The sequence below is a fragment of the Streptomyces sp. NPDC004629 genome, assembly GCF_042873595.1.
Classification (GTDB): domain Bacteria; phylum Actinomycetota; class Actinomycetes; order Streptomycetales; family Streptomycetaceae; genus Streptomyces.
This window is the reverse complement of sequence record NZ_JBIALO010000002.1, coordinates 256,123-368,961: the sequence shown is the minus strand read 5'-3', so window position 1 is coordinate 368,961 and position 112,839 is coordinate 256,123. Positions and strand designations below refer to the sequence as shown.

The following is a 112,839-nucleotide window of genomic DNA, read 5'->3' as shown; positions in this document are numbered from 1 at the left end:
CGTGGGCAAGATGGCCGGCAAGGGCCGGCCGGTCCCGGTGGAGCTGTTCCGGCGCAACCACCCGCGCGCCACCGTCGACAACGCCCCGCTCATCGACAGCCTCACCCCGCACAAGATGGTCAGGCGCGCCTTCCTGGAACGCACCGGACTGCGCTTCCCCGAGGGCCGGCGCCGTCTGGAAGACCACGTCTTCGTGACGGAGGCGTATCTGCGCGCGGACAACGTCTCCGTGCTCAGCGACTACGTCTGCTACTACCACGTGAAGCGGGGCGACGCCTCGAACGCCGGTTTCCAGCCCTTCGAACCGGTCGGCTACTTCAAGAACCTCCGCGAGGCACTGGACATCGTCGAGCGGTACACCGAGCCGGGCCCGCTGCGCGACCGGCTGCTGCGCCGCTGGCTGCGCGTCGAGATCGTCGACCGGATGAGCGGCCGGCGCCTGCTCGGCCTCCCGGACGACTACCGGCGGCAGCTGCTCCGGGAGATGCACAAGGTGGTCGTGGAACGGTTCGGACCGGGCGTCGCCCCCGGTCTGCGCCCAGGGCAGCGCATCGTCGCCGCGCTGATCAGGGACGACCGCTACGACGACCTGGTCGCCCAGGCCGAGTGGGAGGCCGGGGTCGGCCCGCGGGCCGTGCCGACCGGTGTCGAATGGCTCGACGGCACGCTGCGGGTCTCCTTCCACGCCGAGTACCAGCGCGGCGGCGAGCCCCTGACCTTCCCCGTCGACGGGGAAGGCACCCCCACGGCCGAGTCGCCCCGGGACCTGGACCAGGCGGTGGCCTGGCTGGGCGCGGACGCCGTCGACGGCTTCGAGAAGGCGACCGCCGACCTCGTCCTGCGCGACCGCGCCAGCTCCGCCTCCTTCTTCCAGCCGGTGGAGGTCACCCGTGAACGGGTCCCGGCCGGCGCCGGACGGGTCCGGCTGGTGCTGCGCGCGACGGCCCGCGTCGACCCCGGCACCGCGGCGGGCGGCACCGCCCTGCACGCCGGCCTGTGGGACGCGTACGTACGGTTCGGGCTCGGCGGCTGGACCAAGGAGTGCCGGCTGGGCCCGGTCCGCGGGCCCGACCGCCCCACGCCGCCGGCCGGAGTCGTCGCGGACCGCGTGGTGCTGCCGTACTGGACCAAGCAGTACGACAACTTCTCCCTGGACGTCGATCGGGCGGGCAAGGCGCTCGGCCTCGGCCGGCTGACACCCGAGGACGCCGCGGTCTCCGACACCCATCCGCTGAGCGCCGCGCTGCCCCTGTACGTCCCCGACCGCATCCCCGTCCTGGTGCGGCTGACCAACGCCGCGACCGGCGAGCGGCAGCAGCGGACCGGGACGCTCACCCCGGCCGACGGCTCCCGCTCACTGCTGGAGGCCGGGGTACCCCTGCGCGAGTTGCGCGGGGCCGCCTGGCGGCTGGAGGTGTGCCTCGTCCCGCAGGCCGAGGCGCCCCGCTTCCTGCCGCTGCCGCTCGTGCTGCGGCCCGGACGCGGCGGCGGCGCCCTGCTGAGCCGTCCCGCCGCGGCGGGACCGGTGCGCCGGCTGGTGCGCCGGGCCCGGCGGATCCTGGGCGCCGCACTGCGGGGGACGGCATCGCGGGCGACGGCACGGAAGGGATGACGCAGTGCGGGCACTGGAGATTTCGGACGCCTGGGTCCTGGAGCCCAAGGTCTTCCCGGACCACCGGGGCAGCTTCCACGAGTGGTTCCGGGGCGAGGAGTTCCGCGAGGCCACCGGCTACGACCTGAGCCTCGCCCAGGCCAACTGCTCGGTGTCCCGGCGGGGCGTGCTGCGCGGGGTGCACTTCGCCGACGTGCCGCCCGGCCAGGCCAAGTACCTGACCTGTGTCCGCGGAGCCGTGCTCGACGTGGTCGTGGACATCCGCGTCGGCTCGCCCACCTACGGCCGGTGGGAGGCGCTGCGGCTGGACGAGGACAACCGGTACGCGGTCTTCCTCGCCGAGGGGCTCGGCCATGCGTTCATGGCCCTCACCGACGACGCCACGGTGCTGTACCTGTGCTCGGCCGGCTACGCACCGAAGCGCGAGCACGCGGTACACCCGCTGGACCCGCGGCTGGGCATCGAGTGGCCGCGGGGCATCGAACCGGTGCTGTCCGAGAAGGACGCCGAGGCTCCCACCCTGGCCGAGGCGGAGCGGTCCGGTCTGCTACCCGATTACGCGGACTGCTCCGCCCACTACGAGGGGCTGCGCTCCCGGCGGCTCAGCGGCTGACGCCGTACTGCGCCACCGCACGGCGCAGCGGCTCCCAGCCGCGGGACCGCTTGGTGCCACGGTTGCGGGCCGCCGCCAGCGGCCCCCAGAAACCGGCCGACAGCAGCGCCTCGGGCCGCACCGCCGTGGTGCGGTCCAGGATCGACTCGGGCACCTTCTGCGGATCGGGCACCTCGAACTCGGCGACGATCTCGTCGTACCTGTCCTTCAGGACCGTGTCGGACGGGTCGGCCCCGAAGACCAGGAGCTGACCGGTGGGAGCGGTGTCGACGAGGACCGTCACCAGGTCGGGGCGGTGGCGGCCCAGGATCTCGACGAGCTTGTAGACATCGCCGGTCCAGGCGTTGGTGTGCCGGTCACGGGCCGCCTCGTCCACGGTGCGCGGCAGCATGTCGTCGAAGACGATCACGCTGGCCCAGTCCGAGTGCCGTTCGATGTTCATGAAGTCGCGCAGCGCGTACTCGAACAGGTGCATGCCGTCGATGAACGACAGATCGAGGGTGGTGCGCCGCCAGTACCCGAGCGGGCTGCGGTTGCGGGCGATGTTGCGCAGCGGATGCCGGCCGCCCCGCAGATGCGCGAGCGGGTTCTCCCGGGCGAAGAAGTCGTCGCTGGTCGCCTTGGCGAGGTGGACGTCGCAGCGGATCTCCGAGACCACCTTGAACGCGGGGTCGATCGCGATGCTCGGCACCCGGGACAGCGTCAGGCTGCGGCCGTCGTTGACGCCGATCTCCAGGTAGTTGCGGTTCGCGGTGACCTTGTGCAGTTCCCGCAGGAACTCGTGCCGTTTCACTGGGACATCTCCTCGCGGATGTGGGGCAGTGCTTCGTGCAGGGCGGCCCGCCAGTTGCGCGGCGGTGCCAGGCCGATCTCCCGCCACCGGCCGTGCCCGAGGGCGCTGTAGGCGGGCCGGGGCGCGGGGCGCGGGAAGGCGGCGCTGCCGACCGGGCGCACCCGGTCCGGGTCCGCGCCCGCCAGCGCGAACACCTCCCGGGCCAGTTCGTGCCAGCTGGCCTCGCCGGAACTGGTGGCGTGGAACACTCCGTGCGGGCCGCCGCCCGCGGTGAGCCGGGCGCCGAGGTCCGCGATCCGGGCGGCCACGTCCGCGCTCCAGGTCGGCTGGCCACGCTGGTCGTCGACCACGTCGACGGTGTCGCGGCGGGCCTCCAGTTCCAGCATGGTGCGCACGAAGCTGGGTCCGTGGACGCCGTACAGCCAGGCGGTGCGGACGACGACCGCGGCGCCCGGGAGTTCGCCGAGCACCGCACGCTCGCCGGCGAGCTTGGTGCGGCCGTAGGCGGTGCGCGGGGCCGGAGGGTGGTCCTCGGGGTAGGGCGTGCGGGCGACGGTCTCCGGCCGGGCCGGATCCGGGGTGCCGGGATGCTTCTCGCCGTCGAAGACGTAGTCGGTGGAGATGTGCACCAGGCGGGCGCCCCGGGCGGCGCAGGCGCGGGCGAGCAGGCGCGGCCCGTCGCCGTTGACGGCGAGCGCCCTGGCCTCGTCCGTCTCGGCGGCGTCGACGGCGGTGTACGCCGCGCAGTTGACGACCACGTCCGGGCGGTGTTCCTCGAAGGCCCGCCGTACCGAGTCGGGTTCGGTGATGTCGAGTGCCGCGCGGTCGAGGCCCCGCACCTGCGCGCCGCGGCGGAGCAGTTCCCCGACCGTGTCCCGGCCGAGCATGCCGCCCGCCCCGGTGACCAGCCACCTCATCGCGCCCCCCGCTGTTTGAGCGGCTGCCACCAGGCCCGGTGGTCGCGGTACCAGTCGACGGTCTCGGCGAGGGCGGTGGCGAAGTCGCGGCGCGGACGGTAGCCCAACTCGTCGCGGGCCTTGCTCCAGTTCACCGAGTAGCGCAGGTCGTGGCCCTTGCGGTCCGCAACGTGGTCGACCCGGTCCCAGTCGGCGCCGCAGGCCTCCAGCAGCAGGGCGGTGAGGTCCCGGTTGCTCAGTTCGGTGCCGCCGCCGATGTTGTAGACCTCGCCGGGGCGGCCCTTCGCGCGGACCAGTTCGATGCCCCGGCAGTGGTCGTCGACGTGCAGCCAGTCGCGGACGTTGCGCCCGTCCCCGTACAGCGGGACCCTGAGGCCGTCCAGCAGGTTGGTGACGAACAGCGGGACGACCTTCTCCGGGAACTGGTGCGGGCCGTAGTTGTTGGAGCAGCGGGTGACCCGGACATCGAGGCCGTGGGTGCGGTGGTAGGCGAGGGCGAGCAGGTCGGCGGACGCCTTGGAGGCGGAGTAGGGCGAGTTGGGGGCGAGCGGGTGGGTCTCGGGCCAGGAGCCGGACTCGATGGAGCCGTAGACCTCGTCGGTGGAGATGTGCACGAACGGGCCGACGCCGTGCCGCAGGGCAGCGTCCAGCAGCGTCTGGGTGCCGACCACGTTGGTGAGCACGAACTCGCCCGCCGCGTCGATCGACCGGTCCACGTGTGATTCGGCGGCGAAGTGCACGACCTGGTCGGCGTCCGCCATCAGCTTGTCGACCAGACCGGCGTCGCGGATGTCGCCGTGCACGAAGTCGAGGCGGGGGTGGCCGACGGGCAGGTTGGTCAGGGTGCCGGCGTAGGTGAGCTTGTCGAGCACCGTGATCCGGGGCGCGTGCGGGGCGTCGGCGGCGAGGAGCGCACGGACGTACGCCGAGCCTATGAACCCGGCGGCGCCGGTGACGAGGAGATTCATGAACGGATCTGCACCTTGCTGTGGTCTCCGAGGACGAGGCGGTGGGCACTGGGCACCTTGGCCGTCGGGGTCACCTCGACGTGCCGGCCGATCAGCGAGGACTCGATCCGGCCCACCCCGTCGATGGACGAGTCCCGCAGCACGATGGAGAACTCCAGTTCGCTGCCGGTGATCCGGCAGTTCTCCGCGACGGAGGTGAAGGGCCCGACGTAGGAGTCGCGGACGACGGTCCCGGCCCCGATGACGGCGGGGCCGACGATCCGCGAGTTGTGTATGCGCGCGCCCCGCTCGACCACCACCCGGCCGACGGTCTCGGACCGCTCGTCCACCTCGCCGTCGATGCGCCGCTGCACCGACTCCAGGACGGTCCGGTTGACCTCCAGCATGTCGCCGACGTTGCCGGTGTCCTTCCAGTAGCCCTCGACGAGCGTGGAGCGCACGTCGGCGTGGGTGTCGATGAGGTGCTGGATGGCGTCGGTGATCTCCAACTCGCCGCGCCAGGACGGCTTCACGGCGCGTACGGCCTCGTGGACCGCGGGGCTGAACAGATAGACCCCGACCAGCGCCAGGTCGCTCTTGGGATGCCGCGGCTTCTCCTCCAGACCCACCACCCGGCCGGACGCGTCGAGTTCGGCGACGCCGAAGGAGCGCGGGTCGGGGACGTGGGTGAGCAGGATCTGGGCGTCGGGGCGGCGCACCCGGAACTCCTCGACGAGGTCGCTGATGCCGCCGACCACGAAGTTGTCGCCGAGATACATCACAAAGTCGTCGTCCCCGAGGAAGTCCCGTGCGATCAGCACCGCGTGGGCCAGTCCCAGGGGCCGCTCCTGGGGTATGTACGTCACCTTCAGGCCGAACGCCGAGCCGTCTGCGACCGCCGCCTCGATCTCGGCGGCGGTGTCGCCGACGATCATCCCGACCTCGGTGATCCCGGCCGCCGCGATGGACTCAAGCCCGTAGAACAGCACGGGTTTGTTGGCCACCGGCACGAGCTGTTTCGCCGATGTGTGGGTGATCGGACGCAGCCGTGTACCGGCGCCGCCGGAGAGCACGAGTGCCTTCATCTGCCACACCCTATAGGCGATCGTCCGGATCGGACCTTTGTTTGTCCTGCCGGTCGGTTACGACGGTACGTCCTCGGTACTGCCGGAACCTTTCCGGGGGGTGGAATCCGGCTGGGCGCAAGGTTCTCCACACCGGGGCGACGGCGTCAGTTCGTCTCCGGTTCGATCGCGTCCCGCTGCACCTCGGCCTCGACGTCGGTCAGGGACCGGCCCTCGTCGCGGGCGTACTCCCTCAGCGCGGTCTGCAGGTCCCGGGCCAGGTCCCGCCAGGCCCGTACGGCGGTCTCGTAGGTGTCCGCCTGGGTGGCGGTCAACTGGGCCTCGGCCGGGGGGCCGTAGGCGTCCCGCAGCTCCTGTACCTGGGCGTGGGCGGCGTCGGCGGCGCGCTGCTTGGCGACGAGTTCTTCGAAGGTGTGCGACACGGCATGGACCCTAGGCACGGCGCGCGCGACGCACCACCGCGACCTGCCGGGCGGGGCCCGCACCGCTACCCGTGTGGCGGTCAGCCGCCGAGCGGCAGCTCGGCCCACACCTGCTTGCCGCCGCCCGCCGGTACCGTCCCCCACGCCGCCGACATGGCCTCCACGAGCACAATGCCCCGGCCGCCGGTGGCCTCCCAGCCGAGGCTGGTGGGTTTGACGGGGGTGCGGGGCGAGACGTCGGCGACGGCGACACGGAAGCGGTGGTTGACCAGCGTGAGGTCGAGGCGTACCTGGCCGTCGGTGTGCACGAGCGCGTTGGTGACGAGTTCGGAGACGACGAGGAGCACGGCGTCCCCGGTGTCGGCGGGCACTGCCCAGGAACGCAGGGTGCGCCGGGTGAAGCGGCGGGCGTGCCGCACCGCCTCGGGCACCCGCCACACGGTCCAGCTCTCCCGGCGCGGGCGTACGGCCATGCCGTCGTAGCGCATGAGCAGCAGCGCCACGTCGTCGCCGCGGTGGGCGCCGCCCAGCAGGGCGTCGGCGACCTGGCCCAGGTGGGCCGGGTCGGCGGCGGCCAGCTCGCGGGCGAGCCGGTTCAGTCCCGCGTCGATGTCCTCCTCGGCGGACTCGACCAGGCCGTCGGTGGTCAGCGCGAGCAGGGTGCCGGGCAGCAGCCGCAGCTGGGTCATCGGGAAGTCGGCCTGGGGCAGCACGCCGAGCGGGGGGCCGCCCGCGGCCTCCACGACCTGCGTGCCGGCGTCCGGGTGACGCAGCACGGGGGGCAGGTGACCGGCCCGTACGCACCAGGCGGAGCCCTCCTCCATGTCGACGTCGACGTAGGCGCAGGTGGCGAAGAGGTCCGTCTCCATCTCCATCAGAAGCCGGTTGGCGTGCGAGACGACCACGTCGGGCGGGTGGCCCTCGGCGGCGTAGGCGCGCAGCGCGGTGCGCATCTGGCCCATGAGGGTGGCGGCGCCCGCGTTGTGGCCCTGGACGTCGCCGATGACGAGGGCGACGTGGTTGTCGGGCAGCGGGATCACGTCGTACCAGTCGCCGCCGACCTCCAGGCCCGCGGTGGTGGGCAGATAGCGGGCGACGGCGACCCCGCCGGGCAGCCGGGGCAGCCGGCGCGGCAGCAGGGCGCGTTGCAGCATGCCGACCAGTTCGTGCTCCGCGTCGAAGGCGCGGGCGCGCATCAGGGCCTGCCCGGCCAGGCCCGCTGAGGCGGTGAGCAGGGCGCGCTCGTCGGGGCCGACGTCATGGGGGCGGTCCCAGCCGATCAGGCAGGCGCCGGCCGTGCGGCCGGCGGCGGACAGCGGCAGCACGGCCAGGCCGCCGGGCCCGACCCCGGCGAGGGCGGGCTCCAGGGCGGTGCCCGCCGGCCAGATCCGGGCGCGGCCCTCGCGCAGGGCCGCGGCGAGGGTGGGCATGGCGCGCACCGGGGCGTCGGGCCACTCGGTGCGCCACTCGGTGCGCCACAGCTCGGGCCAGGCCTCCGGTTCTGGCGGGTCGAGGACGATGACCACGAGCCGGTCGTTCTCCAGCTCGGCGAGGGCGATCCGGTCGGCCTGGAGCGGTCTGCGCAGGGCGGCCACGACGGCCTCACTGACGTCCCTGACGGTGCCCGCGGTGGCGAGGGACGCGGCCAGGCGCTGCACCCGGGCCACATCGGTGACGTCTGAGCGGAGCGTGGAGGCGTCCGCGACGGTGCCGACGAGCCGGGCCGGGCGGCCGTCGCCGCCGGGCAGCAGCCGGCCGCGCAGCCGCAGCCACTTCGGCGGGCCGGAGGGTTGCAGGATGCGGAACTCCAGCTCGCGTTCGCCGAGCGACATGTGGTCGGCCTCGACGACGGACATGAGCGAGGGCAGGTCCTCGGGCACGGTCAGGCCGAGCAGCGTCTCCACCTTGCCGTCGAACGTGCCCCGGCCGATACGGAACAGTTCCAGGATCCGCTCGCCGACCTCGATGCGGCCGGTGTCCATGGCCAGGCTGAACGCGTCGGCGGGCAGTTCGCCGGTGTCCTCGGGCCGGGCCGCGCCGGGCAGCGGGATCGCGCCGGCGACCAGGGCGAGGCAGGCGCGGTCCTCGCCGTCGAAGCCGCGGGGGTTCTCGGTCGCGGCGAGCAGCACGCCGTCGCCGCCGGGCACCGGGAGCGCGGCCACGCAGAAGTCCGGTGAAGGGGTGCGGCGTGCCTCGGGCGAGCCGGCCAGTTCCTCGGGGCCGAGCCACCGCGGGTGCCCGGTGCGGTGGGCCTCGGCGGCCGGGGAGCGGCCGGGGACGGGATAGCTGTCGCGCAGTCCGTACAGGGTGCGCGGCAGTCCCGCCGACTCGGTGAGGCAGAGCAGGGTGCCGTCGTCACCGAGGGTGTACAGGCCGGCGAAGGCCGCGCCGGCGAGGACGAGGGCCTGTTCGAGGACGCGGCGGGGCCGGTCGGCGGTCCCGGGGTCGGCGGCGAGCGCTTCGAGGGCGGCTTCGGCACGCTCCGTCCTCGTTCTGCGTACCGCAGCGCCCTCACTGACCACGTCCGCCATTACAGCGCTTATGGGACGTCCGCGCAGCCCCTGTGACCGTCCCGCGGAGCCACGGACCCGCCGTTCACCGGGCTCTTCGACGCAGTCCACGAGCGCCCGCCCGGCGACACCACCCGCAATGCCCAGTTGACGCGCCCCACTCCACACACAGCCACCGCCCACCCCGACTGGCACCGCAGGGACGGTGACCAGCCGGAACGGACGGCACCGCGTGGTAGCCGGAGGCCGGGGGCCGGACGTGGGCGGCGTTCGCCGTGCGGCGGGCGCCGCCAGGAGGGAGCCTTGTGCCGTGGGATGCGCGGCGCGCCGCGAGGAGGTGGTCGCCGTGTCCGACCGGCAGACGCCCCCGCCGGCCGCGGCCGATGCGCGGTCCGGCCGACCGCTGCTGTCGCTCTCCCTGGCGGCGATGATGGAGCAGGTGAAGGCGCACTCCGGCGCGGTCTACCTGCTGGCCCCGGACGAACCCGTGCTGGAGATGGCGGTGATGGCCGGGCTGCCGCGGGCGTTCGCGGCGCCGTGGGAGCGGATCGGACTGAGCGCACCGATCCCGGTGTCCGAGGCGGTCCGCGAGGGCCGGCTGGTCTGGGTGGGCGACGAGGAGGACATGGCACGCCGCTACCCGTGGATCTCCTTGGTCCTCCCCTACCCCTTCGCGCTGGCCGCGCTGCCCCTGGCGACCGCCGACGCCACCTACGGCGCGGTCTACGTGACCTGGCCGGGGACGCATCCGCCGGAGCTGTCCGACCGGGAGCGCAACCATCTGACGCGGGCCTGCCACCGGCTCGCGGCACGCCTGGAGCAGGCCGCGCGGGAGCGACGCGCCACGCGGCACGAGCCCGACCTGCTGGCGGCCCCGGTGCCGGACGTGGCGGGCACACTGGGAACCGTCGAGGCGGCCCGGATGGTGGCCCGGCTGCCGTACGGGCTGGTGTCGCTGGATCTGCACGGCCGGGTGGGCTTCGTCAACGCCGCGGCGGCCGAACTGCTCGGCGCCGCCGCCGCGGACCTGCTCGGCACCCATCTGTGGGCCTCGGTGCCCTGGCTGAACGATCCCGTCTACGAGGACCGCTACCGGGCGGCGCTGATCAGCCAGCGCACCACCTCGTTCGTGGCGCTGCGCCCGCCGGGCGACTGGCTGTCCTTCCGGCTGTACCCGAGCACGACCGGGCTGAGCGTGCGCATCGGCAGGGCCCGCGCGGTGGCCGAGATGGCGCAGCACGGGCCGCGCGCCGAGAGCCCGTCCCGGCTGGTCACCATCTCGCAGGTGCTGAGCCTCGCGGGCGCACTGACCGAGGCGGTGGGTGTGCAGGACGTGGTGCAGCTCGTCGCGGACGAGATCTGCCCGGCCGTGGGCAGTCAGGCCCTCGTGCTGCTCGGCGCCCAGGCCGGGCGGCTGCATGTGCTGGGGCACCGCGGATATGCGGACGCGCGGATCGTCGAGCGGTTCGACGGCCTGCCGCTGGTGAAACGCACGCCGGGAACGCATGCCCTGATGAGCGGGGTGCCGGCCTTCTTCGAGTCGCGGCAGCAGCTGGAGCACCTGTATCCGGACCGGCACCAGACCCCGGACGGCTTCGCCGCCTGGGCCTATCTCCCGCTGATCGCGTCCGGGCGGCCGGTGGGCACCTGTGTGCTCGCCTACGCGCAGCCGCACGCCTTCCCGGCGGACGAGCGGGCCGTGCTGACCAGCCTGGGCGGGCTGATCGCGCAGGCCCTGGAGCGGGCCAGGCTCTACGACACCAAGAACCAGCTGGCGCACGGGCTTCAGGCGGCCCTGCTGCCGCACTCGCTGGTCCGGCTGCCCGGCATCGAGGCGGCGGCCCGCTATCTGCCGGCCACCCAGGGCATGGAGATCGGCGGCGACTTCTACGACCTGGTGCCGACCCGGCCGTTCGCGGCGGCGGTGATCGGGGACGTCCAGGGCCACAATGTGACCGCGGCCGGGCTGATGGGGCAGATCCGTACCGGGGTGCGGGCGTTCACGACCGGGGGCCAGTCGCCCGAGGAGGTCATGAGCAGCACCAACCGGCTGCTCATCGACCTGGGGGCCGAGCTGTTCGCGAGCTGTCTGTATCTGCGGCTCGACCCGGCGGGCGGGCGGGCCGTGATGGCGCGAGCGGGGCATCCGCCGCCGCTGCTGAGACGGCCGGACGGCCGGGTGCGGGTCCTGGACCTGGCGGGCGGTCCGCTGCTGGGCATCGACGCGGCGGCGACGTATCCGACGACGGAGGTCGGGCTCGCTCCCGGCGCGCTGCTGGCCCTCTACACCGACGGCCTGATCGAGTCGCCCGGCATCGACATCGAGGATGCGCTGGCCGACCTGGGGGAACTGCTGGCCACGGAGGGCGACCAGCCGCTGGAGTACCTGGCGGACGAGGTCGTGCGGCACAGCGTGGCGGCGCGCGAGCGGGCCGACGACGTGGCGGTGCTGCTGCTGCGGGCGCGGGCGGACGGCTGAGCCACGGCCGGCGCGCGACGCGGCCCGGCCCTCCCGCCGGAGGGCCGGGCCGTCCACCGTCGGCCGGAACCGCGGGTGAGGCCGATCAGTGGGTCCTGGAGCGGGACGCCCCGGCGTGCGCCCCGGTACCACTCTGGTCGCCGATGCCGGTCTGGTCGCCGGTGCCGGTCTGGTCGCCGGTGCCGGTCTGGTCGCCGGCGCCGCTCTGGTCGCCCGCTCCCGCCTGGTCGCCGCCCGCCGGGTCACCCACGCCGGACGGGTCTTCCGCGGACGCGGACGGGTCGGCCGCTCCGCCGGCCCCGTCGCCGCCGGCCCCGTCGCCGCCGGCCCCGTCGCCGCCCGCCTCGTCGCCGCCGCCCGCCTGGTCGCCGCCGCCGTTCTGGTCGCCGCCGCCGTTCTGGTCGCCCGCGCCGAGTGTGGCGCCGGTCGCCTGGAGGGCGGTGGTCACCGGCTGGAAGAAGGTCTCGCCGCCGCTGGTGCAGTCGCCGCTGCCACCGGAGGTGAGGCCGAGCGCGTTGCCGTCCTGGGTGAACAGCGGTCCGCCGCTGTCGCCGGGTTCGGCACACACGTCCGTCTGGATCAGCCCGGTGACGGTGTCCACGCCGCTCGGGTCGGTCTCGCTCTGGAAGTTCACGGTCGCGTCGAGCCCCGTGACCGTGCCGTCGTTCAGACCGGTCGTCGAGCCCATCCGGAGCACCGCCTGGCCGACGGTGGCCTCGGCGGCCTGGGCGATCTGCACGCTCTGCCCGCCTCCGACGTTGACCTCGCTGGGCGCCTGTGTGGTGGCGTCGTCGTAGGTGACCAGGGCGAAGTCGCCCTCGCCGGGGAAGGTCGCCTGGTCCACGGTGGCGATCGGCTGACCGGTCTCGGAGTCGGACCAGGTCTCGGCGGCGACCCCGCAGTGACCCGCCGTCAGGAAGGCGGGGCTGCCGTCGGAGGCGGTGACGTTGAAACCGAGGGAGCAGCGGACGGCGCCGCCCTGCACCTGGGAGAAGACGGCGTCGCCGCCCGAGACGAAGGTCTTGAAGGTGCCCGCGGACTTCTTGATGGTCGCCATGCCGGAACCGAGGCCCTGGACGGTCGACTCCAGCCTGTCCCACCGGGCGCCGGTGACCGTGCTGTCGGCGGTGACCAGGATCCGGTTGGTCCGCGGGTCGACGGCCCAGGAGGTGCCGGGGATGGTCGCCTCGGTGCGCAGCGTCCGTGCGGCGGACTCCAGTTCGGCCGTGCTGTTGTCGACCCGGCGGACGACCGCGCCGGCCTGCTGCGCCCGGAGCGTCGCGTCGTCGTCGCCGGCCACGTTGACGACGAGTTGCCGGCTGCCGCTGTCGTAGTAGGAGCCGGCGAAGGCGTCGCCGAGCAGGCCGCGCACCTGCGCGGCGAGATCCGAGGCGTCGTTCGCCCTCAGGGTCCTGGGGGCCGCGTCGGCCGCCTTGTCGTCCTGGGACGCGTTGGCGTTGGGCAGCAGGAGGGCCGCGGCCCCGAGCGCCGCTACACCGCCCACCGCGATCGCGGCCTTGCGCTTCGGAATTCGCTTGTGACTCAACCTTCTCGACCTCCTGGGGACGGGGTCTCTGCCGCTGTCGGGCAGTGGATCGGGGGTGCGCCTGGCTGGCCCTAGGTACGGACGGGTCGTGCGGGGCGTTCAATCGCGTCGGCCAACTCCCCGTATGCACAGGCGAATCGGCCACGCCGTGCGTGCCGCCGGACGGGCCCGGGAACAATCCCCCATATGACGATGACCACCGCCGAAGCCGACAAGATCCTCTCCGCCGGCTTCGCGCCCTGGGTGCTCGCCCTCGGGCTGTCCGTCGAGGCGGTCGGCGAGGACCGTGCCGTCCTGCGTCTGCCCTGGTCGGGGCGGCTGGCCCGGGAGGGCGGCGGGCTGTCGGGGCAGGCGCTGATGGCCGCCGCCGACACCGCGGCGGTGATCGCCGTATCGGCGGCGCGCGGCGCCTTCGTGCCGATGACGACGGTGCAGCAGTCGACGTCCTTCCAGCGGGCGGTGACGGGTTCGGATGTCCTGATCGAGGCGGTGCTCACCAAGCTGGGGCGGCGGATGGCGTTCGCGGACGTCACGCTGACCGACGAGGGCTCGGGCGCGCTCGCGGCACGGGCGAGCGCGGTCTACGCGCTGCTGGACCGATCCCGGCCGACACGCTCCGCACCGGATTGATCACCGACCGTTCCGAACGCGTGGCGGAATACCGGGTTCAGGGAATCTGCACATCGATTGCCCAAGCGGGTCACGGGAACCGGCGCATCTGCACAACCGTGCGCCCCTTGCCGCGTCTTTGGCGCGGAGTGCCGGATTCCGCGCGGTGGTGGCAAGCGTTCGTGTGCACCGATGCCGTGCCGCATGTGAAGGAGTCGCCGACAAGCCGTGCGCACGCCTGCACCGCGCACGCCCCTGTACCGCCCAAGTGCCCAGGTGAGGGCGGTGGTTGATTGGAAGGGCGAGCCGCGTGCGTGCTTTGATCCAACGCACCGCGGGGCCCTGCGGGGCTCCCGGAGACGGGCGCCCCGGTGCCCGCGGCCCGCGGCCGTCCCCAGAGGGGGCCGCTCTCCCCCTTGTGAATATCCATATGAAGGGAAGTCCCGACATGAACTCCACCCCCCAGGTCGAGACCGCCGAGATCTCCGACGCCGAGCTGGACAACGTCTCCGGTGGCCTCGCGCTGAACGCCGTCGGCACCGTCACCGGCCTGGTGGACGGCGTCGTTCCGGTCTCCGGTCTGGTCAACACCGCCGTGGGCACCGTCGAGGGTGTCACCGGTCTGAACACCCAGCCGGTCACCAACCTGGTCGCCGGTCTCTGATCGCACCTCGTTGCCGCCGGGTCCCGGAGCCGTCCGACGGCTCCGGGACTCTCCGGCGTTGCGCCGTCCGCCGTGACCACGTCACCCCGCAGGTGAGGGAAGTTCCGTGCAGTTCCGCCAACAGGCCCTCGCCAGGCTCCAGTCACCGGAGGAACTGGACCTTCCGGTGCGCCTCGCCCGCCCGCAGGGCTGGCTCGCGCTGTCCGTCACGCTCGTGGTGCTGGCGGCGGCCGCCGTGTGGGCGGTGACCGGTTCGGTCGCCTCCACGGTCGGCGCGCCCGCCATCCTCACGCACGGGCAGGGCAGTTACCTCCTGCAGAGCCCGGTCGCGGGACAGGTCACCGCCGTTCTCGCCCGGCAGGGCGAACGGCTGCCCGCCGACGCGCCCGTACTGAAGGTCCGTACGGGCAAGGGCGACTCGGTCGTGCGCACGGTCGCCCCCGGCCGGGTCACCGCGCTCTCCGCCACCATCGGGCAGATCATCGGCACCGGCGCGAACGTCGCCGCCGTGGAGAAGGTCGCCCACGCCTTTGACCCGCTGTACGCGACGGTGTACGTGCCCGCCGAGAACGCCGCCGCCATCCCGGCGCACGCCCCCGTCGACCTGACCGTGTCGTCGGTGCCCACGCAGGAGTACGGGGTGCTGCGCGGCCAGGTGAAGTCGGTGGACCGCACCGCCCAGTCCGCGCAGTCGATCGCGGCGTTCCTCGGCGACAGCCAGCTGGGCGAGCAGTTCACCCGTACGGGCCGCCCGGTGGCCGTCCTGGTCGCGCTCGACACATCGGGGACGAAGAGCGGCTTTCGGTGGTCCACGGCCGGCGGGCCGCCGTTCGGGCTCGACTCCATGACCCTCGCCTCCGCCTCGGTCAAGCTGGCCGACCAGCGTCCCGTCGATTGGCTGCTGCCGTGAGCACGACACAGGAAACCCGTGGCCGCCGACGCGCCGCTCCGGCGAAGCGGCCGGCGCCCAAGGCCCGTGGCGGCACGGTCCGCACCCCCACGGTGCTCCAGATGGAGGCCGTCGAATGCGGTGCCGCCTGTCTCGCGATGGTCCTCGGCCACTACGGCCGCCATGTGCCGTTGGAGGAGCTGCGCATCGCCTGCGGTGTCTCCCGCGACGGCTCCCGCGCCTCCAACCTGCTGAAGGCGGCCCGGAGTTACGGCCTGACCGCCAAGGGCATGCAGATGGACCTGGCCGCGCTCGCCCAGGTCGCGGCACCGGCCGTCCTGTTCTGGGAGTTCAACCACTACGTCGTCTACGACGGCATGGGCCGCCGCTTCGGCCGGCGCGGGGTGTACATCAACGACCCCGGCAAGGGCCGCAGGTTCGTGCCCATGGAGGAGTTCGACAGCAGCTTCACCGGCGTCGTGCTGGTGATGGAACCGGGCGACGGCTTCAGCAGGGGCGGGCGCCGGCCGGGCGTGCTCGGCGCGATGCCGGCCCGGCTGCGCGGCACCGCGGGCACCCTGCCCGCCGCCGTCCTGGCCAGCCTGCTGCTGGTCGCGGTCGGCGCGGCCGTGCCCGCGCTCAGCCGCACCTATATCGACATGTTCCTCATCGGCGGCCAGACCTCGCTGCTCGGCGTGCTGTTCGCGTCGATGGCCACCTGTGTGCTGCTCACCCTGGTGCTGACCTGGCTCCAGCAGGCCAACCTGCTGCACGGCCGGATCATCTCCTCCACCCTGTCCAGCGCCCGCTTCCTGCGCCATCTGCTGCGGCTGCCGGTCACGTTCTTCTCCCAGCGCTCCCCCGCCGACCTGGTGCAGCGGCTGCAGTCCAACGACCAGGTCGCCGAGACCCTCGCCCGCGACCTCGCGGCGGCGGGCGTGGACGCCGTCGTGGTCCTGCTGTACGCCGTGCTGCTCTACACCTACGACCCGCAGCTGACGTTCGTCGGCATCGGTGTGGCGCTGCTCAACGTGGTGGCCATGCGGCTGGTGGTACGGCTGCGCGCGACCCGCACGGCGAAGCTGCGGGCGGACACCGCGCGGCTGACCACCACGTCGTACACCGGATTGCAGCTGATCGAGACGATGAAGGCGACCGGCGGCGAGGACGGCTACTTCCGCAAGTGGGCCGGGCAGCACGCCACCACGCTGGAGGAACAGCAGCGGCTCGGGGTGCCGAGCGCGTGGCTCGGTGTGGTCGCGCCGACGCTCGCCACGTTCAACAGCGCGCTGATCCTGTGGATCGGCGGTCTGCGGGCGGTGGAGGGCCATATCTCGGTCGGCCTGCTGGTCGCGTTCCAGGCGCTGGTGGCCCGCTTCACGGCACCGCTGACCCGGCTCAACGGGGTGGCGGGCCGCATCCAGGACTTCGCGGCCGACGTGGCCCGGCTGAAGGACGTGGAGAACTTCCAGGCCGATCCGCGCTATGCCCGGCCCGGCTCAGGCGACCCGACGCGCCGGCTGCACGGGCACGTCGAGCTGGAGAACGTGACGTTCGGCTACAGCCCGCTGGACAAGCCGCTGCTGAACGGATTCGACCTGACCGTGGGCCCGGGACAGCAGGTGGCGCTGGTGGGCGGCTCCGGCAGCGGCAAGTCCACCGTCTCCCGGCTGATCTCGGGCCTGTACGCCCCGTGGGACGGGGTGATCCGCATCGACGGCCGCCGCCTTGAGGACATTCCGCGCGGCGCGCTGGCCTCCTCCGTCTCCTTCGTGGACCAGGACGTCTTCCTCTTCGAGGGCTCGGTCCGCGACAACGTGGCCCTGTGGGATCCCTCGATCCCGGACGAGGCCGTGGTGGAGGCGCTGAAGGACGCGGCGCTGTACGACGTGGTGCTGCGCCGCCCGGGCGGCATCCACGGCAGGGTCGAGCAGGACGGCCGCAACTTCTCCGGCGGGCAGCGCCAACGCCTGGAGATCGCACGGGCGTTGGTGCGCCGGCCCAGCATCCTGGTGCTGGACGAGGTGACCAGTGCGCTGGACGCGGAGACCGAGCTGGTCGTGATGGACAACCTGCGCCGGCGCGGCTGTGCCTGCGTGGTGATCGCACACCGGCTGAGCACGGTCCGCGACAGCGACGAGATCGTGGTGCTCCAGCACGGCACGGTCGTGGAGCGCGGACGGCACGAGGAGCTGGTGGCGCGCGGCGGCACGTATGCGGCACTGGTCAGGGAGCGCTGAGATGACCACGGTTCAGGACGGGTACGACGGCGATCTCGTCCTCGGCGCGCTCGGCTCGCTGGGCACGCGCGTGGACTGCGCCGGCTTCAACCGCGTCGACCTGGACGGCCCGCAGGTGCTGTGGCTGGTCGCGGCCGGCGCCCTGGACCTGTTCGCGGTGGACGCGGCCCAGCAGGGCCACTGGCACCACCTCGGCCGGCTGGAGGCGGGCGCGCTGCTGCTCGGCCCGGTCACCGGCCCCCGGCACACCCTGGTGGCCCGCCCGGTGCGGGACTGTGTGGTGCATCGCGTCAACCTGCGCGAGCTGTATCAGCCGGCGAACACCCAGACCTGGTCGTACGACGAGTACGGCACCCCGCAGTACGTCCCGCCCGCCACCAGCCCGCTGGAGTACGCGGTCGCGCTCGGTGTGGGCCGCGGGCTGTCCGTCCTCTTCCAGGCCCCGATGGCCGAGGACCGCTCTCAGGCGCCCACCGACGACGACGTCTTCTGGATGCAGGTGCCGCCGGGCAGTGTCCGGTACGGCTCGCTCTACGGTGCCAAGGCCGCCGCCGATCTGCTGATGGACCCGGCGCTGTGGCAGTCCATGGTGGACCAGCAGTACCGGCTGCTGACCGCGCTGGACCGCTGGATCGAGCAGCTGGAGCGCGCCCATGAGTCCCGTGCGGCCGCCGGCCTCAAGGCCGGTGAGGAGGTCCGCGCCCAGGCCGACCGGACGCTGCTCGCCGCCATCGGCAGGCGCTCGGCGCGCCGGAGCACGACCGCCGACGCGGACGCCGGGTACGCGGCCTGCAAGCTGGTCGCCGAGGCGGCCGGGATCCGGCTCGCCGAGCCCGCGCGCAGCGGCACCGAGAGCGAACGCCTCGACCCGGTGGAGCGGGTGGCCCTCGCCTCCCGGGTGCGCACCCGGGCCGTGCGGCTCCAGGGGCGCTGGTGGCGGGAGAACGTGGGCCCGCTGGTCGGGCACCGGGCACTGTCCGGGGCACCGGTCGCGCTGCTGTGGCGGCGCGGCGGCTATGTGGCCGTCCATCCCGGTACCGGGCGCGAGACGCCGATCGAGAAGGCGAACGCCGAGGAGTTCGAGCCGCGCACGGTGATGTTCTACCGGCCGCTGCCCGACAAGGGTCTTACGCCGCTCGGCCTGCTGCGGTTCAGCCTGCACGGCACCCGCGGCGACCTGCTCGGTCTGCTCCTCGCGGGGCTGGTGACGGTGGCCATCGGCGCGCTGGTGCCGGTCGCGACCGGCAAGGTGCTCGGCGCGTACGTGCCGAAGGCGCAGACGGGCCTGATCGTCCAGGTCTGTCTGGCCGTGATGGTCAGCGGTGTGGTGGCGGCGGCGTTCACGCTGCTGCAGAACCTGTCCCTCCTGCGTCTTGAGGGCCGGATCGAGGCCGCGCTCCAACCGGCCGTGTGGGACCGGCTGTTGCGGCTGCCGACCCGGTTCTTCACCCAGCGCTCCACCGGGGAACTCGCCGGCGCCGCGATGGGCGTCAGCGCGATCCGCCGGCTGCTGGCAGGCGTCGGCCCGGTGGTCGCGCAGTCGGTGACCGTCGGTGCGATGAACCTGGGCCTGCTGTTCTGGTACAGCCCGTCGATGGCGATGGCGGCGCTCGGCATGCTGGTCGTCATCGCGGCCGTGTTCCTGGCGCTCGGGCTGTGGCAGGTGCGCTGGCAGCGGCGGCTGGTGGTGCTCGGCAACAAGCTGAACAACCAGGCGTTCCAGACCCTGCGCGGCCTGCCCAAGCTGCGGGTGGCGGCGGCCGAGAACTACGCGTACGCCGCCTGGGCGCGGGAGTTCGCGCGCAGCCGGGAGCTCCAGCAGAGGGTCGGCCGGATCAAGAACCTCAACGCGGTGCTGGGCGCGGTCTATCTGCCGGCGTGCACGCTGCTGATGTTCATGCTGCTGGCGGGCCCGGCGAAGGGCACGATGTCGGCGGCGGACTTCCTCACGTTCAACACCTCGGTGACGATGGTGCTCACCTCGGTCACCCAGCTGACCGGTTCCTTCGTCTCGGCGGTGGCAGCGCTGCCCCTGTTCGAGCAGATCAAGCCGGTCTTCGAGGCGAGCCCCGAGGTGCGCGCGGCGAGCGCCCGGCCGGGCCCGCTGTCGGGCGCCCTGGAGGCCCGTCGGCTCTCCTTCCGGTACGCCGACGACGGGCCGCTGGTCCTCGACGACGTGTCCTTCGAGGTGCGGCCGGGCGAGTTCGTGGCGATCGTCGGCCCGAGCGGTTGCGGCAAGTCCACCCTGCTGAGGCTGCTGATCGGGTTCGACCGGCCGGTCTCGGGCAGTGTGCTGTACGACGGGCAGGATCTGGCGGCGCTCGACCAGTCGGCCGTGCGTCGCCAGTGCGGGGTGGTCCTCCAGCACGCCCAGCCGTTCACCGGGTCGGTCCTGGACGTCATCTGCGGCGCCGAGCCGTACACCCCGGAGGAGGCGATGGCGGCGGCCGAGCTGGCGGGGCTCGCCGAGGACATCAAGCGGATGCCGATGGGCCTGCACACGATCGTCTCCGGCGGCGGCGCGGTCTCCGGCGGTCAGCGGCAGCGGCTGATGATCGCCCAGGCCCTGATCCGGCGCCCGCAGATCCTGTTCTTCGACGAGGCGACCAGCGCCCTGGACAACGACACCCAGCGCACGGTCATCGAGAGCACGCGCAAGCTGAACGCCACGCGGATCGTCATCGCCCACCGGCTGTCGACGGTGCTGGACGCGGACCGGATCGTCGTGATGGAGGCCGGCCGGATCACCCAGCAGGGGCCGCCCGCCGAGCTGCTGGCCGACACCGGGGGGCGGCTGCACGAGCTGGTGCGGCGGCAGCTGGCGTGAGGGGTCACTCCAGTCCGGGCACGGGCGCGCCGGAGGGCAGGCCGGCGGCGAGGTAGCCGGCGTAGTACTCCTTCCAGGGCGCGCCTGCGCCGGCGTGCGGCCCGGTGAAGGCTTCGCCGCGGGCCATCGCGTCCAGGGCGGCGAGACACACCTCCCAGCCCGCGCCGTTGCGGGCGGCAGCGGTCCGCTCGCCGAGGACGTTGGTGAGGGTGAACCGGGTGCGCCGGTCGGCGACCTCCTCCAGGTCGAAACGCAGTTCGTCGCCGCCCCAGTCGAAGGAGAGGTGCCGGGGCGGGTCGACGGCGAGCACCCGGCCGGTGGACTCCGGCATGTGCGGATCGCCGCTGAAGCGGATGGTGCCGCCGGGCCGCGGATCGATCTCGGCGTGGGACGGGAACCACTGGGCCACTTCCCGGGGCTCGGTCACGAACCGCCAGACCCGGTCGACCGGGTGGTCGTAGGTGCGGCTGAAGCGGACGGCGGGGCGACCGTCGTCCAAGGTCACATAGGTTCCGGTGAGTTCGACGGACATGGGGATCAGTCCTTCGGGCTTGAGGGTTGCGTGCTGTCGTCCGACGCCTCGCCGCGCGGGCGGCCCAGGGCTCGGACCACACGCCTCCACGATCTCCCCTGCCGGCCGCGGGCGCTCCGCAGGGAGCGCGACGAGCCGCCAGCGAAACTTTACCGTTTCGCTCGCATGGTCTAGTCTCGATGTGTACGAAACCGTTTCGTTTACGTTTTCTTTGCTCAAGCCCGGACGACTTCCCTGGAGTGGTTCCCGATGTCCCAGAAGACCCGGACCGACGACGCCGTCGAGGCGGCCGCGGCGGCGCCCGCGACGCCATCCGCACGGCGCTGGTGGATCCTCGCGGTCGTCGCCGTCGCGCAGCTGATGGTGGTGCTCGACGCCACGATCGTGAACATCGCGCTGCCGTCCGCACAGGCGGACCTCGGCTTCTCCGACGGCAACCGGCAGTGGATCGTCACCGCGTACGCGCTGGCCTTCGCCTCGCTGCTGCTGCTCGGCGGGCGCATCGCCGACCTGTTCGGCCGCAAGCCGGCCTTCCTCGTCGGCGTCGTCGGCTTCGCCGCGGTCTCCGCGCTCGGCGGCGCCGCGAACGGCTTCGCCATGCTGGTCACCGCGCGCGCCCTCCAGGGTGCCTTCGGCGCGCTGCTCGCGCCCGCCGCGCTGTCGCTGCTCAACACCACGTTCACCGACGCCCGGGAACGGGCCCGCGCGTTCAGCGTGTACGGCGCCATCGCCGGGGCCGGCGGTGCCGTGGGGCTGCTGCTCGGTGGTGTCCTCACGGACGCGCTCGACTGGCGCTGGACGCTGTATGTCAACGTGGCCATCGCGGTGGTCGCCTTCATCGGTGGCTCGCTGCTGCTGACCAACCACCGGGACGCCGCGAACTCCAAGCTCGACGTGCCGGGCACGGTCCTGGTCGCCACCGGTCTCTTCTCCGTGGTCTACGGCTTCTCCAACGCCGAGACACACGACTGGGGCTCCCCGCTGACCTGGGGCTTCCTGATCGCGGGCGGTCTGCTGCTGGCCGCGTTCGCCTGGTGGCAGACCCGGGCCGAGCATCCGCTGCTGCCACTGCGCATCCTGCTCGACCGCGACCGGGCCGCCTCCTTCCTCTCGGTGCTGATCACCGGCGCGGGCATGTTCGGTGTGTTCCTCTTCCTCACCTACTACCTGCAGCTCAACCTCGGCTTCAGCCCGACGAAGACGGGTGTGGCGTTCCTGCCGATGGTGGGCGCCCTGATGGTGACCGCCCAGCTCGGCACCACGGTGCTGCTGCCCCGGATCGGTCCCAAGGCCGTCATCTCCCTGGGCTTCGCCGTCGCCGCCGTGGGCATGGCCTGGCTGACCGGCATCGGCATCGGCTCCGCCTACGCCTCCACGGTGCTGCCGCAGCTGATCGTGACCGGTGTGGGCCTCGGCCTGGTCATGCCGCCCGCCATGCAGCTGGCCACCGGCGGGGTCGCCGCCGAGGACGCGGGCGTGGCCTCGGCGACTGTCAACGCCATGCAGCAGGTGGGTGGTTCGATCGGTACGGCCCTGCTGAACACGCTCGCCGCGAGCGCCGCCACCGACTACCTGGCGGGCCGGGACGCCACCAGCAAGGTGGTCCAGGCGCAGGCGACCATCGAGAGCTACACCACCGCGTTCTGGTGGTCGGCGGGCCTCTTCGCCGCGGGCGCGCTCATCGCGCTGGGCCTGTTCCGCCGCGGCACACCCCAGCAGGACGCCACAGCGGCGCCGGTCATCCACATGTGACCAACTTCCAGCCCGAGGGGCCGCCGCCCGCAGGCAGACGGTGACCCCTCACCGTCGTCCGACGGCACCCTGCCGACACCCCGTGACAGAGGTCGGCAGAGCCGTTTCGTGGTCCCGGGGGTGGCGGGCGACCCCCACTCCGCCCGCCACCCCCGCAGCGGAATCACCGACCCGCGCTCCCCGTACGCAAGCCCACTCCCCCAGGCACGGCGGGCAGCGACCCCGCCCTCTCAGCACACAAACCGGCCCCCAGGCCGAGGGCCCACCCCCCGCAGGCAGACGGCGCCCCCGTCGTCGTCCGACGGCACCCCTGCCGAAACCCCGTGGCAGAGGCCGGCAGAGCCGTTTCGTGGTCCCGGGGGCGGCGGGCGGCCCCACTCCGCCGCCGCCCCCGGAGCGGAATCACCGCTCCGCGCTCCGAAGCCCGTACTCGCCGGCCCCCAGGCCGAGAGGTCACCCCGCGTCGGACGACGCCAACTCCTCGCCGTCGTCCGACGGCACCCCTGCCGAAACCCCGTGGCAGATACCGGCAGAGCCGTTTCGTGGTCCCGGGGGCGGCGGGCGGCCCCACTCCGCCGCCGCCCCCGGAGCGGGATCACCGGTCCGCGCTCCGAAGCCCGCGCTCCCCGTGCGCGGGCCCGCTCCGGCGGGCGCGGCGGGCGGTGATCCCGGTCTTTCAGAACGCGAAGACGCCGGCCCCGTGGGCGTTCTTCACGCACGCGTTGGCGAAGGTGCGCTCGTAGGAGACGCGTCGGCCCTGCCAGACGCCCTCGGCCGTGACGACCACCGGGTCGTACTCCCTGGTGCACACCGCGTCCTCGCGCCGCGTCAGGGCGTCGAAGTCACCGTCGGCGTGCCGCAGTTCGGCGCAGGCCAGGGCCGCGGCCGGGTGGCTGCCGGACGGCGCGGGGGCACAGGTGAGGGTGACGGCCCGCTCCGGGTCGGCGAGGGCCGCGCTGTCGCCACGGCCGACGGTGAGCACCAGGGCCGACGGGGCGTACAGCGACGAGGGGGTGGGGCCGGGAGAGGCGACGGCGGCCCCGGTCAGGGTTCCGCAGACGGCGGCGGCCGTGAGGCCGAGGGTCACTGCCCGGCGCGCGGTGTTCCGCATTGTGTGCATCCTTCCGCTCGATTCGACGAGGGTGCCGTCCGGCCCGGTCGGTGCCGCGACGGCGAGCGCGAGTCTGCCGAGTCCGCCGCCGGAACTCACATCCGACCCATGACTTTCAGTAACCTTGCGTATTGAATCAGTGGCGGGAAGTGACGCGGCCAAGGCCGTGCGGCCCAGCAACGCGGCGGTCCTTGATCGGCGCCCGTGTCCGGCTGGCCGGATCGAGGTACCCCCGCAAACGTCCTGAAACACTCCGGTTCCGCCCTGGGCGGACCCCTCCGCCGTGCCCTTGTGTTCACGGCCGGGCCGAGTAATCGTCATTACATGATTACGGAAGGACAGCTGGAGAAGCTGCGCGACTGGTTCGCCGGCCGCGTCCCCGAGGATCTCTTCACGGAACTGGTCGAGGTGACCGCCGACCGCGAGGAGATCACCGTCATCGGACGCATCCCCGAGCCCCGGCTCGCCGAGGGCACTGCGGACGCCGAACGGGCGGCGGCCGTCGAGGGCCGCATCCAGGAGTTCCGGGAACGCACCCGCCAGGCCCGGATGGCGGTGGCCGGCGAGGCCGAGCACCGGTTCGGCAGGAAGGTGTCCTGGGGCGTGGAGTGCGGCGGCCGGCGGGCCCTGTTCACCCATGTCGCCGCGCCGGTGATGACCCGGCTGCGGCAACCCGAGCGACAGGTCCTCGACACCCTGATCGCCGCGGGTGTGGCCCGCAGCCGCAGCGACGCCCTCGCCTGGTGCGTACGCCTGGTCCAGCGTCACACCGACGACTGGCTCACCGAACTGCGCGCGTCCCTGGAGCACGTCCAGCGGGTGCGGGCACAGGGACCCGACGCCGACGAGGTGCACGGTGCGCCCGGCGACGACGCGGACGAAGGATGAGAGGTCCTCGCTCACGCCCACCGCTGAAGACTGCCGCTCACCCGGCGGACCGGGAGTACACCGGGGGCGGGCGCCCGCCGGTCGCCCGCTAGTCCACGGCGGGCCGGTCCGGCAGACGGGCCGGACGGGCCGTGGGGGCGCCGGTGCCGGTGATCGACAGGGAGCCGGGGGTGGCCGGGGGCGGGTCGGTGAGCCAGCGCTGGCCGTCGGACCCGTCACGGACCTTCACGACGAGGTCGGCCGCCTGGTCGGCGGCGCTCGGGGCGAGCGCCAGAGTCTCGTCCCAGCGGGGCAGCAACTCGCCCTGGACCGTGAGGTCGTAGCGCACATCGGTGCCCCGCGCGCCGTCGGCCGGGGCGCAGGAGCCGAGGATGACCACGCCGGCGTCCGCGTGCGAGTCCAGGCACAGCCCGGCGTCGGTCGCGCTGCGCAGCAGCCCGTCGTTCTCGTACGTCCACTGCTGGCTCCACGCCGGGGAGCACGCCGCGAGGACGACACCGGCGCCGGCCCGCGGCCTGCCCTTGATGTCGAGGCACAGGTCGGCCGCCGCGTTGCGCAGCCGGGTCTGACCGAGCGCGCCGGGCCGGGACGGGGCCGAGGACACGGGCGGGGACGCGGCATCGCGGCCCGGCAGTGTGCCGCGGGCGCCGGAGGCGCTGGTGGAGGCGGCCGGTTCGGAGCCGTCGCCGCCGTCCGGCCACAGGGCGACCGCGAGCACGCCGGCGAGCAGCCCGACCCCGGCGATGCCGACGCCGGTGAGCAGGGTCCTCGGCGACCGGCTCGCCAGCCGCGCGGCGCGCCGTGCGGGCGCCGGTATCCGGTCCAGCAGGCGGTGCCGCCCGCCCGCGTGCGCCCGTCCGCCGGAGCGCCGGACCGTGCCACGGGCCCGCGGGCCGGCCGCGCGGGTACGCCCGGGGCGTGAGTCGACGTAGCGGCGGGCTCCCCAGCCGAGCGTCGCCTCGGCCAGCAGCAGCCCCAAACCGGCCTCGACATGGCCGAGTTGCTCGGCGGCGTGCCGACAGTGGCGGCACTCAGCGAGATGCCGGCGGACGTCCGGCAGCAGCCCGCGGCCCCGCCGGATCGGCACATCGAGGAGGCGGTTGTAGAAGCGGCATTCCTTGCTCGGCGCGAGTTCCCGGTGGGCGCTCACGCAGCCTTCCCGGAATTTCTCCCGGGCGTGTTCGAGGGCGGCGGCCGCGGTGTCCGCGCCCATGCCGAGCAGGGCGGCCGGAACGGTTATCGACTCGGCCTCGACCTCGGTGTGCCACAGCAGGTTCTGGGCGAGCGGCGGAAGAGACCGGAATGCGCGCTCGGCGAGTGCGCGGTTCTCCGGGGTGAGGGACTTCGCCGCGCGCATGCCGCGGCCCCCCGCGGGTTTCCCGAGGTCCGGCAGGACCGCGGACATCCGCGGGTCGGCGGACCAGTTCTCGACGGTGTCGCGGACGGCGACCAGCAGCCGGGGCCGCAGCGCGTCGGCGCTCTCGCCCAGCGCGACCAGGTCCAGGACCTGGTGGAAGGCGGCGGCGGTGACCAGGTGGGCGAGGCTGCCCGGGGTGGCGAGGCAGATCGCCGCGTAGTCCTGGGCGGGCTGCCAGTGCCGTGCCATCAGCAGCCCGGCGGACCGGGCGGCCTCCGCGTCCGAGCCGGCGCGCAGCGGGGCGGCGAGGGACTCGTCCGATTCTCCGGGTGCTGCGCCCGGCGGCGGATACGAAGGACGAGGGGGGTGGGGGGTGAGCACGGAGCGGATTCCTTTGGTGCGTATGGGGTGACCCTGTTGCGTGCGCGCGGGGAGCGGGAATTCACCGGTGTCTCATCGGCCCCGGTCCGGTTCCTCGGTGGTGGAATGAGGCCCGGCCGTTTCCCCCCGCACGGGCCGGTTCACCCTTGCACAACTCCCACACGACCAACAAGGCACCCGCGCAACATCGGCCGCTTTGAAGGAAGGTCAGAATCCCTGCGGAAAGCCGGTGTTCGCGTTCGGCCGCGGTGCGGGCGTGCGCCCCGTGTGAAGCGCGTGCACGCGTCGGTCCGGCGCGCACGCTCCCGCCGTGGTCGGCGGGATGGTCCACTGGGAACCGGCCCTCCTCGAAGGCCCCGCGCGGGACGGCGGCTCTCCCGCGCGAAACCGGCCGCCGACCCCGTTCCTCCCGCCCTCGGTCGGCGGCCCCGGGGCGGGGGGCCGGCGGCCGGGGAGCCGTTCTCCCGCCGCCCCTGCGGCGGGGGACGCTCCCCCGCCGCTTCCGGCCCGTCCGCCGGCCGCGTTCACAGCTGCCAGGAGCGGATCCGGTCGGCCGCGGCGTACACATCCGCCCTGCCGGACATCAGGTCACGGGTGAGGTCGACCCAGGCGCCGTACGGCGGGTCGATACCGACGCCGCTGGCGAACATGGAGGCCACGGCGGTGGCACAGGCGAAGCGGGCGTTGGCCGACGGCAGGGGCCTGAGCAGGGCGAGGGTGCCGGGCCACGGCGGCTGCCAGCGCGGAGAAGTCGTTGACGGTGGGCTGGTCCCGAGGTTCGCCGTTCGGGAACGCGACGGCGAACTCGGCGGCGTGGGCGGCGAAGAAGTGGCGGAACGCCTCGGCGCCCTCACGGTACCCCCGGGAAGCAGCGGGTCCGCGTCCAGTCCCGGGGCACCGCGACCGCGCTCCGGCAGGGCGCCACCGCCACACCCTGGGCCTGGTCTTCCACGACGCGACCGAGGCGCGCAGCGCCCCGAAGGGGCGCGGGGAACTGCGCGACGAGCCACGACGGCGCCGCAGACGACCGACGCGATCGGACGGACTCCGTATCGCGCCGGGCCGAGTCGCCGCACTCGGGACGCCGCACCCGGGACGGCGCACCCACCCGTTGGAGCGCCGGCTCCGCCGGAGTCGGCCGGCACCGAGCGCCGGCCGTCGCGCCGCGGGAGTGCGGCGCCGGGCGACGCCCCGGCGGCGACCGGAACCGATCTGCGGATGACCGTCCTGGCGACTCTCCCCCGCCGGAACCCAGAAGCACTCACAACCGGTCTTGACCAGACGGTTTCTGACGCTACGTCATATACGCGCGTCAACGGTCGGGTCGCACTCCCCGCGATGCCGCACATCGGCCGGATTCTGCTCTTGACGGTCCGGGAGGCACCGGTCCGACGGCACCCCGTCACCGTCCGCCGACGCACCCGAAGCACTACCCTGGAACACAAGTGACGCACCTGCTCACTGTGAGTGTGCGCTGGGAGTGGCGACGATGAGCCCGGTCTATCCGTTCGACGACACGGCGACGGCTCGGGCCGTCATCGGCGACGACGGCACCCTGGTCGAGTGGAACGAGGGCGCCCGCCTGCTGCTCGGCCACCCGGCGGCCGAGGTCGTGGGCCGCCCCGCGGCCCGGCTGCTGGCCGGTGACGGCAACCCGGCCGCACCCACCGGCCCCCGCTGGAACGGAACGGTGGAATTGCGCCACCGCGACGGCCGCGCCATACCGGTGTGGCTGCTCGCTCACCGCCGCCCGCCGCGGGACGGCCGGCCCGGTGACTGGCTCGTCGTCACCCCGCTCACCGGCGGCACACCCGACGCGGCCGACGACCCGCTGGCCACCGCCGCGCTGACCCAGTCGCCGTGTGCCGTCGCGGTCTACGACGACCGGCTGCGGCTGCGCCAGATGAACGACGCCATGGCCGAGGTACTCGGCCTGCCCCAGGATCGCGCCCGGGGCCTGCGGCTGTCGGAGATCGGCGGCAAACCGCAGAGCGACGAGCTCGAAGCCGCCCTCCTGGACGTGCTCACCACCGGCCGGCCCCGGGACGTGCACACGCACACACGCACCGGCGGCGAGAAACAGGCACACGCCTGGCTGGCCCGGATCGCCCCGGTCACCGACGGCGACGGGCGGGTGCGGGGCGTGTGCCTGGCCGCCCACGACTTCACCGAGGGCCATCTGGCCCGGGAGCGGCTGCAACTCGTCAACGAGGCGAGCATGCGCATCGGCACCACCCTGGACGTCACCCGCACGGCGCAGGAACTCGCGGACGTGTGCGTGCCGGCGCTCGCCGACTTCGTCAGCATCGACCTGCTGGATCCCCGCGGACACGGCGGCGAGCCGCCGCGGCGGATCACCGCGCCGGTCACGCTGCGCCGGGTCGCGCACCGCTCGGTGCTGCCCGGCGGCCCCGAGGTGGTCACCCCGGCCGGCCGGGTCGCCGTCTACCCGGAGTCCTCCCCGCAGGCCGGCTCGCTCACCTCGGGCCGCACGGTCGTCGGTTCGGTGCCGTCCGAGCAGCTGACCCGATGGCTGGCCACGGAGTCGGCGCGCGCCCGGCGGGCACTGGAACACGGCGTGCACTCCGTGATGTCCGTGCCGATCCGGGCCCGCGGCCTGACCCTCGGGGTCGCGGTCCTCAGCCGGCACCGGCGCCACGATCCGTTCTCCGCGGACGACGTCCTGCTGGCCGAGGAGGTCACCGCGCGGGCCGCGGTCTGCATCGACAACGCCCGCCGCTACTCCCGTGAGCGCGAGACCGCGATCGCCCTGCAGCGCAGCCTGCTGCCCCGGACACTGCCGCGCACCTCCGCCGTGCAGGCCGCCTCCCGCTATCTGCCCGCGGCCCGCGCCGGGGTGGGCGGCGACTGGTTCGACGTGATCCCGCTGTCCGGGATGCGGGTCGCCATGGTCGTCGGCGACGTCGTCGGCCACGGCATCCAGGCCTCGGCCACCATGGGGCGGCTGCGCACCGCCGTGCGCACCCTCGCCGACATCGACCTGGCCCCCGACGAACTGCTCACCCATCTCGACGACCTGGTGGTGCGGCTGTCCGAGGAGTCGGGCGAGTCGGAGGGCGACGCCGGCGCGGTCGGCGCGACCTGCCTGTACGCCGTGTACGACCCGGTCTCGCGCCGCTGCACCGCGGCGCGCGCCGGGCATCCCCCGCCGGTCCTGGTGCCGCCCGGCGGCACGCCCCGGCAACTGGACCTGCCGGCCGGGCCGCCGCTCGGCCTTGGCGGGCTGCCCTTCGAATCGGCCGACGTGAAGCTGCCCGAGGGCACCGTGCTCGCCCTGTACACGAACGGCCTGATCGACAACCGGCAACGGGAGGCTGGCACCGGCCAGCGGCTGCTGCTGGAGGCCCTGGCGCCCCGCGGGGAGTCACTGGACGAGACCTGCGACCGGATCCTGGGCCGGGTGCTCCCGCCGGGCGGCATCCCGGACGACGTGGCCCTGCTGGTGGCGTGTACCCGGGGGCTGCCCGCCTCCCAGGTGGCCTCGTGGGACATCCCCGCCGACCCGGCCCTGGTGGCGCCGATCCGCAAGGAGGCCGTCGACCAACTGGACGCCTGGGCGCTGAGCGGGATCTCGTTCACCGCGGAACTGGTGGTGAGCGAGCTGGTCACCAACGCCATCCGGTACGGCGCGCACCCCATCCGGCTGCGGCTCATCCACGGCGCGCGGACGCTGATCTGTGAGGTGTCCGACGCGAGTCACACGGCACCGCACCTCCGGCGCGCCAAGACCTGGGACGAGGGCGGCCGTGGACTCCTCCTGGTCGCCCAGCTCACCCAGCGCTGGGGCAGCCGGCACACGACGGAGGGCAAGACGATCTGGGCTGAGCTGGGCCTGATCGAGGAGGACTAGCTGCACTGCCCTGCCGACCGACCGGCCCCCGAACGAACAAGCGCGACAGCACACCCACCCGCCCGGCGCCCCAGCGATCGTCCCCAGCGCAGGCAACCGACGACGCCCCAGACATCCAACCCCGGCACAAGCGGCGCCCGCACCCCAGAGACACCCGGCGACGGCCCTCAGGCGGTCAGGCGCGGCCCAGGCCGGCAACCCCGGCACAAGCTACCAACCACACCCCAGACACCCAGCCGAGGCCAAGGCGGCCAACCGCAACCCAGACACCCCACTACGGCCCAGGGCAGGCAGCCGGGACCGAGGCAACCGGCCCCGGCCCGAGCGACCGGGCGCAACCCCGACACCCCACAGCCAGGGGGCCGGTGGTGATGCGCATGCCGGTCACGAGGGGTCTGCTGATCGGTCTTCCGTGACGCGGATGATCGTCTTGCCCGGGGTGCGCCTGCCGGGGGCGAACGCGGCGGGTGCCTCGGCGAGCGGCCGCACGGCACCGACGGCCGGCTTGAGCCGGCCGTCCCTCAGCCGCGTGGCGAGATCGGCGAGCCGGGCGCGGTCGGGTTCGACGACGAAGAAGACCGCCCGCCCGTCCTTGGGCCGGACCTTGGGCGGCATGACGATGGTGACCAGCGTGCCACCGGGGCGGACCAGGGCGGCCGAGCGGTCGAGGATGTCGCCGCCGATCACGTCGAACACGACATCGGCCTCGCCTGCGTCCTCCAGCTGCTCGGCCTGAAGGTCGATGAAGGTGTCGACGCCGAGCGCGAGCGCCCTGTCCCGGCCGGAGGCCCGGCCGGTGCCGATGACGCGGGCGCCGGCCTCGCGGGCGAGCTGTACCGCGATCGAGCCGACGCCGCCCGCGGCACCATGGATCAGGACGGTCTGGCCTGTGGTGAGGTGGCCGTGGTCGAACAGGCCCTGCCAGGCGGTCAGCCCGGAGATGGGCAGCGCGGCGGCCACGGTGTGGTCGATGCCCGCCGGCAGCGGGGCGAGGTTGCGGGCCTCCACCGCGGTGTACTCGGCGAGCGTGCCGTTACGGGTCCAGTCGGCCAGGCCGAACACCCGCTGTCCGACGCTCAGGCCGGTGGTGCCGTACCCCAGCTCCACGACGACACCGGACAGCTCGTGTCCGGGCACGCTCGGCGTCCGGTCGCGACCGGCGCGATCGGTCCACGTGGCGGGCCAGTCCAGTTCGCCGGGGGTGAAGCCGGCGGCGTGCACCCGCACGATGACGTCGTTCTCGGCCGCATGGGGGTAGGGCATGTCCGTCAGGGACATCCCGGCAGGACCGGCGTCACGGTCCCGCACAGTGATGGCTTGCATAGAGGTCCTTACTGGTGAGGGAAGGGGCGATCCGAGCGCACCGCCCGCTCGCGCGCGGCGCTCATGGCGGTTGCAGGTGGATGTATGCCGTTCTGCATGGTCGATCTCACCTGTTCTCGGGTGTGCAGATCCGGCTCCGGGCACCATCAGCTCGGCCAGGGAGCGCCGATGATGCGCTCGACCGTGGTGGTGCGGCGGAAGCCGGGAACGAAGTGCTCCAGCACATCCGCGTTCACGGTTCCGTTCGTGGTATCGGGGCGGTACTTGAGTCCGTCGACGAAGGCCTGCAAGAACTCGTGCTTGAAGTCGCCCCGCGGATGGACGGCGGTGATCTCGTCCACCCGGCCGCGATCCAGCTCGTCCAGGCCCAGGCCGAGCGCGTCGGTCAGAACCCCGGCATGCGTGAGGGCGATCTCCGGACCCATCCGGCCGGGAACCTCCGGGGTCGTGTGCAGCGCGATCGCCGTCCACACCACATCGGCGGCCGTGGCGGGGAAACCGCGGTCGAGCATGAACCTGCGTGCGTGGTCGGCCCCATCGATCTCGAAGCGTTGCTCCACGTCGGAGAACGGCGTCAAGAGGCCGGTGTCGTGGAACATCGCGGACAGGTAGAGAAGCTCCGGGTCGGGCCCCAGGCCGAGCCTGCGAGCGTGCAGGACACCGAAGACGAAAACGCGCCGTGAGTGGTGGTGGATGAGGGGGTTGGTCATCTTCTGCATGAGGCGGGTGGCTTCGACGGCCGCCGCCGTTTCAGGAACCTCCACCCCCGCGATGATCTCGCTCATGACCTCTGCGCCTTCCGATATCGGTGTGTTACGAATGGACGGTGCGTCCGTCTTCCACACTGCCGACCACCCGGCGTCCGGCGCCGCCTCGGTCCGGCCATGAGTCACCCGAATCCGGACAGACGGGCAGCGGGGATGTGGGCCCCGCTACGCATCGGGTCGCGATCCTCGTCTATGACGGGGTCAAGCTCCTGGACGTCGCCGGCCCCGCGGAGGTATTCGCGGAAGCGAACCGGCTCGGTGCCGACTACACGATCGTGCTGGTGTCGCCGACCGGTGCCGATGTCAGCTCGTCCAACGGGATCCGGGTCGCGGTCGACGCCGCCGCCACGGAGCCTGTTCCCGACACGTTCCTGGTGGCCGGCGCGGACCTCTACCCGCGCACACCTGTCCCCCGCGATCTGATCGAGGCCGCGCGAACGCTGGCGGTCCGGGCCGCCAGGGTCGCTTCCATCTGCACCGGAGCATTCATCCTCGGCGCCGCAGGCCTCCTGGACGGCAAGCGTGCGACCACGCACTGGAAGGTCGCGCACGAACTCGCCTCCCGCTGCCGGGCCACCCGCGTCGAACCCGACGCGATCTACGTCCGTGACGGCACCACCTACACCTCGGCGGGCGTGACCGCCGGCATCGATCTGGCGCTGGCACTCGTCGAGGAGGACCAGGGCCCCGAACTGACCCGCGATGTCGCCCGCGCCCTGGTGGTCTATGTGCAGCGTTCGGGCGGCCAGTCACAGTTCTCCGCCCCACTGCAAGGACCGCCGCCCCGGTCTCCGGCCCTGCGCAGAATCACCGACCTGATCACGGCGAATCCCGGGGGAAACCACTCACTCGGCGAACTCGCCAAGCACCTCAATGTGAGCCCTCGGCATCTCACGCGGCTCTTTCACGACGAGCTGTCCACCACTCCGGCCCGTTACGTGGAGATGATCCGGTTCGGCATGGCGAAAGCTCTGCTCGACCAAGGGCATACCGCGACGCGGACGGCGTCCCTTGCCGGATTCCCGAATTACGAGAGCATGCGGAGAGTTTTCGTGCGGCAGTTGTCGATCAGCCCGGCCGCCTATCAGCGCCGATTCGGCACAGCGCGCCGGGCCAACGCGGGATAGTCCGGACATTCGACCGCGGCTCAGGCGCTCAGCCAGGGGCGGATCTGTTTGCGGGCCTCATGGAGGCGGGACTTGAGGGTGCCGAGGGGGATGCCGATGCGGTCGGCGATCTCGGCGTAGTCCAGTTGGCAGATGTCGCGGTAGACCAGCGGAGCGACCAGGTCGGGGTGCTCGCGTTCCAGCCGCTCCAGCGCCTCCAGCAGGTCCACCCGGGAGCCGGCGATCACGCTGGTGGTACGCGGGTCGACCTGCGCGGCGGGCTCGATGGAGGCGGGCTGTTCGGCGGCGCGGCGCTTGAGTTCGCGGTACTTCTGCCGGGCGCAGTTGGCGACGACCGTGTACAGCCAGGTACTGAAGCGGCTGCGGCCCTCGAAGGTGGAGATCTTCCGGGCGACCTGCAAAAGCGCGTCCTGCGCGGCTTCCTCCGCGTCCTCCCGGCACGGCAGGAAGCGTCCGCAGCGCCGCACGACCTCGGGCCGGACCTCGCTCAGAAGCCGGTCCAGGGCCGCCGGGTCGCCGGCGGCGGCGCGCCGGGCGAGGTCTTCGGTCAGCGCCGGGTCGTGCACGAAAGGCCCCCTCGAAGTCGATCTCAGGGCAGGCATGATAGTCCCATGCAATCCAGCGAGCGGATCGGCCGGTACCGTCTCGAACGACGTCTGGGCAGCGGCGCCTTCGGCACGGTGTGGCTCGCCCACGACGACCGGCTGGAGGCGCCCGTCGCGGTGAAGGTCCTCGCCGAGAACTGGTCGCACCGCCTCGACATCCACGACCGGTTCCTGTCCGAGGCCCGGCTGCTGCGCCGGGCCGACTCCAACCGGGTCGTACAGGTCTACGACATCGGTGAACTGCCCGACGGCAGGCCGTACTTCGTGATGGAGTACGCCGACGGGGGCACCCTCGCCGAGCTGTCGGCCGCTGGCCCCGTCCCGGTGGCGCGGGCGCTGCGGCTGACGGCGCTGGCGGCGCGCGCCGCGGCGGCGCTGCACGAGGCGGGGATCGTGCACCGCGACATCAAGCCGAGCAATGTGCTGCTGCGCACCGCGCCGGACGGCAGCAGGCGGGTGCTGCTCGCCGACCTGGGGCTGGCCAAGAGCCTCGCTCAGGCATCCGGGCTCACCCTGGCCGCCGGCTCGGCCGGGTACCGGCCGCCCGAGCAGGCGGAGCCGGGCGCGGGCATCGACGCGCGCGCCGACGTCTACAGCCTCGGCGCGGTCGGCTACGAACTGGTCACCGGCACCGTCCCGGCGGCTCCGGGCAGGGTGGTGCGGCCCGAGCGGCTGCGTGCGGACCTCGACGGCGAGGCGGGGCGGGCCCTGATGCGCGCGCTGGAGCCGGACCGGGAGCGGCGCTGGCCGAGCGCGCAGGCGTTCGCGGAGGAACTGGACCGGCTGGCGGCGCGGACGCCGGCGGCGCCGGCGCGCGGCCGGTCCGCCGGGGTCAGGAAGCGGTTCGGCACGCTCGCGCTGGCCGGCGCGGCGGCTCTGGCCGCCGGTGTCGCGGCCGTCGCCGTCACGCTGGTGACCCGGCAGTCCGCGCCGGACACGGTGCGGGTCACGGACACCACCGGACGGATCGTGGCCGAGGTCCCGTCCGGCTGGGCTCGCCGGCTGCGTGACGCCGGCTGGAATCCGCGGGCGCTCGGCCTGCGGTCCGGGCAGGAACCGGGGCTGGCCGTGGCCGACGACCTGGCCCGGTGGCAGGACCTGACGGCGCCGGTGAACGGCGTGTTCATCGGGCTGAGCGAGCACGGCGAGGTGACGCCCGAGGTGAACGCCCTCGCGCACCCGGGCTGCCACTACGCCGGCAGCCGCGCCTTCGCCGACGCGCACTGGCGGGGCCGGACCCGGACCTGGGACGGTTGCGCCGGCGGTGGCTCGATCACGGAGACGGGGCTCGGCCCGGCGGACGGCGAGGCGAGGCCGCAGGTGTATGTGCAGGTACGCGAGCACGGGAGCCCCGACGCGACGGACGGCATACTCCGCTCACTACGGGTCACCTGAGCAGACGACCCGCACACCCGACCCCCGCCGCGACACCAGAGCAGACGGCCCCGCACACCCGCCCCGCTCCGGGACACCTGGGAGGGCGGTGGGGAAACCGGCGGGCTGGGCGAGAAATCCCCGCAGGCCGCGAACCTTTTCCGCGGGCCGCGCATCGGAGTGTGATGACGGCGCACCGAGCGCCGCGGGCACGCGTCCGGCGCGCGCCTTGAAGATCCAGGAGTGTGGACAGACATGGCGTACACGTCCCAGACCTCGCACCGGGCGGCCCTGCTCGTGACCTCCGTCGCCGTGCTGGGCCTGCTGACCGCGTGCGGCGACGGCACCGGCATCCGGAGCGGCCCGCAGCAGGTCTCGGGCACGGCGGCGCCCGCGACCGGCGGCCCGACGACCGAGGACGCCACGGCGGACGGCACACCGTCGGGAACGCCGACGGCGGGCCGCGGGACCCCGTCCGGTGAGCCCTCTTCGCCGCCCGCGCCGCACGACGGCGCGAACAGCGCGGCGACCCCCACGTCCGGCGGCGGCTCCCGCTGTCACACCTCCGAGCTGAGCGCATCCGTGGGCCGCAACAACCCGGGCGCGGGCCAGGAGAACTTCCCGATCGTGCTCACCAACGCCTCCGCCCGCACGTGCACCGTGCACGGCTACCCGGGCGCCGCCTTCGTGACCGCCTCCGGCGGCCGGCTCGGTCCCGATCCCGAGCGCACCTTGGGCACGCCCGCGACGGTGACGCTGAAGCCGGGTCAGAGCGCCTGGGCCGGGCTGACCTTCTCCAACCCGGAGATCAGCGGCGCCCGCACGGCGACGCCCGCCGCGCTGCTGATCACTCCGCCGGACGAGCGGGACCAGCTGAAGGTGGCGTGGACGGCCGGCCCGGTGCCGGTGTCCGGCAACGCCTCCGCCGTCTCCCTGACGGTCCTCGCTCCCGGAAGCGGCGCCTGACCGCTCCCCTTCCCGCCCCGTCCCGCCCCGTGAACCCCCGTCGTCGGGCCGCCGGGCGGCCGGGCGGAGTTCCCGGGTGGGGCCGGCTCCTCGTGACGGCCGGTCAGCGTCCACCGTGACCGCCGCCGGAGCCGTATCCGCCTCCGCCGTACCAGCCGTCCCAGGAGCAGGTGCCGGGGTACGGGTAGGGGCGGTGGCCGGCACCGCCGGTGCAGGGGCCGGTGGAGCCGGTGCCGGACGGGGTGGGCCGCGGAGCCGGCGTCCTCGTCGCCGACGGTGCGGGGGACGCGGACGGGGCCGGTTCGGCCCCGGGCGGCGGCTCGGCGGTGGCCGTGGGCGACGGCCCGTCGTCGGTGCCCCAGTTGACCACCTGCATCCGCAGTTCGGGCCGCGAGGTGTCGATCACCCAGCGCTGGGCTTCGCCGGCCGAGCGGGTCTTCACGACGAGGGCGCCCGACCCGTCGGTGGCGGCGGGGACGAGGGCCAGGTCCTGGTTCCAGCGGGGCACGAGGGCGCCCTGGAGGGTGAAGTCGTAGCGGACGTTCCTGGTGCGGGGCTGCGCCGCGCCCGCGCACGGCGCCAGCCGGACCGAGTAGCCGAGGTGGGAGTCGAGGCACAGGTCCGGGGCGGCGGCGTTGCGCAGCAGTCCGTCGCTCTCGTACGCCCACTGCTGGGACGCGGTCGAGGAGCACGGGGCCAGTTCGGCCTCCGCGCCGTCGACGGCCTTCTTGCCGGCGACGCCGACGCAGCGTCCGGAGGCGAGGTTGTGCAGCCTGCCGCGCAGGGTGCCCTGGGCGCTCGCGCTCGCCCCGATCCAGGACGGGTCGGACGACGTGGGGCCCGAGCCGGGTGTCCGGCCGGGCTCCGTGCCGGGGCCGGGCGTCGTGCCGTGGCCGGGGCCGAGGACGGACCACAGGACGAACGGCAGCACGACCAGTGTGCTCACGGTCGTCGCGGCCAGGGCGAGGTTGCGCCGGCGGACCCGGCGGGCCGCGCGCTCGGCGGAACGTGCGGCACGGGCGCGCGGCGCGGACGGCACCGGACGGCCAAAGCCGCCGCCGCCGAAGGGGCGGCGGGGTGCGGCGCGGCGCCCCGACGGCCTGCGGCCGGCCTCCTCGGCTCCGGCCCCCGGCGGTGACTCGGCCGGTGCGCCCGCCGGCGGGCCGAAGGACTCGCCTCCGGGCGGTCCGGCCGGCGGGTGCGGTGCGGGCCGGTCCTCGGCGGGCTCTGCGGCCGGTCCGACCCGCGAGGCGACGTACTCCTGGGCGCCCCAGCCGAGCACGGCCTCGGCCAGGGCGATGCCGAGCAGCCCGTTGAACTGGTTCAGCTGGTCGGCGGTGTGCCGGCAGTGTGCGCAGCCGCCCAGGTGCTGTCCGAGGTCCGGGTCGACGTCGACGCCGGTGCGCCGGTAGGTGACATCGAGCATCCGGACGTAGCGCAGGCACTCCTCCTGCGGGGCGAGTTCGCGGTGGACCTGTAGGCACTCCTCGCGCAGCCGCTCCCGGGCCCGCCGCAGTTCCACGCCGGCGACCCGCTCGTCGAGGCCCAGCAGGGCGACCGGCACCGTGAGCGGTTCCGCCTCGACCTCGGTGTGCCACAGCAGGGCGCGGGCGGTCTGCGGCAGCCGCTGGAACGCCCGGGACAGCAGGCGCCGGTCCGAAGGCGGCAGCAGCCGGGCCGCGGCCCGCTCCCCGGCGGCGGAGGAGCGCAGCGCGGCATGGAGCAGTTCCTGACGTCCGTCGCCGTCCCACTCCGCCGCGATGCGCCGCACGGTGACCAGGAGTTGGGGGCGCCACGCGGAGGTGGGTGGCCCCACTTGTCTGAGCGATTCACCGAAGAGCCGGGTGAAGGCGGCCGTGGTGAGCATGCCGGCCGAGCGCGGCCCGTCGGTGCACAGCCGGGCGTAGCCGAACACCGCTTCCCAGTGCCGGTCGAGGAGTTCGCCCACGGGATGCGGTGCGGGCGTCGTCCCCGTCCACTTCCGCAGTTCGGCACTCAACTGCTCGTCCGTGTTTTCGAACGGCCGAGCGGAAACCGGGGAATTCGGCGGGCCTGCGTCTTTCACGGCTGCATTCCTCCCAGACGCCATGCGGAAATAAGTCCGTACCAGGGGACGCGGCATCTCGAACGTCGGCCGTGCGCGGCCTTCTGACAGAAAATCAATGGTCCGCAGCGCCGCACGGCACACCTTGGCACAGGGGCTCATGTCAGAACAAGGGATTCGAGGTTTTTGGCATTGACCGGCGGAGCCAGCGGAATTGACGCAAAGTCAAGGTGCAGCATGTGCCGGTTGTCGCCGGGGCGACGGCCGAATTACGTCCCGATACGCGGTCTGACCGCGACGCCCTCCGGAAGCCGGTCCGTGCGGCGGCGACGTCGCGCCGCACGGACCCCACTGACCGTCAGTGACCGCTGATGGCGTGCGGGGCGTAGGGCCGCTCCAGTTCCTCGATCTCCTTGTCGGTCAGCTCCAGTTCCACGGCGGCGACCGCGTCCTGAAGGTGCTGCGGCTTGGCCGCGCCGACGATCGGCGCGGTCACCGTGGCCCGGTGCAGCAGCCAGGCCAGGGCGATCCGGGCCCGCGGCACCTCCCGCTCGGCGGCGATCCGGCCGACGGCCTCGACGATCGAGCGGTCGCTGTCCAGGTAGAGCCGGCTGCCGAACGTGTCGTTGGCGCTGCGCTCGGTGACGGCGCCCCAGTCGCGGGTGAGCCGGCCGCGGGCGAGCGGGCTCCAGGGCAGCACCCCCACGCCCTGGTCCGCGCAGAGCGGAAGCATCTCCCGTTCCTCCTCGCGGTAGATCAGGTTGTAGTGGTTCTGCATGGACACGAACCTGGTCCAGCCGTACCGGTCCGCCGTGTACTGGGCCTTGGAGAACTCCCACGCATACATCGAACTGGCCCCGATGTAGCGCACCTTGCCCGCCTTGACCAGATCGTGCAGCGCCTCCATGGTCTCCTCGACGGGCGTGTCGTGGTCGTAGCGGTGGATCTGGTACAGGTCGACGTAGTCGGTGCCGAGGCGGGTGAGGCTGTGGTCGATCTCCGACATGATCGCCTTGCGGGACAGTCCGCCCCCGTTGGGTCCGGGCCGCATCCGGCCGTGCACCTTGGTGGCCAGCACGATCTCGTCGCGCCGGGCGAAGTCGCGCAGCGTCCTGCCGACGATCTCCTCGCTGGTGCCGTCGGAGTAGACGTTCGCGGTGTCGAAGAAGTTGATGCCCGCCTCCAGCGCCTGCCGGATCAGCGGGCGGGCGGCCTCCTCGCCGAGGGTCCACTCGTGCACGCCGCGGTCCGGCTCCCCGTAGGTCATGCAGCCCAGACAGATCCGCGACACGTCCAGGCCCGTCGAACCGAGCTTCACGTACTGCATCGTTGCTGCTCCTGCCTTCGGGACGGTTACCTCCTCGGAGCGTACGTCGTCGCCGGCCCCCCGACTTGACTGCGGCGGGGCGCGCGGGCTTTGATCGGGATCACGTGTCCGGCGCCCCGCGCGGGCACAAAGAGGTGCGCCCAGCCGGTGACGGACACGTTCTCAGCCCGGCCGAAGTCGCCAGGACCGCCAGGCCGGTCCGAGGCGGGGCCGTACCCGCGATGGATGGAGCGGTCATGCCCGCGAAGGGTGCACTCCGCGTCGCAGGTCCCGCAACGACCGTCGGCGCGCGGCTCGTGGCCACGGTCGTCACGGCGGCCCTGCTGCTGGCCGGCTGCGGATCCTCGGCGGACTCCGAAAAGGCCCGGCCCGATTCCGGCCGTGCCTCGTCCGGGGTACGGCTTCCGCCGCGGCACGCCGGCTTCGACTACCAGCTCGGCGGCGCCTATCCGCCCCCGGCCGGCGTCCGCGTCGTCAGCCGTGACCGCACGGACCCGCCCGCGCCGGGCCTGTACAACATCTGCTATGTGAACGCCTTCCAGGCCCAGCCGGACGAGGCCGACGCATGGCCCGCCGACCTGCTGCTGCGGGACGCCCACGGCAAGGTCGTCGTGGACGAGGACTGGGACGAGCCGCTGCTCGACATCGGCACCGCGGCCAAGCGTGAACGGGTGGCCGAGCGGGTGGGCCGCTGGATCGACGGCTGCGCGGACCAGGGGTTCGACGCGGTCGAGCCGGACAACTACGACAGCTACACCCGCTCCGGGAAACTGCTGAGCGCCGAGGACGCGACCGCGTTCATCACCCTGCTGTCCCGGCGCGCGCACGCCCGGGACCTGGCCATCGCGCAGAAGAACACCCTGGAACTGGCCGACCAGAGGCGGCGGGCCGGCCTCGACTTCGCGGTGGTGGAGGAGTGCGGCGAGTGGGACGAGTGCGGCGCGTACGCCGACGCCTTCGACGACCGCGTCCTCGTCGTCGAGTACACGGACGGCGGACTGCGCAAGGCACTCGCGGGCTTCGGCGACCGCCTCAGCATCGTCCGCCGGGACCTGGCGGTGTCGACTCCGGGCAGCGACGGCTACGTGCGCAAGGTCCGCTGACCCGCGCCCTGCCCGGGGCACGGCCGCGCGGCTAGGTCGACGCCCGGGGCCGCTCCAGCAGGTCCAGGGCGCGCTCCCATGCGAAGTCCGGCCTGTGGCCCCTCCCGTCGGGTTCCCCGGTGTACGGCTCGCCGATGCGCACGTCCATGGCGCGCAGCCGCTCCAGGCTCGCCCGGTAGGCGGGGTGGGCGGCCAGCGCTTCGTCCACGCAGGGCAGGACGGCGATCGGCACGCCCAGGCCGTACGCCTCGCACAGGGTGCCGAGAGCGAGGGTGTCCGCGATCCCCGCCGCCCACTTGTTGAGGGTGTTGAATGTTGCGGGCGCTACGACCACGGCGTCGGGCGCCGGGAAGGGGCGGGGTTCGCCGGGGGCGCGCCACGCCGAACGGACGGGACGGCCGGTCTGCGCCGCGGCGGCACCGGCGTCGAAGAAGCCGCCCAGGGCGTTCGGGGTGGCCGTGACGCCGACCATCCAGTTCCGCTCCTGGGCGGCGGTGATCAGTTTGCCGACGCCCGCGGCGATCCCGGCCGCGCACACGACGAGCTGGAGGAAGGGCTTCTCGTCCGGTTCGGTCATCCGGGCACCCTACGCCGCCGCGGGGCCGGCCGGTCCGGGGTCAGTCCTGCTGATCCGTGACCGTGATGGCGCCGACCGGGCAGGCGCGGGCGGCGTCGCGGACCAGGGGGTCGCCGCCGCCGTCCTGCCGCCCGGTCAGCAGCGTGCTGTAGCCGTCGTCGTCCTGGGTGAAGACGTTAGGGGCGGTCAGCGCGCACTGACCCGCGCCGATACAGACATCCCTGTCGATCTCGATGTGCATGGCATGAGCCTCTTACCAAGTCACGGGGAGTTCCAGCATCCCCTGGATCGTGTCGCCGGGCTTGAACGGGATCTCGTCCGCCGGCGCGGCGAGACGGAGCGTGGGCAGCCGTTCGAACAGGGCGGCCAGGGCGATCTCCAGCTCGGTGCGGGCGAGGTTCTGGCCGAGGCACTGGTGGATGCCGAAGCCGAAGGCGACATGGTGGCGGGCCGAGCGGTGCCAGTCGAGCGTGTCCGGTCCGGGGTAGGCGTCCGCGTCGCGGTTGATCACCGAGGTGGAGAAGACCACGCCGTCGCCGGCCCGGATGGTGGTGCCGGCCACCTCGATGTCCTCGGTGGCGAGCCGCAGCAGCCCGTCCGCGATGGACAGCATCCGCAGCAGTTCCTCGACCGCGGCGGGCAGCAGGGAGGGGTCGGCGCGCAGTTCGGCGAGCCGCTCGGGATGCTGGAGCAGCGTGTAGGTGCCGAGCGAGATCATGTTGGCGGTGGTCTCGTGGCCGGCGATCAGCAGGATGATCGCGAGGGCGACCAGTTCCTTGCGGCCCGGGGTGCCCTCGCGCGCCTGCTGCTCGACCAGTTCGTCCAGCAGGCCCTCGCCGGGCTTCTCGCGCTTGCGGTCGATCAGGTCGCCGAGGTATTCCTCCAGCCGGTCCCGGGCGTCCTGTGCCGCCTCGGCCGTGGGGCCGCGCAGCAGCCGCCGGGACTGCTCCTCGAAGAACTCGTGGTCGGCGTAGGGGACGCCGAGCAGCGCGCAGATCACCATGGAGGGTACGGGCAGCGCGAACGCGCCGACCAGTTCGGCGGGCGGGCCCTCGGCGATCATCCGGTCCAGCAGATCGTCGACGATGCGCTGGATGCTCGGCCTGAGCGCGGTGGCCCGCTTGAGCGTGAAGCTGGGGATCATCATCCGGCGCTGGTCCCGGTGCTCGGGGTCGTCGACGCCGACGAGGGCCGTCGTGACGTCGCGGATCCCGGCGAACCGGGGTGCCGTGATGGGGAAGCCGGCACGGGTGCGGTTGCTGGACAGACGCGGGTCGACCAGCAGGTCGCGGGCGAGCGCGTGCCCGGTGACCAGCCAGGCGGGGCGCCCGTCGTAGAGGGTGACGCGGGCCAGCGGCCGGGAGGCGCGCAGCGGGTCGTAGCCGACGGGCGGCTGATAGGGACAGGTCCGGTCCTGTGGAAAGGCGACGGGCTCCGACAATTCCGTCATGGAAGACCTCACAGACGAAGAGTGCTTCGTACCGATCTTCATTAGATGCCCGAGGCACCTAACGGGTGACCCAAAGTTCGGCCAGATCGGCTACCTGCGGAATCTGGCCGGGAAGCGACTCTTCCGCTTCGTGTTCGATGGCCCTCACGGGGGTGCCGGCCATCTGGAACCGGCCATTCCACGATAGTCCATCGTCCGCGGCGCGATCCGGATGAAATCCTCGGTCACCGGTGTTGAACCGCGGTGTCAGTGAGCCTTTGTCGCGACGAGGAGAACGAACAACATGCCTCTTGAGGGCGAGTACGAGCCCAGTCCGACCGCGTGGGTCCGGGAGCAGGTCGAGTTGTACGAGAGTTCCGGTGGCACCGAGGGGACGACGCTGCTGGACACGGGGCTGCCCGTCATCGTGCTGACCACCCGGGGCGCCCGCAGCGGCAAGATCCGCAAGACGCCGCTGATGCGGGTCGAGCACGCGGGACGGTACGCCGTGGTGGCCTCGCAGGGCGGTGCGCCCAAGCACCCGGTCTGGTACTTCAACATCACCACCGATCCGCGGGTGGAACTGCAGGACGGGCCGCACAAGCAGGACATGACGGCCCGTGAGGTCACCGGCGCGGAGAAGGCCGAGTGGTGGGAGCGGGCGGTGGCCGCGTATCCGCCGTACGCCGAGTACCAGGAGAAGACGTCCCGCGAGATCCCGGTCTTCGTCCTCGAACCGGTCGCCGGAAGCTGAATCCGGCCGGGCGCCGGAGCCATCCGGAAAATCTGCCGCCGCAAGGCATGAACGGCCCCCGGTCCGGGCACGTGTGCGTCAGGCCCCGCCGCGCTCCCCCGTCGCGGCGGGGCTTCGCCGCGCCTCCCCCACCCCGGCCGCCCGGCCACGCCCCGGGCCCTACCGCGGCGGCGACCCGGGCGAGGGAGCCTTCGATGGGCCCGGCGACATCCTGTGCAGCGACCGGCGGTGCCCGGCGCGGCACGGTCGCACTCGCTGCGCCTGTCCGGCCGCGTCCGGCGCATCTTCAGGACGTACACCCCGACGGGTGACGCCTTCGGCGGGGGCCGGTGGTGCGCGGCCCCGGGCACCGGGCCGGTGTCGCTGCCCGGCGAGCGCGAGCGCGGTGGCTTCGAGGAGGCGCAAGAGTGTACGCGCGGCGGGGAACGTGAGCAGTAACCCACATCACGGCGATCTTGCGGGATAGATCATTTAGGCTCTGGGCAACCTCATACTGCTTCCGGTCTCAACTTACCGGCCAGAAAGCTGAGTTCGAGGGCGCGGGAGGCCGAACCGGCCGCCCGCTCGCAGGGGCGGGGGGACTCTGCGTTCCGTCTCCCGAAAGGAACCGCATGCCGCAGGACGTCACCTTCGACCTGCCCTTCGAGACCCCCGTCAGCCCGCATCTGGAGTACGCGCGATCACGCCATCTGCGCTGGATCTGGGACATGGGCCTGGTCCGCAGCCAGGCCGGGTTCGCGGAGTACCGGTCCTGGGACCTGCCGCAGGCAGCCGCGCGCACCTATCCGCACGCCTCGGCCGACGACATGGTCGTCCTGATGAACTGGTTCTCACTGGCCTTCCTCTTCGACGACCAGTTCGACACCGGCCGGCCGGACCGTGCCGACCGGATCGCGGAGGTGGCGCGCGAGCTGATCGTCACGCCGCTGCGCCCGGCCGGCACACGGCCCCGGGTGGTCTGCCCGATCACCGTGGCCTGGGCGGAGGTCTGGCAGCATCTCTCGGATGGCATGTCCCTGACGTGGCGGTCCCGGTTCGCCGCCTCCTGGGGACGGTTCCTGGTGGCGCACTGCGAGGAGGTCGACCTGGCGGCCCGCGGGCTGGCCGGAACGCTCACACTCGACGAGTACGCGGCCTTCCGCCGCCGCACGGTGGGCATCCACCACAGCATCGACGCGGGCGAGCGCAGCCGCCGCTTCGAGGTGCCGGCCGAGGTGCAGGCCCATCCGGTGATGGAGCGGATGCGCGATCTGGCCGCCGACACCATCGGGTTCATGAACGACATCCACTCCTTCGAGCGCGAGCGGCGCCGGGGCGACGGCCACAACCTGATATGCGTCCTGCAACGGGAGCGGGGCGGCTCGTGGCAGGAAGCGGCCGACGAGGCGTACCGGATGACGACCGAATGCCTCCAGGAGTACGTCGCCCTGGAGGCGCGCGTGCCGCGGATGTGCGACGACCTCGGCCTGGACGAGGCGGGGCGGCAGCGGGTGCGGATGGGCGTGGAGGCCATCCAGCACTGGATCAACGGCAACTACGAGTGGGCGCTGACCACCGGCCGCTATGCGGCGGCCAAGGAGGGTCCTGCGGTGAACGCCGAACTGGCCGGGCGCGGCTCGGTGGACGACCTGCTCGCCGTATGAGGGAACGCCGCGGGGCCGCCGTCCGAGGGGACGGCGGCCCCGCGCGTTTCAGACGGCGAACTCCACCGGCAGGCTGTCCAGCCGGGACTCCCAGGTGGAGGCCGTCGAGGTGAGTTCCTCCGGCGGCACGGCCAGCCGCAGCCCCGGCAGCCGGTGCAGCAGCACGTCGACGGCCGTCTCGATGATGCCCTGGCCGAGATTCTGCCCCGGGCACTCGTGCGGCCCGGCGCTGAACGCCAGATGCGACTGGTTGCCGACGACCGAGACGGCCGGGTCCGGGCGGATCTGCGGATCCGCGTTGCCCGCCGCGAGGCCGAGCACCAGCAGGTCGCCCTCCTTGACCGGGCAGCCGCCGAGCTCCAGGTCGGAGGTGGCGAACCGGCCCGGCAGCACGGCCAGCGGCGGGGTGTTCCACATGACCTCCTCGACCACGGAGGACATGTTCAGCTGCCCGCTGACCAGTTCGGAGCGCCGCTCGGGGTAGGTGAGGACGAGTTGCAGGGCCCGCGCCAGCAGATTGCTGGTCATGGTGTGGCCGGTGATCAGCACCAGGCGCAGATGGTTGACGAGTTCGTCCTCGTCCAGGTCGGCGGAGTGGTCGATGAGCCCGGAGGCGAAGTCGGCACCCGGTTCGGCGCGTTTGCGGGCCGCCAGCTCGGCGAGGACGCCCATGATCTTCTCGTTGTGCGCGAGGGCGTCCGCGCCGCCCTTGAGGATCTGGTTGCTGGACTCGGCGAGACTGCGCCCCTCACGCTCGGCCAGCCCGAGGACCCGGGTGAGGACCAGCATCGGCAGATAGTCGGCGAAGTCCGTCACCAGGTCGGCGCGGCCCGCGTCCGCGAACGCGTCGATCTGCTTGTGCGCGAAGTGCGTGACGTGCCGCCGGATGCCGCGGCCGGAGACGCCGAGGAGGTTGTCGGTGACCGCGCCGCGCAGCCTGCGGTGCGGCTCGCCGTCCTGGGAGACGCAGTCGGGTCGCCAGCCCAGCATCTGGATCAGCGGCGAGGTCTCGGCGACCCGGCCCTCCTGCCAGTCCCGCCAGATCCGTGAATCCCGGCTGAACTGGAGCGGGTTGTCGAGCACCCGCCGGTTCTCCCGGTAGCCGAGCACCAGCCAGGCGGGGATGTCGCCCTCCAGCAGGATCGGGGCGACCGTGCCGTGCTGCTCACGCAGTTGCGCGTAGATGCCGTGCGGATCCCGCTCCGACTCCGGGCCGTACAGCCGGGTGACGCCCGCGCCGTGGGCGACCGGGCAGCCGCCCGCGGCGCCGGGGCCGTGGGACTGGTCGTTCATCGGGACTCCACTGCGACGGCCGAGCGTTCCTGCAGATGACGGATGAGCGCGAGGAGCACGTCACGGCTGGAGGCGCGGTCGCGGGCGTCGCAGACCACGACCGGGGTGTGCGAAGAGATGTCCAGGGCGTCCCGGATCTCCTCGATCGGGTGGCCCTTGGAGTCGGGGAAGACGTTGAGGGCGATGACGAACGGCACGTTCTGCCGTTCCATCTCCTCGATCGCCCGGAAGCTGGAGGCCAGCCGGCGGGTGTCCACCAGGACGATCGCCCCCAGCGCGCCCTTGAACAGCCCGTTCCACAGGAACCAGAACCGCTCCTGGCCCGGGGTGCCGAACAGGTACAGCATCAGACTGTCGTTGAGGCTGATCTTGCCGAAGTCCAGGCTGACGGTGGTCTCGGCCTTGTCGGCGATGCCGATGAGGTGGTCGTCGCCGACGCTGGCCTGGGTGAGGGTCTCCTCGGTGGTGAGCGGCTTGATGTCGCTGACGGAGCGGACCATGGTGGTCTTGCCGGTGCCGAACCCGCCGGCGATCATCACCTTGACCGAGCGGGTGCCTCCGGCGGCGGGTCGGCCGGATTGGTCAAAGCCTTTCAAGTCCACTGAGTACCTCCTGAAGGAGCGCGAGGTCGGGCCCGCGCCCGGCGTCGTGCGCCGGGATGGGGTCACGGGCTTCGACGCGGCCTGCGTCCAGCAGATCCGCCAGCAGCACCGCGAGAATGTTGAAGGGCAATCCGAGATGGGCGCCGAGTTCGGCCACCGACAGCGGATCGCGGCAGCGCCGGACGATCTCCTCGTGCTCGTGCTGTATGCCCGGGGCGGGAGCGGTGCGGGAGACGATGAGGGTCGCCACGTCGAGGCTCGACGCCGACCCGCCCGGCCTGCTGCGCCCCTTGGTCAGGACGTAGTAGCGCTCAAGGCCTTGGGGGTCCCCCCGGCCCGAGCGCGGCCGAGAGCTTGGGGGAGGGTCCGTGGGCCGGCGGGGAGCACTCATCCAGAGTGCTCCTCCAGGCGCGGAGTGGTGCCGAGCAGCTCGCCCATGCGGCGGGCCAGGTCTCTCATCTGGTGGCCGAGCAGGCCCTGGTCGAGTCCCTCGCGGGCCAGCACGCCCAGGTAGGTCTCGACCCCCGCGCGGACCACGAACAGATGCCCGCCGTCGACCTCGATCATCGCGAGCCGCAGCTGGCCCGCGTACTTGGGGAACTGCTCGGCGACCGGCTGGGCGAGGGCCTGCAGGCCCGCCACCACCGCCGCGAAGCGGTCCACGTCGTCGGGGTCTTCGGCGCCGAAGGAAGTGATGGCCTTGCCGTCGCTGGAGGCCACAAGGGCGAAGCGGATCTCCGGGATGCTCTCCACCAGATCGCGGAGCGCCCAGCTCACGTCGGTTCCCTGTTGCGTCATGTGGACTAGTCGCTCTCTTCAGTGCGGTGCTCGGTGGACTCACGGGCGGCGGACGGCGCGGGTGCCGCGGCGGCTTCGGGCGCGGGGCCGGGGGCGGCCTCACCGGACTCCGCGAAGGCGTGCGCGTCGGCGGCGGGCGCGGTGCCGGCGTGCTCGTCCTCGACGGGTCCGGAGCGACGCGACGCCGTCCGGGCGGCCGAGTCGCGGCCCGCGGTGGCGAACGCCGCCAGGCCGGCGAAGGACGCGTCCGGCGGTACGGCGGAGACGGCGGTGGCGTCGCCGCGTCCGGCCTCCTGCGGCGGCTCCGTCTCATGCCGTCTGCTTCGGCGCCGGGGCAGTCCGCCGGGCGTGGTGTCCAGGGTGTCGGCGGGCTCGGCCGCGGGCGGTGCGGCGGCCGGGCCGTGGGACGCGACGGGCGCCGGGGCCGCGGCGGAGGCGGGCGGTGCGGCGGGCGGAGCGGTGGCCGGGGTCGCGGGCAGCGGGCTGAAGTACTTGTGCGGGACCACGACGACGACCGAGGTGCCGAGCCAGGGCGAGTCCGCAAAGGTGACGCGGATGCCGTAGCGGCGGGCGAGGATGCCGACGACACGCAGACCGATGGTGGCGTCCTCGGAGATGCCGCCGATGCCGGGTCCGGCCGCGGTGCCCGCGAGGGAGTGCTCCGCCTCGCGCTTCTTCTCCTCGCTCAGTCCCTTGCCGGAGTCCTGGATCTCGATGCCGACGCCGTTCGGGACCTCCTTGCCGGAGACCACCACCGGCTCGGTGGGCGGCGAGTACCGGGCCGCGTTGTCCAGCAGATGCGCGAAGATCAGCGTGAGATGGTCCACAAGACCGCCGTCGACGCCGAGTTCGGGCAGATGGCGCACCTCGACGCGGTGGAAGTCCTTGATCCGGCCGATGCCGCCGCGCACCACGCTCAGCAGGCGCTGCGGCTCCTGCCACTGCCGGCCCGGCCGGTCCGAGCCGCCGAGCACGCCGATGCTCGCGGCGAGCGAGTCGGCGGGGCCCAGCTCCTGGTCCAGCTCCATCAGGCCGCGGGCCACAGCGGGCAGCCGGCCGTGCTCGCCCTGCATCTCGTGCAGCCGGCCGCGGAGCTTGCTGGTCAGTACGTGGATGCGGTTGCCGATGCTGATCACGGCCTGCTCGGCGGAGGTGGAGCGGTTGAACTCCTCCTCGATGCCGATCAGCGAGGTCCGCAGGATCCGGCGCAGGTCGGCCCGGAGTTCCGGCGCGACATCGGCCTTCCAGGTGGCCGGCAGCACGTCGTCGATGGCGTCGCCGGCCCGCAGCCGCTTCAGCGCCTCGGGCAGCTGCTCGTCGGCGAGCCGGGCGATGGCGGCTCGCTGGTGGGCGAGTTGTTCCTCCCAGATCTCGGCCCGGTCGGCGAGCTGGGCCTCGTAGGAGGTGGCCTGGTCGGTGAGCCGTTCCTCGTAGGCCCGTGCGGTGTCGGCGAGTTGGGCCTCGTGGGCCGCGGTCTGCTCACCGGCCTGGGCCTCGAAGGCGGCGCTCTGCTCGGTCAGCCGTGTCTCCAGCGAGGCGCGCTCGGCGGCGAACTTCCGCTCCAGTCCAGCGACATGCTGCTGCCACTGCTGCGCGTGCTCGGCCTGCGTGGTGCGGGAGCTGTCCGCCAGGCCGCGCAACTGCCGCTGCGAGCGGATCAGCAGCCGTACGCACACGGAGCCGGCGGCGGTCGCGGCCGCACCTGCGACGGCGGCGGTTATTCGCTCCGAGCTCATGAAGGTGGCGGCAACCGTCCCGCCTCCCAAGGCCAGTGGCATCAGCCACCAGCTGTACCAGGCGACAGGGGCCCGCGCCGCCGGTGGCGAAGTGGCGAGTTCCATCTGCATCCTTCGAAAGCGATCACAACAAGGGGGTGCGCGAGGGCCGCACTCATGAGTGGGCACGGCGAGCCGACCGCTCGATGGAACGGTCACGTCAACTCGCGGTGACTTTCTGGAGCTTATCTGGTTCGAAAGCGAAAAGATCAACATCGCCGGAGGCGGACGTGAGGATTCCGCCACTCTCCGACACGCCCGCCCCGTCACCAAACCTCCCCCCGACCCAGGCGACTTGGCCGCAGGACCCGGCGCCGGCCGGCCACTGCCTCGGACGCGGACCGCCGGCCGGGTGGTCCCGATGGGCGGCGACCGCGGGTTCCGGGCTGTGGGCCGGATGAGTGGCGGAGTCCGGGCCGCGTGCCGGACGCATGGCGGAGTCCGGACTGCGGGCCGGGACGGTCGGGGGGACCATGAGTGCTGTGAACACGATGCGCGCAATCAGCCAGGACGTCCTCGGCGGCCCCGACGTACTCAAGGAGGTACGGCTTGAGCAGCCCGCGCCGCGCCCGAACGAGGTACTGGTCCGGGTCCGTGCCGCCGGGGTCAACCCCACCGACTGGAAGCACCGGGCCACCGGCGGCTTCCTGGGCCGGCCGCCCTTCGTCCTGGGCTGGGACGTCTCGGGCACGGTCGAGGAGACGGGGATCGGCGTGGCCGCGTTCGCGCCCGGGGACGAGATCTTCGGCATGCTGCCCTACCCGTTCGGGCACGGTTCGCACGCCGAGTACGTCGTCGCCCCGGCCCGTGCGCTCACCCGCAAGCCGGCCGGTATCGACCATGTGCAGGCGGGTGCGCTGCCGCTGGTGTCGCTGACCGCGTGGCAGGCGCTGGCCGAGACGGCCGAGTTGACCGCGGGCCAACGGGTGCTGGTGCACGCGGCGGCCGGCGGGGTCGGCCATGTGGCGGTGCAGATCGCCAAGGCGCGGGGCGCGTATGTGATCGGCACGGCGAGCGCGGGCAAGCACGACTTCCTGCGGAGCATCGGCGTGGACGAGGCGATCGACTACCGCGGCACGGACGTCACGGAGGCCGTGCGGGACGTCGACGTCGTGCTGGACACCCTCGGGGGCGACAACGCCGTCCGGTCGCTGCGGGTGCTGCGTCCCGGTGGGATCCTGGTGTCGATCCTGCCGGTCGGCTCACGGGAGCTGTACGACGAGGCCGCCCGGCTGGGTGTGCGGGCCGTCCGCATGCTGGTGGACGCCGACCGCGCCGGCATGCGGGCGATCGCGGCACTGGTGACCGAGGGCGCGCTGCGGGCGACGATCGCGCAGACGTTCCCGTTGGCGGAGGCCGCGCGGGCGCACGAGCGGGGAGAGACCGGTCGGACGACCGGGAAGCTGGTCCTCGTGACGGCCTGAACCGCACAGCATGCAGCCAAACTGGAAGACATGTGTCAATCGAACATGCTCAAATTCCCTCTATCGAGGGTAACTTGCAGGGCAGGGAACGGATTTCCCGGCACGGGTGGGAGGTGACGTCGTGCGCCCGGAACCGCGGCAGGAACCCGCACCGCTCACCCGGCACCTGCGCGTCCGTCAGGACCGCGGGGCCACGGTGCTGGAGTTCCACGGCGAGATCGACATCGCGGCGGCCACGGAGATCGGTCCGTACCTGGACCGGGTGACGGACCGGCCCGGCGCCCGCATCGTGATCGACCTGCGGCACATCGAGTTCTTCGACTGCTCGGGGCTGCGCCTGCTCTATCGGGCCCGCGGCCGGGTACTGGAGCGCGGCGGGCGGCTGCACCTCGTGTGCACCCACCCGCTGACCCTGCGCGTGCTGCGGGTCACCGGCCTGGCCCGGCTGCTGCCCCCGCGGCCGACGCTGGACGCGGCCCTGGACCAGCCCGAGACCGCCTCCGGCTCGTGGTGAGCGCGCGGGGGGGTGCGCCCCCGCGTGCCCCCGGTGAATCCACCGCCCCGCCGACCGGGCGGTCTGGTAAGGGCGTTCGGCGGGCATCCGGACAGCAGGAAGGGGGACCGCCGACATGACGACTGCCATCAGACGGCTGCCCGGACGCATGCCGGGCTGGGCGAAGGCCCTGACCGCCGTCGTAGCGGTACTCGCGGTGCTGTTCGCCGGGATCCGGCTGGCCGTGCTGCCGGGCATCAAGGACCTGTTCGGCACCGAGACGCACGACCGCTCGGGACCGGCGCTCCTCGAATCGATCCGGGACATGAGCCGTTACGACGCCGCATCCGGCACCTTCCAGGTCGTCGTGGACCTGGAGAAGGACGCCAAGTACCTGCCCGACACGATCCGCGGCACCCGTGCTGCTGCTCACGGCGATCGTGATGCTGCTGGTGGAGCTGGCGCAGGGCGCGCTGATCACGGGTCGCGCCTTCGACGTCGACGACGTGCTCCTCAACACCGCGGGCGCGCTGGTGGGCCATCTCTTCCTCGGCCGACGGCTCGGGCGGGCGGTGCACGCGCGCGAGGGGAAGACATGAGGTGCCACCGCCGGGACGGCGGCACGAGGCCGCCGCATGGGCACGCGATCGGCCGACACTGGTCCGTACCAAAGTATTGACGCTCCCTTACCTCACTTCTTAAATCAAGAGGCGTCACCTTCACCCCCCACCCCGGCCCGGCACGTGCGCGTTCCGGGCCGCCGCATGGAAGGGCGAGCCATGGCCTCCCCACGCCTGCTCCGCAGCTGTCTGTTCGCCGCGCTGTCCGCCGCGCTCGTCGCCACCGCCGCGATCGGTCCCGCCCAGGCGGACACCTCCGACGCCGGCGTCACCGCCGTGACGTTCTCCGACACCTTCGACGGCCCCGCGGGCGCGGCCGTCGACTCCTCGAAGTGGCAGACAGAGACCGGCGACAACGTCAACAACCACGAGCGGCAGTACTACACCTCGGGCAACAAGAATGCGGCCCTGGACGGCCAGGGCCATCTGGTGATCACCGCCCGGCGCGAGAACCCCTCCAACTACCAGTGCTGGTACGGGACATGCCAGTACACCTCGGCCCGGCTGAACACCTCCGGGAAGTTCACCGCGCAGTACGGACACGTCGAGGCCCGGATGAAGATCCCGCGGGGGCAGGGCATGTGGCCCGCGTTCTGGATGCTCGGGACACCGGTCAACTGGCCGGACTCCGGTGAGATCGACATCATGGAGAACGTCGGCTTCGAGCCCTCGACCGTGCACGGCACCATCCACGGCCCCGGCTACTCCGGCTCGGGCGGCATCGGCGCGGGCTACACCCTGCCGAACGGGCAGGCGTTCGCGGACGGCTTCCACACCTTCGCCGTCGACTGGGCGCCCGACTCGATCACCTGGTCCGTGGACGGCAATGTCTACCAGCGGCGGACGCCTGCCGACCTGGGCGGCAGGACATGGGTGTTCAACAAGCCGTTCTTCCTGATCCTGAACCTGGCGGTGGGCGGCTACTGGCCCGGCGACCCGGACGGCTCCACCGTGTTCCCGCAGCAACTGGTGGTGGACTCGGTGTCGGTGACGACCGGCGACACCGCAGCAGGCGCCGCGATCAAGGGCCTGGCGGGCAAGTGCGTGGACGTGGCAGGCGCGAACGCCGCCAACGGCACCGCCGTACAGCTCTACGACTGCAACGGCACCGCCGCCCAGCAGTGGACGGTGGGCTCGGACGGCACGATCCGGGCGCTCGGCAAGTGCCTCGACGTCACCGGCAACGGCACGGCGGACGGTTCGACGGTTCAGCTGTGGGACTGTACGGGCGGCCCCAACCAGAAATGGGCGGTGTCCGCCGCGCACGACATCGTGAACCCGCAGGCGGACAAGTGCCTGGACGTCACGGGCAACGACTCGGCCAACGGCACCCGGCTGCAGATCTGGACCTGCTCGGGCGGCGCCAACCAGAAATGGACGGTCGGCTGAGCGGGCGGGGCCTCAGTGCGGCGTCCAGGTGAACTTGTCGCCGCCGACCCAGCGGACCACATCCGGGTCGTCCAGGTCGTGGACGGTGATGCCGTACGCGGCGGCGACCTCCAGGACGTCGGTCACGGTCCGTGCCGCACCGACCACCCGGCCGTCGACCTCCATGATGCGGAACGGCGGGTTGCCCGGCCTGCCCCGCATCACCCCGTGGACCAGGATCCGCGGTCTGGAGATGTGCGGGCTCGCTATCTCGGTCATGTCATCGAGCCTAATTCGCAGATAACCGATATGGGCGATACATCCGTTTGATCGCCGTGCGCCGCACGACGCCCGTGGGCCGTCGTGCGGCGCCGCCACGCCTGGGCAACCCTTGACGTGGAGGTGGCGATGGATCCCCTGGAGTCGCTGGACCGGATCGCCTTCCTGCTGGAGCGGTCCCTGGCGCCGACGTACCGCGTGCGCGCCTTCCGCACCGCCGCGCGGGTGCTGGCCGCCCTGCCCTCGGCCGAGGTCGCCGAGCGTGCCGCCGCCGGGAGCCTGGAGTCGCTGAAGGGCGTCGGCCCGAAGACCGCCCAGGTGGTGCGGGAGGCACTGGCCGGTGAGGTGCCCGGCTATCTGCGCGCCCTGGAGGACGAGGCCGGCGCTCCCCTCACCGAGGGCGGCCGGCGGCTGCGACAGGCGCAGCGCGGGGACTGTCATCTGCACTCCGACTGGTCGGACGGCGGCAGCACGATCGAGGAGATGGGGCGCACGGCGGCCCGGCTCGGGCACGAGTGGGCGGTGCTGACCGACCATTCGCCCCGGCTGACCGTGGCCCGCGGGCTGTCGCCGCAGCGGCTGCGGGAGCAGTTGGCCGCGGTGGCCGCGCTGAACGCGGACTGGGCCCCGTTCCGGCTGCTCACCGGCATCGAGTGCGACATCCTGGAGGACGGTTCGCTTGACCAGGAGCCGGAGCTGCTTGAGCTGCTGGACGTGGTGGTGGTGTCCGTGCACTCCAAGCTGCGGATGGACGCCCGCGCCATGACCCGCCGGATGGTCGCCGCCGTGCGCAGTCCGCACGCCGATGTGCTCGGCCACTGCACCGGGCGGCTGCGGGGCGAACAGGGCCGGCCGGAGTCCCGGTTCGACGCGGACGCGGTGTTCGCCGCGTGCGCCGAGTCGGGCACCGCCGTGGAGATCAACAGCCGCCCGGAGCGGCTGGACCCGCCCCGCCGGCTGCTGCGCGCGGCCGTGGAGGCGGGCGTGCTGTTCTCGATCGACACCGACGCGCACGCCCCCGGCCAGCTCGACTGGCAGGTCCTCGGCTGCGCGCGGGCCGAGGAGTGCGGGGTGCCCGCCGAGCGGGTGGTGACCACGTGGTCCGCCGCGCAGCTGCTGGCCTGGACCCGGGAGGGCCGGATCCCGCGGCGCGCGGCGGAACGTACTTCGCCGGAGTGACGCGCATCACGATGGCGGGCGGCCTGCGCCCGGAACATCAGGGGGTCGTTGCCCGTTGAACAGACCGTGGGTGCGCACGGGACAGTGTCCCCGGGCCTCATCTTCCGCCCACAGGGACGATCGTTCGGCTGAAGCCCTGTGGAGCCTTTCGCCGAGAGGCGACCGCCGTGCGTGCCCACCCCTTGGCCGCCCCGGCCGTGATTCCCCCGTCGCGGTCGGGGCTTCCCCCTGTCCGGGCCGCGCGCATCTGCGTTGACTTCGAGAGCGCTCGAATTCGTAGCGTTCCGGACATGAGTGCTACCGCACAGCACAAGATCGGTTCGGGCTTCGGCGCCGCCAGCACGGCGGACGAGATCCTGGCGGGCATCGACCTCACCGGGCGGCTCGCCGTCGTCACCGGCGGCTACTCCGGCCTCGGTCTGGAGACCACCCGCGCGCTGACCGGCGCCGGGGCCCGCCCGGCGCCCCGCCGTCGCCCGCGAGGCGCTGGCCGCGACCGGAGCAGGCGGCCCGACTGTGGGCCCTGTCCGCCGAGCTGACGGGCGTGAACGTCTTCGCCTAGGCCCTCCTGGCGGACCGCGCGGTCTCCGGCGCACCGGACGCGGGCCCGTGCCCGGACCGCCGCCGGTCAGTCGGAGGGCTCCTCCGGTACCGGGTGCTCGGGGTGCACCGTCCCCGAGAACGGCGTGTCGCCGCGTCCCGTGCCGGCCTCGTCGGTGTCGGGCACATCGTCGACATCGTCGTCGGTGTCGGCCGGGTTCCGCGGTGCGGCCTCCCACCGGTCGTTCCCGGCGCCGGCCTGCTGGTCCGGCAGGTCACGGGGGACGGGCGCACCGCCCTCGGCGGGCTCGCCACGGCGCTGTCCGGCCATCATGCGCTCCCCTCGCGTGCGATCGAGCCAGGAGCGGGTACCACGCGGCACGCCCCCGAAACGCGCAGCACGCGGATGCCGGCGAGCAGGGCGAGGACTCCCGTCGGCGGTACCGAGCCAGGGCGCATGGTCAGCGAGGCGCGCCAGGGCGGCAGGCGGTCCGCGACCACGGGCCGCACACGATGCCCGCCACGGCCGAAAAAGTCCGCCACAGGCAGAATCGCGACGCCCACGCCCCAGGAACGACGAGCAGGGCGAGGACTCCCGTCAGCGGGGCGCGCGCTCCTCCAGTGCTGCGCGCCAGGGCGGCAGGCGGTCCTCGGCCGCGGGCCGCGCGCGGTGTCCGCCACGGCCGAAGAAGTCCGCCAGGGGCAGGATCGCGGCGCCCACGGTGACCGCGTCGGGGCCGAGCCGGCCCAGGTCGATCGTCACCTTCTCGGCCGGATGGCGCAGCGCGTACGTGGTCGCGTGCCGGCGTACGGCGGGCAGGAAGCGGGAGCCGAGTTGGAGCCCGGCCCAGCCGCCGATCAGGATCCGTTCGGGCTGGAAGAGGTTGATCAGGTCGGACAGGCCGGCGCCCAGGTACTCCGCGGTCTCCTCCAGAACGGCGAGCGCCACCGGGTCGGCGGTGCCACCCTCGGGCGGGTAGGCGGCGGCCAGCATCGCGGTGAGCGCGGTCTCCTCGTCGGTCTCCGCGGGCGGGCGCCCGCCCTCCTCGCGCCAGCGGGAGAGCAGGGATTCCGCGCCCGCGTACGCCTCCAGGCAGCCGAGCGCCCCGCAGCGGCAGCGCCGGCCGCGGACCCGCACCGTCAGATGCCCCCACTCGACGGCCCTGCCGTGCTCCACCTCCGGGGTGACGAGGCAGGCGCCGACGCCGGAGCCGAAGAGGACCACGACCGCGTTGCGGGCGCCGCGACCGGCGCCGAACCACATCTCGGCCTGGCCCAGGGTCTTGGCGCCGTTGTCGATGAAGTACGGCACGGTGTCGGGGAGTTGGGAGCCGGAGCGGAGCAGTGCCTCCAGCGGTACGGCGTCCCAGCCGATCGTCTGGCCGTGCACGACGGCGCCCCGGTCGGCGGTGCGCTCGACGATGCCGGGGACACCGACGCCGACGCCGAGCAGCCGGTCGGGTTCCGTTGCGGCGGCGGCGAGCACCTCGGCGACGCCGCCCTGGATGTGGCCGACGATGACGTCGACGTCGTACCGCTGCTGGGCCAGCGGGCGTTCCACCCGGGCCAGTTCGGTGAGGGCCAGGTCGAACAGCTCGACCCGGACCCGGGTCTCGCCGACGTCGACGCCGATCATGTGTCCGCTGTGCGGGGCGACGCGCAGCAGGGTGCGCGGCCGGCCGCCGTCGGAGTCGACGCTGCCGGCCTCCTCGACCAGGCCGTCGGCGATCAGGTCCGCGACGACGTTGCTGACCGAGCCGGAGCTGAGGCCGGTCGCCGGGCCCAGCTCGAACCGACTGAGGGGTCCGTCGAAGTACAGCCGTTGCAGCACGGCGGCGCGGTTGCCCCGTCTGAGGTCGCGTACCGTGCGCCCGTTCCGACCCGCCATACGGCTCCTTCGGCTCCTGCTGCTCCCTCGGCACCCTGCCCGACCTGCAACATACCTCTGCGCACGGGCCCGGCGCGAGATTCCTTCAATCCTTAGTTCACGTTGTGAGCTAAGAGCCGGGAGCCAGCTCGGCGATCTCGTCCAGCGCGGCGACGAGTTCCGGGCCGACCGTCTCGCGCACCCAGCGGTCGTGTTCCGGGCCCGCCGCCCGCGGCACGGTCTCGGTCAGCATGATCAGGTAGAGGTAGCTGCGGTAGAGGGCGAGCCGCAGACAGGCCGCGGTGTCGAACGCGGCATGGCCCCCGGCCTCCCGGTAGCCCGCGAGGAACGCCTCCTCCTTCCTGATGTCCCCGAGCAGGGCCAGGGAGACGAAATCGGCCAGCGGATCGCCCCAGAACATCCGCTCGCCGTCGATGAGTCCGCCGATCCGGGCCGACCCCGCCGAGCGGTCCACCAGGACGTTGCCCTGCCACAGGTCGAAGTGGACCGGGCGGGCCGCGGTGACCTCGTCCAGCGCGTCGTAGGCGGCCCGCGCCGTATCCGCCACCTCCTCGACGGGCCGGGGCAGCCGGGCCCGGTAGCGGCGGGCGTCGTCGAGGACGGCGTCGAACATCGTGGTGAACGCGGTCCGCCAGTCGGCGGCGAGCGGGCCGAGTGCGCCGGACGGGTAGCCATACCCACCGGGCCCGGTCACCCGGTGCAGCCGGGCCACATGGCGGCCCAACTCGGTGCGCAGCGAGGTCCGTTCACGCTCGCTCAGGGAGCCGTCCCAGGGCTCGCCGGGGCAGGCGGTCAGCAGCAGCCACGCCCCCTCGGCACCGGCGCCGAGGGCCACGGCGCGCGGCGCCGGCACCCCGGCGGCCTCCGCGGCGCGGCAGAACGCGGCCTCGGCGTCGAGGAGCCGGACCTCGTAGCGCAGCCCCGGGGCGGTCGGCGCGACCTTCAGCACATGGCGTTCGCCGCCGGCGAGCCGAAGTTCCTCCACGGTGTTGTAGGTGCCGCCGCCGAGCGGACGCACCGCGGTGAGCCGGTCCGGTGCGATGCCCGCCTCGGCCAGTGCACGCCGGGCCCGCGCCCAGGAGTCCTCCATCGTGTACCGCCCCTCCCCTGTCCCGCCGCCTCGTCGGGCGGCGGCCCCGCTCCAGGGTACGGACCGGCGGTCGGGGGCGGGCGGTCAGCCCGGCAGCAGGCGCCGCGCCGCGCCGTCGGGGAGCTTGGCCCACCAGTGGTCGTAACGGCCGTAGGCGCGCGGGTCGCGGGCGGCCAGCAGCGCGCCGAGCGAGCGGGCCTCATCGGCGAGACCGTCCCAGGCGGCGGACGGCAGGTCCGCGAAGGCCGTGGCCTCGATGCCGCCGTCGACGGCGCGCCACACACCGGCCACCCGGCCGTCGACCAGCAGCGTGGGCAGCACGTCGCCGTTGACGCGGATCACCAGCCGCCGGTATGCGGGCGGGATGATCCGGCTGCGGTCCGCGTAGGCGAGCAGGATGCTGTCCCACATGCCCAGCAGCCGGGGCGGGGCCGGGGTGTCCGCGGGCGGGCGCGGGGCGCCGGGTACGTCGAACAGGATGGTGCCGCCGGGCCCGGCCAGCCGCTCGACCGAGCCGTCGAGGGCGCTCAACGCCCCCCGCACGAGGGACCGTTGCACCATGGAGAACTGCGCGATGTCCGCCACCGACGCCGGTCCGAACCCGGCCAGACAGCGCAGCACCAGGGCCTGGAGCGCGGCCGGCACCGCGTCCCGGGTCGTGGGCGGCGGGCCCATGGGCGCGGCGACGAACGACGACCGGTGGCCGAACGACCACGGTCCGCCGGTGGCCACGTGCAGCAGCGGCGCATACGCCTTGAGCCCCCACCAGGCGCCGGCCGCCTTCTCCGGGCCGAGCCGCTGCTCCAGCCACGCCTTCAACTCGTCTGTCGTACGCGTCCGCTCGGTGAACTCCAGCAGATGGGGCAGAAGGTCGTGCGCGTCCGCGGGGGTGAGCCCGGCCGCCGCGAAACGGTAGCCGAGACGGGAGGCGTACAGGGTCTGCTGCATCGCCTCGCGGAACGCCCGGTGCTCGTCGGCGTGCACCGCGTGCAGCGTGATGCGCATCAAGGTGGCCTTGACCAGGGCGCGGTCGGCGAAGGCGGCGTCCAGGTCGGCGGGGTCGAAGCCGCCGATCCGGTTCCACAGCGCGACATAGGGGGAGGCGGGGTGCTGTGCCTGGAGGGCGACCACCCGGCGGACGGCGTCGTCGACGCCGAGCGATTCCCTGCCCAGCAGCAGTTGGCGGGACAGGGTGGCCCGGTTGAGTTCGCGCTCGGTGATCTGCATGGCTGGGGATTGTGTCGTGACCGCCGCCGCGACCGCCACCCGCGGCGGGCGGGGGGTGTGCCGCGCGCCCGCGCCGGGCGGTGCGCCGGAAATCCGCTGGCTCCCGCTCGTCGTGGCTGCCTAGGCTGCCCGCAGACCTGGAGTCATTGGGTTTCTGGCTCCGGGTTCCGTCGTACCTCCGGAAGGACCCCAAGGACCCCCTATGAGATCGCTCACCGAACAGGACATCCGCGCCTCGTTCGTCAACTGCTCGAAGGGCGAGGCCAAGCGGCTGGCGGTCCCCCGCGACCTCGGGGAACGGCCGTGGGACGATCTGGACTTCCTCGGCTGGCGCGACCCCGGGGCGCCCGACCGCAGCTATCTCGTGGCCGAGCGGGAGGGCCGGCCGGTCGGTGTCGCGCTGCGCTTCCCGGCCGCGCAGCGCGGTTTTCTGCACCAGAGCATGTGCTCGGTGTGCCTGACGACCCACCGTGGGGGCGGTGTCTCGCTGATGACGGCCCGCAAGGCGGGGGCGGCGGGCCGCGAGGGCAACTCGGTCGGCGTGTACATGTGCACGGACCTGGCGTGTTCGCTGTATGTGCGCGGCAGGAAGGTGCCCGAGTCCGGCCGGCGCTTCGAGGAGAGCCTCACGCAGGACGAACAGATCGCCCGCACGACGGGCAACCTGCTCGCCTTCCTCGACAAGCTCCACGCCTGACCCACACGGGGACCACACCGGCGTCCCCGGCCACCCCGCCCACACGCGACATCGCCACACTGCCGCCTGTCGCCGCGCGGAGGAGGATGCCCCGGAACACGACCGGCACGCTCGACGGCCCTCGCGCCGGAAACCCGTTCGCGGCCCTCGACGAGGACTACATCTGACCCCACGAGACCACCCCCACCCCACGGCCACGGCCACCACCGCCCACAAGCGACATCGCCACACTGCCGCCTGTCGCCGCGCGGAGGACCTTGTGGATGCCGCCGGACCAGGGCGGAGTACGTTCGGCGGGGGCGCGGTCGGGGAACAGCCCAAGGCATGCCAGACGTACGGAAGTGGACCGCGGGCCCGAAGCGGTTCGTGAAGCGGCGCCGTGACCCCGTCGTCGTCCAGACGCTGCGGTCGGCCGGCGCGGCGACGATCGCGTACGTCGTCGCGCTGCGGCTGAGCCCGGAGCCCGCGCCGCTCACCGCGCCGCTGACCGCCCTGCTGGTCGTCCAGGTCACGCTGTACGCCACGCTCACCAACGGCATCCGCCGGGTGAACGCCGTGGTGGCGGGCGTCCTCGTCGCCATCGCCTTCAGCCTGCTGGTCGGGCTGACCTGGTGGAGCCTGGCCCTGCTGATCGTGGCCGCGCTGGCCGTCGGGCGCCTGGTGCGGGTCGACGAGTACGTACCCGAGGTGGCGATCAGCGCCATGCTGGTGCTCGGCGTGACCACGGTCGGCAACACGGCCTGGGCCCGGGTGGTGGAGACACTGATCGGCGCGGCCGTCGGGCTCGCCTGCAACCTGGTGTTCGCTCCCCCGGTGTGGGTGGACGAGGCCGGGGAGTCGATCGAAGGGCTGGCCCGGCGGGTGCGGCAGCTGATGCTGCGGCTGGGCGAAGAGGCCGCGGGGCGCGTCCCGTGGGAGCTGGCCGCCGAGCGGCTGTACGAGGCGCGCCGGCTGGATCACGACATCGTCGAGGTGGACGCCGACCTGCGGCAGGCCGAGGACAGTCTGCGGCTCAATCCGCGCGTGCGGGAGGGCCTGCTGCACCGGGTGGTGCTGCGGACGGGACTGGACACGCTGGAGATCTGCACGGTCGTGCTGCGGGTGCTGGCCCGGACCTTCACCGACCTGGCGAAGTCACGCGCCCCCCACCCCCTGTTCCCGCCGGAGGCGGGCGCCGCCGTCGAGCAATTGCTGTCCGAGGTCGGCGACGCGGTGGTCAGCTTCGCGGTGCTGGTGACCACCGATCTGAGCGTCAGCGCCGAGTCCGCCGAGGCGCGGCTGACCGCCGAACTGCAGACGGCGGCGGGCACCCGCGACAAGGTGGCCCTGCTGCTGCGGGAGGAGGCCGAGCGGGACCCGCGGCGCTGGCAGCTGCTCGGCGCGGCCCTGACCGAGGTGAACCGGATCATCGACGAGCTGGACACCGAGCACCGTTCGCGCCGCCTGCTGGAGGAGCTGGACCGGGTCTCGGGCAAGCAGCGGGACCGGCTGCCCTGGATGTCCCGGGTGCGGGAGCGGGTGGGCGTGCCGGAGCGGCTGCGCCGGAACCACACGGACACCGGGGAACGTTCTCGTCGGTGAGGTGCGCACCGGCGAGGCGGCGCGGCGTACCGATGGCGGAGGGGGCGTCCACATGACCGACACGGCCGTACGGATCGACGGGAACACGCTGCGGCTGCCGGGCGGGGTCGCGGTGCGGTTCGTGCGCACGCTGCGGCTGCCCGAGACGGGCCCGCATCCGCTGCCGCCCGGACTGGGCGAGTTTCCGCTCCGGCTGGTGGCCGATCACCCGGACACGGTGCCCGAGCGATGGCGGGTGCGCGGCGGCGTCATGCTGCCGGTGTACCTGCGCGAGGCGATGTGGCTGGACTTCGCGGGTTCGACGGAGCCGGCCGCGCTCCAGGTCGGGGTGGGCAAGGTGTGCGCCGTCTCGGGCCGGCCGTGGCGCGACCGGCTGTCCCGCGAGCCGCAGAACTATGTGGTGCTGCCCCGGCAGCCGTGGCTGGATGGCATCAACGCGGGCAGCGGGACGGTCCGCCAGTTCGTGGCCGTGCCGCTGGGCCTGGGCGCGACGGTGGAGGGGCAGGTCACGGGCGAGGAGGTGTGGGGCGGGGTGCAGTTGCAGTCGTTCCCGCTGAAGCCGGAGCCGCTCGCGGCCTGGCGCCGGGACCAGCGGACGCTGCGGCGGCGCTCCGGGCCGGCCGGCGGGTACGGGGCGGCGCTGCCGATGGCCGCCGCCGCGGGCGCGGGACCGGCGCCGGCCGCTCCGGCGCGCGCGGCGGCGGCCATGGGGCTCGGCGTCGGCGGCTCGATGCGCCAGGAGGTCTACCGGGACGAGCGGCCTGCGCGGGACTGGGCGGACGAGCCGGCCGGGCGGGTCTTCGTGCATCTGGTGACGCCTCCGCAGTGGCGCCGCATCACGGGCGAGGCGCCGCCGCCTTCGCCGGTGGACCGGGCGGCGTACACCCGGGCGGGACTGCCCTGGTTCGACTACTACGACGACTACGACGACTACGACGACTACGACACGGAGGCGGTGGACCTCGCCGCGCCGGACGCGCTGGGCGCGGTCAAGCCGGTCGGCGACTGGCTCGGGGACGATCTCGACCCCTGGCAGGCGCCGGCCCAGGACCAGGTCAGACCACTGAAGGACACGCCGAGCCGCCCGGTCGAGGACGGTGAGTGGTAACAGCCCCTGGCCGTACACCGACCCGGCCGATCAGCGGCTCGTACACGGTCACCACCGCGCCCCACTCCAGCCGGCACCGACTCGCAGGCGATCACCACGCCCCACACCAGCCGACACCGACCCGCAGGCGGTCGTAACCGCGGCGCGGTCTCGCCGGCACGACCGGCGGCGCGGGCCACGAGCGGGGCTCTGCCTTCCTGAAACGGCGGCCGTCCGTCGATGAAGCCCACCCTCGGGTCGCCGCCGTCTCCCGAGGCACCGACCGACCCGTGTCCCCGGCGGCACCCGGCGGCGGCCCGAGGGGTGGCCGTGCTTGCCGTGGGGCGTGCGTGGGCATGGCCTCGTTTGCTTCGGCGGGGCGGTCCGGGCCATGGTGGCTGTCACGACCGGGGCAGCGGACTTCCTTGAGGTGCGGGCATGGGCAGTGGTGCGGGAGCAACGGGCGGCGGCTGGAGCCGGCGCCGGTTCGTCGGGGCGATGGCGGGCGGTGCCGCCGCGGTGGCCCTGCCGGCACCGGCTGCGCCGCGGGCCGAGCCCGGACAGCCGGCGCCCGCGTCGTCCCCCGCGCCCCGGCGCCCGGCCGAACCGTCCGGCCCGCGCCCCCTGTACCTGGGCACCTACACCTCGGCCGAGGGCGGCGGCACCGGCATCGGCCTGGCCCGGTACGACCCGGGGACGGGCGCCGTCACCGGATCCGGCACCCTGACCGGTGTCGCCGACCCTTCCTACCTCGCCGCGCATCCGGACGGCCGCACCCTGTACGCGGTCGACGAGCGCACGGACGGCGCCGTGACCGCCGTGCGCCTCGCCGACCGGCGGATCCTCGGCTCCCGCGGCACCGGCGGCGCGGCGCCCTGCCATGCGTCCGTGCATCCGAGCGGGCGCTGGCTGCTCAGCGCCAACTACGGTTCGGGCAGTGTGGCCGTGCATCCCATCGGCGCCTCGGGGGCCCTCGGCGAGCGCACGGCGCTGGCCATCCACTCCGGCCCGCCCGGCCCCGGGCAACAGGGGCCGCACGCGCACCAGTTCGTCACCGGTCCCGAGGGCGGTCATGTCCTGGCGGTCGACCTGGGCACCGACAGCGTGTACAGCTACCGGCTGGACCTGGCGCGGGGCACGCTGACCGAGGTCGCCCGGGCGCACACCCGGCCGGGCGCCGGCCCGCGGCATCTCGCCTTCCACCCGGGCGGCCGGTTCGCGTACCTGGCCAACGAGGTGGACGACACGGTCGTGGTGTGCGCGTACGACGCGGACACCGGCCGGCTCCGGGTCGGCGAGCCGCAGTCCACCGGGTCCGGTGCGGGCACCAACTACCCGGCGCAGATCCTGGTCACGGCGGACGGCGCGTTCGCCTATCTCGCCAACCGCGGCCACAACAGCCTGGCGCGCTACGCCGTGGAGGCGGACGGCGCCAAGCTGCGGCTGCTGGACACCGTGCCGGTGGCCGGTGACTTCCCGCGGCAGATCGCCTTCTCGCCGGACGGCCGGCTGCTGTTCGCGGCGAACCAGCGCTCCGGCACGGTGAGCGTCTTCCACGTGGACGCGGACGACGGCGGGCTGCGGCTCGCGGGCGAGCCGTTCGCGTCACCGGTCGCCGTCTGCGCGCTGCCGTTGTAGGGCGCGGGGGCAGGTGGCCGTTGCCGCCTGCGCCAGCAGGACGTGGATGCGCTCGGTGAGCTGGGCGAGGTCGTCGGCGGGCCGGTGGAACGTCAGCCGTACGTCGCCGTGGGCGCGGGTGCGCTCGATGCGCAGTGTGAGTCCGTGCCGGTCCAGTGCGAGCGGCACGACACGGGTCGCGGCGTGCAGGCTCTCGGGCCGGACGAGCCGGGTGAGGCGTTCCACGGCATCGGGGTGGGCGTCGGCGAGGTGGGTGAGCAGCCGGGCCTCCGCGGTGGCGAGCGGGTCGGGTGCGGCGGCGGCGAACTCGTCGAGGCCGACGGCCTCGGCACCGGACGGGCGGCGCAGCACCACCCGGGTGGCGCGGAAGAGAAGTCGGCCGTCCTCGGGGGCGAACCAGCCGGCCAGCCAGAGCCGGGCGCGGATGCGGCTGCGCAGCGGAACGGGCGCCACGTCGGCGAACTCCAGCACCGCGGACGGCTCGCCGCGCGGTGCGCAGATCGCCGCGGTGGGCAGGGCGCTGTCCACGGGCACATGCAGGATCACCCGCCCGTCGTCGGTCACGGTGTGCGCCCCGACGAGTTCCTCGCGCCCGCCCTGCGCGGTCACCGTGCAGGACCACGCCGTGGCGAGCACCGAGCGGGCCCGCTCGGCCGTGCCGGGCCCGGCCGTCCAGGTCTGGCTGTCACCCATCCGGAACCTCCTTAGGTAAGGCTTGCCTAACTTATCGGAGATCGAGGCGTACGCCAACCAGGCCCTGGGGCGGAGGTCAGCGGTGCGTCGGCCAGTGCGCGGGGCGGGTGACCGACACCGGCAACCGCGTACCGACGCCGCCGCGGGCCGCATCCGCCTGCGGCTGGGTCAAGAAGAGCACGCCCCTCAGATCGGCATCACGCAGATCCGCGCCCAACCGCGGCCCTGCGCCTGTGGCTGGAGCGACGCACCGCCCCGGCCGGGACCGCGGTCAGCCGTGCGTCGGCCAGTGCGCGGGGCGGGTGACCGACACCGGCAACCGCGTACCGACGCCGCCGCGGGCCGCATCCGCCTGCGGCTGGGTCAGGAAGATGACGCCGGTCAGATCGGCGCCCGTGAGATCGGCGTCGCGCAGATCGGCGCCGATCATGTCGGCGCCGCGCAGATCCGCGCCCGTCAGGTCGGCGGCGATCAGCCAGGCCCCGCGCAGATCGGCGCCGCGCAGATCCGCCCCCTTGAGGCGGGCGCCGACCAGGTCCGCGCCGCGCCGGTCCTTCTTCCTGCCGCGGGCGCCCGGTATCGCCGACCGCGCCGACTCGCTGGCGCGCCGCAGCAGCACGTCGACCCCCTGCCGGTGGGCGGCCACGTCCAGGACGGCCAGTTCCTCGGGGGTCTGCCGGGTGAGCCGCTCGGTGGTCTGCCATGCCTCGCGCAACTCGGTACGCAGCGGGCGGGCCGCGGGCAGCTCCAGCGCCTCGGCGAGGTACCAGAGCAGTTCGTGGAGTTGCCGCACGAGGGGGAAGACCTCTGCCATGCTCCGGGCGTGCTCGGCGGAGCCGGTGCGCCAGTCCCGCCCGCCGAAGGTGATCTGCGAGACCTTCTGCCCGGCGCCGAAGCAGTCGTAGACCGTGCAGCCCGCGAAGCCCTTGGACCGCAGCTCGGTGTGGATGCCGCAGCGGTTGTCGCCCCGCAGGTTGGGGCAGGGCCGGCCGGCGGGCTTGTCGAGGGCGAAGTCCGCCGAGGCGGCGAAGGGCAGGGCGACGCAGCACAGCCCGAAGCAGTTGGCGCAGTCACCGCGCAACGCCGACCGGCGGTCCCTCTCATCCGACATACCGTTCACCCTACTGTCCTGCTCGTCCGCCGCCGCCACCGTGCGAACGCCGCCACCACCACCACCGTGCGAACGCCGCCGCCCCGCCGGGCGAACGCCGACCGCCCCGCCCGGCCGCGCCCGCCCCGCCGGTCACCGGCGGCGATCACGCCTCGTCGCGGGTCAGGGCCAGCAGCCGGTCCAGGACACGGGGCGCGCCGACCCGCAGGCCGTCGTGCTCGAACTCGTCGGTGACCCAGGTGCGCAGGCCCCGGATCGCACGGGCGGTCCGCAGGGAGAATTCGGTGTCGACGTACATGTCATCGTGGTAGACGGCCGCGGCGACCGGAACCTCGTTGGCGGCGAGCCGGGCCGGGTCGTACAGCGGCTGCCAGTCGGCGCGGGCGGCCAGCAGATCGGCGGTCTCGCGCAGCGGACGCAGGGCCGGGTCGGCCTCGAACATCCAGGGGTGCACGGTCTCCCCGGTGAACAGCACCGGCGCGTCACCGGCGAGCGCCTTGGCCGCGTCGAACTGCGGGAACTCGGCGCGGACGCGTTCGGCCGCCCAGCCGGTGGGGTGGGCGTCCTGGCCGTAGATGGACTCGTGGACGAGCGCGTACAGCGGGTACGCCGCGTACGAGAGCAGGCCACGGACCGCCTCCTGGAAGGCGTCGGACAGCTCGGGGCCGGACGGAGTGCGCACGAAGGCGTCCTCCAGCAGGTGGTGCAGGCGATGGCTGCCGTCGCCCGAGCCGAGCATGAGGCCGAGGGACTGGAAGGCCTCGACGGTGAACCGGTAGCCGCCCGGCAGGACCACCTCGTGGTTCAGCAGGTGCTCGGCGATGTGCCGGGCCCGATCGACGTCCTGCGGGTAGCGGGCGTAGTGCGCGCCGACCTTGCGTTCGATGCGCGGGTAGGCGGCCCGGTAGACGTCCTCGGCGTGGGCGTCCAGGGAGGGCAGCCCGCCGGTGATCACCGCGGTGTTCAGGCCCTCGGGGGCGAGCGAGAGATAGCTGACCGTGCAGAAGCCGCCGTAGCTCTGGCCGAGCACGGTCCAGGGGGCGCCGCCGGTCAGCCGCGGGCGGATGGTCTCGCAGTCGCGGACGATCGAGTCGGCACGGAAGTGGGTGAGGTAGCCGGCCTGTTCGGCGGGGCCGCCGCGCAGCGGCAGCGTCTGCCGGGTGGCGGGCGTGGAGTGGCCGGTGCCGCGCTGGTCGAGCAGCAGCACCCGGTACTCCTCCAGGGCCCGGCCGAGCCACGCCTGTCTGCCGATGAAACGGTTCGCCCCGTGCCCCGGGCCGCCCTGGAGGAAGACCAGCCAGGGCAGGTCCTGGTGTGCCTTGTCGCTCGCGACGACCTCACGGGCGTACAGCTCGATGGTCTCGCCCGCGGGGTCGGCGTGATCCAGTGGCACGGTGAATCGGTGGTCGGTGAGGACGACGCCGGGCTGGCGGTAACGGTGGCTCAACAGGTCTCCCGGGACGGACGGATGGACGCGTCCCAGTTCAGCACATGTCCGCCGGCCGCCGGACACCCGGGATCATGGTTGGGCCACGGGCCAGCGGATCAGCGGGCGGCGAGACTCGAACGGCGCACCACCAACTCCGGCTGGAGCACCACCCGTCGGTGCTCGTGGGTGCCGTTCGGCGCCTCCGTCTCCTCCAGGAGCAGTTCGGCGGCGAGGGCGCCCATGGTCACCGCCGGCTGGCGGACCGAGGTGAGCGGGACGGCGGCGGCCGCCGCGAACTCGATGTCGTCGTAGCCGACGATCGCCAGGTCGTCCGGGACCACGACCCCGGCCGCGTACATGGCCTGCAGGACACCGAGGGCGAGCAGGTCGTTGGCGCAGAAGACGGCGGTCGGCCGGTCGGCGAGGCCGAGCAGCCGGGCGCCCGCGTCCCGTCCGGCGGCGACGTCGAGGCGTTCGGTGGGCAGCTCGCGCAGGGACTGCGGGCCGAGCCCGGCCTCGGCGAGCGCGTTCAGGGCGCCGGTGCGCCGGTCGCGGACCTGGTTCAGGCCGGCCGGCCCGCTGACGTACGCGATGCTGCGATGCCCGGCGTCCACCAGATGACGCACGGCCAGGGCGCCGCCCGCCACGTCGTCGACGGAGACCGAGCACTCGGTGGTGCCCTCGGCGACCCGGTCGACCAGGACGAACGGGATGCCGTGCCGGCGGAAGGCCGCGATGTTGCGGCCGGTGGCGTCGGCCGGGGTGAGCAGTACCCCGCGCACCCGCTGCTCGGCGAACAGGGCCAGGTACTCGGCCTCTTCCCCGGCGTTCTGCGCGCTGTTGCAGACCATCACGCCGAGCCCGGCGTCCCGCGCCGCCCGTTCGGCGCCGCGCGCCAGGTCGACGAAGAACGGGTTGCCCATGTCGAGGACGAGCAGGCCCATGATCCGGCTGCGGCCCGCGCGCAACTGGCGCGCGGACTCGCTGCGTACGTAGCCGAGCCGGTCGATCGCGGACTGCACCCGGGCACGGGTCTCGCTCGCGACGGAGTCCGGGCGGTTGATGACGTTCGAGACCGTGCCCACCGACACTCCGGCGGCGCGGGCGACGTCCTTGATACCCACCGACTGGGCCATCGGGCGGGGACCTCCAGGGAGACGAGGGGCGGCGGGAAACCTTCACACTACCGTCGGTGCCGCCCCGCTACGGGCTGGTCACGCGGGCAGGGCGAAGCCGGCCGCATGGAGCGCGGAGGGCGCGGCGGGCGACGGCGGCCTCGCGGGTGGCGTACCGGGCGGCGTACCGGTGGCCCCTGTGGGTGAGCAGGCCGTTCTTCCGGCCGCCGCCGCGGCCCTGCCGGACGCCGCGACGGAGGCGAGCGGGGCGCCGGCCGGCACGGTGCGTCTTCTCATGAGCGGACTCCAGGGGTCAGGCCAGATGGAACACTTCGGTGAGCGGTTTCATGGCCTCGTCGGGTCTGGCGCCGTCCAGCGACTCGAAGAACGGCGCCATCTCCGCCTGCCAGCGGGCGTTGACGTCGGTGGCTTCCATGGCTGCCTGTGCCGCCGCGAAGTCCTCGGTCTCCAGGTAGCCGACGAGCAGGCCGTCCTCGCGCAGGAAGAGCGAGTAGTTGTGCCAGCCGGCGGCCGAGAGCGCCGCGCGCATCTCGGGCCAGACAGCGGCGTGCCGCTCACGGTACGCGTCGAGCCGGTCCTCGCGGACCTTCAGCAGGAAGCACACGCGCTGCATCAACACCCCTTGGGGGACGAGAAGGTGACAGGGTTCCGTGACTGACCCGGATCAGTGACTGACCCGGATCAGTGGCCGACCCGGATCAGAAGTCGAACTGGTCGATGTTCTTCGCGTCGAACACGGTCGGCTTGCCCAGGTTGATCACGCCGTCCTTGCCGATGGTGTACTCGGTGTCGCCGGCCTTGAAGGTCTCGCCCTCCTTGCCGGTGATCTGTCCGGAGGCCAGCGCGACGGCGGTGCGGGCGGCGAGGTCGCCGAGCTTGGACGGGTCCCACAGCTCGAAGGCGTCGACGGTGCCGTTCTTGACGTACTTGCGCATGTCGTTGGGGGTGCCGAGGCCGGTCAGCTTGACCTTGCCCTTGTACTTGGAGCCGGACAGGTACTGGGCCGCGGCCTTGATGCCGACCGTGGTCGGGGAGATGATCCCCTTCAGGTTCGGGTACTCCTGGAGCAGGCCCTGGGTCTGCTGGAAGGACTGCTGGGCGTCGTCGTTGCCGTAGGCGGTCTTGACCAGCTTGATGTCCTTGTACTTGGGGTCCTTCAGCTCCTCCTTCATGTACTCGATCCAGGCGTTCTGGTTGGTCGCGGTCTGCGCGGCGGACAGGATCGCGATCTCGCCCTTGTAGCCGATCTGTTCGGCGAGCAACTGCACCTCGGTGCGGCCCAGGTCCTCCCCGCTGGCCTGGGAGATGAAGGCGTTGCGGCAGTCCGGGGTGGTGTCGGAGTCGTAGGTGACGACCTTGATGCCGTTCTTCATGGCCTGCTTGAGGGCGGTGCACAGGGCGCCCGGGTCCTGCGCGGAGACGGCCATCGCGTCCACCTGCTGCTGGGTGAGGGTGTTGACGTAACTCACCTGGCCCGCGGTGTCGGTGGCGCTGGAGGGGCCGACCTCCTTGTAGGTCGAGCCGAGTTCGGTGACGGCCTTCTCGCCGCCCTTGTCCGCGGTGGTGAAGTAGGGGTTGTTGACCTGCTTGGGCAGGAAGCCGACGGTGAGGCCCTTCTTCAGGGCGGCGTCCGGGTTCGCCGTGCCGGCCGCGGTGTTCGAGCCGCCGCCGGAGTCCTTGACGTCGTTCTTGGTGGTGCCGCCGCAGGCGGTCACGGCCAGGGCGAGGGAGGTGGCGGCGGCGAGGGCCGCGCAGGTACGGCGGATCGAAGACGTTCGCATGGCGGGATCTTTCTGACGGAGGTGAGTACGGAGTGCCCCAAGGGGCGCGGGGAACTGCGCGACCAGCCACAGACGGCCCGCAGCGTTCGAACTGCCTATCCGGTGGAGCGTGCGGCTCTCGCGACGGAGATCTGGCGGGCGACCCGCGGGCCGAGCACGGAGACGACGAGCAGCACGCCGGTGACGACGATCTGCGACTGCGCGGAGACGTTCAGCAGGCTCATCACGTTCTGCAGCGCGCCGAGCAGGAAGACGCCCGCGATGGCGCCGCCGAGCGTGCCCTTGCCGCCGTCGAAGTCGATGCCGCCGAGCAGCACAGCGGCGACGACGGAGAGTTCGAGTCCGGTGGCGTTGTCGTAGCGGGCGCTGGCGTAGTGCAGGGCCCAGAAGACGCCGGTGAGGGAGGCCATGAGGCCGGTGGCGGCGAACAGCAGGAGTTTGGCCCGCTTGACCCGGATGCCGGCGAACCGGGCGGCCTCCTCGCTGGCGCCGACCGCGAACAGCGACCGGCCGAACGGGGTGGCGTGCAGGACCACCACGGCGATGGCGAGCAGCACCAGGAAGGGCAGCAGGGCCTGCGGGACGAAGGTGTCCCCGATCCGGCCGGCCGCGAAGTCCAGGTACTGCGTGGGGAAGTCGGTGACCGCGTCGGAGCCGAGCACGATCTGTGCGATGCCCCGGTAGGCGGCGAGGGTGCCGATGGTCACGGCGAGCGACGGCAGCCCGAGCCGGGTCACCAGCAGCCCGTTGATCAGTCCGCACACCAGGCCGAGCAGCAGGCACAGCGGGATGATCGTCTCGATCGACATGCCCTGGTTCCACAGCTTGCCCATGACGGCACCCGACAGGCCGGCGGTGGAGGCGACCGACAGGTCGATCTCACCGGAGACGACCAGCAGGGTCATCGGCAGGGCGATCAGCGCGATCGGGAGGGTGTTGCCGATCAGGAAGGACAGGTTCAGGGCGTTGCCGAAGCCGTCCACGAAGCCGAACGAGAGCAACAGCAGGACGACGAGCAGCGCACCGACGACCGTGTCCCAGCGGATCGCGCGCGTCAACGACTCAGGCATGGCGGCCGTTCTCCTTGTTCGGGGCCGTCTTCTTCGCAGCCGACTTCTTCAGGGCGGAGGCCACCCGCAGCGCGACGACCCGGTCGACCGCGATGGCGAGGAGCAGCAGGATGCCGTTGATGGCGAGCACCCAGACCGAGCTGACGCCGAGGGCGGGCAGCACGCTGTTGACGGAGGTCAGCAGCAGGGCGCCGAGGGCCGCGCCGTAGACGCTGCCGGAGCCGCCGGTGAAGACGACGCCGCCGACCACGACCGCGCTGACCACGGTGAGTTCGTAGCCGTTGCCGGTGCCGGAGTCGACGTTGCCGAACCGGGCCAGGTACATCGCGCCGGCGAGGCCGGCCAGGGCGCCGCAGAAGGTGTACGCGGCCAGGATCCGCTTGCGCACCGGGATGCCGGCGAGCCGGGCGGCCTCCGGGTTGGAGCCGAGCGCGTACAGTTCGCGCCCGCTGCCGAAGTGCTTGAGGTAGTAGGCGGTGGCGATCAGCACGGCCAGCGCGATGAGGGCCAGCCACGGGACGGCGGACAGCCCGCCGGAGCCGAAGTCGACGAAGCCGCCCGGCAGGTCGGCGGCGGTGATCTGCCGGGAGCCGACCCAGATGGAGTCGATGCCGCGGATGATGTACAGCGTGCCGAGGGTGACGACGAGGGCGGGCACCTGGCCGAGGCTGACCAGCAGACCGTTGAGGAGCCCGAAGCCGATGCCGAGCAGGACCGCGAGGACGACGGCGACGACCGCGTTCCCGCCGCCGTGCAGATAGGTGCCGGCCGCGAAGGCGCTGATGCCCAGGGTGGAGCCGACCGACAGGTCGACGTTGCGGGTGATGACGACCAGCGACTGGCCGGTGGCGACCAGCACCAGGATGGTCGCGTTGAGCAGCAGGTCCTTGATGCCCTGCTCGGACAGGAACTCGCTGTTGCCCGCCTGGGTGATGGCGACCATCACCAGGAAGACGACCAGGATGGCGAGTTCGCGCATCCGGAAGACGCGGTCGACCAGTCGGGTGCCGCTGGACCTCGGCACCTCGGCGACGGGGGTCTGGTTCGGGGTGGTCACCGTCATGCGGCGGCCCTCCCCGTGGCTGCGGCCATCACGGTTTCCTCGGTGGCGTCGGAGCGGGGGATCTCGGCGGTGATCCGGCCCTCGTGCATCACGAGCACGCGGTCGGCCATGCCGAGGATCTCGGGCAGGTCGGAGGAGATCATCAGGACCGCGACGCCGTCGGCGGCCAGCTCGCCGAGCAGCCGGTGCACCTCGGCCTTGGTGCCGACGTCGATGCCGCGGGTCGGCTCGTCGACGATCAGCACCTTCGGTCCGGTGGCCAGCCACTTGGCGAGCACGACCTTCTGCTGGTTGCCGCCGGAGAGGGTGGCGACGGCGTCGGCGATCCGGGCGTACTTCACCTGGAGCCTGACCGCCCAGTCGAGGGAGCGGCTGCGCTCGGCACCGCGGTCCACGAGTCCTGCGCGCACGGTGCTGCGCAGCCCGGTCAGCCCGATGTTCCGTTCGATGGACATGTCCATCACCAGGCCCTGGGCGCGCCGGTCCTCGGGGACCAGGGCGAGCCCGGCGGCCATGGCGGCGGAGGGGGCGCCGTTGGTCAGCCGCCGGCCGGCGACCTCGACCTCACCGGCGTCCCAGCGGTCCACGCCGAAGACGGCTCGGGCGACCTCCGTGCGGCCGGCGCCCACGAGTCCGGCGAGGCCGACGATCTCACCGCGGCGCACCTCGAAGGAGACGTCAGTGAAGACGCCCTCGCGGGTCAGCCGCCGGACGCTGAGGGCGACCTCGCCGGGCTGAACGGTCTGCTTCGGGTACAGCTCGTCGAGGTCGCGGCCGACCATGCGGCGTACCAGGTCGTCCTCGGTCATGCCGGCGAGCGGTTCGCTACCGATCCAGGCGCCGTCGCGCAGGGTGGTCACGCGCCGGCAGATCTGGAAGATCTCCTCCAGCCGGTGCGAGATGAACAGCACGGCGGCGCCCTGCTCGCGCAGCGTCTCGACGACGCCGAAGAGGCGGGCCACCTCGCTGCCGGTCAGCGCCGCCGTCGGCTCGTCCATGATCAGGACCCGGGCGTCGAAGGACAGCGCCTTGGCGATCTCGACGATCTGCTGGTCGGCGATGGACAGGCCGCGGGCCGGGCGGTCGGGGTCGAGTTCGACACCGAGCCGCTTCATCAGGGCGGCGGTGGCCGCATGGGTGGCCCGGTGGTCGATGCGGCCGAGGGCGCGCCGCGGCTGGCGGCCCATGAAGATGTTCTCGGCGATCGAAAGGTCGGGGAAGAGTGTGGGTTCCTGGTAGATCACGGCGATGCCGGCGTCGCGGGCGTCACCGGGGCCGTGGAAGACGACGGGCTCGCCGTCGAGCAGCACCTGACCGGCGTCCGGTCGGTGCACCCCGGCGAGCGTCTTGATGAGCGTCGACTTGCCCGCGCCGTTCTCTCCGGCGAGGGCGTGTACCTCGCCGGGGAACAGCTCAAGGGAGACGTCCCGCAGGGCCCGTACGGCGCCGAAGGACTTGGAGACGTCCTTCAGCGCCAGCACCGGCGCCGGTCCCGTGTCGGACGGGTGGGTCATGGGGGCTCCTCGACGACGCCTGCGGGATGGCCCCCACGGCGTCGTGAAAGGTTTCAACTGGATTGCCGGGACGTTAGACATGGCAGCCATGTCACGTCAATGGTTCCGTGTCGAAAAACTTTCGATAGTTGAAGGTCACGGCGGGATCACGGAAAACCGAGTGAGCGGGAGAGCTTGACACCCCTTCGGAGGGCTCATAGCTTGCGGGTCTGAATCGTTTCACCCGCTCAGCCGTTCCAACCGATTTCACGGGAGCCCTGAAGTGACCGACCTCGCCGCGGTGAAAGCCGCGCTCAAGACCCAGGCCGTCGAGACGCCGTCGTGGGCGTACGGCAACTCGGGGACCCGTTTCAAGGTGTTCGCCCAGCAGGGCGTTCCGCGCTCGCCGCGGGAGAAGCTGGACGACGCGGCACAGGTGCACGCCTTCACCGGGGTCGCGCCGACCGTCGCCCTGCACATCCCCTGGGACACCGTGGACGACTACGCCGCCCTCGCCGGGTACGCCGAGGAGCGCGGGCTGCGGCTCGGCGCGATCAACTCCAACACCTTCCAGGACGACGACTACCGGCTGGGCAGCATCTGCCATCCGGACGCCGCGGTGCGCCGCAAGGCGATCGGCCATCTGCTGGAGTGCGTCGACATCATGGACGCCACGGGCTCGCAGGACCTGAAGCTGTGGTTCGCCGACGGCACCAACTACCCCGGCCAGGACGATCTGCGCGGCCGCCAGGACCGGCTCGCCGAAGGGCTCGCCGAGGTGTACGCACGGCTCGGCGAGGGGCAGCGGATGCTGCTGGAGTACAAGTTCTTCGAGCCCGCCTTCTACGCCACGGACGTGCCCGACTGGGGCACCGCGTACGCCCACTGCCTCAAGCTCGGGCCGAAGGCGCAGGTCGTGGTGGACACGGGCCACCACGCGCCGGGGACCAACATCGAGTTCATCGTGGCCACGCTGCTGCGCGAGGGCAAGCTCGGCGGCTTCGACTTCAACTCGCGCTTCTACGCGGACGACGACCTGATGGTCGGTGCGGCCGATCCGTTCCAGCTGTTCCGGATCATGTACGAGGTGGTGCGCGGGGGCGGTTTCACCGCTGACGTGGCGTTCATGCTGGACCAGTGCCACAACATCGAGCCCAAGGTGCCGGCCATCATCCGGTCGGTGATGAACGTCCAGGAGGCCACCGCGAAGGCGCTGCTGGTGGACGCGGAGGCGCTGGCCGCCGCGCAGCGGGCCGAGGACGTGCTCGGCGCCAACGCCGTGCTGATGGACGCGTACAACACGGATGTGCGGCCGCTGCTGGCCGAGGTGCGCGAGGAGATGGGCCTTGACGCCGACCCGATGGGCGCCTTCGCCCGGTCCGGGTGGGCCGAGAAGGTCGTGGCGGAGCGCGTCGGCGGGCAGCAGGCGGGGTGGGGCGCGTAGGCGCTCCGCTGGGTCAGCCGGGATGCGGCGTCGGCCCTATCGCGGCGTCGCCGTGCCCGTCCGCCGGGGTGCGCCGTCGGCCCTATCGCGGCGTCGCCGTCCCCGTCCGCCGGGTGCGCTGTCCGCCGGGGTGCGCCGTGGTCCGGGATGCGCCGTGGCGGTGTGCGGGTACGTCGTGGCTGGTCGCGCAGTTCCCCGCGCCCCTTTTGGGCGCGCCTTCGTGGCCCAGTGACACAAGGTTCCCGCGCCCCTTTGGGGCGCCATTGTGGCCCTCTTCGGGGCTCTTCCTCTCGTCTTCACTTCCAGTAAGGACTGATCGTTCATGACTCACCCCGAAGCCGCCGCCCTCCTGGACCGGTCGCACCGGCTGGGCGCGGATCCGCGTAACACCAACTACGCCGGCGGCAACGCGTCGGCGAAGGGCACCGCGACCGACCCCGTCACCGGCGGCGACGTCGAGTTGATGTGGGTCAAGGGGTCCGGCGGTGACCTCGGCACGCTCACCGAGGCCGGGCTCGCCGTGCTGCGCATCGACCGGCTGCGCGCGCTCACCGGTGTCTACCCGGGCGTGCAGCGCGAGGACGAGATGGTCGCCGCGTTCGACTACTGCCTGCACGGCAAGGGCGGGGCGGCGCCGTCCATCGACACCGCGATGCACGGGCTGGTGGACGCCCCGCACGTGGACCATCTGCACCCCGACTCGGGCATCGCGCTGGCCTGCGCGGCGGACGGCGAGAAGCTGACCGCCGAGTGCTTCGGCGACACCGTGGTGTGGGTGCCGTGGCGGCGGCCCGGGTTCCAGCTCGGGCTGGACATCGCGGCCGTCAAGGAGGCCAACCCGCAGGCGATCGGCTGTGTCCTCGGCGGGCACGGGATCACCGCCTGGGGCGACACCGCCGAGGAGTGCGAGCGCAACTCGCTGCACATCATCCGCACCGCGGAGACCTTCCTCGCGCAGCGGGGCAGGGCGGAGCCGTTCGGGCCGGTGATCGACGGCTACGCGGCGCTGCCCGAGGCCGAGCGGCGGGAGCGGGCCGCCGCGCTCGCGCCGTACGTGCGGGCCGTCGCCTCCCAGGACCGGCCGCAGGTCGGGCACTTCACCGACTCGGAGGCCGTGCTCGACTTCCTCGCCCGCGCCGAGCACCCGCGGCTCGCGGCGCTCGGCACCTCGTGCCCCGACCACTTCCTGCGCACCAAGGTGCGTCCGCTGGTCCTGGACGTGGCGCCGTCCGCTCCGCTGGAACAGGCGGTCGCCCGGCTGGCCGAGCTGCACGCCGAGTACCGCGAGCAGTACGCCGCCTACTACGAGCGGCACGCCCTGCCCGACTCCCCCGCGATGCGCGGTGCCGACCCGGCGATCGTGCTGGTGCCCGGCGTCGGCATGTTCAGCTTCGGCAAGGACAAGCAGACGGCCCGGGTGGCGGGCGAGTTCTACGTCAACGCGATCAACGTGATGCGCGGCGCGGAGGCGGTCTCGACGTACGCGCCGATCGACGAGGCGGAGAAGTTCCGCATCGAGTACTGGGCGCTCGAAGAGGCCAAGCTCCAGCGGATGCCGAAGCCAAGGCCGCTGGCGACCCGGGTGGCGCTGGTGACGGGCGCGGGCAGCGGGATCGGCAGGGCGATCGCGCACCGGTTGGCGGCCGAGGGCGCGTGCGTCGTCGTCGCCGACGTCAACGCGGACGGCGCCGCCGAGGTCGCCGAGGGGCTGGGCGGGCCCGACAAGGCCGTCGCCGTGACCATGGACGTCACCGACGAGAAGCAGATCGCGGACGCCTTCAAGGCGGCGCTGCTGGCCTTCGGCGGCGTCGACCTCGTCGTCAACAACGCCGGGATCTCCGTCTCCAAGCCGCTCCTGGAGACCTCCACGAAGGACTGGGACCTCCAGCACGACATCATGGCCCGTGGGTCCTTCCTCGTCTCGCGCGAGGCGGCGCGGGTGATGATCCCGCAGCGGCTCGGCGGCGACATCGTCTACATCGCCTCGAAGAACGCCGTGTTCGCCGGGCCCAACAACATCGCCTACTCCGCGACCAAGGCCGACCAGGCCCACCAGGTCCGGCTGCTGGCGGCCGAGCTGGGCGAGCACGGCATCCGGGTCAACGGGATCAACCCGGACGGGGTGGTGCGCGGCTCCGGGATCTTCGCGGGCGGCTGGGGCGCCAAGCGGGCCGCCGTGTACGGCGTCGAGGAGGAGAAGCTGGGCGAGTTCTACGCGCAGCGGACCATCCTCAAGCGGGAGGTGCTGCCCGAGCACGTGGCGAACGCCGTATTCGCGCTCACCGGCGGGCAGCTCACCCACACCACCGGGCTGCACATCCCGGTCGACGCGGGCGTGGCGGCCGCGTTCCTGCGATGAGCGCTGCCGTCCGGGCGTACGCCGCGGTCGATCTCGGCGCCTCCAGCGGGCGCGTGATGGTCGGCCGCGTCGGCCACGACACGCTGGAGCTGCGCGAGGCGCACCGCTTCGGCAACCGGCCCGTCCGGCTGCCGGAGGGGCTGCGCTGGGACGTCCTGGCTTTGTACGCGGGGGTGCTGGCGGGGCTGCGGGCGGCCGGCCAGGTGGATTCGGTCGGCATCGACAGCTGGGCCGTCGACTACGGCCTGCTGGACGCCGACGGCGCCCTCCTCGGCAACCCGGTGCACTACCGCGACCCGCGCACCGAGGGGGTTCCGGAGAAGGTGTGGGCGACGGTCCCGGCGGCCGAGCTGTACGCGGCCACCGGGGTGCAGTACGCGCCCTTCAACACGCTGTACCAGCTGGCCGCCGCCCGCTCGACCGACCAGTTCGCCCACGCGGCCCGCCTGTTGCTGATCCCCGATCTGCTGGCGTACTGGCTGACCGGGCAGCAGGGCACCGAACTGACCAACGCCTCCACCACCCAGCTCGTCGACCCCCGCACCGGCACCTGGGCGCACGCCGTAGCGGACCGGCTGGGCATCGACCTCGGGCTGTTCGCGCCGCTGCGCCGGCCCGGCGATCCGGCGGGCCTGCTGCGCGCCGAGGTGCTGGAGGAGACCGGCCTGACCGGTCCGGTGCCGCTGACCACGGTCGCCTCGCACGACACCGCGTCCGCGGTGGCCGCCGTACCGGCCGTGGGCGAACGCTTCGCCTACATCTGTACCGGCACCTGGTCCCTGGCGGGCCTCGAACTGACCACGCCGGTACTGACGGAGCAGAGCCGGGCCGCCAACTTCACCAATGAGCTGGGGCTGGACGGCACGGTCCGTTATCTGCGCAACATCATGGGTCTGTGGCTGCTCCAGGAGTCCGTACGGGCCTGGGGCGATCCGGACCTCGACGGGCTGCTGCGGGACGCGGCCGAGGTGCCGGCGCTGCGGTCGGTGGTGGACGCGGGCGACGCGGCCTTCCTCGCGCCCGGCCGGATGCCGGACCGGATCGCCGAGGCCTGCCGGGCGTCCGGGCAGCCGGTGCCGGGTACCCCGGCCGAGGTCACCCGGTGCATCCTGGACTCCCTGGCGCTCGCCCATCGCCGGGCCGTCGCGGACGCCGAGCGGCTGGCCGACCACCCGGTCGACGTGGTGCACATCGTCGGCGGCGGCACCCGCAACGCGCTGCTGTGCCAGCTCACCGCGGACGCCTGCGGGCTGCCGGTGGTGGCGGGGCCGACCGAGGCGGCGGCCCTCGGCAACGTTCTGGTCCAGGCCCGCGCCCACGGGCTCGTCGGGGACCGCGCCGACATGCGCGCACTGCTGGCCCGCACCCAGCCGCTGATCCGCTACGAGCCGCGGGGCGACGCCGCGCGCTGGCGGGAGGCGGAGGCGCGGCTCACCGCGCGGTGAGCCGGGTCTCCCCCGGCGGGGCGCCGCCCATTACCCTGCACTCATCGGATGATCGATCACAAGGAGCCGCGATGCGTGTCGCACTGTTCCTGACCTGTGTCAACGACACGCTCTATCCGGACACCGGCCGAGCGGTGGTGAAACTGCTGACCGGATTGGGCGTCGACGTGGACTTCCCGATGGCCCAGACCTGCTGCGGACAGGCCCACTACAACACCGGCTACCGGCATGAGGCGGAACCGCTGGCCCGGCATTTCTCCGATGTCTTCGGGGAGTACGAGGCGATCGTGACGCCGTCCGGTTCCTGCGGGGCGATGGTGCGGGAGCTGTATCCGCGGATGGGCGAGCGGGCCCGGGCGGAGGGCCGCGGTGACACCCTCGCCGCCGCGCTCGCGCCCGTCGTGCCCAAGACGTACGAGCTGACGGAGTTCCTGGTGGACGTGCTGGGGGTGACGGACGTCGGGGCGTACTACCCGCACCGGGTGACCTACCACCCGACCTGCCACGGACTGCGCAGCCTGGGGCTCGGCGACCGTCCCCGCCAGCTGCTCGACGCGGTGCGGGGTCTTGAACTGGTCGAGCTGCCGGGCGCCGAGGAGTGCTGTGGCTTCGGCGGCACGTTCGCGCTGAAGAACGCCGACGTCTCGGCGGCGATGGGCGCGGACAAGGTGCGCAACGCGGAGTCGACGGGCGCGGAGGTGCTGTGCGCGGCCGACAACTCCTGTCTGATGCACATCGGCGGGACGATGACCCGCCTGAGAACCGGCATGCGGCCCGTCCACATCGCCGAGATCCTGGCGAGCACCGAGGAGGAACCGGCGCTATGAGCGGGACGTTCGTCGGCATGCCGGCGTTCCCGAAGGCCGCGCACGAGGCGGTCGGCAACGCGACGCTGCGCGGCAATCTGCGGCACGCCACGCACACCATCCGGGCCAAGCGGGCGAACGCCGTCGCGGAGGTCTCCGACTGGGCGCAACTGCGCGAGGCGGGCAAACGGATCAAGGACCACACGCTCCGTCATCTGGACCGGTACCTCGTCCAGTTGGAGGAGTCGGTGACCGCCGCGGGCGGCGTCGTCCACTGGGCGGCGGACGCCGACGAGGCCAACCGGATCGTCACCCGGCTGGTCGAGGAGACCGGTGAGTCGGAGGTCGTGAAGGTCAAGTCGATGGCCACGCAGGAGATCGGGCTCAATGAGGCACTCCTGGCGGCGGGCATCCACGCGTACGAGACCGATCTCGCGGAGCTGATCGTCCAGTTGGGCAAGGACCGGCCCTCGCACATCCTGGTCCCGGCCATCCACCGCAACCGCGGCGAGATCCGCGACATCTTCCGTACGGAGATGGGCGAGTGGGGCCGCCCGGCCCCCGACGGGCTGACCGACTCCCCCGCCGAGCTGGCCGAGGCCGCCCGGCTGCATCTGCGGGAGAAGTTCCTGCGCGCCGAGGTCGGCATCTCCGGCGCCAACTTCATGGTCGCGGAGACCGGCACGCTCGTCGTCGTGGAGTCCGAGGGCAACGGGCGGATGTGCCTGACCCTGCCCAGGACGCTGATCTCGGTCGTGGGCATCGAGAAGATCGTGCCGACGTGGCGGGACCTGGAGGTGTTCCTGCAGACGCTGCCCCGCTCCTCGACGGCCGAGCGGATGAACCCGTACACGTCGATGTGGACGGGCACCGCCGACGAGGACGGTCCGCGCGTCTTCCATCTGGTGCTGCTCGACAACGGACGCACCGACACCCTGGCCGACGAGGTGGGCCGGCAGGCGCTGCGCTGCATCCGCTGCTCGGCCTGTCTGAACGTCTGCCCGGTGTACGAGCGGGCGGGCGGGCATGCCTACGGCTCGGTGTACCCGGGTCCGATCGGCGCCATCCTCAGTCCCCAACTGCGGGGCACGGCCAGCGAGATCGACGCCTCGCTGCCGTACGCGTCCTCGCTGTGCGGGGCCTGCTACGAGGTGTGCCCGGTGGCCATCGACATCCCCGAGGTGCTGGTGCATCTGCGGGAGCGGGTCGTCGAGGGCGGCCCGGCGACCCGTGGGGGCAACAAGGTGGTGCTGCGGCCGGCCAAGGGGCACGCCGCGGAACGGGCCGCGATGCGGGCGGCCCGCTGGGCGTTGACGCACCCCGCGGCGCTGCGCACCGGTCAGCGGCTGGCCTCCCGCACCCGCCGGCTGCACCCCCGCACCCTGCCAGGACCCGGCCGGGCGTGGAGCGCCACCCGGGATCTGCCGGCGGTGCCGGCGGAGCCGTTCCGCGACTGGTGGCAGCGCACCCGGGGCGCAACCGGCGCACCCAGCACACAGGGCACCGACGGTGGGAAGGGGGCCGCGCGGTGAGCGGCAGGGAACGGATCCTGGGCCGGGTGCGGCGCGCGCTCGCCGATGTGCCGGCCGACGACCCGCCCTACGAACGGGCCGTCGCCCGGGACTATCTGCGGGCGCACGGGGAGCGCAGCGCCGCACAGACGGTGGATCTGCTCGCGGAGAACCTCGCCGACTACCGGGCGCTCGTGCACCGCTGCACGGCCGGTGAACTGCCCTCGGTGATCGCCGACTTGCTGGCCGGCCGCGGGGCGACGTCCGTGCTGGTGCCGCCCGGTCTCGACGAGGGCTGGCTCGCGGCCACGGACGTCGCCCGGGTCGCCGACCGGGCCGAGAGCACCGCGCGCGAACTCGACCGGGTCGACAGCGTGGTCACGGCGTGCGCGGTCGCGATCGCCGAGACCGGCACCATCGTGCTGGACGGCGCGCCGGACCAGGGCCGGCGTCGGATCACCCTGGTCCCGGACCACCACATCTGTGTGGTCCGGGTCCCCGACCAGGTCGTCTCCGCCGTCCCGCAGGCGCTCGAACGCCTCGATCCGCTACGGCCGTTGACCTGGATCTCCGGCCCTTCGGCGACCAGCGACATCGAACTGGACCGGGTGGAGGGTGTGCACGGACCCCGGACGCTGGAGGTCGTCCTGGTCGGCTGAGGACCGCCCTCGACCGGGCCCGCACGGTGTGCCGTGCGGGCCCGGTCCGCGCCCGGCCCCGCCGCGGCCCTCAGCCCTGCGCGGCGGCCAGTTCGTAACGGCCGGACGGCAGCCGGTAGTCGGCGATCCCGTCGGCGAAGCCCGCGAACTCGACCCCGGGCACCCGGGACAGCGGGGTGCGGCCCTCCCGCACGGCGTCCGGGCCGGCGGCCGGGATGCGCAGGGTCGCCGTGCTGTTGGCGGGGACGGCGGCCCGGTAGTGCAGCGTGCGCTTCCGCGCCGACCAGGCGCTGACGATCTCCCCGTACGGCGACAGGTGCGCGCCGGACACCTGGGTGATCCTGCCGGTGGGGTCGGGGTGCGGGCGCAGGAAGAAGTGCTTGAAGCCAGGGTGGTCCGGGTCCTTGGCGATGCCGGCCATGCTCTCGTACATCCACTCCATGATCGCGCCGTAGGAGTAGTGGTTGAACGAGTTCATCTCGACCGGGCCGAAGCCGTCCTGCTCGGAGTAGGAGTTCCAGCGTTCCCAGACCGTCGTGGCGCCGTTGTCCACGGAGTACAGCCAGGAGGGCATCGCGTTCTGGTGGACCAGCCGGTAGGCGAGGTCCGCGCGCCCCTCGTCGGTCAGCACCGGGGCGAGCACGTTCACCCCGAGGAAGCCCACGGCCAGGGTGTGCTCCGCGTACTGGACCCGGGTGCTGCCGGGGTGGGCGGCCTTGTAGGCGGCGTCGTTGCCGATGTTGTCGGCGAGCAGCGCGACGAGCCCGCGGCGCTGGGCCTCGGTGTCGTAGAAACCGAGCTTGAGGACCCACAGCAGGGCGGTCTGGCTGTCGTCCTCGGGGTCCGGGCCGTTGATCGGCTTGCCGCCCAGGCTGGAGCGTACGGTGAGCCGTGCGCCGTCGGTCACGAGGTACTTCGCCATGAACGCCCGTTTGATGTCGGCGAACAGGCCGTCGTACGCGTCCGCCTCCCGGGCCCGCCCGGTCGCCCGGGCCATCTGGGCCATCAGCCGGGTCACGTACCCGTAGTAGACGTCGCTGATCAGCTGGGTGCCGGTGCTCTGCGGGGCCAGCCAGTCGGCGAACAGGGCGCCCTGACCTGCGTGGCTGCCGCCGCCCTTGCGCCGGATCCAGTCCAGATAGCGGGTCATCGCGTCCCAGCTGCGGTCGACGATGGTCCGGTCGCCGCTCATCTGCCACACCGTCCAGGGCACGATCACCCCGCAGTCCGCCCAGCCGCTCACCGGGGCGGCGGCGTTGTACCGGTTGCCGGGGGCGACCGCGGTGAACTGGGCGCCGTCGAGGCCATAGCCGCGCTGCGAGTCGATCAGGTTCTCCTGGAAGTGGCCGAGGAACGCGACGGCGTCGGCGTTGTACAGCCCGGTGTTGCAGAACAGCTGGGTGTCGCCGGTCCAGCCGAGCCGCTCGTCGCGCTGCGGGCAGTCGGTCGGCACCCACAGGTAGTTGCCGCGCTGGCCCCAACGGACGTTGGAGATCAGCTGGTTGACCTTGTCGTCATCGGTGGCGACGGAGCCGATGTCACGGATCGCGGAGGTGGCGACCCTGCCGGTCAGGCCGGTGACGGTGACCCGGTCCGTCGCGGTCACGGAGACGTAGCGGAAGCCGTAGAAGGTCAGGGAGTCCTGGTGGGTCTCGGGCCTGCCGCCGCCCCGCAGGACATAGGTGCTGGTGGCCTTCGCGCTGCGCAGGTTGGCCCGGTAGACGGAGCCGACCGGGCCGTCGGCGCCCGCGCTGTCGTCGTTGAGCATCTCGCCGAAGCGGAAGGCGACTTCGGTGCCCGCGGGGCCGCGCAGCGTGTAGCGGGGGACGCCGACCAGGTTCTGGCCGAGGTCGAAGACCGCCGTCTCGCCTGGGCCGATGGTCACCTCCGCGGTGACCGCCCGTTCGGGGTCGGTGACCGTGCGGGCCGGGTCGACGACGACGCGGCCCCTGCCGCTTCGGCTGCCGGCCTCGCCGGTGACGCCCGTGACGACGGTGACCGAGCGGGGTCCGCGGTCCCACTCGGGCATCAGCCGGGCGCTCTCGCCCGGGTAGGCGACCAGCTGTGCGGCGGGGAACGCGGCGGCGAAGCCGTGCTCCTCGACCCCTCTCCAGCCGGCGGCGTCGAAGCCGTTCGCGTTCCAGCCGGGCAGTTCCCTGCGGGCGTCGTAGGTCTGGCCGTCGTAGATGTCGTCGGCGCGGTACGGGCCCTGGTCCGTGGCGCGCCAGGCGTCGCCGGGTTCGGTGACGACCGTCTGGCTGGTGCCGTCGGCGTACCGGACGAGCAGTTTGGCCTTGAGGGCGAGCGGGTTGCCGGCCGGCGCATAGTAGGTGCTGCCCTCGGAGACACGGGAGTTGTACCAGCCGTTGCCGAGCACCGCTGCGAGCGTGACCTGCCGTTCGCCCGCCACCAGGCCGGTGACGTCATAGGTCAGATAGCTGATCCGGCTGTCGTAGTTCGTCCAGCCCGGGGCGAGCAGTTCATAGGTGGTGTCGGCGCCGTGGGGCACCGCGACCCGCCGGCCGTTGACGTAGGCGTCGTACACGCCGAGGGCCGAGACGTACAGGCGGGCCTCGCGCACCCGGCGGCCGGTGAGCGCCGTCTGCCTGCGCAGCAGCGGCGCTCCGGCGCTGTTGGGCCGCTTGCCCGCCATGGTGATCCATTTGGCGCCGTCCCAGCCGGTGACGCCGTCGGTGCCGAGCAGGCCGGTCTCGAAGCGGGCGGGCGGGGCGGTGGCGGAGCGGCCGTCCTCGTGCCAGACCGTCACCGTCCAGTGGTACCGGGTGGCGGCGGCGAGCGGAGGGCCGCCGTAGGGCACCGCGACCGAGTCCGCAGAGGCGACCTTGCCGCTGTCCCAGACGTCCGGGCGGCCGTCGGTGAGCCGGTCGGGGGCGGAGGCCACCCGGATGCGGTAGGCGAGCTGGCGGCGGCCCCGGACCGCCGAGTCCGTGCGCCAGCCGAACCGGGGGCGCTCCGCGTCGACGCCGAGCGGATCGGTGCGGTGCTCCACCGTCAGACCGCTCACCTCGCCGCGGTCCGTGCCGGGCGCGGCCCCCGCGGTGCCGGCGCCGCCGACGCCTCCCGCCATGGCTATCGGTACGGCCCCCAGAGCCGTGGTCAGAACCGTCCTTCGTCGCACTCCGTCAGTCACGCCGTCATCCCTTCGGCCGGGTCGGAGTTGTCTCGGAGTTGTATCGATTCAATACGGTCGACGGTTGAAGCTAGTGGCGGGCGTGAAGGGTGTCCAGGACTCGTGCAGGACGAGAATTCCCCGGATTCCGACGCACCGGGCCGCAGCGGCTGGGCTCTTCGGAGATCGGTTTGAAACTTTTCAAAGACGGAGCCGAGCATGCCGCATGCGGCGCCGCTAGCGTGGGGTGATGATCCGGTTCGAGCAGGTCACCAAGCGGTATCCGGACGGTACGACGGCCGTGGACGGCCTCTCCTTCGAGGTGTCCGAGGGCGAACTCGTCACGCTGGTGGGCCCGTCCGGCTGCGGCAAGACCACGACCATGATGATGGTCAACCGGCTCATCGACCCGACCTCCGGGCGCATCCTCGTGAGCGGCGAGGACGTCGCCACCGTCGACCCGGTGCGGCTGCGCCGCCGGATCGGGTACGTCATCCAGCAGGTGGGCCTGTTCCCGCACCGCACGATCCTCGACAACACGGCGACCGTCCCCGCCCTGGTCGGCTGGAAGAAGGCGAAGGCGCGGGCGCGGGCCGCCGAACTGCTCGACCTGGTGGGGCTGGACCCGGCCGTCCACGGGCCGCGCTATCCGGACCAGTTGTCGGGCGGACAGCGGCAGCGGGTCGGCGTGGCGCGGGCGCTCGCGGCCGACCCGCCGGTGCTGCTCATGGACGAGCCGTTCGGCGCGGTCGACCCGGTGGTGCGCGAGCAGTTGCAGGAGGAGTTCCTGCGCATGCAGGCCGCGGTGCGCAAGACGGTGCTGCTGGTCACGCACGACATCGAGGAGGCGGTACGGCTCGGCGACCGGATCGCGGTGTACGGGCAGGGCCGGATCGAGCAGTTCGACACGCCCGGTGCGGTGCTGGGTACGCCCGCGACCGACTACGTGGCCTCGTTCGTGGGCGCCGACCGGGGACTGAAGCGGCTGTCGGTCACCGCGATCGAGCCGGACGACCTGGAGCAGCCGCCGGTGGCCCGCCTCGACGAGCCCGCCGAACGCGCCCGGGAGCGGCTGCGGGCCGAGGGGGCGCGCTGGGCCGTCGTCCTGGACGCGCGCGGCGACCTGCACGGCTGGGTGGGCATCGGCGGGCTCGCGGCGGGCGGGTCCGTCGGCCGGCTCGCGCACCGGATGACGGCCTGGGTGCCGGTGGGGGCGCCGCTGAAGCAGGCGTTCGGGGTGATGCTGCAGTACGACGCCGGGTGGGTCGCGGTGCTCGACGGCGCGCGTTTCCTCGGGGTGCTGACCCCGGCGAGGCTGCACGAGGCGCTGCGCCGCTCGGTGGACGCGGACGCGCGCGGCGTGCCGCGCCGCCAGGTGCGGTTCGACTCGGTGACGGACGCCTGAGCGGGCCGCGGACCTGGAGTGCGGGCGCGCGGTCACTTCAGCAGGCCCTTGTCCTCAAGATAGGTCCGGGCCACGTCCGCGGGCAGTCGGCGCCAGCTGTCCACCTGTTGGTTCATGGCGGCCAGGTCCGCCGTGGTGAGGACGTCGTTGAGCCGGCCGAGCGCCGTGGTGACGCCCGCGCCGCCGGCGCGGGCGCGGTTGACCACGGGGACGACGTAGTCGGCGTTCTGGAGGTGCTTGTCGTCGGCGAGCAGTACCAGGTCGAACTGGTCGAGGGTGGCGTCCGTGGTGGTGGTGAGCACCATCTGGTCCTGGCCGCTCTGCACGGCCCGCTTGGCCTGGGTGGTGCCGACGCCCTTGGGGTCGACGCCGATGACGTCGATGCCGTAGGTCTTCCTCAACCCCGGTGCGCAGTACGGCCGTCGTACGCACTCGTCGCCCGCGGCGAGCCGCACCCCGAGCCCCGACGCGCCGAGGTCGCCGAGGGTCCTGAGCCGGTGCTCGCGGGCGTACGACCGGGCCACCGCGAAGGCGTTCTGGTCGACCGCCCGCCCGGGGTCCAGGACGGTGAGGCCGCGCGGCGTGGCGAGCCTGCGCAGGGCGGTCATGGTGGCGGCCAGGTCGGGCGAGCCGGCCGGTGCCGCGTGCGGGCCGTCGGCCTTGGCGCCCAGCCAGTCGGCGAAGGTGGCCGCGTACTCGGGCACGACGTCGATCTGGCCCGATTCCAGGGCGGGTTCGTACAGTTCGCGGTTGGCGACCGTGAGGATGGATGTCCGGTAGCCGGCCCGGTTCAGCAGCAGCGCGTACATCTGCGCGAGCAGATCGCTCTCGGTGAAGCCGGCCGATCCGATGGTCAGCCGCCGGCTGTCGCCGGGCGAGGCGGTGACCGCGCCGCGGTTCTCCAGCGAGGGCCCGGTGACACACCCGGCGAGCAGCGGCGCAGCCGCCACGAGCGCCGCACCGGCCGACAACGCCCTGCCCCACCGCACACCACGCGAACGGGCAGCACCCCGCCAACACCCCCACGGCCACCCAAGCCCGCGGACCCCCAGCCGCCCGTACAACCACCATCCGACCGCCACCGCAGGCAAAGCCCCGGCCCAGCCGCCCGCAGTGACACTGACGTCGGCCGGAATCGGTCGGGCGACGCGGATGAGGAGAACCGCCACGGGCGAGCGGTGAGGCGCGGCGGCGCGGTCCGGCCGGTCCCGTCTGCCGGACAGGACCTCGGACCCCTGATGCGGCCCGTCCTGCCCCCGCGCCGCCTGCCACGGCCCGGCGACGCCCCGGCCGCGCTGCGTACGCCACCGGCCGGGAACCCCCCGGCACCACACCGCAGCCGACCTGCCGGTCACGCCCCACACCGCAGCCGACCTGTCGCTCACGCCCCACTCCCCCGCCGCACGCCAACAACCCACCGCACCCCACCGAGCCACCGCACCCCACCAACCCACGGCACGCCACCGAGCCGTCGGGTGACGGATGCGTCGCCGGTTCGCCGGGCCCGCGGCTCCCGCCGTGCGGTGACTCGTGGTCGGCCTGGTGCCCTCCCGTGGTGGTGGGTCATCGGGACGGCCTCACCCAGCGTGGGGACAGGCGTTCGGCGGTCTCGAAGACGGCCTCGACGACCAGGGCGAAGACGGCCACCAGTACCGCTCCGGCCACCACCTGCGGGGTGCTGGCGAGGTTGAAGCCCGCCGTGATGATGCGGCCGAGGCCGCCCCCGCCCGCCAGCGCGGCGATGGTCGCGGTGGCGACGAGCTGGACGGCGGCGATCCGCACGCCGCCCAGGACCATCGGCAGGGCGAGCGGCAGCTCCACCCGGAACAGCAGTTGGCGCCCCGTCATGCCCATCCCCCGCGCCGCCCGCACGACACCCCGGTCGACCTCGCGCACGCCGACGTACGCGTTGGTGAGCAGCGGCGGCACCGCGAACAGCACCAGGGCCACCACGGTGGGCCCCTCCCCCCAGCGGCCGACCGGGGTGAGCAGCAGCAGGACCAGCACGGCGAAGGTGGGCACGGCCCGGCCGACGTTGGAGATGTTCACCGCGAGGACACCGCCCTTGCCGAGGTGGCCGAGGACCAGGGCGACGGGCAGCGCGACGGCGCAGCTGACGCCCAGGCAGACGACGGTCAGCACGAGGTGTTGCAGCAGCCGGTGCCGGATGCCGTCCTCGCCCGTCCAGTGCGTCGGGTCGGCGAGCCAGTGCCAGGTGGCGATGAGGGTCGTCATGCGCGGGCCGCCCGCGCCCAGGGAGTGATCAGCCACTGCACGCCGAGCAGCAGCAGATCGGCCGCGACCGCGATCAGCACGCACAGCACCGACGCCGTCAGCACCTGTGCCTTGAAGTAGGTGTTCATCCCCGCGTAGATGAGATTGCCGAGCCCTCCGAAACCGACGATCGCGCCGATGGTCACCAGGGAGACCGCGGAGACCGTGGCGATGCGCAGTCCGGCCATGGCGGCGGGCAGGGCGAGCGGCAGCTCGACGGTGAGCAGCAGGCGGATCGGGCCGTAGCCCATGCCGCGCGCGGCCTGCCGGGTCTCCTCGGGAACGGCCCGCAGCCCGGCCAGGATGTTGCGGACGAGCAGGGTCAGCGAGTAGAGCACGAGCCCGGCGACGACAAGGCCGGCGGAGAGCCCGTACAGGGGCAGGAGCAGGGAGAACATGGCAAGGGACGGAATCGTGTAGAGGATCGTCGTGACCCCGAGGACGGGCCCGGCGGCCCACGCCCAGCGGCGGGCGAGCACGGCCAGCGGGACGGCGACCGCGAGGCCGATCAGCACCGAGACGGAGGTCAGCCCCACATGCTGCACCACCGCGTCGAGCAGGATGTGGCGCCGGGTGCTCAGATACGCACCGCAGATCCATTCGTTGCGCGCGAGGCAGTCGTGCGGGGGCGCGGTCACGGGTCCATTGCACCGGCGGGCCCCCCGGTCGGCTCGTTGTGGTGACCCGTACGGGTGTCGCTGACTACACCCGCCGATACGGGTTCTGCGCCCCATGTGCTGCGGCCGTCCGCTCCGTAGCGTCGTCGACGGGCACACGGAGTGCCGGACGGAGAGGGATGACGATGTTGCGCACAGCTTCGCGACGCACGCACGATGCGGGACCCGCCGCCGAGGCGCTGCGGCTGGTCAAGGTCACCAAGACGTACGGCAGCGGGGACAGCGCCGTGACCGCCCTTGACGGGGTCACGCTCGGCCTGGCGCGGGGCACGTTCACGGCGGTGATGGGGCCGTCGGGCTCGGGCAAGTCCACGTTGTTGCAGTGCGCGGCCGGTCTTGACCGGCCGGACAGCGGGATCGTGCGGGTCGACGGCGCGGAGATGACGGGTTCCGGCGAGGCGGAGCTGACCCGGTTCCGGCGCAGCCGGGTCGGGTTCGTCTTCCAGCAGTACAACCTGCTGGACACCCTGACCGTCGCGCAGAACACGGTGCTGCCGCTGAAGCTCGCGGGCCGGCGCGTCGACCGTGACCGGGCCCGGGAGGTCCTGACGGCCGTCGGGCTCGGCGACCGGCTCGGGCATATGCCCGGCCAGTTGTCCGGCGGTCAGCGGCAGCGGGTGGCGATCGCCCGGGCGCTGGTCACCGAACCGCGGGTGATCTTCGCGGACGAGCCGACCGGCGCGCTGGACACACGCAGCGCGCGGGAGGTGCTGCGGCTGTTGCGGGAGGCGGTGCGGGTGCACGGCCGGACCGTGGTGATGGTGACGCACGACCCGGTCGCCGCCTCGTACGCCGACTCCGTGCTGTTCCTGGCCGACGGCCGGCTCGCGGGGCAGTTGCCCGCGCCGACGGCCGAGGCGGTCGCCGAGTGGCTCGCGCACCTCGGCGACGACGTGCCGGCGGGGGTGTGAGCGATGCTCGTACTGGCTCTGCGGTCGATCCGCAAGCGCCCCGGACGGTTCCTGGCGACGCTGCTGTCCGCCTTCCTGGGTGCGGCGCTCGTCATGGCCTTCAACTCGCTGCACGACACGGCCGGGCAGCCGGGCGTCGATGATGTGAGCGCACAGACGCTGACCACCACGGCGGGCGTCGTCGGCGGCTACGGCACCCTGCTGGTCTTCTTCGCCATCGCCTCCACGCTGACCGTGAACGTGCGGCAGCGGTCGGCCGAGGTGGAGTTGCTGCGCTGCTCGGGGGCGACGCCCGCGCAGATCAGGCGGATGATCGTCGGCGAGGCCGTCGCCGTGGCCCTGGTGGGCACGGTCCTCGCGGTCGGTCCCGCGGTGCTCGGCGGGCGGGCGCTGCTCGGCGCGTTCCGGGACAGCGGCCAGGTGGCCCGTTCCGTGGAAGCCGCCTTCGGCCCGGTCGCGTTGCTGTCCGGAGTCGGTGTCACGCTGCTCGCGTCGGCGGGCGCGGCGTTCCTCGCCGTGCGCCGGGCGACGCGCCGGGGCGTGCGACGCGGCCGGGGGCGGACGCTCCTCGCGTACGGCGCGCTGGTGGCCGGGGCGCTGTCCGCGGCGAGCACGTACGCGTTCTCCGCGACGGACGCGGCCCTGATGGCGGCGCCCGCGTACGGGGCGATCCTGCTGTCGGTGGGCCTTGCGCTGCTCGCGCCGCGGCTGTTCGGCTGGCTGCTCGCCGCACTGCCGCTGGGCGGGGCGAGCGGCTGGCTGGCGGTGCGCCGGCTGCGCCGCCGGGTGGACGAGCTGTCCGGGATCCTGATGTCGCTGGTCCTGTTCACCGCCATCAGCACGGCGACGGTGACCATGCAGTCGATGGAGTCCGACGCCGTCGCGGCCTCGGGACTGCGCAAGTCGGTCGACGCGAAGAACCTGGAGATGCTGAATCTGACGGTCGTCGGCGTCATCGCGGTGTTCGTCTGCATCATGCTGGTCAACTCGCTGTACGCGGCGACCGCGTACCGCGGCTCCGAGTTCGGCCGGCAGCGGCTGGCGGGCGCCACCCCGGGCCAGGTGCTGGGCACGGTGGGCGTCGAGTCCGCGGTGCTCACGGTGGTGGGGGTGCTGCTCGGCACGGTGGCCGCGCTCGCCGGGATCGTCCCGTTCACGATGGTCCGCACCGACGGTGTGCTGCCGGGTCAGACGCTCGGCATCTGGCTCGCGGTGTGCGCGGTGGCCGCGGCGGTGACGCTGGGCACGAGCCTCGGCACGGCACGCCGGATGCTGCGGACCCCGGCGATCGGGGCGGTGGCCGCGGCAGTGTGAGCGGTTGCCGGTGACGGGGGCACGCCGGTTGCCAGTGGCAGGGACACGCCTCTTGCCCGGGCAGGGGCACGCCCTCTTGCCGGTGGGAGGGGCACCCGCGGCGGGCGGCGCCCGCGTCACCGGCTCCCTGGACATGGCCGTGCGGACCGCCGTCCTCATGGGAGTACGCCGAGGCGCAGCCCCTCGCTGCCACTGTCGCTGTGGGTGCCGCTTTCGCCGTGTGCCCCGCGGGCCGGTGACACCAGGACGCCGGCCGCGTCACGCCCGCACGCCGGCCGCGTCCAGGAGCGCGGTCACCGTCGCCGTCGCGAGTCCGTCGTCCAGCCGCTCCACGCGGGCGCCGGCGCGGGCGCCGGCCCCGTCGAAGACCAGCATCAACTGGCGGGCCAGCAGGGCCGGGTCACGGGCACCGCCCTGCTCGGCCAGCGCACGGAAGTGCGCCTCCAGCCGCTCCTTGACGCCGCGGGCGACCGCGCTCGCCGGGTGCTCGGGGTCCTTCAGCTCCACCAGGACGGCCAGGTACGGGCAGCCGTGGTAATCGGGGTCCACGGAGTGCTCGGCGATCCGCTCGAAGACGTACAGGATCTGCAGGCGGGGCGACATGGCCGCCGGCTCGGCGGGCCTGAGCCGGGCCTCGTACCACGGGATCCGCCGCTGAAGGCTGGCGGCAAGCACCTCGTCCTTGCCGTCGAAGAGCTGGTACATCGACCGCTTGGAGACGCCGGCCGTCCGGCACAGCGCCTCGACGCCGATGGACACGCCGTCGCGGTAGAAGAGCCCGGCCGCCGCATCGAGCAGCCGGTCGCGCGGGGACGCCTTGTCTGGGGTGGCCATACCGCGAGGTTACCGCGCCGCACCCGTGAGGAAACCGATCGGTATACGCCGCCTGCGGCGTCGACGCCCGCCCAGGACGCCGGTGTCATCGACTTGCCCTGCATCCCGCCGGCGGACGAGGACGTACGACATGAGCCACCCACCCGTGGAACTCGGCACCTTCCCCACCCCCGTGGAACCGGCGCCCCGGCTGGCCGCCGCGCTCGGGCTCGGCCCGGACGACCTGTGGGTCGAGCGCGACGACCTGACCGGTCTCGGCGGTGGCGGCAACAAGATCCGCAAGCTGGAGTGGACCGTGGGCGCCGCGCTCGCCGACGGCGCCGACACGCTGGTGACGACCGGCGCGCCGCAAAGCAACCACGCCCGGCTCACGGCCGCCGCGGGCGCCCGGCTCGGCCTGGCCGTGGCGCTCGTGCTGCGCGGCTCGCCGGGCGGGTCCAGGTCCGGGGACCTGGCGCTCGACGGCCTGTTCGGCGCGCGGCTGGCCCGGCGAGGTGGACCGGGCGGGCCTCGACGCCGCGGCCGGCGAGGTGTGCGAGCGGCTGCGCGCGGACGGGGCCCGGCCGGCGCTCGTCCCGTTCGGCGGCTCCGGCACGCTGGGGGCGCGCGGCTCTGTGCGCTGTGCCGAGGAACTGCGCCGGCAGGTGCCCGGGCTGCGGACCGCGGTCGTCGCCCTCGGCTCCGGCGGGACCATGGCCGGGCTGGTGGCGTCGCTGGGGGCGGGGGGGGTGCTGGGCGTGGACGTGGGCGCGCCGGCCGATCCGGCGGCGGCGGTCGCCGGGTTCGCGGCGCCGCTCACCGCGGAGGCGGTCGCCCCGGAGCGGCTGCGGATCCGCACCGACCAGGTGGGCGGCGGCTAGGCGGCGCTCACCCCGGCGGCGGCCGAAGCGCTCCGGCTCGCCGCCCGCACGGAGGGCCTGGTCCTCGACCCCGTCTACACCGGCCGGGCCCCGGCCGGACTCGCCGCCGCGGTCCGTGACGGCGACATCGTGCCGGGCGAGCGCACGGTCTTTGTGCACACCGGCGGCCTGCCCGGCCTGTTCGGCCACCCGGCCGCGGTGACCTACGCCGAGAACGAAGCACTGACGTACGCCTTCGACGCGTAGCCGCCCCGGGCCGCCGGAACGGAAGAAGCCGCGCTGCCGAGATGCCCGGTCGGCCAGCTCGGGCGGAGTCCTCGGGAACGTCCGCGGCGCCGGCGGAACGAGGAAGATACCGGCACGGCACCGCAGGGCCCCGTCCCCGGGGGCGGACGGCCGGAGTCCGACGTCAGGGCCTTCGGCCCGTAGCAGCAGCTCCGCCTCGGCGGCCCAACGTGCCACCGCCCACGGGGAATCGGGACCGCCGGGCGGATCGGGCGAGTGCGGTGCCCGCGGCCGGCCGGGGGCGGGCGGCGCCATGGACGGTGTCCCGTCCGCACCGCACCGCCGCGCCAGTTCGCCGCTGTGCCCCCCGTCCCACAGATGCCGGTGCAGGTCGAGCCGGAAACGCCGGTCGGGATGCGGGTGCGGATGCGGAGGATGGCCGAGGGCGTCGTTCCCGGAGCCCTCCCACAGGGCCAGGGACATTCGCTGCCCGGCGTCCGCCCGGGCCGGCGGTGTCCGCACCACCAGGTGCAGCGGCCTGCCGCCGCAACCGCGGTAGCGGGCCAGGGAGATGGTCAGGCCGGGTCGGAGCAGCCCGTCGGGGGCGATCCGGGGCATGTGCCAGCGGAGCAGATCCGGCGCGAGCCGGCGCAGATCCGCGCGGAGGCGGGTGCGGAGTTCGGTGCCGTGGCGGTCGCGCACGGCGCGCAGATCGAGATCGACGTCGATCCGGGCGGCGGCGCAGGCCCCCGCCCAGTCACCGACCGCACGGCGTGCGGTGGCGGCCTCGATCATGGACGGTGGCACGGCGTACGCGCGTACGCGCTGCCACATCAACAGGCGGGTCGGAATCGGGTTCGCGGGGTGATGTGCCATCAGCACTCACCTTGCGCGAACGATTCCCCCAATCCGTACGAGGAGAAGTTCATCATCCCGGGCATCATAGGCACCGGGACGACGATCTGATCAGTCCCTTTGGACGGCTACGGCCCCGGGGACTTCGCGTAGGTCTGGGCCATACCGCCCGCGAAGTCGTAGACCACGACCTGTTCGTCGCCGACGACCCAGGCGTCGTGGCCGGGCGAGCACACGAAGACATCGCCGGGGCCGACCTCGGCCTCCCCGCCGTCGTCCATGCGCAGCCGCATCCGTCCCCGCACCACGAAGCCGTTGTGGTGCACCATGCAGCTCTCCGTGCCCGCGATCGGCGCCACGGACTGCGACCAGCGCCAGCCCGGTTCGAAGGTGGCCACGGCGAAGTCGAGTCCGCTCATGTGGACGGCTTCGAGATGACCACGGGGAAAATCGCGCCGCTCGTCGGGCTTGTCGACCGTCTTCACTTCCAGCATGACGGTGTCCTCCCTTCCGGCCGCCGAACGCGGCCGGGGCCGTCTCCGTCTCCCGGCGGCCTCGGGTGGCGCCGGCGCGCACACGACGACGGCCACGAATCCATCGTCCGCCCGCGCCCGCACCGCCGCCATCCGGGCCGCCCCGCTCCCGGGCCAGGTCGTGATCTAGGTGCCGGGGTGGGTGAGTTCGATGTCGTGGTTCTGGGTGTCGCCGCCGTCGAGGCGCACACCGGTGGCCCGGGGCGGGTAGCCCGTCGCGACGACCGAGTACTGGCCGGTGTCCAGGTCGGTGAAGGCGTACGCCCCGTCGCCGCCGGTCGTGGTCGTGGCGACGACGTCGCCCGTGGCGTCCACCAGGGTCACCCGGGCGTCGCTCAGCGGGGCGCCGGCGCCGCGAACCGTGCCGCGTACGTATGCCCCGGGCCGCAGTTCCATCTCCACGCGCGTGTCACCGGTGTCGGTCAGGTCGACGGGCAGCGCGAGCGGGCGGTGCTCGGGCGAGTTGACGGCGAGGGTCACCGTCCCGGGCGCCAGGCCGGCGACGCCGAACTCGCCGAGCGTGTCGGTGCCCGCGGTGGCCAGGACGTCGCCGCGCACGTCGGTCACGACGACGACCGCGCCCGCGACCGGCGCCCCGCTCTCCGCCGAGCGCACGACGCCGGTCAGCCCGCCGGCGCCGCTCAGCAGGATGTCGTGGGCCGTCGGGTCGGCGCCGACCACGAGCGACGTGGCACGCGGCCTGCGGCCCACGGCGGAGGCGATCAGGACGTACGTCCCCTCCCCGGGCGCGGTGAGCGCGTACGACCCGTCGTGCCGTGCGACGACCCGGCCCAGCTGCCGTCCTTCGAGCGCGATCAGTGTGATGGCCGCGCCGGCCACGGGCGCGCCGTCCGCGCCCCGCACCCGCCCGCGCACCGGGATGCCGCGCTCGCCGTGCCCGGCGGGCACCACGGTCCCGGCCGGCTCCGCGGGCACCGCCTCCGGGCCCGCGGTCCGCGTGGCCGCCGGCTCGGGGGACGCGGGTGGCCGCGGGACAGCGCCGGGCGCGGGTGGCCGCGGGACAGCGCCGGGCGCCGCCGCCTGCACGGTCGCCGGTCCCACCACGGGCACGGCCTCGCGGCGGCGCGGGATGAAGGAGGCCACGAGGAACGCGAGGACCGCGGCTCCCGAGCCGACCGCCATGACCGCCTTGAAGCCGTTCTCGGAGGGGAGGAAGACCGCGCCGAACGGGGTGGTCAGCTGCGCCAGGATCACGCCCGCGACGGCGCTGGCGGTGGAGGTGCCGATGGACCGCATCAGGGTGTTGAGGCTGTTCGCGGCGGCCGTCTCGGACGGGTCCACGGCGCCCATGATGAGCGCGGGCATGGCGCCGTAGGCGAAGCCGATGCCGGCGCCGATGACGCAGGAGGCCACGACGAGCTGCCAGACGGCGTCCATCATCACGATGTTGAGGCCGTAGCCGGCGGCCACGATCACGGCGCCGCACATCAGGGTCACCTTCGGCCCCCACGCCCGGGACACCGCCGCGGACACGGGCGCCATGGCCATCATCACCAGGCCGGTCGGCGCCATGACGAGTCCGGCGAAGAGCAGCGACTTGCCCAGGCCGTAGCCGGTCGCCACGGGCAGTTGCAGCAGCTGCGGGAGCACCAGGGACATCGCGAACATGGAGAAGCCGAAGGCGACCGAGGCGAGGTTGGTCACCAGCACCTGGCGGCGGGCCGTGGTGCGCAGGTCCACCAGCGGGTGCGCGGCGCGCAGTTCGAACAGGCCCCACAGGAACAGCACCACGACCGCGGCGCCGAAAAGCCCGAGGGTCGTGCCGCCGGTCCAGCCCCAGTCGGCGCCCTTGGAGATCGCCAGCAGCAGACAGACCAGGCCGGCCGCCATGCCGAAGGCGCCGGGCAGGTCGAACCGGCCGCCGGTGCGCACCCGGGACTCGGGGACGAGGAGCAGCACGAGCACGGCGGCGACGACGCCGAGGGCCGCCGAGGTCCAGAACAGCGCGTGCCAGTCGAAGTGGTCGGCGATGAGCGCGGCGGCGGGCAGCCCGAGGGCACCGCCGACGCCCAGGGATGCGCTCATCAGGGCGGTGGCGGAGCCGAGCCGTTCGGCGGGCAGTTCGTCGCGCATGATGCTGATGCCGAGCGGGATCACACCGGCGGCCAGTCCCTGCAACGCCCGCCCCACGATCATGGGGACGAGGGTGTCGCTCAGCCCTGCGGTGACCGACCCTGCGACCAGCATGCCGAGGCTGGCCAGCAGCATGAGCCGCTTGCCGTACATGTCGCCGAGCCGGCCCATGACGGGGGTGGCGACGGCGGCCGCGAGGAGGGTGGCGGTGACCGCCCAGGCCGCGTCCGAGGCCGGCGCGTCGAGCAGCTTCGGCAGCTCGGGCACGATCGGGATCACCAGGGTCTGCATCAGCGAGACCACGATGCCGCCGAAGGCCAGCACGGCGACGACGAGGTTCGTCCGCGGCGCGGTGGGCTCCTGCGGCCTCGCCTCCGGAACGGGCCGGGGTTGTGCGTGGGCCATGGTCGGGCCTCCGTCCGGGCACTCGGGTGTGCGGCCCGTCGACTGTAAGTCAGTTGATTGACTTAAGCAAGGAGAGTGGGATTCCGTGGCCGCCCGGTGAAGATCCCGTACCCGTCTGAGGCGGCACCCGGCGGCGGGGCGGCCGTTCCGGGCTCGGCGACCGGAGGACCGGCGCTAGGTTGGGCGCCATGAGCAACCTTGACCGCGCGCCCGTACCCAGCGTCTGCGGCGGCCGCGGATTCGTCGTCGCCGAGCCCGTCCGCGAGCTGCTGAGCCCCCGCGAGGTGCGGCTCGGCGAGTCGACCGAGGTGCGTCGGCTGCTGCCGAACCTCGGCCGGCGCATGATCGGCGCCTGGGCCTTCGTCGACCACTACGGGCCCGACGACATCGCCGACGAACCGGGCATGCAGGTCCCGCCACACCCGCACATGGGCCTGCAGACGGTCAGCTGGCTGCACGAGGGCGAGGTGCTGCACCGGGACTCGACCGGCAGTCTGCAGACGATCCGGCCGAAGCAGCTGGGCCTGATGACCTCGGGCCGGGCGATCAGCCACTCCGAGGAGAGCCCCCGCCCGCACGCACGCTTCCTGCACGGCGCGCAGCTGTGGGTCGCGCTGCCGGACGCGCACCGCCACACCGACCCGCGGTTCGAGCACCATCCCGAACTGCCCACGGTCACCGCGCCGGGCCTGACGGCAACCGTGATCCTCGGCGACCTCGACGGCACCGCCTCGCCCGGGACGGCGTACACGCCGATCGTGGGCGCCGATCTCGCGCTGGCCCGCGGCAGCGACGTCCGCCTCCCACTGGAGCCGGACTTCGAGTACGGCGTCCTGGCGATGTCCGGCGAGGTACACGTCGACGGCGTGCCCGTGCTGCCGGGTTCGATGCTCTACCTCGGCTGCGGCCGGACCGAACTGCCACTGCGCGCCGATTCGGACGCGGAGCTGATGCTGCTCGGCGGCGAGCCGTTCGAGGAGGAGCTGATCATGTGGTGGAACTTCGTCGCCCGCACCCAGGAGGAGATCGAGCAGGCCCGTCGGGAGTGGCTGACGGGATCGCGCTTCGGTGAGGTGAAGGGGTATGACGGTGCCCCGCTCGGCGCCCCTGAGCTGCCGCCGACCCCGCTCAGGCGGCGCGGCCGGACGAGGTAGCACCCGGAGCTGGTGGTGGAATTTTCAACCACTGGGTTCGGTTGTGGGCGTCGAAGGAGGTCAGAGTGGAGACGACGTACTACGACCACGGAACCACGGCCGAGCGCTGGGAGCGCGGGCGGCAGTTCTTCGACGCCCGGGACTACGCGGGCGCGGCGCGCGTGCTGGCAGGGCTGGTCAAGGAGGTGCCGGAGCAGACCGGTCCCCGGCTGCTGCTGGCCCGTGCCTACTACCACTCGGCCCAACTGAGCCGTGCGGAGGCCGAGTTGCGGGCGATCGTGGAGCGTGACCCGGTGGAGCACTACGCCCGGCTGATGCTGGGCCGCACGCTCCAGCGGCAGGCGCGGCACGACGAGGCGGAGACGCACCTGCGGATCGCCTCGGCGCTCGCGGGAGACTTCGCGGACGACTGATCGCGAACGACTGAGCATCCCCCGCCCAAGGGCCCGGTTCCGTAAGGAGCCGGGCCCTCGCCGTACCGCCGTACGCCGCGGACGCGCCTCGCGCCGGGGCGCGGGCGCGCAGGGGTCGCCGCATACGAGGCCGGGAACGCACCCGGCCAGGAACAGGGTGACCGCGGAGTCGGCGGGGACCTCCCCGAGGGGGCCATCCATGCTCCGGCGAGGCCCGCCGCGGTGCCCCGCCGGGACACGGGTGCCGTCGCGGCCGGGGCCGCGAGCGTCGCCGACGGCCGGTACGTGAGACGGGCCGCCTTGCCGATCGCGGGGCCACGGTCCGCCGACCGCCGGGTGCACGGGCCGCCTCCTCAGCCGCCCACCACCCAGCCAGGCACCCCCAGCCACACAGACGACAGCGGAGCACAAGGGCCGCGACGGCGGGTCAGCCCGTACCGCCGACCACACGAACCGCCTCCTCCTCCACCCACCACCAGCCACGCACCCCCAACCGCCCACCCACACAGACGGCAGCGGAGCGCAACGACCGCGAAGACGGGTCAGCCCATGCCGCCGGGTGCGCGGCGGGCCGAGGGCGGTGGTGGCGGGCTGCGGGGTCGGGCCCGTCCCGCTCCGGTGGAGCGTGTCACTTCGTGCCGGCCCCGCTGCGGTGGGTGCGGCGGTGGGCTATCTCGCCGAGCGCCATGTCCACGGCGAGGAACGCGGCCAGCGGGATGCCGAGCAGCGGGACGAAGTAGCCGAGGACGGCCGTCGCCGCCAGCGCGGGGACCAGGACGTACGGGGACACCTGCGCCCAGGCGCCGCGTGGCAGGGGCCGGCCGAAGGCGGTGCCACGGCCGCGCTGCCACCACATGCGGTAGCCCCACAGGATGAGCAGCACCAGGGCCAGCGCGAGCAGCGCCAGGCCGATCTGGTTGACGATCCCGAACAGGCTGCCGCTGTGCAGGTCGATGCCCCAGCGGCTGAGCTTGGCGAGCAGCGGGTAGTCGTCGAACCGCAGGACGTCGGTGACCCGGCCGGTGGCCGGGTCGACGGCGACCGAGTCCTGCTTCTCCGGCCAGCTGCGCTGGATCTGCCGGACGACGTATGCCGAGTTCGCGTCGGCGGGCGGGACGATCTCCACCGGATCGCCCAGCCCTTGCGTCCGGGCCGCCGCGAGCACGGTGTCCAGGCCGACGCCGTGCGCGGCGTCCCCGCCGGTGCCGGCCGCGGCGCCGTGGCCCGCGTGTTCGCCGCCGGCGACCGCCGCCGACACCGACGGGGTGGCCTGGCCGAGCGAGGCGCGCAGGTCGTCGATGTTCGCGCCGGCGTACGTCGACCAGGTCAGGCCGGTCGCCGACAGGAAGAGAAAGCCGGCCGCGGCCCAGGCGCCGACGCCGCCGTGCAGGCCGAGGGTGCGGCGTCGCCCGCTGGTCCCCCGCACCCTGCGCAGGGCGCGCCGCCGGGAGAACCACAGCACGAGCCCGCCGCCCGCGATCACCCACAGCCAGCTCGCGGCCAGTTCGCTGTAGAGCCGGCCCACATCGCCGAGGTGCAGATCGCGGTGGAGTTCGTCGATCCAGGTGCGCAGGGGCAGGGCGCCGCTCGCGCCGTACTGCTCCAGCGCGCCGCGCACGGTCCCGGTGTACGGGTCGACGAAGACGGCGAGGGTGTGGTCCGGGTCGACGCCCGGGACGCCGGTGAGCAGCACCCGGGTGGTGGCGTCCGGCCGCGGGGCGGGGCGCACGGCGGCGACGGTGCCCTCGGGGTGGGCCTTGCGGGCCGCGGCCACCTGCTCGGAGACGGGCAGTTCCAACGGGCCGACCGGGACTGTCAGTTCATGGGAGTAGACCAGCCTCTCCGCCTGGTAGGAGCTGGCGTACAGAAATCCGGTCACGGCGGCGACCAGCAGGAACGGGGCGACAAGCACACCGGCGTAGAAGTGCAGCCGCAGCACCAGGGGGCGCAGCGGGGCCCAGCGGCTCGGGGCGGGCGACGGAGCGGGGGGCCGGGCGGCCTCGTCCCTGGTGGTCGGTGCAGCGGTGGACATCGGCGGCTTCTCCGGGGGACTCGATCCTCAGGGATGACGGTCCAGTGGTCGGGGCGCCGGACGGACAAGTTCCCGCACCACGAAGTGATGTACGTCACGCAAGGGTGCGGAGCCGCCGTGTCACGGGGGAACCGCCGTGGCATGCTGGCGCGATGGCAGCTCCCACTGATCGAGCATCCCTCGCCGAGCGGGTCGAGGAACTCCTCGCCGCCGACGGTCCGTTGCCCATCGTGACGGCGGGCGACCCGGTGCTGCGCCGCCCGGCCGAACCGTTCGACGGGCAACTGGAGCCCTCGTTGCTGGCCCGGTTCGTCGAGGCCCTGCGGCACACCATGCACGCGGCGCCGGGCGTCGGGCTCGCCGCGCCGCAGGTCGGCGTGGGGCTGCGGATCGCGGTCGTCGAGGACCCGGCGGCGGTGCCGGACGAGATGCGGCTGGCCCGCGGGCGGGTGCCGCAGCCCTTCCGGGTGCTGGTGAACCCCTCGTACACGCCGGTGGGCGACGGCCGGGCCGCCTTCTTCGAGGGCTGTCTGAGCGTGCCGGGGTGGCAGGCGGTGGTGGCCCGGCACGCCGAGGTGCGGCTGCGCGGCGAGGACGAGCGGGGCCGGGCCCTGGACGAGGTGGTCACCGGGTGGCCGGCCCGGATCGTGCAGCACGAGACGGACCACCTCGACGGCACCCTCTACCTCGACCGTGCCGAACTGCGCTCCCTGTCCTCGCACACGGCGATGGCGGAGCGGTGGACGCAGCCGACACCCGAGGCCGCCGCGGCGGCCCTGGGCTTCGAACTGCCCTGAGGCGGCGGGCGGCCCGCGCGGTCACCCCCGGTAGTCCTCCAGCAGGCGCAGCCACACCTCGCTGATCGTCGGGTACGACGGCACGGCGTGCCACAGGCGGCTGATCGGGACCTGTCCGGCGACGGCGACGGTCGCCGAGTGGATCAGCTCGCCCACGCCGGGGCCGACGAAGGTGACCCCGCGCAGGATCTCGTCCTCCAGGTCGACGACCATGCGGGCGCGGCCCTTGTAGCCGTCGCCGTACAGGCCGGCGCCGGCCACCGAGGAGAACTCGACGTCGACGGCCCGCACCCGGTGGCCGGCCTGTTCCGCCTCCGCCAGGGAGAGCCCGACGGCGGCCGCCTCGGGGTCGGTGAAGACGACCTGGGGTACGGCGTGGTGGTCGGCGGTGGCCGTGTGCGGGCCCCAGGGCTCGGCCCGGGCGGGGTCGCCCGCGGCGCGGGCGGCGATGGCGGCGCCCGCGATCCGGGCCTGGTACTTGCCCTGGTGGGTCAGCAGCGCGCGGTGGTTGACGTCGCCGACCGCGTACAGCCAGTCGGTTCCGGTGACCCGGAGGCTGTCGTCGACCGGCAGCCACGACCCGGATTCGAGACCGACGGTGTCCAGCCCGATGTCGTCGGTGTGCGGGACGCGGCCGGTGGCGAAGAGGATCTCATCGCCCTCGACGCGGTCGCCGGCCGCGGTGACCGCGACGACGGTGCCGTTCTCCCGGGTCACCGACTCGACGGAGGTGCCGGTACGGATGTCGGCGCCGGCGTCCGCGAGGGCCTCGGCCACGAGTTCACCGGCGAAGGGCTCCATGCGGGGCAGCAGGCCCTTGCCGCGGACCAGGACGGTGACCTGGGAGCCGAGGGCCTGCCAGACAGTGGCCATCTCGGTGGCGACCACGCCGCCGCCCACCACGATCAGCCGGCCGGGCACGGACCGCGCGCTGGTCGCCTCCCGGCTGGTCCACGGTTTCACGTCGGCGAGTCCTGGCAGGTCGGGCAGCAGGGCGCGGGTGCCGGTGCAGACGGCGACGGCGTGCCGGGCGGTCAGGGTCCGTACGGCGCCGTCGGCGCCGGTCACGGTGACCGTGCGGGGTCCGGCCAGCCGGCCTTGGCCGCGGTACAGGTCGGCGCCGATGCCCTCGACCCACCGGACCTGGCCGTCGTCCTTCCAGTGCGAGGTGTACGCGTCGCGGCGGGCGAGGACCGCGGGCGCGTCGAGGGGGCCCTGCACGGCCTGGTCCAGGCCCGGCAGGCGGCGGGCGTCGGCGCGGGCGATGACCGGGCGCAGCAGGGCCTTGCTGGGCATGCACGCCCAGTAGGAGCACTCGCCGCCGACCAGCTCGCTCTCCACGATCGCGGTGGACAGGCCGGCCGCCCTGGTGCGGTCGGCCACGTTCTCCCCCACGGGCCCGGCCCCGAGCACCACGACGTCATAAGCGATGGATTCCGTTTCCGTCATGGGGACAAGTCTGGTGGGTGGGCTACGGGGCGGCCACACGGGGTGTGCCCGGTGGCCACACGGGTACGCGGCCGGAATACGTACGCGGGCGGCCGTGTTGCGCAGACGGCTCGACCCCACACCAGGAAGAGGGAATGACGCATGAGCAGCACCGTGGAGCTCACCAAGGAGAACTTCGACCAGACGGTCACGGAGAACGGGTTCGTCCTGATCGACTTCTGGGCGTCCTGGTGCGGCCCGTGCCGTCAGTTCGCGCCGGTGTACGAGAAGGCGGCCGAGGAGAACCCGGATCTGGTGTTCGGCAAGGTGGACACCGAGGCGCAGCCGGAGCTGGCCGCGGCCTTCGGTATCCAGTCGATCCCGACGCTGATGATCGTCCGCGATCAGGTCGCCGTCTTCGCCCAGCCGGGCGCGCTCCCGGAGGCCGCGCTGACGGACGTCATCGGGCAGGCCCGCAGGCTGGACATGGACGAGGTCCGCAAGAGCATCGACGCACAGGCGTCGAACGCCCAGAGCGAGTGACCCCGCCCCACCCCTGAGGCCTCCGGCCCCGGGTCGGCAGCCCGATGTGGATGGTGCTTAGCCGGGGCCGCGGCAGCCGACCCGGCATCAGGTCATCGGCGCCGCTCACGGCGGTGTCCTCGGCGCTGCGCACCCCCTCGTCCTGGAGGGCTCGCATCAGCAGCATGGCGTACTCGTCGTCGCTCGCGGACACCGCGCCCAACCGGCATCGGAATGCGGCCAGTTGGGCGGCGCAGCTGCCCGACGCCGTCGTGGTCCCTCAGCACGGCATGCGCCCCGTCGACGCGCTCGGGACCCACGGCCCGGGCGCCGGCCCGTTTGAGGGGTGCGACGCCCCGGGGCCCCGTGGCATCCACGAAGCCACCGATGGGAGCGCGTGGCCGGTGGCATGCTGCGCGGTGACGCCGCTCCCCCGATGCCGCCTCGCACCGTGCGCGGGCGATGGTGGGGTCCGTGCTGTTCGGCTACGAGGGGCAGCCGTTCCCGTGCGCCGGGGCGGCGTCCGGCGCCGTCCCGCAGGGGCTGGTGGACGGGTTCACCGCGCACGGCCGCACCGCGCTCGCCGGGCCGGAATCGGTGCGGGTCACCCGGGCGACCAGGTCCAGCCAGCCGGCCTCAAGCCGCTCCAGCGGCATGCCGCACTGCCGGGTGAGGTGGTGGACCAGGACGGGGCTCAGATAGCCCATCAGGGTCTGCGCCAGCAGCTCGCAGTCCCCCGCGGGCACGGCCTGGCGCAGCAGCAGGACCACATGGCTGTGCTGAACGCGGCGCGGCGCAGCCGAGAAGCGGCGCTCCGGGTGGGGTTCGGCCGCCAGCTGGAGTTCCAGTTCGCCGCCCATGCGGTGCAGCAGGGCGACACCGAACGCACCCAGCCGCTCCACCGGTCCGGCGCCGGGACCCAGCGGCGGTGGGCCGCTCATGAACGCGGCCTGGAACTTCCTCTCCGAGTGGTCCAGCAGGGCCGCCAGCAGGCCCGTGCGGTCGCCGAAGCGGCGGAAGACGGTGCCCTTGCCGACGGAGGCCGCCGCGGCCACCGCCTCCATCGTGAGGTTCGCGGCGCCCTGCTCCCGCACCAGGTGGGCCGCGGCCTCCAGCAGCCGGGCGCGGTTGCGGGCGGCGTCGGCGCGCAGGCAGGGCTCGTCGTCCACCGAACCGACTTCGAGGAGCGGCATGTCGACCGGCTCCGGGGGCGGTGTAAGAGGCGGCAGGGCGCTGGACATGAACACAGCGTAAAGCACACGGAAGGAACTGGACCGCGGTCCGGTTAGACTGCTACAACATTAAACGGACCTCGGTCCGCTTTGTAACGTCAATGTTTCAGCCCCTGGAGTTCCCATGTCTGTTCGCATCCTCGCCCTCGTCGGCAGCCTTCGCGCCGGTTCCACCAACCGGCAGCTGGCCGAGGCCGCCGTGAAGGTCGCTCCCGAGGGCGCCGAGGTCACGGTGTTCGAGGGGCTGGCCGACATCCCCTTCTACAACGAGGACATCGACGTCGAGGGCAGCGTCCCGGCCGCCGCCGCCAAGCTGCGCGAGAAGGCCCAGGCCGCCGACGCGTTCCTGCTGTTCTCGCCCGAGTACAACGGCACCATCCCGGCCGTGCTGAAGAACGCCATCGACTGGCTGTCCCGCCCGTACGGAGCCAGCGGCTTCGGCGGCAAGCCGGTCGCCGTGATCGGCACCGCGTTCGGCCAGTACGGCGGCGTGTGGGCCCAGGACGAGGCCCGCAAGGCCGTGGGCATCGCCGGCGGCAAGGTCATAGAGGACATCAAGCTGTCCATCCCCAGCTCGGTGACCCGCTTCGCCGAGACCCACCCCTCCGACGACGCCGAGGTCGCCGCCCAGCTGACCGAGGTCGTCGCCCGCCTGCACGGCAACGTGGGCGCAGCCGCCTGACCGCCACACCCAAGGGGTCCGGAACCCACCCGGGTTCCGGCCCCGCCGCGTCCCCCGACCCACACCTCACCCCGACGCCCGCCCCGCGCGACCGGCCCCGGCAGTCGGTGAACGACCGCCCGACACGCACTGACCGCCCGCCCCGGTCCCCGCGCACCGAGTGCCACCCGCGTCCATCGCCGGCGGCCGTGCGGCACACCGTCGCGACGACGGCGAGACTGGGCGCGCCCCCGCGGCACACGGCACCCGCGCTCCGCCGCGTCGACCGCGATCGTGCGCACCCCCCGGGTGCCGCCCCGACGCGCGGCCTCGGCGACGCGGGCGCGTCGGTGCGGTTGAGTACCGGGGCGTCCTCCGGCAGCCCCGGCCGGGGGCGAGGGCCGTGGTGACGGCGCGCTCCGGTGCGGGAGACCGCGTGCGCGCGTACGGCGGAGGCGTCCCTCCGGGCGGGTGGGTTCTCCCCCGGACATCGCCTCGGTGGGCAGCCGCTCGCCGTGTCGGTTCGTCCTGCGAAGGACGTGCATCGTACATGCCATATGCGTCCCGCATGTAATGTGGCCCATACATGCACATGTGCCAGGATGGAACGGCCGTACGCGGGGACATACCGCGGGACGGCCGCACGGTTGAGGAGGCTCAGGCACATGATCAGGCCGACGCACGAGGTCGAGTACGAGCAGATGCTGCTCAGCCGCCACACGTTCATGAACCAGATGGGCGGTCGGCGCAAGGACAGCGTCCTGGAACGCAGCGCGTACATCCTGCTCAGCCGCATCCGCGTGCAGGGGCCGATGTCGATCGGGGAGCTGAGCGACGCCTTCGGACTCGACGCCTCCACACTCAACCGGCAGACCGCCGCGGCCATGCGCGCCGGCCTCGTGGAACGCATCCCGGACCCGGCCGGCGGCATGGCGCGCAAGTTCCGCATCACCGACCAGGGGGCGCGCCTGCTGGACGAGGAACGCGAGGGCATCGTGCGCAGCCTGGACCTGGTCATGGCGGACTGGTCGGACGAGGACATCGCCGCCTTCGCCGACTATCTCAAGCGTTTCAACTCCGGCATCGAACGCATCGGCGGCCGGCCCTGGCCCCGCCCGTAGCGCGCGACACCGTCCGCGGGGCGGGAACCCGCTCGGGGGCCTGAGCGAAGTCGCCGCCCCGGGGTGCGACCCTTGAGCGGAACCGGTCACCGGCGGGCCCGCCGGCGCCCCGTCGCGGGAGGAAACGCACCTGAGTACCCACACCGTCGTCACCGAGGCCGTCTCGGTGGTCCTGCTGCTGGGCGTGCTGGCCTTCGCCGTCGTACGGCCGCGCGGGCTCCCGGAAGCCACCGCGGCCGCCCCGGCGGCGGCAGTGGCCGTGGCGGTGGGTGCGGTGTCCGCCGAGGACGCCTGGCAGCAGACGCGGGCCCTGCTGCCGGTGGTCGTGTTCCTCGCGCTGATCCTGATGCTCGCCCAACTGTGCGCGGACGAGGGCCTGTTCGAGGCGGCAGGGGCCGCCGTCGCCCGCTGGTGCGGCGGCAGCCCGCGGCGGATGCTCACCGGGGTGTTCGCGGTCGCCGCCGCGATCACCGCCGTGCTCAGCCTGGACGCGACCGTCGTCCTGCTGACGCCCGTGGTGTTCGCCACCGCCGCCCGGGTCGGTGCGCGGGCCCGGCCGCATGTGTACGCGACCGCCCACCTGGCCAACTCCGCTTCCCTGCTGCTGCCGGTGTCGAATCTGACGAACCTGCTGGCATTCGCGGCCAGCGGGCTGTCCTTCACCCGGTTCGCGGCGCTGATGGCGCTTCCCTGGCTCGCCGCCGTCGCGATCGAGTACGCCGTCTTCCGCGGCTTCTTCCGCGCCGACCTGGCCGTGCCCCCGACGCCCGGCCCGTCGCCGGGCAGCGGGCCGGGCGTGCCGGTGTTCACGCTGGTCGTGGTGGCCCTGACGCTGGGCGGCTTCGTGGTGACGTCGTTCGCCGGGCTCGAACCCGCCTGGGCGGCGCTCGCCGGGGTGCTCGTGCTCGGCGGGCGGGCGCTGTGGCAGCGCCGGACCGGGCCGCGCGAACTGGCCGGCGCGGCGGCCCCGATGTTCTGTCTGTTCGTGCTCGGCCTGGGCATCGTGGTGAAGGCGGTCGTCGACAACGGACTGGACGCCGGGCTCGGCCGGCTGCTGCCCGGCGGCACCTCGCTGCCCGCGCTGCTCGGCGTCGCGGCCGTGGCGGCACTGCTCGCCAATGTGATCAACAATCTGCCCGCGGTGCTGGCGCTGCTGCCCCTGGTGCAGCCGGGCGGTGCCGGACCGGTCCTCGCGGTGCTGATCGGCGTCAACCTCGGCCCCAACCTGACCTATGTGGGCTCGCTCGCCACCCTGCTGTGGCGGCGTGTCCTGCACGCGCACGACGCCCGCGCCGAACTCGGCTCCTTCACCCGGCTCGGCGTGGTGACCGTTCCGGCCACGCTGCTTGCCTCCACCCTGGCCCTGTGGGGAATGCTGCATCTCGTGGGGACCTGACCGCGCCACCGCCACGGACCGCCGCGGGAGCCGCCGATGAGCGTCATCGTCTGGATCGTCGAGGGCATCTGGCCGGCCTGCGTCGACGCGGCGCGCGCCCGGGCCGCGCCCGGCGAGGAGATCGCGCTGCTGTACGTCCGCGACGACACCCTCGCCGAGACCGCGCACGGCGCGTTCGCCGGGCTGCTCGGCCGCGGGCACCCCGAGCGTGACCCGGGCACCAGGCTGGAGCGGATGGCGGCGGCCTCCGGCCGGGACCTGCTGCGGGCCGCCGCCGACCGGCTCGGCCGCCCGTGCACGTTCGTGGAGCGCGGCGGCCGGGTGGAACGGGAGGTCGTCGCCGCGGCACGGGACGCCGGTCTGCTGGTCTGCGCCCGGGACGGCGACCCGGCCCGGCTCGGCCCGCGCAGCCTCGGTCCGGCCGCCCGGTTCGTCGTCGACCACGCCCCGTGCCCGGTCCTGCTGGTCTGGCCCGGCGAGGCCCCGCACACCCCGCTACCGCCGCCTCCGCCGCACCCGCACCCGGGCCGCCGCCCTTGACCGACCGTCCCGGCCGCGGTCAGCCCCACAGCGCGGTGGCGCAGGCGGCACCGGTGAACGCCGCGCCCAGGCCCGCCACCACGCTCGCCGCCACGTTGGCGACGGCGAGGGACCGCGCCCCGTCCTGCGCCAGCCGCAGCGTCTCGTAGGAGAACGTCGAGTACGTCGTGAGCGCCCCGCACAGCCCGGTACCCAGCGCCAACTGCAGCCGGTCCGGGGCGGCCCCCGCCGTCGCGGCCCCGGCCAGCAGGCCCAGGACGAGACAGCCGGCCACGTTCACGCTGAACGTGCCCCAGGGGAAGCCGGTGTCGTGCCGTCGCTGCACGGCCCGGTCGGTGAGGTACCGCAGCGGAGCCCCGACCATCGCGCCGGCCATGACCAGCAACCAGTTCATGCCCTGATCCGTCATCGTTGCGTCGTCATCCGTCGTCATCCGTCATCGTGCTGTCGTCGTTCTGTCATCGTGCTGTCGTCGTTCTGTCATCGTGGTGTCGTCGTTGCCGTCATCGCCCGCCCCGCCGCGCCCGTAGCGCCCGGCCGGTCGCCGTCGCCGCGAGCCACACCGCCGTGAGCGCCGCCGCCAGCGTCGCGGCCAGGTAGGCCAGCGCGGTGCGCGGACGCCCCTCGGCCACCAGTCGCTGGATGTCCACGGCATAGGTGGAGAAGGTCGTGAAGCCGCCGAGCACCCCCGTACCGAAGAAGGGCCGCACCAGCCGATGGACCGCCCGCGCCTCGCTGATGATCACCATGAACGCGCCGATCACCGCACAGCCGGCCGTGTTGACCCACAGGACCGTCCATGGAAAGGCGTCCGGGGCGGTGGGCCACAGCAGGGTGGCGCCGTACCGTGCCGCCGCGCCGATCCCGCCGCCGAGCGCCACCACCGCCACGACCGGCGCCTGCCCCGGGCCGAGCCGTCGTCGGGCGGGGGTGTGCGGTGCGGTGTCGGGACGCCTGAGCCGCTGCGCCGTCCTGGAGTCCGGGGCCGTCATGCGTGGTCTCTCCTACTCGCCGGGGCCCGCGCATGCGGGCGCGCACCGTTGCAAGCAGGGACCGTTGGCGGCACCGGTGCCGCGGTTCGGATACGGCGAGCCCCACCGCCGCGCTGGGCCGGGGGCCGCAGCGAAGCCCCCAGCATAGCGCGGTGCCGCCGTCACTCGCGGTCGGGCGGCAGCCGCAGGGCACGGGCCCGCCGCCGGTCGCGGCGGACCAGCACGGCCGTGCGGAACGCCACGATGAGCACGGCGCCGGCGAGCGGTACCAGGAAGGGGATCACGGCTGCTCCTCCTTCACCCCGGCGGCGTGCCGGCTCCGCGGACGGGCGCGTGGAATGTTCGGGTCGGCGGGCGGGGTGTTCGGGGCGGCGAGGAGGAACGGACAGACGGCGGCGAGCACGCCGATGACATCCATGGCATACGTCCTTCGGGCACGGGGCGGGAAACGCGGGAAACGCGGGAAACGCGGGGAAACAGGGAGCGACGGCCGCGCGGGGCGGGGCCGCGGCGTGGCCGGGCGGCGGTCCGGGCGTGCGGCGGGGCTCAGCCGACGCCGTCGCGCGCCACCGGGCGGGCGGGCCCGGGTTCGTCGGGGAAGAGGCGGTGCAACGGCCGTACGAACAGACAGGTCAGCCGCCAGGCGACGAGCAGCGAGGCGGCCGACGCCAGCACATGCAGCGCTCCCGGCACCGCCCCCGTGGACAGCACCGCGGCGAGCAGCAGTGCGTGCGCGCCGACGCCGAAGAGCCAGGCGAGCCCTGTCAGCAGGGTCAGCGCGACCGCGACCGGTACCCCGCCCATCCCCCAGCGGCCGAGGTCGACATCGGTGTCGAAGCTGTTCGCGGCGGCGGCGCCGACGGCGACCAGCAGCCAGAAGCACGCGACCACGACGAGGGCGGCGGTGAACAGGATCGACAGCGGGCCGGTGGCGGCCTCCCAGAGCGTCCGCATCGTACGACCCCCTCCCCGTCTGCGGCACGTACGGACGGCGTGCTCGGGCTGAGGCACCGGGCCTGCCCCGGCTCCGGACCGGGCACCTGTCGGTACCCGGCACCGGAGCCGTCCTCAGTGCTCCCCCGGCGTCATGATGCCCGCCCGGCAGACGCCCGCGCATTGCCGAAGCTCGGCAGCGTTCCTCGGTGTCTGGATGCCGGTGAGCCGCTGAGGACCCGTCACCGACGCGACGCGGTACCAGAGAAGCACGCGACACGGTGGGGGCAGGCAGTGTCCGCGCCCGCGTCCCGGTGGACGTTTCGGCCGACACCCGATCCGGGTGTGCCGGAGTCCCACCGGGCCCTTGGGAAGCGGGCCGCAGCGGGCAGGCGCGACCCGGGCCGGTCCGGCGCGCATCCGGCCGCGACCGCGCGGTCCGGCCGGGCACCCTCGCCTCGGCCGCGCGTACCCTCGCCGCCGCGCGACAGCCGCCCGACGCCTCCGTGGAGGACTGCGCACGGGCCGGCCGGCACGCCGGAGGCAGGCGGCATGCCACGGGTTCAAGGACGACCTGTTCCCGGGTCGCGGCGGCCCGGGACGGCCGAGCGCGCCGAGCGGTTCGGACCGCGCCCGTCGTACGCCCACGCGGTCGTCGGGGCCCAGGCCCCGGGCGCCCCGGCGAGGGCGGCGCGGCGGAGCAACCGGGTGCTGGGGTACGGGCGCCGGGCGGTGCGCTTCAGGGATCGCCGAGCAGGGCTCGGGTCAGCCGGGTCCGGTCCATCGCCGTCAACTCCGGTAAGCGCGCATTCCATTGGCCGGCCCATTCGTCCAAAGTGCGAGCCAGCGCACGGTGCAGGCGCCGCCGGGCCACCCGCAGCAGTACGGCGGCCACCGGGCGCAGCAGCAGCCGGCCCCGCACCGACACGGTGACATCGATCTCCCAGCGGCCGTGCGTCCTGCCCGGCCTCGGAACGGCGCGTGCCTCGGCGCGGGCGAAGGGGTGGTCGAGCCGGGCCCAGGCCGGGGCCCGGCGCGGGAGGCGGCCGGTGTCCGCCGCGTCCCACCAGTCGTCGAACCGGACCCGGGCCCGCCCGCCCGGGACAGCACCGGCCGCGCCGCGTCCGTCCGTACGCTGCCGGTCATCTCCAGCAGGCGCGGACGGTGCGGGCTGGTCAGGGTGCCGTCCAGGACGCCGTTCGCCTCCGGGTCGACGAGGGCGAGCCGTAACCGCAGCGCGCGCCGCGGGTCCCATTCCCGGACGGTGACCCGGATCGTCGTGTCCGCGGCGGGCCCGCCCTTCGGCCCGGTGCCGGTATCGGCGGCGTCGTCGGCAGCGGCAGCGGCAGCGGCAGCGGCAGCGGCAGCGGCAGCGGCAGCGGCAGCGGCAGCGGCAGCGGCAGCGGCAGCGGCAGCGGCAGCGGCAGCGGCAGCGTAC

General features: G+C 73.4%; 97 protein-coding genes and 6 pseudogenes (1 of these 103 only partly in view). 46 read left to right on the top strand and 57 right to left on the bottom strand.

Features of this window, described 5'->3' with window-relative positions; all coding sequences use genetic code 11:
• Both ACFYTE_RS04630 and rfbC read left to right on the top strand, forming a co-directional pair.
• On the top strand, positions 1-1,612 hold the 3' portion of the coding sequence (locus ACFYTE_RS04630; RefSeq protein ID WP_388704799.1) for a glycosyltransferase family 2 protein. It extends 353 nt beyond the left edge of the window; 1,612 of the gene's 1,965 nt are visible here — the last part of the coding sequence; the start codon falls outside the window, past its left edge; its stop codon occupies positions 1,610-1,612.
• A 4-nt stretch (positions 1,613-1,616) separates the two neighbouring features.
• Positions 1,617-2,225, top strand: coding sequence for a dTDP-4-dehydrorhamnose 3,5-epimerase (rfbC, locus tag ACFYTE_RS04625; protein ID WP_388704796.1), 609 nt, complete (start codon positions 1,617-1,619; stop codon positions 2,223-2,225).
• On the opposite strand, the gene ACFYTE_RS04620 is transcribed toward rfbC, so the two are convergent.
• The 6 genes from ACFYTE_RS04620 to ACFYTE_RS04595 all read right to left on the bottom strand — a co-directional run bounded on the left by ACFYTE_RS04620 (position 2,215) and on the right by ACFYTE_RS04595 (position 8,920).
• Positions 2,215-3,018 carry a class I SAM-dependent methyltransferase gene (locus ACFYTE_RS04620; protein WP_388704794.1) on the bottom strand — a complete coding sequence of 268 codons (804 nt, stop codon included), beginning with the start codon at positions 3,016-3,018 and terminating at the stop codon, positions 2,215-2,217. The genes rfbC and ACFYTE_RS04620 overlap by 11 nt on opposite strands.
• Entirely contained in the window at positions 3,015-3,935 is a 921-nt protein-coding gene (gene rfbD / locus ACFYTE_RS04615) for a dTDP-4-dehydrorhamnose reductase (RefSeq protein ID WP_388704791.1), read from the bottom strand. The genes ACFYTE_RS04620 and rfbD overlap by 4 nt, the downstream gene beginning before the upstream one ends.
• Positions 3,932-4,903: a dTDP-glucose 4,6-dehydratase gene (rfbB, locus tag ACFYTE_RS04610; RefSeq protein ID WP_388704789.1), complete on the bottom strand. Its 972-nt coding sequence runs from the start codon at positions 4,901-4,903 to the stop codon at positions 3,932-3,934. Before rfbB ends, rfbD begins: the two co-directional genes overlap by 4 nt.
• The gene (locus tag ACFYTE_RS04605; RefSeq protein WP_388704786.1) at positions 4,900-5,967 is read right to left on the bottom strand and encodes a glucose-1-phosphate thymidylyltransferase; all 1,068 of its coding nucleotides are present in this window, start codon (positions 5,965-5,967) and stop codon (positions 4,900-4,902) included. The genes rfbB and ACFYTE_RS04605 overlap by 4 nt, the downstream gene beginning before the upstream one ends.
• Positions 5,968-6,113: 146 nt before the next feature.
• Positions 6,114-6,389: a hypothetical protein gene (locus ACFYTE_RS04600; RefSeq protein ID WP_388704783.1), complete on the bottom strand. Its 276-nt coding sequence runs from the start codon at positions 6,387-6,389 to the stop codon at positions 6,114-6,116.
• Between the two features lie 80 nt (positions 6,390-6,469).
• Complete coding sequence (locus ACFYTE_RS04595; protein ID WP_388704780.1) at positions 6,470-8,920, bottom strand: SpoIIE family protein phosphatase; 2,451 nt, start codon at positions 8,918-8,920, stop codon at positions 6,470-6,472.
• Positions 8,921-9,236: 316 nt separating this feature from the next.
• On the opposite strand from ACFYTE_RS04595, the gene ACFYTE_RS04590 reads away from it, so the two are divergent.
• Positions 9,237-11,378: a PP2C family protein-serine/threonine phosphatase gene (locus tag ACFYTE_RS04590; protein ID WP_388705174.1), complete on the top strand. Its 2,142-nt coding sequence runs from the start codon at positions 9,237-9,239 to the stop codon at positions 11,376-11,378.
• Positions 11,379-11,463: 85 nt separating this feature from the next.
• On the opposite strand, the gene ACFYTE_RS04585 is transcribed toward ACFYTE_RS04590, so the two are convergent.
• Entirely contained in the window at positions 11,464-12,924 is a 1,461-nt protein-coding gene (locus ACFYTE_RS04585) for a S1 family peptidase (protein WP_388704777.1), read from the bottom strand.
• 186 nt (positions 12,925-13,110) lie between these two features.
• Here ACFYTE_RS04585 and ACFYTE_RS04580 point away from each other — a divergent pair, with 186 nt between their 5' ends.
• The 5 genes from ACFYTE_RS04580 (at position 13,111) to ACFYTE_RS04560 (ending at position 20,153) form a co-directional block, all read left to right on the top strand.
• Entirely contained in the window at positions 13,111-13,554 is a 444-nt protein-coding gene (locus ACFYTE_RS04580; protein ID WP_388704775.1) for a PaaI family thioesterase, read from the top strand.
• 427 nt (positions 13,555-13,981) lie between these two features.
• Positions 13,982-14,197 carry a type A2 lantipeptide gene (locus ACFYTE_RS04575; RefSeq protein WP_388704773.1) on the top strand — a complete coding sequence of 72 codons (216 nt, stop codon included), beginning with the start codon at positions 13,982-13,984 and terminating at the stop codon, positions 14,195-14,197.
• A gap of 106 nt (positions 14,198-14,303) precedes the next feature.
• A complete protein-coding gene (locus tag ACFYTE_RS04570; protein WP_388704772.1) occupies positions 14,304-15,107 on the top strand; it encodes an HlyD family efflux transporter periplasmic adaptor subunit in 804 nt (267 codons plus the stop codon).
• Positions 15,104-17,326, top strand: coding sequence for an NHLP family bacteriocin export ABC transporter peptidase/permease/ATPase subunit (locus ACFYTE_RS04565; RefSeq protein ID WP_388704770.1), 2,223 nt, complete (start codon positions 15,104-15,106; stop codon positions 17,324-17,326). The genes ACFYTE_RS04570 and ACFYTE_RS04565 overlap by 4 nt, the downstream gene beginning before the upstream one ends.
• Before the next feature lies 1 nt (position 17,327).
• The gene (locus tag ACFYTE_RS04560) at positions 17,328-20,153 is read left to right on the top strand and encodes an NHLP bacteriocin export ABC transporter permease/ATPase subunit (protein WP_388704769.1); all 2,826 of its coding nucleotides are present in this window, start codon (positions 17,328-17,330) and stop codon (positions 20,151-20,153) included.
• A gap of 4 nt (positions 20,154-20,157) precedes the next feature.
• Here the strand turns inward: ACFYTE_RS04560 and ACFYTE_RS04555 are convergent, their stop codons facing one another.
• On the bottom strand, positions 20,158-20,685 hold the full coding sequence (locus tag ACFYTE_RS04555) for an SRPBCC family protein (RefSeq protein ID WP_388704767.1): 528 nt from the start codon (positions 20,683-20,685) through the stop codon (positions 20,158-20,160).
• 249 nt (positions 20,686-20,934) lie between these two features.
• Here ACFYTE_RS04555 and ACFYTE_RS04550 point away from each other — a divergent pair, with 249 nt between their 5' ends.
• Positions 20,935-22,437 carry an MFS transporter gene (locus ACFYTE_RS04550; protein WP_388704765.1) on the top strand — a complete coding sequence of 501 codons (1,503 nt, stop codon included), beginning with the start codon at positions 20,935-20,937 and terminating at the stop codon, positions 22,435-22,437.
• Positions 22,438-23,113: 676 nt separating this feature from the next.
• Here the strand turns inward: ACFYTE_RS04550 and ACFYTE_RS04545 are convergent.
• Entirely contained in the window at positions 23,114-23,548 is a 435-nt protein-coding gene (locus tag ACFYTE_RS04545) for a subtilase-type protease inhibitor (RefSeq protein ID WP_388704763.1), read from the bottom strand.
• Between the two features lie 324 nt (positions 23,549-23,872).
• Here ACFYTE_RS04545 and ACFYTE_RS04540 point away from each other — a divergent pair, with 324 nt between their 5' ends.
• Complete coding sequence (locus tag ACFYTE_RS04540) at positions 23,873-24,436, top strand: hypothetical protein (protein WP_388704762.1); 564 nt, start codon at positions 23,873-23,875, stop codon at positions 24,434-24,436.
• Between the two features lie 88 nt (positions 24,437-24,524).
• Here the strand turns inward: ACFYTE_RS04540 and ACFYTE_RS04535 are convergent, their stop codons facing one another.
• Together ACFYTE_RS04535 and ACFYTE_RS04530 are read right to left on the bottom strand one after the other, a co-directional pair.
• Positions 24,525-26,174, bottom strand: coding sequence for an RICIN domain-containing protein (locus ACFYTE_RS04535; protein ID WP_388704759.1), 1,650 nt, complete (start codon positions 26,172-26,174; stop codon positions 24,525-24,527).
• Positions 26,175-26,698: 524 nt separating this feature from the next.
• Positions 26,699-26,945: pseudogene (locus ACFYTE_RS04530) on the bottom strand (toxin Doc); the annotation flags it as partial.
• Between the two features lie 718 nt (positions 26,946-27,663).
• On the opposite strand from ACFYTE_RS04530, the gene ACFYTE_RS04525 reads away from it, so the two are divergent.
• Positions 27,664-30,045 carry a SpoIIE family protein phosphatase gene (locus ACFYTE_RS04525; RefSeq protein WP_388704757.1) on the top strand — a complete coding sequence of 794 codons (2,382 nt, stop codon included), beginning with the start codon at positions 27,664-27,666 and terminating at the stop codon, positions 30,043-30,045.
• Positions 30,046-30,429: 384 nt separating this feature from the next.
• Here ACFYTE_RS04525 and ACFYTE_RS04520 read toward each other — a convergent pair whose 3' ends face one another.
• Positions 30,430-31,368: an NADP-dependent oxidoreductase gene (locus tag ACFYTE_RS04520; RefSeq protein WP_388704755.1), complete on the bottom strand. Its 939-nt coding sequence runs from the start codon at positions 31,366-31,368 to the stop codon at positions 30,430-30,432.
• Positions 31,369-31,514: 146 nt separating this feature from the next.
• Entirely contained in the window at positions 31,515-32,153 is a 639-nt protein-coding gene (locus ACFYTE_RS04515; RefSeq protein ID WP_388704753.1) for an HD domain-containing protein, read from the bottom strand.
• A 137-nt stretch (positions 32,154-32,290) separates the two neighbouring features.
• On the opposite strand from ACFYTE_RS04515, the gene ACFYTE_RS04510 reads away from it, so the two are divergent.
• Positions 32,291-33,262 carry a GlxA family transcriptional regulator gene (locus tag ACFYTE_RS04510; protein ID WP_388704751.1) on the top strand — a complete coding sequence of 324 codons (972 nt, stop codon included), beginning with the start codon at positions 32,291-32,293 and terminating at the stop codon, positions 33,260-33,262.
• Between the two features lie 20 nt (positions 33,263-33,282).
• On the opposite strand, the gene ACFYTE_RS04505 is transcribed toward ACFYTE_RS04510, so the two are convergent.
• Positions 33,283-33,828, bottom strand: a complete 546-nt coding sequence (locus ACFYTE_RS04505) for an RNA polymerase sigma factor (protein ID WP_388704749.1) — start codon at positions 33,826-33,828, stop codon at positions 33,283-33,285.
• A gap of 45 nt (positions 33,829-33,873) precedes the next feature.
• Here ACFYTE_RS04505 and ACFYTE_RS04500 point away from each other — a divergent pair, with 45 nt between their 5' ends.
• Positions 33,874-35,262 (top strand): serine/threonine-protein kinase, encoded by a 1,389-nt coding sequence (locus tag ACFYTE_RS04500; protein ID WP_388704747.1) that lies wholly within the window; start codon positions 33,874-33,876, stop codon positions 35,260-35,262.
• Positions 35,263-35,496: 234 nt separating this feature from the next.
• Positions 35,497-36,207, top strand: coding sequence for a DUF4232 domain-containing protein (locus ACFYTE_RS04495; RefSeq protein ID WP_388704745.1), 711 nt, complete (start codon positions 35,497-35,499; stop codon positions 36,205-36,207).
• A 103-nt stretch (positions 36,208-36,310) separates the two neighbouring features.
• Here ACFYTE_RS04495 and ACFYTE_RS04490 read toward each other — a convergent pair whose 3' ends face one another.
• Positions 36,311-38,296, bottom strand: a complete 1,986-nt coding sequence (locus ACFYTE_RS04490) for a ricin-type beta-trefoil lectin domain protein (RefSeq protein ID WP_388704743.1) — start codon at positions 38,294-38,296, stop codon at positions 36,311-36,313.
• A gap of 313 nt (positions 38,297-38,609) precedes the next feature.
• Positions 38,610-39,578 (bottom strand): aldo/keto reductase, encoded by a 969-nt coding sequence (locus ACFYTE_RS04485; RefSeq protein WP_388704741.1) that lies wholly within the window; start codon positions 39,576-39,578, stop codon positions 38,610-38,612.
• A 236-nt stretch (positions 39,579-39,814) separates the two neighbouring features.
• Between ACFYTE_RS04485 and ACFYTE_RS04480 the strand changes: the two genes are divergently transcribed.
• A complete protein-coding gene (locus ACFYTE_RS04480; RefSeq protein ID WP_388704738.1) occupies positions 39,815-40,681 on the top strand; it encodes an endo alpha-1,4 polygalactosaminidase in 867 nt (288 codons plus the stop codon).
• 31 nt (positions 40,682-40,712) lie between these two features.
• Here ACFYTE_RS04480 and ACFYTE_RS04475 read toward each other — a convergent pair whose 3' ends face one another.
• From ACFYTE_RS04475 to ACFYTE_RS04465, 3 genes are read right to left on the bottom strand one after another with little or no spacing between them, the layout of a single operon-like run.
• Positions 40,713-41,258 (bottom strand): flavoprotein, encoded by a 546-nt coding sequence (locus tag ACFYTE_RS04475; protein ID WP_388704735.1) that lies wholly within the window; start codon positions 41,256-41,258, stop codon positions 40,713-40,715.
• Positions 41,259-41,298: 40 nt separating this feature from the next.
• Positions 41,299-41,499: a ferredoxin gene (locus ACFYTE_RS04470; RefSeq protein WP_388704732.1), complete on the bottom strand. Its 201-nt coding sequence runs from the start codon at positions 41,497-41,499 to the stop codon at positions 41,299-41,301.
• A gap of 12 nt (positions 41,500-41,511) precedes the next feature.
• Positions 41,512-42,708, bottom strand: coding sequence for a cytochrome P450 (locus ACFYTE_RS04465; RefSeq protein ID WP_388704729.1), 1,197 nt, complete (start codon positions 42,706-42,708; stop codon positions 41,512-41,514).
• Between the two features lie 283 nt (positions 42,709-42,991).
• Between ACFYTE_RS04465 and ACFYTE_RS04460 the strand changes: the two genes are divergently transcribed.
• Positions 42,992-43,441 carry a nitroreductase family deazaflavin-dependent oxidoreductase gene (locus ACFYTE_RS04460; RefSeq protein ID WP_388704726.1) on the top strand — a complete coding sequence of 150 codons (450 nt, stop codon included), beginning with the start codon at positions 42,992-42,994 and terminating at the stop codon, positions 43,439-43,441.
• Between the two features lie 611 nt (positions 43,442-44,052).
• Positions 44,053-45,084: a 7-epi-alpha-eudesmol synthase gene (locus tag ACFYTE_RS04455; protein WP_388704724.1), complete on the top strand. Its 1,032-nt coding sequence runs from the start codon at positions 44,053-44,055 to the stop codon at positions 45,082-45,084.
• Positions 45,085-45,132: 48 nt separating this feature from the next.
• Here the strand turns inward: ACFYTE_RS04455 and ACFYTE_RS04450 are convergent, their stop codons facing one another.
• Genes ACFYTE_RS04450 through ACFYTE_RS04430 form a run of 5 tightly spaced genes read right to left on the bottom strand, consistent with a single transcriptional unit; the run spans position 45,133 to position 49,618 of the window.
• Positions 45,133-46,377: a cytochrome P450 gene (locus ACFYTE_RS04450; RefSeq protein ID WP_388704721.1), complete on the bottom strand. Its 1,245-nt coding sequence runs from the start codon at positions 46,375-46,377 to the stop codon at positions 45,133-45,135.
• Positions 46,374-46,979 carry an ATP/GTP-binding protein gene (locus tag ACFYTE_RS04445; protein ID WP_388704718.1) on the bottom strand — a complete coding sequence of 202 codons (606 nt, stop codon included), beginning with the start codon at positions 46,977-46,979 and terminating at the stop codon, positions 46,374-46,376. The genes ACFYTE_RS04450 and ACFYTE_RS04445 overlap by 4 nt, the downstream gene beginning before the upstream one ends.
• Entirely contained in the window at positions 46,960-47,370 is a 411-nt protein-coding gene (locus ACFYTE_RS04440) for a DUF742 domain-containing protein (RefSeq protein ID WP_388704715.1), read from the bottom strand. The genes ACFYTE_RS04445 and ACFYTE_RS04440 overlap by 20 nt, the downstream gene beginning before the upstream one ends.
• Positions 47,367-47,777: a roadblock/LC7 domain-containing protein gene (locus ACFYTE_RS04435; protein WP_030043913.1), complete on the bottom strand. Its 411-nt coding sequence runs from the start codon at positions 47,775-47,777 to the stop codon at positions 47,367-47,369. The genes ACFYTE_RS04440 and ACFYTE_RS04435 overlap by 4 nt, the downstream gene beginning before the upstream one ends.
• Positions 47,778-47,782: 5 nt before the next feature.
• Positions 47,783-49,618, bottom strand: coding sequence for an ATP-binding protein (locus tag ACFYTE_RS04430; RefSeq protein WP_388704713.1), 1,836 nt, complete (start codon positions 49,616-49,618; stop codon positions 47,783-47,785).
• Positions 49,619-50,025: 407 nt separating this feature from the next.
• Here ACFYTE_RS04430 and ACFYTE_RS04425 point away from each other — a divergent pair, with 407 nt between their 5' ends.
• The 5 genes and pseudogenes from ACFYTE_RS04425 to ACFYTE_RS04405 all read left to right on the top strand — a co-directional run bounded on the left by ACFYTE_RS04425 (position 50,026) and on the right by ACFYTE_RS04405 (position 53,478).
• A complete protein-coding gene (locus ACFYTE_RS04425; protein ID WP_388704710.1) occupies positions 50,026-50,976 on the top strand; it encodes an NADP-dependent oxidoreductase in 951 nt (316 codons plus the stop codon).
• Between the two features lie 121 nt (positions 50,977-51,097).
• Positions 51,098-51,490 carry an anti-sigma factor antagonist gene (locus ACFYTE_RS04420; protein WP_388704707.1) on the top strand — a complete coding sequence of 131 codons (393 nt, stop codon included), beginning with the start codon at positions 51,098-51,100 and terminating at the stop codon, positions 51,488-51,490.
• 115 nt (positions 51,491-51,605) lie between these two features.
• A pseudogene (locus tag ACFYTE_RS04415) lies at positions 51,606-51,890 on the top strand (DUF4230 domain-containing protein); the annotation flags it as partial.
• Between the two features lies 1 nt (position 51,891).
• Positions 51,892-52,068, top strand: a complete 177-nt coding sequence (locus ACFYTE_RS04410) for a VanZ family protein (RefSeq protein ID WP_388705172.1) — start codon at positions 51,892-51,894, stop codon at positions 52,066-52,068.
• Between the two features lie 180 nt (positions 52,069-52,248).
• Entirely contained in the window at positions 52,249-53,478 is a 1,230-nt protein-coding gene (locus ACFYTE_RS04405) for a ricin-type beta-trefoil lectin domain protein (protein ID WP_388704706.1), read from the top strand.
• A gap of 12 nt (positions 53,479-53,490) precedes the next feature.
• Here ACFYTE_RS04405 and ACFYTE_RS04400 read toward each other — a convergent pair whose 3' ends face one another.
• A complete protein-coding gene (locus tag ACFYTE_RS04400) occupies positions 53,491-53,736 on the bottom strand; it encodes a hypothetical protein (protein WP_388704704.1) in 246 nt (81 codons plus the stop codon).
• Positions 53,737-53,865: 129 nt separating this feature from the next.
• Between ACFYTE_RS04400 and ACFYTE_RS04395 the strand changes: the two genes are divergently transcribed.
• Together ACFYTE_RS04395 and ACFYTE_RS04390 are read left to right on the top strand one after the other, a co-directional pair.
• Positions 53,866-54,915, top strand: a complete 1,050-nt coding sequence (locus tag ACFYTE_RS04395) for a PHP domain-containing protein (RefSeq protein WP_388704702.1) — start codon at positions 53,866-53,868, stop codon at positions 54,913-54,915.
• Between the two features lie 290 nt (positions 54,916-55,205).
• A pseudogene (locus tag ACFYTE_RS04390) lies at positions 55,206-55,394 on the top strand (oxidoreductase); the annotation flags it as partial.
• 149 nt (positions 55,395-55,543) lie between these two features.
• Here the strand turns inward: ACFYTE_RS04390 and ACFYTE_RS04385 are convergent.
• The 4 genes from ACFYTE_RS04385 to ACFYTE_RS04370 all read right to left on the bottom strand — a co-directional run bounded on the left by ACFYTE_RS04385 (position 55,544) and on the right by ACFYTE_RS04370 (position 59,660).
• The gene (locus ACFYTE_RS04385; RefSeq protein ID WP_388705170.1) at positions 55,544-55,786 is read right to left on the bottom strand and encodes a hypothetical protein; all 243 of its coding nucleotides are present in this window, start codon (positions 55,784-55,786) and stop codon (positions 55,544-55,546) included.
• Positions 55,787-56,053: 267 nt separating this feature from the next.
• Positions 56,054-57,343 carry an ROK family protein gene (locus ACFYTE_RS04380; protein WP_388704700.1) on the bottom strand — a complete coding sequence of 430 codons (1,290 nt, stop codon included), beginning with the start codon at positions 57,341-57,343 and terminating at the stop codon, positions 56,054-56,056.
• 109 nt (positions 57,344-57,452) lie between these two features.
• Entirely contained in the window at positions 57,453-58,433 is a 981-nt protein-coding gene (locus ACFYTE_RS04375) for a phosphotransferase family protein (RefSeq protein ID WP_388704697.1), read from the bottom strand.
• 84 nt (positions 58,434-58,517) lie between these two features.
• Entirely contained in the window at positions 58,518-59,660 is a 1,143-nt protein-coding gene (locus ACFYTE_RS04370) for a winged helix DNA-binding domain-containing protein (protein WP_388704695.1), read from the bottom strand.
• A 202-nt stretch (positions 59,661-59,862) separates the two neighbouring features.
• On the opposite strand from ACFYTE_RS04370, the gene ACFYTE_RS04365 reads away from it, so the two are divergent.
• The 4 genes from ACFYTE_RS04365 to ACFYTE_RS04350 all read left to right on the top strand — a co-directional run bounded on the left by ACFYTE_RS04365 (position 59,863) and on the right by ACFYTE_RS04350 (position 64,663).
• A complete protein-coding gene (locus tag ACFYTE_RS04365) occupies positions 59,863-60,357 on the top strand; it encodes an FBP domain-containing protein (RefSeq protein ID WP_388704692.1) in 495 nt (164 codons plus the stop codon).
• A gap of 324 nt (positions 60,358-60,681) precedes the next feature.
• The gene (locus tag ACFYTE_RS04360) at positions 60,682-61,938 is read left to right on the top strand and encodes an aromatic acid exporter family protein (RefSeq protein WP_388704690.1); all 1,257 of its coding nucleotides are present in this window, start codon (positions 60,682-60,684) and stop codon (positions 61,936-61,938) included.
• Between the two features lie 52 nt (positions 61,939-61,990).
• Complete coding sequence (locus tag ACFYTE_RS04355) at positions 61,991-63,046, top strand: hypothetical protein (RefSeq protein ID WP_388704687.1); 1,056 nt, start codon at positions 61,991-61,993, stop codon at positions 63,044-63,046.
• 417 nt (positions 63,047-63,463) lie between these two features.
• Complete coding sequence (locus tag ACFYTE_RS04350) at positions 63,464-64,663, top strand: lactonase family protein (protein ID WP_388704685.1); 1,200 nt, start codon at positions 63,464-63,466, stop codon at positions 64,661-64,663.
• Here ACFYTE_RS04350 and ACFYTE_RS04345 read toward each other — a convergent pair.
• The 9 genes from ACFYTE_RS04345 to ACFYTE_RS04305 form a co-directional block, all read right to left on the bottom strand.
• The gene (locus ACFYTE_RS04345) at positions 64,631-65,356 is read right to left on the bottom strand and encodes a DUF2470 domain-containing protein (RefSeq protein WP_388704683.1); all 726 of its coding nucleotides are present in this window, start codon (positions 65,354-65,356) and stop codon (positions 64,631-64,633) included. The genes ACFYTE_RS04350 and ACFYTE_RS04345 overlap by 33 nt on opposite strands.
• A 271-nt stretch (positions 65,357-65,627) precedes the next feature.
• Positions 65,628-66,467: a pentapeptide repeat-containing protein gene (locus ACFYTE_RS04340; protein WP_388704681.1), complete on the bottom strand. Its 840-nt coding sequence runs from the start codon at positions 66,465-66,467 to the stop codon at positions 65,628-65,630.
• Between the two features lie 145 nt (positions 66,468-66,612).
• Complete coding sequence (locus tag ACFYTE_RS04335; RefSeq protein WP_388704678.1) at positions 66,613-67,914, bottom strand: alpha/beta fold hydrolase; 1,302 nt, start codon at positions 67,912-67,914, stop codon at positions 66,613-66,615.
• A gap of 98 nt (positions 67,915-68,012) precedes the next feature.
• The gene (locus tag ACFYTE_RS04330; RefSeq protein WP_388704676.1) at positions 68,013-69,032 is read right to left on the bottom strand and encodes a LacI family DNA-binding transcriptional regulator; all 1,020 of its coding nucleotides are present in this window, start codon (positions 69,030-69,032) and stop codon (positions 68,013-68,015) included.
• A 292-nt stretch (positions 69,033-69,324) separates the two neighbouring features.
• Positions 69,325-69,645, bottom strand: a complete 321-nt coding sequence (locus ACFYTE_RS04325; RefSeq protein ID WP_388704673.1) for an L-rhamnose mutarotase — start codon at positions 69,643-69,645, stop codon at positions 69,325-69,327.
• Positions 69,646-69,730: 85 nt separating this feature from the next.
• Positions 69,731-70,813 carry a rhamnose ABC transporter substrate-binding protein gene (rhaS, locus tag ACFYTE_RS04320; RefSeq protein ID WP_388704671.1) on the bottom strand — a complete coding sequence of 361 codons (1,083 nt, stop codon included), beginning with the start codon at positions 70,811-70,813 and terminating at the stop codon, positions 69,731-69,733.
• 95 nt (positions 70,814-70,908) lie between these two features.
• Positions 70,909-71,883, bottom strand: coding sequence for an ABC transporter permease (locus tag ACFYTE_RS04315; protein WP_388704669.1), 975 nt, complete (start codon positions 71,881-71,883; stop codon positions 70,909-70,911).
• Entirely contained in the window at positions 71,876-72,946 is a 1,071-nt protein-coding gene (locus ACFYTE_RS04310) for an ABC transporter permease (RefSeq protein WP_388704666.1), read from the bottom strand. The genes ACFYTE_RS04315 and ACFYTE_RS04310 overlap by 8 nt, the downstream gene beginning before the upstream one ends.
• Positions 72,943-74,460, bottom strand: coding sequence for a sugar ABC transporter ATP-binding protein (locus ACFYTE_RS04305; RefSeq protein WP_388704664.1), 1,518 nt, complete (start codon positions 74,458-74,460; stop codon positions 72,943-72,945). The genes ACFYTE_RS04310 and ACFYTE_RS04305 overlap by 4 nt, the downstream gene beginning before the upstream one ends.
• Before the next feature lie 262 nt (positions 74,461-74,722).
• Here ACFYTE_RS04305 and rhaI point away from each other — a divergent pair, with 262 nt between their 5' ends.
• The 6 genes from rhaI (at position 74,723) to ACFYTE_RS04275 (ending at position 82,663) form a co-directional block, all read left to right on the top strand.
• Positions 74,723-75,883 carry an L-rhamnose isomerase gene (rhaI, locus tag ACFYTE_RS04300; protein ID WP_388704662.1) on the top strand — a complete coding sequence of 387 codons (1,161 nt, stop codon included), beginning with the start codon at positions 74,723-74,725 and terminating at the stop codon, positions 75,881-75,883.
• Positions 75,884-76,205: 322 nt separating this feature from the next.
• Positions 76,206-78,242, top strand: a complete 2,037-nt coding sequence (locus tag ACFYTE_RS04295) for a bifunctional aldolase/short-chain dehydrogenase (RefSeq protein WP_388704660.1) — start codon at positions 76,206-76,208, stop codon at positions 78,240-78,242.
• The gene (locus ACFYTE_RS04290) at positions 78,239-79,687 is read left to right on the top strand and encodes a rhamnulokinase family protein (protein ID WP_388704657.1); all 1,449 of its coding nucleotides are present in this window, start codon (positions 78,239-78,241) and stop codon (positions 79,685-79,687) included. Before ACFYTE_RS04295 ends, ACFYTE_RS04290 begins: the two co-directional genes overlap by 4 nt.
• A gap of 71 nt (positions 79,688-79,758) precedes the next feature.
• Positions 79,759-80,514: a (Fe-S)-binding protein gene (locus tag ACFYTE_RS04285; protein ID WP_388704654.1), complete on the top strand. Its 756-nt coding sequence runs from the start codon at positions 79,759-79,761 to the stop codon at positions 80,512-80,514.
• Complete coding sequence (locus ACFYTE_RS04280; protein WP_388704651.1) at positions 80,511-82,025, top strand: LutB/LldF family L-lactate oxidation iron-sulfur protein; 1,515 nt, start codon at positions 80,511-80,513, stop codon at positions 82,023-82,025. Before ACFYTE_RS04285 ends, ACFYTE_RS04280 begins: the two co-directional genes overlap by 4 nt.
• Positions 82,022-82,663, top strand: a complete 642-nt coding sequence (locus tag ACFYTE_RS04275; protein WP_388704648.1) for a lactate utilization protein C — start codon at positions 82,022-82,024, stop codon at positions 82,661-82,663. Before ACFYTE_RS04280 ends, ACFYTE_RS04275 begins: the two co-directional genes overlap by 4 nt.
• Before the next feature lie 70 nt (positions 82,664-82,733).
• On the opposite strand, the gene ACFYTE_RS04270 is transcribed toward ACFYTE_RS04275, so the two are convergent.
• The gene (locus ACFYTE_RS04270; RefSeq protein WP_388705168.1) at positions 82,734-85,751 is read right to left on the bottom strand and encodes a family 78 glycoside hydrolase catalytic domain; all 3,018 of its coding nucleotides are present in this window, start codon (positions 85,749-85,751) and stop codon (positions 82,734-82,736) included.
• Between the two features lie 292 nt (positions 85,752-86,043).
• Between ACFYTE_RS04270 and ACFYTE_RS04265 the strand changes: the two genes are divergently transcribed.
• The gene (locus ACFYTE_RS04265) at positions 86,044-87,198 is read left to right on the top strand and encodes an ABC transporter ATP-binding protein (protein ID WP_388704646.1); all 1,155 of its coding nucleotides are present in this window, start codon (positions 86,044-86,046) and stop codon (positions 87,196-87,198) included.
• A gap of 32 nt (positions 87,199-87,230) precedes the next feature.
• Here the strand turns inward: ACFYTE_RS04265 and ACFYTE_RS04260 are convergent, their stop codons facing one another.
• The 3 genes from ACFYTE_RS04260 to ACFYTE_RS04250 form a co-directional block, all read right to left on the bottom strand.
• Complete coding sequence (locus ACFYTE_RS04260) at positions 87,231-88,148, bottom strand: ABC transporter substrate-binding protein (RefSeq protein WP_388704643.1); 918 nt, start codon at positions 88,146-88,148, stop codon at positions 87,231-87,233.
• Positions 88,149-88,761: 613 nt separating this feature from the next.
• Positions 88,762-89,433, bottom strand: coding sequence for an ABC transporter permease (locus ACFYTE_RS04255; protein ID WP_388704640.1), 672 nt, complete (start codon positions 89,431-89,433; stop codon positions 88,762-88,764).
• Positions 89,430-90,110: an ABC transporter permease gene (locus tag ACFYTE_RS04250; protein WP_388704637.1), complete on the bottom strand. Its 681-nt coding sequence runs from the start codon at positions 90,108-90,110 to the stop codon at positions 89,430-89,432. The genes ACFYTE_RS04255 and ACFYTE_RS04250 overlap by 4 nt, the downstream gene beginning before the upstream one ends.
• A 164-nt stretch (positions 90,111-90,274) precedes the next feature.
• Between ACFYTE_RS04250 and ACFYTE_RS04245 the strand changes: the two genes are divergently transcribed.
• Positions 90,275-91,060: an ABC transporter ATP-binding protein gene (locus tag ACFYTE_RS04245; RefSeq protein WP_388704634.1), complete on the top strand. Its 786-nt coding sequence runs from the start codon at positions 90,275-90,277 to the stop codon at positions 91,058-91,060.
• Between the two features lie 3 nt (positions 91,061-91,063).
• A complete protein-coding gene (locus ACFYTE_RS04240; RefSeq protein ID WP_388704633.1) occupies positions 91,064-92,374 on the top strand; it encodes an FtsX-like permease family protein in 1,311 nt (436 codons plus the stop codon).
• A 258-nt stretch (positions 92,375-92,632) separates the two neighbouring features.
• Here the strand turns inward: ACFYTE_RS04240 and ACFYTE_RS04235 are convergent, their stop codons facing one another.
• The gene (locus ACFYTE_RS04235; RefSeq protein WP_388704631.1) at positions 92,633-93,208 is read right to left on the bottom strand and encodes a TetR/AcrR family transcriptional regulator; all 576 of its coding nucleotides are present in this window, start codon (positions 93,206-93,208) and stop codon (positions 92,633-92,635) included.
• A gap of 130 nt (positions 93,209-93,338) precedes the next feature.
• Here ACFYTE_RS04235 and ACFYTE_RS04230 point away from each other — a divergent pair, with 130 nt between their 5' ends.
• A complete protein-coding gene (locus ACFYTE_RS04230) occupies positions 93,339-94,187 on the top strand; it encodes a pyridoxal-phosphate dependent enzyme (RefSeq protein WP_388705166.1) in 849 nt (282 codons plus the stop codon).
• A 298-nt stretch (positions 94,188-94,485) separates the two neighbouring features.
• Here ACFYTE_RS04230 and ACFYTE_RS04225 read toward each other — a convergent pair.
• The 3 genes and pseudogenes from ACFYTE_RS04225 to ACFYTE_RS04215 all read right to left on the bottom strand — a co-directional run.
• Positions 94,486-95,169 (bottom strand): annotated as a pseudogene (locus ACFYTE_RS04225) (hypothetical protein); the annotation flags it as partial.
• Between the two features lie 107 nt (positions 95,170-95,276).
• On the bottom strand, positions 95,277-95,642 hold the full coding sequence (locus tag ACFYTE_RS04220; RefSeq protein WP_388704629.1) for a cupin domain-containing protein: 366 nt from the start codon (positions 95,640-95,642) through the stop codon (positions 95,277-95,279).
• A gap of 165 nt (positions 95,643-95,807) precedes the next feature.
• Positions 95,808-98,180, bottom strand: a complete 2,373-nt coding sequence (locus ACFYTE_RS04215) for an MFS transporter (protein WP_388704627.1) — start codon at positions 98,178-98,180, stop codon at positions 95,808-95,810.
• Between the two features lie 188 nt (positions 98,181-98,368).
• Between ACFYTE_RS04215 and ACFYTE_RS04210 the strand changes: the two genes are divergently transcribed.
• The gene (locus ACFYTE_RS04210) at positions 98,369-99,334 is read left to right on the top strand and encodes a pirin family protein (RefSeq protein ID WP_388704625.1); all 966 of its coding nucleotides are present in this window, start codon (positions 98,369-98,371) and stop codon (positions 99,332-99,334) included.
• Positions 99,335-99,399: 65 nt separating this feature from the next.
• The gene (locus ACFYTE_RS04205) at positions 99,400-99,747 is read left to right on the top strand and encodes a tetratricopeptide repeat protein (protein WP_388704623.1); all 348 of its coding nucleotides are present in this window, start codon (positions 99,400-99,402) and stop codon (positions 99,745-99,747) included.
• Between the two features lie 628 nt (positions 99,748-100,375).
• On the opposite strand, the gene ACFYTE_RS04200 is transcribed toward ACFYTE_RS04205, so the two are convergent.
• Positions 100,376-101,779: a PepSY-associated TM helix domain-containing protein gene (locus tag ACFYTE_RS04200; RefSeq protein ID WP_388704622.1), complete on the bottom strand. Its 1,404-nt coding sequence runs from the start codon at positions 101,777-101,779 to the stop codon at positions 100,376-100,378.
• A 152-nt stretch (positions 101,780-101,931) separates the two neighbouring features.
• On the opposite strand from ACFYTE_RS04200, the gene ACFYTE_RS04195 reads away from it, so the two are divergent.
• Positions 101,932-102,576, top strand: a complete 645-nt coding sequence (locus tag ACFYTE_RS04195; RefSeq protein ID WP_388704619.1) for a peptide deformylase — start codon at positions 101,932-101,934, stop codon at positions 102,574-102,576.
• A 21-nt stretch (positions 102,577-102,597) separates the two neighbouring features.
• Here the strand turns inward: ACFYTE_RS04195 and ACFYTE_RS04190 are convergent, their stop codons facing one another.
• On the bottom strand, positions 102,598-104,025 hold the full coding sequence (locus ACFYTE_RS04190) for a dihydrolipoyl dehydrogenase family protein (RefSeq protein WP_388704617.1): 1,428 nt from the start codon (positions 104,023-104,025) through the stop codon (positions 102,598-102,600).
• 141 nt (positions 104,026-104,166) lie between these two features.
• Between ACFYTE_RS04190 and trxA the strand changes: the two genes are divergently transcribed.
• The gene (gene trxA, locus ACFYTE_RS04185) at positions 104,167-104,547 is read left to right on the top strand and encodes a thioredoxin (protein WP_388704615.1); all 381 of its coding nucleotides are present in this window, start codon (positions 104,167-104,169) and stop codon (positions 104,545-104,547) included.
• Here the strand turns inward: trxA and ACFYTE_RS04180 are convergent.
• Positions 104,465-104,891: pseudogene (locus tag ACFYTE_RS04180) on the bottom strand (hypothetical protein); the annotation flags it as partial. The gene trxA and the pseudogene ACFYTE_RS04180 overlap by 83 nt on opposite strands.
• A gap of 120 nt (positions 104,892-105,011) precedes the next feature.
• Positions 105,012-105,767, bottom strand: coding sequence for a TetR/AcrR family transcriptional regulator (locus ACFYTE_RS04175; protein ID WP_388704613.1), 756 nt, complete (start codon positions 105,765-105,767; stop codon positions 105,012-105,014).
• 115 nt (positions 105,768-105,882) lie between these two features.
• Here ACFYTE_RS04175 and ACFYTE_RS04170 point away from each other — a divergent pair, with 115 nt between their 5' ends.
• From ACFYTE_RS04170 to ACFYTE_RS04155, 4 genes are all read left to right on the top strand, one after another.
• Positions 105,883-106,440 carry an NADPH-dependent FMN reductase gene (locus ACFYTE_RS04170; RefSeq protein ID WP_388704611.1) on the top strand — a complete coding sequence of 186 codons (558 nt, stop codon included), beginning with the start codon at positions 105,883-105,885 and terminating at the stop codon, positions 106,438-106,440.
• Positions 106,441-107,084: 644 nt separating this feature from the next.
• Positions 107,085-107,540, top strand: a complete 456-nt coding sequence (locus tag ACFYTE_RS04165; protein WP_388704609.1) for a MarR family winged helix-turn-helix transcriptional regulator — start codon at positions 107,085-107,087, stop codon at positions 107,538-107,540.
• A 166-nt stretch (positions 107,541-107,706) separates the two neighbouring features.
• Positions 107,707-108,936 carry an SLC13 family permease gene (locus ACFYTE_RS04160; protein ID WP_388704607.1) on the top strand — a complete coding sequence of 410 codons (1,230 nt, stop codon included), beginning with the start codon at positions 107,707-107,709 and terminating at the stop codon, positions 108,934-108,936.
• Between the two features lie 36 nt (positions 108,937-108,972).
• Positions 108,973-109,476, top strand: a complete 504-nt coding sequence (locus tag ACFYTE_RS04155; RefSeq protein ID WP_388704604.1) for a universal stress protein — start codon at positions 108,973-108,975, stop codon at positions 109,474-109,476.
• Positions 109,477-109,495: 19 nt separating this feature from the next.
• On the opposite strand, the gene crcB (ACFYTE_RS04150) is transcribed toward ACFYTE_RS04155, so the two are convergent.
• The 7 genes and pseudogenes from crcB (ACFYTE_RS04150) to ACFYTE_RS04120 all read right to left on the bottom strand — a co-directional run.
• Entirely contained in the window at positions 109,496-109,870 is a 375-nt protein-coding gene (crcB, locus tag ACFYTE_RS04150; RefSeq protein WP_388704602.1) for a fluoride efflux transporter CrcB, read from the bottom strand.
• A 109-nt stretch (positions 109,871-109,979) separates the two neighbouring features.
• Entirely contained in the window at positions 109,980-110,468 is a 489-nt protein-coding gene (gene crcB, locus ACFYTE_RS04145) for a fluoride efflux transporter CrcB (protein ID WP_388704599.1), read from the bottom strand.
• 161 nt (positions 110,469-110,629) lie between these two features.
• The gene (locus ACFYTE_RS04140; RefSeq protein WP_388704598.1) at positions 110,630-110,752 is read right to left on the bottom strand and encodes a hypothetical protein; all 123 of its coding nucleotides are present in this window, start codon (positions 110,750-110,752) and stop codon (positions 110,630-110,632) included.
• Positions 110,749-110,886, bottom strand: a complete 138-nt coding sequence (locus ACFYTE_RS04135) for a hypothetical protein (RefSeq protein ID WP_388704595.1) — start codon at positions 110,884-110,886, stop codon at positions 110,749-110,751. The genes ACFYTE_RS04140 and ACFYTE_RS04135 overlap by 4 nt, the downstream gene beginning before the upstream one ends.
• A gap of 128 nt (positions 110,887-111,014) precedes the next feature.
• Complete coding sequence (locus ACFYTE_RS04130; RefSeq protein ID WP_388704594.1) at positions 111,015-111,422, bottom strand: hypothetical protein; 408 nt, start codon at positions 111,420-111,422, stop codon at positions 111,015-111,017.
• Between the two features lie 718 nt (positions 111,423-112,140).
• Positions 112,141-112,329, bottom strand: coding sequence for a hypothetical protein (locus ACFYTE_RS04125; protein WP_388704592.1), 189 nt, complete (start codon positions 112,327-112,329; stop codon positions 112,141-112,143).
• Between the two features lie 247 nt (positions 112,330-112,576).
• Positions 112,577-112,839, bottom strand: a pseudogene (locus tag ACFYTE_RS04120) (hypothetical protein); the annotation flags it as partial.

Bases quoted from the DNA above. Each gene is read 5' to 3' on its own strand.
- ACFYTE_RS04540 (WP_388704762.1), top strand. From the start codon at position 23,873: ATGATTACGGAAGGACAGCTGGAGAAGCTGCGCGACTGGTTCGCCGGC.
- ACFYTE_RS04290 (WP_388704657.1), top strand. From the start codon at position 78,239: ATGAGCGCTGCCGTCCGGGCGTACGCCGCGGTCGATCTCGGCGCCTCC.
- ACFYTE_RS04545 (WP_388704763.1), bottom strand. From the start codon at position 23,548: ATGCGGAACACCGCGCGCCGGGCAGTGACCCTCGGCCTCACGGCCGCC.
- ACFYTE_RS04555 (WP_388704767.1), bottom strand. From the start codon at position 20,685: ATGTCCGTCGAACTCACCGGAACCTATGTGACCTTGGACGACGGTCGC.
- ACFYTE_RS04400 (WP_388704704.1), bottom strand. From the start codon at position 53,736: ATGACCGAGATAGCGAGCCCGCACATCTCCAGACCGCGGATCCTGGTC.
- ACFYTE_RS04360 (WP_388704690.1), top strand. From the start codon at position 60,682: ATGCCAGACGTACGGAAGTGGACCGCGGGCCCGAAGCGGTTCGTGAAG.
- ACFYTE_RS04175 (WP_388704613.1), bottom strand. From the start codon at position 105,767: ATGTCCAGCGCCCTGCCGCCTCTTACACCGCCCCCGGAGCCGGTCGAC.
- ACFYTE_RS04495 (WP_388704745.1), top strand. From the start codon at position 35,497: ATGGCGTACACGTCCCAGACCTCGCACCGGGCGGCCCTGCTCGTGACC.
- ACFYTE_RS04450 (WP_388704721.1), bottom strand. From the start codon at position 46,377: ATGAACGACCAGTCCCACGGCCCCGGCGCCGCGGGCGGCTGCCCGGTC.
- ACFYTE_RS04605 (WP_388704786.1), bottom strand. From the start codon at position 5,967: ATGAAGGCACTCGTGCTCTCCGGCGGCGCCGGTACACGGCTGCGTCCG.
- ACFYTE_RS04560 (WP_388704769.1), top strand. From the start codon at position 17,328: ATGACCACGGTTCAGGACGGGTACGACGGCGATCTCGTCCTCGGCGCG.
- ACFYTE_RS04130 (WP_388704594.1), bottom strand. From the start codon at position 111,422: ATGCGGACGCTCTGGGAGGCCGCCACCGGCCCGCTGTCGATCCTGTTC.
- ACFYTE_RS04435 (WP_030043913.1), bottom strand. From the start codon at position 47,777: ATGACGCAACAGGGAACCGACGTGAGCTGGGCGCTCCGCGATCTGGTG.
- rhaS (WP_388704671.1), bottom strand. From the start codon at position 70,813: ATGCGAACGTCTTCGATCCGCCGTACCTGCGCGGCCCTCGCCGCCGCC.
- trxA (WP_388704615.1), top strand. From the start codon at position 104,167: ATGAGCAGCACCGTGGAGCTCACCAAGGAGAACTTCGACCAGACGGTC.
- ACFYTE_RS04285 (WP_388704654.1), top strand. From the start codon at position 79,759: ATGCGTGTCGCACTGTTCCTGACCTGTGTCAACGACACGCTCTATCCG.
- ACFYTE_RS04230 (WP_388705166.1), top strand. From the start codon at position 93,339: ATGAGCCACCCACCCGTGGAACTCGGCACCTTCCCCACCCCCGTGGAA.
- ACFYTE_RS04485 (WP_388704741.1), bottom strand. From the start codon at position 39,578: ATGCAGTACGTGAAGCTCGGTTCGACGGGCCTGGACGTGTCGCGGATC.
- ACFYTE_RS04135 (WP_388704595.1), bottom strand. From the start codon at position 110,886: ATGGATGTCATCGGCGTGCTCGCCGCCGTCTGTCCGTTCCTCCTCGCC.
- ACFYTE_RS04170 (WP_388704611.1), top strand. From the start codon at position 105,883: ATGTCTGTTCGCATCCTCGCCCTCGTCGGCAGCCTTCGCGCCGGTTCC.
- ACFYTE_RS04500 (WP_388704747.1), top strand. From the start codon at position 33,874: ATGCAATCCAGCGAGCGGATCGGCCGGTACCGTCTCGAACGACGTCTG.
- ACFYTE_RS04550 (WP_388704765.1), top strand. From the start codon at position 20,935: ATGTCCCAGAAGACCCGGACCGACGACGCCGTCGAGGCGGCCGCGGCG.
- rfbB (WP_388704789.1), bottom strand. From the start codon at position 4,903: ATGAATCTCCTCGTCACCGGCGCCGCCGGGTTCATAGGCTCGGCGTAC.
- ACFYTE_RS04195 (WP_388704619.1), top strand. From the start codon at position 101,932: ATGGCAGCTCCCACTGATCGAGCATCCCTCGCCGAGCGGGTCGAGGAA.
- ACFYTE_RS04375 (WP_388704697.1), bottom strand. From the start codon at position 58,433: ATGGAGGACTCCTGGGCGCGGGCCCGGCGTGCACTGGCCGAGGCGGGC.
- ACFYTE_RS04190 (WP_388704617.1), bottom strand. From the start codon at position 104,025: ATGACGGAAACGGAATCCATCGCTTATGACGTCGTGGTGCTCGGGGCC.
- ACFYTE_RS04425 (WP_388704710.1), top strand. From the start codon at position 50,026: ATGAGTGCTGTGAACACGATGCGCGCAATCAGCCAGGACGTCCTCGGC.
- ACFYTE_RS04270 (WP_388705168.1), bottom strand. From the start codon at position 85,751: ATGGCGGGAGGCGTCGGCGGCGCCGGCACCGCGGGGGCCGCGCCCGGC.
- ACFYTE_RS04470 (WP_388704732.1), bottom strand. From the start codon at position 41,499: ATGCACATCGAGATCGACAGGGATGTCTGTATCGGCGCGGGTCAGTGC.
- ACFYTE_RS04430 (WP_388704713.1), bottom strand. From the start codon at position 49,618: ATGGAACTCGCCACTTCGCCACCGGCGGCGCGGGCCCCTGTCGCCTGG.
- ACFYTE_RS04520 (WP_388704755.1), bottom strand. From the start codon at position 31,368: ATGCAAGCCATCACTGTGCGGGACCGTGACGCCGGTCCTGCCGGGATG.
- ACFYTE_RS04385 (WP_388705170.1), bottom strand. From the start codon at position 55,786: ATGGCCGGACAGCGCCGTGGCGAGCCCGCCGAGGGCGGTGCGCCCGTC.
- ACFYTE_RS04210 (WP_388704625.1), top strand. From the start codon at position 98,369: ATGAGCAACCTTGACCGCGCGCCCGTACCCAGCGTCTGCGGCGGCCGC.
- ACFYTE_RS04325 (WP_388704673.1), bottom strand. From the start codon at position 69,645: ATGCAGCGCGTGTGCTTCCTGCTGAAGGTCCGCGAGGACCGGCTCGAC.
- ACFYTE_RS04395 (WP_388704702.1), top strand. From the start codon at position 53,866: ATGGATCCCCTGGAGTCGCTGGACCGGATCGCCTTCCTGCTGGAGCGG.
- ACFYTE_RS04515 (WP_388704753.1), bottom strand. From the start codon at position 32,153: ATGAGCGAGATCATCGCGGGGGTGGAGGTTCCTGAAACGGCGGCGGCC.
- ACFYTE_RS04315 (WP_388704669.1), bottom strand. From the start codon at position 71,883: ATGCCTGAGTCGTTGACGCGCGCGATCCGCTGGGACACGGTCGTCGGT.
- ACFYTE_RS04165 (WP_388704609.1), top strand. From the start codon at position 107,085: ATGATCAGGCCGACGCACGAGGTCGAGTACGAGCAGATGCTGCTCAGC.
- rfbD (WP_388704791.1), bottom strand. From the start codon at position 3,935: ATGAGGTGGCTGGTCACCGGGGCGGGCGGCATGCTCGGCCGGGACACG.
- ACFYTE_RS04370 (WP_388704695.1), bottom strand. From the start codon at position 59,660: ATGCAGATCACCGAGCGCGAACTCAACCGGGCCACCCTGTCCCGCCAA.
- ACFYTE_RS04525 (WP_388704757.1), top strand. From the start codon at position 27,664: ATGAGCCCGGTCTATCCGTTCGACGACACGGCGACGGCTCGGGCCGTC.
- ACFYTE_RS04245 (WP_388704634.1), top strand. From the start codon at position 90,275: ATGTTGCGCACAGCTTCGCGACGCACGCACGATGCGGGACCCGCCGCC.
- ACFYTE_RS04580 (WP_388704775.1), top strand. From the start codon at position 13,111: ATGACGATGACCACCGCCGAAGCCGACAAGATCCTCTCCGCCGGCTTC.
- ACFYTE_RS04595 (WP_388704780.1), bottom strand. From the start codon at position 8,920: ATGGCGGACGTGGTCAGTGAGGGCGCTGCGGTACGCAGAACGAGGACG.
- ACFYTE_RS04255 (WP_388704640.1), bottom strand. From the start codon at position 89,433: ATGACGACCCTCATCGCCACCTGGCACTGGCTCGCCGACCCGACGCAC.
- ACFYTE_RS04235 (WP_388704631.1), bottom strand. From the start codon at position 93,208: ATGGCCACCCCAGACAAGGCGTCCCCGCGCGACCGGCTGCTCGATGCG.
- ACFYTE_RS04200 (WP_388704622.1), bottom strand. From the start codon at position 101,779: ATGTCCACCGCTGCACCGACCACCAGGGACGAGGCCGCCCGGCCCCCC.
- ACFYTE_RS04220 (WP_388704629.1), bottom strand. From the start codon at position 95,642: ATGCTGGAAGTGAAGACGGTCGACAAGCCCGACGAGCGGCGCGATTTT.
- ACFYTE_RS04440 (WP_388704715.1), bottom strand. From the start codon at position 47,370: ATGAGTGCTCCCCGCCGGCCCACGGACCCTCCCCCAAGCTCTCGGCCG.
- ACFYTE_RS04305 (WP_388704664.1), bottom strand. From the start codon at position 74,460: ATGACCCACCCGTCCGACACGGGACCGGCGCCGGTGCTGGCGCTGAAG.
- ACFYTE_RS04490 (WP_388704743.1), bottom strand. From the start codon at position 38,296: ATGGCGTCTGGGAGGAATGCAGCCGTGAAAGACGCAGGCCCGCCGAAT.
- ACFYTE_RS04310 (WP_388704666.1), bottom strand. From the start codon at position 72,946: ATGACGGTGACCACCCCGAACCAGACCCCCGTCGCCGAGGTGCCGAGG.
- ACFYTE_RS04215 (WP_388704627.1), bottom strand. From the start codon at position 98,180: ATGGCCCACGCACAACCCCGGCCCGTTCCGGAGGCGAGGCCGCAGGAG.
- ACFYTE_RS04330 (WP_388704676.1), bottom strand. From the start codon at position 69,032: ATGGCCCAGTCGGTGGGTATCAAGGACGTCGCCCGCGCCGCCGGAGTG.
- ACFYTE_RS04405 (WP_388704706.1), top strand. From the start codon at position 52,249: ATGGCCTCCCCACGCCTGCTCCGCAGCTGTCTGTTCGCCGCGCTGTCC.
- ACFYTE_RS04355 (WP_388704687.1), top strand. From the start codon at position 61,991: ATGACCGACACGGCCGTACGGATCGACGGGAACACGCTGCGGCTGCCG.
- ACFYTE_RS04480 (WP_388704738.1), top strand. From the start codon at position 39,815: ATGCCCGCGAAGGGTGCACTCCGCGTCGCAGGTCCCGCAACGACCGTC.
- ACFYTE_RS04380 (WP_388704700.1), bottom strand. From the start codon at position 57,343: ATGGCGGGTCGGAACGGGCGCACGGTACGCGACCTCAGACGGGGCAAC.
- ACFYTE_RS04280 (WP_388704651.1), top strand. From the start codon at position 80,511: ATGAGCGGGACGTTCGTCGGCATGCCGGCGTTCCCGAAGGCCGCGCAC.
- ACFYTE_RS04465 (WP_388704729.1), bottom strand. From the start codon at position 42,708: ATGACGGAATTGTCGGAGCCCGTCGCCTTTCCACAGGACCGGACCTGT.
- ACFYTE_RS04345 (WP_388704683.1), bottom strand. From the start codon at position 65,356: ATGGGTGACAGCCAGACCTGGACGGCCGGGCCCGGCACGGCCGAGCGG.
- ACFYTE_RS04155 (WP_388704604.1), top strand. From the start codon at position 108,973: ATGAGCGTCATCGTCTGGATCGTCGAGGGCATCTGGCCGGCCTGCGTC.
- ACFYTE_RS04240 (WP_388704633.1), top strand. From the start codon at position 91,064: ATGCTCGTACTGGCTCTGCGGTCGATCCGCAAGCGCCCCGGACGGTTC.
- ACFYTE_RS04455 (WP_388704724.1), top strand. From the start codon at position 44,053: ATGCCGCAGGACGTCACCTTCGACCTGCCCTTCGAGACCCCCGTCAGC.
- ACFYTE_RS04340 (WP_388704681.1), bottom strand. From the start codon at position 66,467: ATGTCGGATGAGAGGGACCGCCGGTCGGCGTTGCGCGGTGACTGCGCC.
- crcB (WP_388704599.1), bottom strand. From the start codon at position 110,468: ATGACGGCCCCGGACTCCAGGACGGCGCAGCGGCTCAGGCGTCCCGAC.
- ACFYTE_RS04295 (WP_388704660.1), top strand. From the start codon at position 76,206: ATGACTCACCCCGAAGCCGCCGCCCTCCTGGACCGGTCGCACCGGCTG.
- ACFYTE_RS04460 (WP_388704726.1), top strand. From the start codon at position 42,992: ATGCCTCTTGAGGGCGAGTACGAGCCCAGTCCGACCGCGTGGGTCCGG.
- ACFYTE_RS04365 (WP_388704692.1), top strand. From the start codon at position 59,863: ATGAGATCGCTCACCGAACAGGACATCCGCGCCTCGTTCGTCAACTGC.
- ACFYTE_RS04350 (WP_388704685.1), top strand. From the start codon at position 63,464: ATGGGCAGTGGTGCGGGAGCAACGGGCGGCGGCTGGAGCCGGCGCCGG.
- crcB (WP_388704602.1), bottom strand. From the start codon at position 109,870: ATGAACTGGTTGCTGGTCATGGCCGGCGCGATGGTCGGGGCTCCGCTG.
- ACFYTE_RS04265 (WP_388704646.1), top strand. From the start codon at position 86,044: ATGATCCGGTTCGAGCAGGTCACCAAGCGGTATCCGGACGGTACGACG.
- ACFYTE_RS04475 (WP_388704735.1), bottom strand. From the start codon at position 41,258: ATGACCGAACCGGACGAGAAGCCCTTCCTCCAGCTCGTCGTGTGCGCG.
- ACFYTE_RS04575 (WP_388704773.1), top strand. From the start codon at position 13,982: ATGAACTCCACCCCCCAGGTCGAGACCGCCGAGATCTCCGACGCCGAG.